This window comes from Chondromyces apiculatus DSM 436 (assembly GCF_000601485.1).
GTDB classification, from domain to species: Bacteria; Myxococcota_A; Polyangia; order Polyangiales; family Polyangiaceae; genus Chondromyces; species Chondromyces apiculatus.
Map to the genome: position 1 here is coordinate 1 of NZ_ASRX01000027.1, position 115,343 is coordinate 115,343.

87 protein-coding genes, 1 tRNA gene and 1 pseudogene (1 of these 89 running past the window's edge) are annotated in these 115,343 nt (G+C 70.8%); 40 read left to right on the forward strand and 49 right to left on the reverse strand.

The window, feature by feature from the left end; genetic code table 11:
• The 3 genes and pseudogenes from CAP_RS52390 to CAP_RS54995 all read left to right on the forward strand — a co-directional run.
• Positions 1 to 390 (forward strand): annotated as a pseudogene (locus CAP_RS52390) (hypothetical protein); the annotation flags it as partial.
• A 10-nt stretch (positions 391 to 400) separates the two neighbouring features.
• Positions 401 to 1,396, forward strand: a complete 996-nt coding sequence (locus tag CAP_RS18600) for an Lcl C-terminal domain-containing protein (RefSeq protein ID WP_044242871.1) — start codon at positions 401 to 403, stop codon at positions 1,394 to 1,396.
• A gap of 81 nt (positions 1,397 to 1,477) precedes the next feature.
• On the forward strand, positions 1,478 to 2,191 hold the full coding sequence (locus CAP_RS54995) for a YkgJ family cysteine cluster protein (RefSeq protein ID WP_052375478.1): 714 nt from the start codon (positions 1,478 to 1,480) through the stop codon (positions 2,189 to 2,191).
• Here CAP_RS54995 and CAP_RS18610 read toward each other — a convergent pair.
• The gene (locus CAP_RS18610; RefSeq protein ID WP_156040926.1) at positions 2,172 to 2,552 is read right to left on the reverse strand and encodes a hypothetical protein; all 381 of its coding nucleotides are present in this window, start codon (positions 2,550 to 2,552) and stop codon (positions 2,172 to 2,174) included. The two genes, CAP_RS54995 and CAP_RS18610, sit on opposite strands and share 20 nt — an antisense overlap.
• Positions 2,553 to 2,749: 197 nt before the next feature.
• Between CAP_RS18610 and CAP_RS44925 the strand changes: the two genes are divergently transcribed.
• Complete coding sequence (locus CAP_RS44925) at positions 2,750 to 3,493, forward strand: hypothetical protein (RefSeq protein WP_052375479.1); 744 nt, start codon at positions 2,750 to 2,752, stop codon at positions 3,491 to 3,493.
• Here CAP_RS44925 and CAP_RS48245 read toward each other — a convergent pair.
• From CAP_RS48245 to CAP_RS18630, 4 genes are all read right to left on the reverse strand, one after another.
• Complete coding sequence (locus CAP_RS48245; RefSeq protein WP_197041245.1) at positions 3,435 to 3,851, reverse strand: helix-turn-helix domain-containing protein; 417 nt, start codon at positions 3,849 to 3,851, stop codon at positions 3,435 to 3,437. The two genes, CAP_RS44925 and CAP_RS48245, sit on opposite strands and share 59 nt — an antisense overlap.
• Before the next feature lie 83 nt (positions 3,852 to 3,934).
• The gene (locus tag CAP_RS18620) at positions 3,935 to 5,425 is read right to left on the reverse strand and encodes an alginate export family protein (protein ID WP_197041246.1); all 1,491 of its coding nucleotides are present in this window, start codon (positions 5,423 to 5,425) and stop codon (positions 3,935 to 3,937) included.
• 322 nt (positions 5,426 to 5,747) lie between these two features.
• The gene (locus tag CAP_RS18625; protein ID WP_052375481.1) at positions 5,748 to 6,164 is read right to left on the reverse strand and encodes a class I SAM-dependent methyltransferase; all 417 of its coding nucleotides are present in this window, start codon (positions 6,162 to 6,164) and stop codon (positions 5,748 to 5,750) included.
• Between the two features lie 241 nt (positions 6,165 to 6,405).
• The gene (locus CAP_RS18630; RefSeq protein ID WP_044242873.1) at positions 6,406 to 6,999 is read right to left on the reverse strand and encodes a hypothetical protein; all 594 of its coding nucleotides are present in this window, start codon (positions 6,997 to 6,999) and stop codon (positions 6,406 to 6,408) included.
• Between the two features lie 277 nt (positions 7,000 to 7,276).
• Between CAP_RS18630 and CAP_RS18635 the strand changes: the two genes are divergently transcribed.
• Together CAP_RS18635 and CAP_RS18640 are read left to right on the forward strand one after the other, a co-directional pair.
• Entirely contained in the window at positions 7,277 to 7,996 is a 720-nt protein-coding gene (locus CAP_RS18635) for a glutathione S-transferase family protein (protein ID WP_044242874.1), read from the forward strand.
• Positions 7,997 to 8,102: 106 nt separating this feature from the next.
• The gene (locus tag CAP_RS18640; protein WP_044242875.1) at positions 8,103 to 8,822 is read left to right on the forward strand and encodes a glutathione S-transferase family protein; all 720 of its coding nucleotides are present in this window, start codon (positions 8,103 to 8,105) and stop codon (positions 8,820 to 8,822) included.
• Between the two features lie 61 nt (positions 8,823 to 8,883).
• On the opposite strand, the gene CAP_RS18645 is transcribed toward CAP_RS18640, so the two are convergent.
• From CAP_RS18645 to CAP_RS18665, 5 genes are all read right to left on the reverse strand, one after another.
• Positions 8,884 to 9,573 (reverse strand): site-2 protease family protein, encoded by a 690-nt coding sequence (locus tag CAP_RS18645; protein ID WP_044242876.1) that lies wholly within the window; start codon positions 9,571 to 9,573, stop codon positions 8,884 to 8,886.
• 309 nt (positions 9,574 to 9,882) lie between these two features.
• Positions 9,883 to 10,440 (reverse strand): P-loop nucleotide/nucleoside kinase family protein, encoded by a 558-nt coding sequence (locus tag CAP_RS18650; protein ID WP_052375482.1) that lies wholly within the window; start codon positions 10,438 to 10,440, stop codon positions 9,883 to 9,885.
• 127 nt (positions 10,441 to 10,567) lie between these two features.
• Positions 10,568 to 12,637 (reverse strand): membrane dipeptidase, encoded by a 2,070-nt coding sequence (locus CAP_RS18655; RefSeq protein WP_044242877.1) that lies wholly within the window; start codon positions 12,635 to 12,637, stop codon positions 10,568 to 10,570.
• 962 nt (positions 12,638 to 13,599) lie between these two features.
• Positions 13,600 to 14,832: an NAD(P)/FAD-dependent oxidoreductase gene (locus tag CAP_RS18660; protein ID WP_044242878.1), complete on the reverse strand. Its 1,233-nt coding sequence runs from the start codon at positions 14,830 to 14,832 to the stop codon at positions 13,600 to 13,602.
• Entirely contained in the window at positions 14,832 to 16,931 is a 2,100-nt protein-coding gene (locus CAP_RS18665) for a LodA/GoxA family CTQ-dependent oxidase (protein WP_052375483.1), read from the reverse strand. Before CAP_RS18665 ends, CAP_RS18660 begins: the two co-directional genes overlap by 1 nt.
• A gap of 262 nt (positions 16,932 to 17,193) precedes the next feature.
• Here CAP_RS18665 and CAP_RS18670 point away from each other — a divergent pair, with 262 nt between their 5' ends.
• Both CAP_RS18670 and CAP_RS18675 read left to right on the forward strand, forming a co-directional pair.
• Positions 17,194 to 17,877, forward strand: a complete 684-nt coding sequence (locus CAP_RS18670; RefSeq protein WP_044242880.1) for a hypothetical protein — start codon at positions 17,194 to 17,196, stop codon at positions 17,875 to 17,877.
• Positions 17,878 to 18,193: 316 nt separating this feature from the next.
• Positions 18,194 to 18,269 (forward strand) — tRNA-Lys (locus tag CAP_RS18675).
• Positions 18,270 to 18,502: 233 nt separating this feature from the next.
• Here CAP_RS18675 and ycaC read toward each other — a convergent pair.
• From ycaC to CAP_RS18755, 16 genes are all read right to left on the reverse strand, one after another.
• Positions 18,503 to 19,126 (reverse strand): isochorismate family cysteine hydrolase YcaC, encoded by a 624-nt coding sequence (ycaC, locus tag CAP_RS18680; RefSeq protein WP_044242882.1) that lies wholly within the window; start codon positions 19,124 to 19,126, stop codon positions 18,503 to 18,505.
• A 124-nt stretch (positions 19,127 to 19,250) separates the two neighbouring features.
• A complete protein-coding gene (locus tag CAP_RS18685; RefSeq protein WP_044242883.1) occupies positions 19,251 to 20,888 on the reverse strand; it encodes a hypothetical protein in 1,638 nt (545 codons plus the stop codon).
• Entirely contained in the window at positions 20,885 to 22,189 is a 1,305-nt protein-coding gene (locus tag CAP_RS18690) for a GPW/gp25 family protein (RefSeq protein ID WP_044242885.1), read from the reverse strand. Before CAP_RS18690 ends, CAP_RS18685 begins: the two co-directional genes overlap by 4 nt.
• Before the next feature lie 7 nt (positions 22,190 to 22,196).
• Positions 22,197 to 23,192, reverse strand: coding sequence for a type VI secretion system protein IglI family protein (locus CAP_RS18695; protein ID WP_044242887.1), 996 nt, complete (start codon positions 23,190 to 23,192; stop codon positions 22,197 to 22,199).
• A gap of 36 nt (positions 23,193 to 23,228) precedes the next feature.
• A complete protein-coding gene (locus tag CAP_RS18700) occupies positions 23,229 to 23,612 on the reverse strand; it encodes a DUF4280 domain-containing protein (protein ID WP_044242889.1) in 384 nt (127 codons plus the stop codon).
• Positions 23,613 to 23,632: 20 nt separating this feature from the next.
• Complete coding sequence (locus tag CAP_RS18705; protein WP_044242892.1) at positions 23,633 to 25,378, reverse strand: AMP-binding protein; 1,746 nt, start codon at positions 25,376 to 25,378, stop codon at positions 23,633 to 23,635.
• A gap of 19 nt (positions 25,379 to 25,397) precedes the next feature.
• Positions 25,398 to 25,835, reverse strand: coding sequence for a hypothetical protein (locus CAP_RS18710; protein ID WP_044242894.1), 438 nt, complete (start codon positions 25,833 to 25,835; stop codon positions 25,398 to 25,400).
• A complete protein-coding gene (locus tag CAP_RS18715; RefSeq protein WP_044242897.1) occupies positions 25,832 to 29,704 on the reverse strand; it encodes a type VI secretion protein IcmF/TssM N-terminal domain-containing protein in 3,873 nt (1,290 codons plus the stop codon). The genes CAP_RS18710 and CAP_RS18715 overlap by 4 nt, the downstream gene beginning before the upstream one ends.
• Positions 29,705 to 29,793: 89 nt before the next feature.
• The gene (gene tssK, locus CAP_RS18720) at positions 29,794 to 31,053 is read right to left on the reverse strand and encodes a type VI secretion system baseplate subunit TssK (protein WP_081865024.1); all 1,260 of its coding nucleotides are present in this window, start codon (positions 31,051 to 31,053) and stop codon (positions 29,794 to 29,796) included.
• Between the two features lie 59 nt (positions 31,054 to 31,112).
• Positions 31,113 to 31,775, reverse strand: a complete 663-nt coding sequence (locus CAP_RS18725; RefSeq protein ID WP_156040927.1) for a hypothetical protein — start codon at positions 31,773 to 31,775, stop codon at positions 31,113 to 31,115.
• A 25-nt stretch (positions 31,776 to 31,800) separates the two neighbouring features.
• Positions 31,801 to 33,282: a type VI secretion system contractile sheath large subunit gene (gene tssC, locus CAP_RS18730; protein ID WP_044242904.1), complete on the reverse strand. Its 1,482-nt coding sequence runs from the start codon at positions 33,280 to 33,282 to the stop codon at positions 31,801 to 31,803.
• A 41-nt stretch (positions 33,283 to 33,323) separates the two neighbouring features.
• Positions 33,324 to 33,881 (reverse strand): type VI secretion system contractile sheath small subunit, encoded by a 558-nt coding sequence (gene tssB, locus CAP_RS18735; RefSeq protein WP_044242906.1) that lies wholly within the window; start codon positions 33,879 to 33,881, stop codon positions 33,324 to 33,326.
• A 60-nt stretch (positions 33,882 to 33,941) separates the two neighbouring features.
• A complete protein-coding gene (locus CAP_RS18740; RefSeq protein WP_044242907.1) occupies positions 33,942 to 34,577 on the reverse strand; it encodes a hypothetical protein in 636 nt (211 codons plus the stop codon).
• Between the two features lie 72 nt (positions 34,578 to 34,649).
• A complete protein-coding gene (locus CAP_RS55000) occupies positions 34,650 to 36,548 on the reverse strand; it encodes a hypothetical protein (RefSeq protein WP_044242910.1) in 1,899 nt (632 codons plus the stop codon).
• Between the two features lie 13 nt (positions 36,549 to 36,561).
• Positions 36,562 to 36,795, reverse strand: a complete 234-nt coding sequence (locus tag CAP_RS18750; protein ID WP_044242913.1) for a hypothetical protein — start codon at positions 36,793 to 36,795, stop codon at positions 36,562 to 36,564.
• Positions 36,796 to 36,962: 167 nt separating this feature from the next.
• Positions 36,963 to 38,936 carry a hypothetical protein gene (locus tag CAP_RS18755; RefSeq protein WP_044242915.1) on the reverse strand — a complete coding sequence of 658 codons (1,974 nt, stop codon included), beginning with the start codon at positions 38,934 to 38,936 and terminating at the stop codon, positions 36,963 to 36,965.
• A 157-nt stretch (positions 38,937 to 39,093) separates the two neighbouring features.
• On the opposite strand from CAP_RS18755, the gene CAP_RS18760 reads away from it, so the two are divergent.
• Positions 39,094 to 39,471, forward strand: coding sequence for a hypothetical protein (locus tag CAP_RS18760; protein ID WP_044242918.1), 378 nt, complete (start codon positions 39,094 to 39,096; stop codon positions 39,469 to 39,471).
• A 214-nt stretch (positions 39,472 to 39,685) separates the two neighbouring features.
• The gene (locus CAP_RS18765) at positions 39,686 to 40,654 is read left to right on the forward strand and encodes a hypothetical protein (RefSeq protein WP_156040928.1); all 969 of its coding nucleotides are present in this window, start codon (positions 39,686 to 39,688) and stop codon (positions 40,652 to 40,654) included.
• A 288-nt stretch (positions 40,655 to 40,942) separates the two neighbouring features.
• Here CAP_RS18765 and CAP_RS18770 read toward each other — a convergent pair whose 3' ends face one another.
• The 7 genes from CAP_RS18770 to CAP_RS18805 form a co-directional block, all read right to left on the reverse strand.
• Positions 40,943 to 41,887, reverse strand: coding sequence for a hypothetical protein (locus tag CAP_RS18770; protein ID WP_044242923.1), 945 nt, complete (start codon positions 41,885 to 41,887; stop codon positions 40,943 to 40,945).
• A gap of 116 nt (positions 41,888 to 42,003) precedes the next feature.
• A complete protein-coding gene (locus CAP_RS52395; RefSeq protein ID WP_044242925.1) occupies positions 42,004 to 42,723 on the reverse strand; it encodes a lytic transglycosylase domain-containing protein in 720 nt (239 codons plus the stop codon).
• A 22-nt stretch (positions 42,724 to 42,745) separates the two neighbouring features.
• The gene (locus tag CAP_RS18780; RefSeq protein WP_044242927.1) at positions 42,746 to 43,105 is read right to left on the reverse strand and encodes a hypothetical protein; all 360 of its coding nucleotides are present in this window, start codon (positions 43,103 to 43,105) and stop codon (positions 42,746 to 42,748) included.
• An 18-nt stretch (positions 43,106 to 43,123) separates the two neighbouring features.
• A complete protein-coding gene (locus tag CAP_RS44930; RefSeq protein ID WP_081865026.1) occupies positions 43,124 to 43,897 on the reverse strand; it encodes a DotU family type IV/VI secretion system protein in 774 nt (257 codons plus the stop codon).
• Between the two features lie 16 nt (positions 43,898 to 43,913).
• Positions 43,914 to 45,593: a type VI secretion system baseplate subunit TssF gene (locus tag CAP_RS18790; protein ID WP_044242929.1), complete on the reverse strand. Its 1,680-nt coding sequence runs from the start codon at positions 45,591 to 45,593 to the stop codon at positions 43,914 to 43,916.
• 13 nt (positions 45,594 to 45,606) lie between these two features.
• Complete coding sequence (locus tag CAP_RS18795; RefSeq protein WP_044242931.1) at positions 45,607 to 46,263, reverse strand: hypothetical protein; 657 nt, start codon at positions 46,261 to 46,263, stop codon at positions 45,607 to 45,609.
• A 365-nt stretch (positions 46,264 to 46,628) separates the two neighbouring features.
• On the reverse strand, positions 46,629 to 47,165 hold the full coding sequence (locus tag CAP_RS18805; protein ID WP_044242935.1) for a hypothetical protein: 537 nt from the start codon (positions 47,163 to 47,165) through the stop codon (positions 46,629 to 46,631).
• A 116-nt stretch (positions 47,166 to 47,281) separates the two neighbouring features.
• Between CAP_RS18805 and CAP_RS50575 the strand changes: the two genes are divergently transcribed.
• The 6 genes from CAP_RS50575 (at position 47,282) to CAP_RS18840 (ending at position 56,157) form a co-directional block, all read left to right on the forward strand.
• Entirely contained in the window at positions 47,282 to 47,815 is a 534-nt protein-coding gene (locus CAP_RS50575) for a hypothetical protein (protein WP_197041248.1), read from the forward strand.
• 666 nt (positions 47,816 to 48,481) lie between these two features.
• Positions 48,482 to 49,723 carry an SPRY domain-containing protein gene (locus CAP_RS18820; RefSeq protein WP_044242939.1) on the forward strand — a complete coding sequence of 414 codons (1,242 nt, stop codon included), beginning with the start codon at positions 48,482 to 48,484 and terminating at the stop codon, positions 49,721 to 49,723.
• Between the two features lie 86 nt (positions 49,724 to 49,809).
• Positions 49,810 to 51,819, forward strand: a complete 2,010-nt coding sequence (locus CAP_RS44935; protein WP_052375485.1) for a serine/threonine-protein kinase — start codon at positions 49,810 to 49,812, stop codon at positions 51,817 to 51,819.
• Positions 51,820 to 51,890: 71 nt separating this feature from the next.
• Complete coding sequence (locus CAP_RS18830) at positions 51,891 to 54,518, forward strand: FG-GAP-like repeat-containing protein (RefSeq protein WP_197041249.1); 2,628 nt, start codon at positions 51,891 to 51,893, stop codon at positions 54,516 to 54,518.
• Positions 54,519 to 54,541: 23 nt separating this feature from the next.
• On the forward strand, positions 54,542 to 55,846 hold the full coding sequence (locus CAP_RS18835) for a PEGA domain-containing protein (RefSeq protein WP_231511556.1): 1,305 nt from the start codon (positions 54,542 to 54,544) through the stop codon (positions 55,844 to 55,846).
• 98 nt (positions 55,847 to 55,944) lie between these two features.
• Positions 55,945 to 56,157, forward strand: coding sequence for a hypothetical protein (locus CAP_RS18840; protein WP_044242945.1), 213 nt, complete (start codon positions 55,945 to 55,947; stop codon positions 56,155 to 56,157).
• Between the two features lie 267 nt (positions 56,158 to 56,424).
• On the opposite strand, the gene CAP_RS18845 is transcribed toward CAP_RS18840, so the two are convergent.
• Positions 56,425 to 57,897: a carotenoid oxygenase family protein gene (locus CAP_RS18845; RefSeq protein ID WP_044242948.1), complete on the reverse strand. Its 1,473-nt coding sequence runs from the start codon at positions 57,895 to 57,897 to the stop codon at positions 56,425 to 56,427.
• A 29-nt stretch (positions 57,898 to 57,926) separates the two neighbouring features.
• Positions 57,927 to 59,180, reverse strand: coding sequence for an acetyl-CoA acetyltransferase (locus CAP_RS18850; RefSeq protein WP_231511557.1), 1,254 nt, complete (start codon positions 59,178 to 59,180; stop codon positions 57,927 to 57,929).
• A gap of 105 nt (positions 59,181 to 59,285) precedes the next feature.
• Here CAP_RS18850 and CAP_RS18855 point away from each other — a divergent pair, with 105 nt between their 5' ends.
• The 8 genes from CAP_RS18855 (at position 59,286) to CAP_RS18895 (ending at position 74,899) form a co-directional block, all read left to right on the forward strand.
• The gene (locus tag CAP_RS18855) at positions 59,286 to 60,251 is read left to right on the forward strand and encodes a hypothetical protein (protein WP_044242949.1); all 966 of its coding nucleotides are present in this window, start codon (positions 59,286 to 59,288) and stop codon (positions 60,249 to 60,251) included.
• A 45-nt stretch (positions 60,252 to 60,296) separates the two neighbouring features.
• Positions 60,297 to 60,770, forward strand: coding sequence for an NUDIX domain-containing protein (locus CAP_RS18860; RefSeq protein ID WP_044242952.1), 474 nt, complete (start codon positions 60,297 to 60,299; stop codon positions 60,768 to 60,770).
• Positions 60,771 to 61,164: 394 nt separating this feature from the next.
• A complete protein-coding gene (gntA, locus tag CAP_RS52400) occupies positions 61,165 to 62,766 on the forward strand; it encodes a guanitoxin biosynthesis heme-dependent pre-guanitoxin N-hydroxylase GntA (RefSeq protein WP_197041250.1) in 1,602 nt (533 codons plus the stop codon).
• A gap of 423 nt (positions 62,767 to 63,189) precedes the next feature.
• Positions 63,190 to 64,215: a 2,3-diaminopropionate biosynthesis protein SbnA gene (gene sbnA, locus CAP_RS18875; protein WP_156040938.1), complete on the forward strand. Its 1,026-nt coding sequence runs from the start codon at positions 63,190 to 63,192 to the stop codon at positions 64,213 to 64,215.
• A gap of 16 nt (positions 64,216 to 64,231) precedes the next feature.
• Positions 64,232 to 65,245, forward strand: coding sequence for a 2,3-diaminopropionate biosynthesis protein SbnB (gene sbnB / locus CAP_RS18880; RefSeq protein WP_044242955.1), 1,014 nt, complete (start codon positions 64,232 to 64,234; stop codon positions 65,243 to 65,245).
• Between the two features lie 124 nt (positions 65,246 to 65,369).
• Positions 65,370 to 72,773 carry a non-ribosomal peptide synthetase gene (locus CAP_RS18885; RefSeq protein WP_052375486.1) on the forward strand — a complete coding sequence of 2,468 codons (7,404 nt, stop codon included), beginning with the start codon at positions 65,370 to 65,372 and terminating at the stop codon, positions 72,771 to 72,773.
• A gap of 53 nt (positions 72,774 to 72,826) precedes the next feature.
• Positions 72,827 to 73,876, forward strand: a complete 1,050-nt coding sequence (locus CAP_RS18890) for a flavin-containing monooxygenase (protein ID WP_044242957.1) — start codon at positions 72,827 to 72,829, stop codon at positions 73,874 to 73,876.
• 99 nt (positions 73,877 to 73,975) lie between these two features.
• A complete protein-coding gene (locus tag CAP_RS18895) occupies positions 73,976 to 74,899 on the forward strand; it encodes a LysR family transcriptional regulator (protein WP_231511558.1) in 924 nt (307 codons plus the stop codon).
• A gap of 14 nt (positions 74,900 to 74,913) precedes the next feature.
• On the opposite strand, the gene CAP_RS18900 is transcribed toward CAP_RS18895, so the two are convergent.
• The gene (locus tag CAP_RS18900; protein ID WP_063748720.1) at positions 74,914 to 75,741 is read right to left on the reverse strand and encodes a TetR/AcrR family transcriptional regulator; all 828 of its coding nucleotides are present in this window, start codon (positions 75,739 to 75,741) and stop codon (positions 74,914 to 74,916) included.
• Positions 75,738 to 77,384, reverse strand: coding sequence for an acyl-CoA synthetase (locus CAP_RS18905; RefSeq protein WP_044242960.1), 1,647 nt, complete (start codon positions 77,382 to 77,384; stop codon positions 75,738 to 75,740). The genes CAP_RS18900 and CAP_RS18905 overlap by 4 nt, the downstream gene beginning before the upstream one ends.
• 248 nt (positions 77,385 to 77,632) lie before the next feature.
• Here CAP_RS18905 and CAP_RS44940 point away from each other — a divergent pair, with 248 nt between their 5' ends.
• The 5 genes from CAP_RS44940 to CAP_RS18930 all read left to right on the forward strand — a co-directional run bounded on the left by CAP_RS44940 (position 77,633) and on the right by CAP_RS18930 (position 83,329).
• Complete coding sequence (locus CAP_RS44940; RefSeq protein WP_052375488.1) at positions 77,633 to 78,754, forward strand: RCC1 domain-containing protein; 1,122 nt, start codon at positions 77,633 to 77,635, stop codon at positions 78,752 to 78,754.
• A 125-nt stretch (positions 78,755 to 78,879) separates the two neighbouring features.
• Positions 78,880 to 80,247 (forward strand): serine hydrolase, encoded by a 1,368-nt coding sequence (locus CAP_RS18915; protein ID WP_081865029.1) that lies wholly within the window; start codon positions 78,880 to 78,882, stop codon positions 80,245 to 80,247.
• A gap of 69 nt (positions 80,248 to 80,316) precedes the next feature.
• A complete protein-coding gene (locus CAP_RS18920) occupies positions 80,317 to 81,051 on the forward strand; it encodes a TetR/AcrR family transcriptional regulator (protein WP_231511559.1) in 735 nt (244 codons plus the stop codon).
• A 161-nt stretch (positions 81,052 to 81,212) separates the two neighbouring features.
• The gene (locus CAP_RS18925) at positions 81,213 to 82,076 is read left to right on the forward strand and encodes an alpha/beta fold hydrolase (RefSeq protein ID WP_052375489.1); all 864 of its coding nucleotides are present in this window, start codon (positions 81,213 to 81,215) and stop codon (positions 82,074 to 82,076) included.
• Positions 82,073 to 83,329 carry an MFS transporter gene (locus CAP_RS18930; RefSeq protein WP_044242965.1) on the forward strand — a complete coding sequence of 419 codons (1,257 nt, stop codon included), beginning with the start codon at positions 82,073 to 82,075 and terminating at the stop codon, positions 83,327 to 83,329. The genes CAP_RS18925 and CAP_RS18930 overlap by 4 nt, the downstream gene beginning before the upstream one ends.
• A gap of 190 nt (positions 83,330 to 83,519) precedes the next feature.
• Here CAP_RS18930 and CAP_RS50585 read toward each other — a convergent pair whose 3' ends face one another.
• The gene (locus CAP_RS50585; protein ID WP_044242968.1) at positions 83,520 to 83,939 is read right to left on the reverse strand and encodes a hypothetical protein; all 420 of its coding nucleotides are present in this window, start codon (positions 83,937 to 83,939) and stop codon (positions 83,520 to 83,522) included.
• 266 nt (positions 83,940 to 84,205) lie between these two features.
• Between CAP_RS50585 and CAP_RS18940 the strand changes: the two genes are divergently transcribed.
• The 4 genes from CAP_RS18940 (at position 84,206) to CAP_RS18955 (ending at position 89,701) form a co-directional block, all read left to right on the forward strand.
• A complete protein-coding gene (locus CAP_RS18940) occupies positions 84,206 to 85,351 on the forward strand; it encodes an MBL fold metallo-hydrolase (protein WP_231511560.1) in 1,146 nt (381 codons plus the stop codon).
• Positions 85,352 to 85,421: 70 nt separating this feature from the next.
• The gene (locus tag CAP_RS18945) at positions 85,422 to 87,140 is read left to right on the forward strand and encodes a hypothetical protein (RefSeq protein ID WP_052375490.1); all 1,719 of its coding nucleotides are present in this window, start codon (positions 85,422 to 85,424) and stop codon (positions 87,138 to 87,140) included.
• A gap of 34 nt (positions 87,141 to 87,174) precedes the next feature.
• Positions 87,175 to 88,659 carry a serine/threonine-protein kinase gene (locus CAP_RS18950; protein ID WP_231511561.1) on the forward strand — a complete coding sequence of 495 codons (1,485 nt, stop codon included), beginning with the start codon at positions 87,175 to 87,177 and terminating at the stop codon, positions 88,657 to 88,659.
• Entirely contained in the window at positions 88,640 to 89,701 is a 1,062-nt protein-coding gene (locus CAP_RS18955; protein ID WP_044242969.1) for a tetratricopeptide repeat protein, read from the forward strand. Before CAP_RS18950 ends, CAP_RS18955 begins: the two co-directional genes overlap by 20 nt.
• Here CAP_RS18955 and CAP_RS18960 read toward each other — a convergent pair.
• From CAP_RS18960 to CAP_RS18970, 3 genes are all read right to left on the reverse strand, one after another.
• A complete protein-coding gene (locus CAP_RS18960; protein WP_156040931.1) occupies positions 89,698 to 90,027 on the reverse strand; it encodes a hypothetical protein in 330 nt (109 codons plus the stop codon). The two genes, CAP_RS18955 and CAP_RS18960, sit on opposite strands and share 4 nt — an antisense overlap.
• A gap of 339 nt (positions 90,028 to 90,366) precedes the next feature.
• Entirely contained in the window at positions 90,367 to 91,071 is a 705-nt protein-coding gene (locus CAP_RS18965) for a hypothetical protein (protein ID WP_044242975.1), read from the reverse strand.
• A gap of 204 nt (positions 91,072 to 91,275) precedes the next feature.
• The gene (locus CAP_RS18970) at positions 91,276 to 92,949 is read right to left on the reverse strand and encodes a DNA methyltransferase (RefSeq protein WP_052375491.1); all 1,674 of its coding nucleotides are present in this window, start codon (positions 92,947 to 92,949) and stop codon (positions 91,276 to 91,278) included.
• Between the two features lie 1,181 nt (positions 92,950 to 94,130).
• On the opposite strand from CAP_RS18970, the gene CAP_RS18975 reads away from it, so the two are divergent.
• Positions 94,131 to 95,012, forward strand: coding sequence for a hypothetical protein (locus CAP_RS18975; RefSeq protein WP_197041252.1), 882 nt, complete (start codon positions 94,131 to 94,133; stop codon positions 95,010 to 95,012).
• 41 nt (positions 95,013 to 95,053) lie between these two features.
• Here CAP_RS18975 and CAP_RS18980 read toward each other — a convergent pair whose 3' ends face one another.
• Positions 95,054 to 96,025, reverse strand: a complete 972-nt coding sequence (locus tag CAP_RS18980; RefSeq protein WP_044242979.1) for a LysR family transcriptional regulator — start codon at positions 96,023 to 96,025, stop codon at positions 95,054 to 95,056.
• 91 nt (positions 96,026 to 96,116) lie between these two features.
• Between CAP_RS18980 and CAP_RS18985 the strand changes: the two genes are divergently transcribed.
• Positions 96,117 to 97,541: an aldehyde dehydrogenase family protein gene (locus tag CAP_RS18985; RefSeq protein ID WP_044242981.1), complete on the forward strand. Its 1,425-nt coding sequence runs from the start codon at positions 96,117 to 96,119 to the stop codon at positions 97,539 to 97,541.
• A 55-nt stretch (positions 97,542 to 97,596) separates the two neighbouring features.
• On the opposite strand, the gene CAP_RS18990 is transcribed toward CAP_RS18985, so the two are convergent.
• Positions 97,597 to 98,232, reverse strand: coding sequence for a glutathione S-transferase family protein (locus tag CAP_RS18990; protein WP_044242983.1), 636 nt, complete (start codon positions 98,230 to 98,232; stop codon positions 97,597 to 97,599).
• Between the two features lie 284 nt (positions 98,233 to 98,516).
• On the opposite strand from CAP_RS18990, the gene CAP_RS18995 reads away from it, so the two are divergent.
• The 5 genes from CAP_RS18995 (at position 98,517) to CAP_RS19015 (ending at position 105,678) form a co-directional block, all read left to right on the forward strand.
• Positions 98,517 to 98,783, forward strand: a complete 267-nt coding sequence (locus tag CAP_RS18995; RefSeq protein WP_044242985.1) for a hypothetical protein — start codon at positions 98,517 to 98,519, stop codon at positions 98,781 to 98,783.
• A gap of 326 nt (positions 98,784 to 99,109) precedes the next feature.
• Positions 99,110 to 101,440, forward strand: a complete 2,331-nt coding sequence (locus tag CAP_RS19000; RefSeq protein WP_044242988.1) for a hypothetical protein — start codon at positions 99,110 to 99,112, stop codon at positions 101,438 to 101,440.
• 180 nt (positions 101,441 to 101,620) lie between these two features.
• A complete protein-coding gene (locus CAP_RS19005) occupies positions 101,621 to 104,017 on the forward strand; it encodes a hypothetical protein (RefSeq protein ID WP_044242989.1) in 2,397 nt (798 codons plus the stop codon).
• A 208-nt stretch (positions 104,018 to 104,225) separates the two neighbouring features.
• Positions 104,226 to 104,894 carry a TetR/AcrR family transcriptional regulator gene (locus CAP_RS19010; RefSeq protein ID WP_044242991.1) on the forward strand — a complete coding sequence of 223 codons (669 nt, stop codon included), beginning with the start codon at positions 104,226 to 104,228 and terminating at the stop codon, positions 104,892 to 104,894.
• Between the two features lie 28 nt (positions 104,895 to 104,922).
• Complete coding sequence (locus tag CAP_RS19015) at positions 104,923 to 105,678, forward strand: DUF2314 domain-containing protein (protein WP_044242993.1); 756 nt, start codon at positions 104,923 to 104,925, stop codon at positions 105,676 to 105,678.
• Positions 105,679 to 105,766: 88 nt separating this feature from the next.
• On the opposite strand, the gene CAP_RS19020 is transcribed toward CAP_RS19015, so the two are convergent.
• The 6 genes from CAP_RS19020 to CAP_RS19045 form a co-directional block, all read right to left on the reverse strand.
• Positions 105,767 to 106,645 carry a vWA domain-containing protein gene (locus tag CAP_RS19020; RefSeq protein WP_044242994.1) on the reverse strand — a complete coding sequence of 293 codons (879 nt, stop codon included), beginning with the start codon at positions 106,643 to 106,645 and terminating at the stop codon, positions 105,767 to 105,769.
• A 381-nt stretch (positions 106,646 to 107,026) separates the two neighbouring features.
• On the reverse strand, positions 107,027 to 110,491 hold the full coding sequence (locus tag CAP_RS19025; RefSeq protein ID WP_044242996.1) for a DUF2169 family type VI secretion system accessory protein: 3,465 nt from the start codon (positions 110,489 to 110,491) through the stop codon (positions 107,027 to 107,029).
• Positions 110,492 to 110,505: 14 nt separating this feature from the next.
• Positions 110,506 to 110,907, reverse strand: a complete 402-nt coding sequence (locus CAP_RS19030) for a DUF4150 domain-containing protein (RefSeq protein WP_044242997.1) — start codon at positions 110,905 to 110,907, stop codon at positions 110,506 to 110,508.
• 12 nt (positions 110,908 to 110,919) lie between these two features.
• Complete coding sequence (locus tag CAP_RS19035) at positions 110,920 to 111,600, reverse strand: DUF3540 domain-containing protein (RefSeq protein WP_052375492.1); 681 nt, start codon at positions 111,598 to 111,600, stop codon at positions 110,920 to 110,922.
• 70 nt (positions 111,601 to 111,670) lie between these two features.
• The gene (locus tag CAP_RS19040) at positions 111,671 to 112,720 is read right to left on the reverse strand and encodes a pentapeptide repeat-containing protein (protein WP_044242999.1); all 1,050 of its coding nucleotides are present in this window, start codon (positions 112,718 to 112,720) and stop codon (positions 111,671 to 111,673) included.
• Positions 112,713 to 115,343 carry the 3' portion of a DUF2169 family type VI secretion system accessory protein gene (locus tag CAP_RS19045; protein ID WP_052375493.1) on the reverse strand. The gene runs 129 nt beyond the window's last position, so the window shows 2,631 of its 2,760 coding nt (coding positions 130–2,760); the start codon falls outside the window, past its right edge; the stop codon is at positions 112,713 to 112,715. Before CAP_RS19045 ends, CAP_RS19040 begins: the two co-directional genes overlap by 8 nt.

Sequence of the window (115,343 nt, forward strand, 5' to 3'; positions counted from 1 at the left end):
CCCACCCCCACCACGCCCCCCACCCCGTTCTGGAGCACCCAGCGCATCATCGGCACTGCCGTCGGCGTCGCCGGCCTCGCCACCCTCGGCGTCGGCTCCTACTTCGGCGCCAGCGCCATGGGCAGCCAGAGCGAGAGCAACGACGGCCACTGCGACGACGCGAACCGCTGCGATCCCACTGGCCGGCAGCTCCGCGAAGATGCCAGCGGCGCCGGCGACGTCTCGACCGTCCTCTTCATCGTCGGCGGCGCCGTCCTCGCAGGCGGCGTCGTCCTCTTCGCCACGGCCCCCAGCCCGACGAAGACATCGGACGAGAAGAGCGCGCAGGGCGGGCCGCGCACCCAGGTCTCCCTCGGCCTCGGCTCCATCCAGGCCCGCGTCACCTTCTAGGAGAGCACCGGTGACACCCTCGAAGCCCCCCGCCGCCCTCGCCCCTGCCGCCCTCGCCGCCCTCGCCGCTCTCGCCACCGTGAGCGCCCTCGGCTGCACCGACATCCTCGGCATCGAACCTGGCCTCGCCCTCTGTGACGCGACCTGGGCCCACTGGGTCCCTGGCTCCGCGCAGGACTACGAGACCACCCAGGACACCGCCCTCGACCCGCTGACCCACCTGCGCTGGACCCGCTCCCCGCAGGCCGCGATGACCCACGCCGACGCCAGCGCCGCCTGCGAGGCGCTCAGCTTCGACGACGAGGGCAGCTACCGCCTGCCCACCCGCATCGAGCTGCTCTCCTTGCTCGACTACAAACTTGTGGTCCCCATCGACACCGACACCTTCCTCGTCGACGGCAGCCTCCCCTTCTGGACCTCGTCCTTCCCCGTCGGCAAGACCCTCCAGCTCGGGCCCGACGAGTTCCTGGATACGTACGTGCTCACCGTCGAGACCAGCACCGGCAACGTCAGCTCCGTCGATCACAACAAGCCCGAGAACCTCTTCCAGAGCCTCTGCGTGCGCCTCGATGGCCTCGAGGTCCCCAGCACCACCGCCGCGGCCTGTCCCGACCGCTACACCGCCGAGGAGGGAGACACCGTCTACCTCGATCGCGAGACCGGCCTCCGCTGGGAGCGCACCTTCGGCACCAACGCCGAGGTCCCCACGCTCGCCGAAGCCGAGGCGCGCTGCGCCGCCCTCCCCCTCGCCGGTGGCGGCTGGCGCCTCCCCACCATCGCCGAGCTGCAGACCATCGTCGACGAGTCCACGAAGAGCACCAGCGCCTACGACCCGCGCTTCGACGGCTCCAACGACTACTACTGGACCTCCACCACGGACGCTGCCAACCCCTTGCAAACCTGGGTGGTCAGCTTCTTCAACGGCGAGGTCCACTCCTTCCCCACCGACGGCACCGGCCTCAACGGCGCTCCCGCTGCCCCGAAGAGCGTCCGCTGCGTCCGCTGACCCTCTCCACCCGCGCCCCCCGCTCCCGCCCCGCGCTCGTCGACGTCCCCTCCGCTCCCTCCACCCCAGCTCCCCGCCCCCGTGCGCGCGCTCAAGCTGCTCCACAGCCGACACCATGACACCCGCGCCCGCGTGCGCGCCGAGATCGCCGCCCTCCTCACCCCCGACCCCACCGCCTCCGGCCTCACCGCTGCCGACCTCACCGCCGCCGCCTGCTGCGCCCATGCCGCCATCGACGCCGAGGGACAGCGTGCCCTCGCCTCCTCCACCGGTCCCGTCCCCGCCTGCGCCGCTGGCTGCTCCCACTGCTGCCACGTCCACGCCGACGCCACCGTCCCCGAGCTGCTCGCCATCGCCGAGCACCTCCGCAGCACCTGGTCCCCCCCGGCCCTCGCCGACCTCCGCGCCCGCCTCGCTGCCCATGTCGCCCGCGTCGCCCCCCTCGACGACGACGCCCGCTGGACCGCCCGCATCCCCTGCGCCCTCCTCGACGACGCCGGCCGCTGCACCATCCACGAGGTCCGCCCCCTCCGCTGCCGCGCCTTCCACTCCGCATCGGCCACGCCTTGCCGCGACGCCTTCGCCGGCGATCCCGACGCCGAGCCTCTCCTGAACCCCGCCCTCGACCGCGCCCACGACGCCGTCGAAGACGGCTACGACCAGGCCCTCGCCGAGGCCGGCCTCCCCCCCGAAGGCCACCACCTCGAAGCCGGCCTCCTCCTCGCCCTCGACACCCCCGACGCCGGCGCCCGCTGGCTCTCCGGCGACGCCGTCTTCACGCCCGCCCGCCGGTAGTGCGGCGCTCAAGCAGCGCCTCGTAGACGAGTCCCCGCTCGTGCAGCGCGGGCGTCTCGGGCTTGACGAACACCGCCACCTTGTCGCCCCCGAGGGCGGGCTCCCGCGCCCCCTCGTCGAGGACGATCGCCGACACGAGAACCTCGCCCACCCACGCCCGGACGCGCTCGCGCAGGTCGGGCTGCCCGCCGCACTCACGCTGCAGCTCGAGGAGATCGATGCCCACCTGCGCTTGCGCGCCGCTCACCCACACCACCGCGCCTTCCCGGCGAGCACCGAGCGGCTGCGTCGCCGGGGCGCCTGCGCGCAGCGCCTCGAAGGTCTCCAGCACCAAGGCGGCGAGGTCGTCGAGCGTCTCCACGGCCACGCCTATAGCCCGTCGCCCCGTGCAGTGTCAGGGCGCACCGCCGCCCCGCACGGGCGAAGCGCGGGGCAGCGCAACGTGGTCCAGGGCGCACCGCCGCCCCGCACGGGCGAAGCGCGGGGCAGCGCAACGTGGTCCAAGGCGAGCCGCGATACGTGGTGTAAGAACCGCGGCACACGACGGAGATCACCCCGATGCCCCTGCACCTTCGACGTTCGCTGAAGCCGAGCATCCTCGGAGCCCTCGCCTCGCTGCTCATCGCCTGTGGCGGGAGCACGGCGCCGAGCGACACGCCTGCCGACCAAGGGATGGCCCCCGCCCCCGAGGGCGCGTCCGCCCCGCCGACGGCCGCCGAGCCCGCGGCAGCCCAGGCCTCGGAGCCCGTCTTCGAGGCGGAGATGATCGGCCCGCTCACCAAGGAAGTCCCGCTCCAGATCGTCTCGGTCTTCTCCTACGAGGCCGGTGAGCAGCTCATCAGCCCGGCCACCGAGGTGGCGGCCTTCGTCGCGGAGGCGCGCACCAAGCAGGGCTACGGGAAGGAGCCGCTCAAGACCTTGCTCGTCGAGCCGACGCCGGCATCCATCAAGGCCTCTCGCTTGCTCGTCATCGCCTGGGGCCCCCGCGCGGAGTTCTCCCTCGAACGCGTCAAGGAAGTGGGCCGCGCAGCCATGCGCGAGACGCTGAAGGCGGGCGTCGTGGAGATGGCGTACGCCCCCATCGCCCGCGATCAAGGCGTGACCACGCTGCCTGCCGAGGACGTCGCCAAGGCCTTCGTCGAGGGCGCCCTCTCCGAGTTCCTCGCCGCCCAGCGCGCCGATCGCGCCGATCCGAAGAAGCCCCTCGCCCTCAAGCACGTCACCTACGAAGCGGGCCCGGCCTTCATCGACGCGGTGAAGAAGGCCATCCCGCTCGGCGTGGCCGCGGCACACGGGAAGTAGGCGCCTCGCGCGCGCGGGCTGCATACGCTCCTGGCGTCACGCCCAGGACCTTCCGGAACCACCGGTTCAGGTGGCTCTGATCGTAGAAACCGCACGCCTGAGCGACCTCCGCGGCCCGCACCCCTTGGCCGAGCAGGTCGCGCGCGCGACCCACGCGCAGGTGCATCAGGTACTCGTACGGCGTGACCCCGAAGGCCCGCTTGAACGAGTGCACCACATAGGCGCGGCTCAGCGAGACCTCCCGGGCAATCTCGTCGAGCGTCAGCGCCTCGCCCACCCGCGCGTGCAGGAGCGCGCGGATCCGCTCCGCGCTCGATGGCCCCCTGGCCTGCGAGGGTCCAGGCGTGGGTCCCGCCATGGACGCGGCCTCCACGGCGCCTGGAGATCCATCCCCAACGCAGACCTCTGCCCGGGAGTACGGACGCGCCATCGCCATCCCCCTCAGAACTTGTAGGTTGCCCAGGTCGCGCCGTAGACGATGTCCTCGCCTGGCGCGCTGGTGTCGAAGAACGCGCCGGTGTCGAACACCGCGAGCGTCCCTGTGAACGAGAGGTGACGATCAGCCTGCCAGGAGACGAACCCCTGGACCTGCGTCCCCACGTAGCGCGCCTGGCGGGGCGTCCCCGGGCGCAGCAGCGCGCCTGGCACGTTGTAGATGCCGTCCTCCAGGCTCTGACGCCAGAACGCCCACACCTCCCCGGAGACCGAGAGATCGGCCGGCAGCGCCAGCGCCAGCGCCACGTGGGGCGAGACGTTGTTTTCCGGGCCGTTCGCCGACACCAGCCCGAAGTAAGCCCCCCGCGGGAACAGCGGGTTGAACGTACCGAGCGACGTGCTCCTCGGCCCGCGGTCCCCGCTCGTCACCCCGAACCCCCAGGTCATCGCCGGCTTCAGCGGCAGCTCCGCGCCCCGCAGCACGGCCTCCATCGCCAGCGTCCAGGCCGAGATGGGCGTCCCCCCGATCGCTCCGAGCTGGTACGCGCCCTCGACCTCGACCTCGGCGACCGTGAGCTTGGCGCGGGCGCGCGCGCCGAAGGTGTGCCGCTCCTCGTCCCCGCTGATCCGCTGGTACCTGAACGGCGTCCGGTGAACGCCCAGGTAGTAGGTGTCGACCACGAGCTGGTCGAGCGCCAGCGTCCCATAGACCCCCCACAGGGCCTGGCTCGTGCTGGTCGCGTCGTCGAACACGCCAGGCTTCGTGAGCTGCGGCCGCACCGCAAACGCATCGACGCGCACCGGTCCAGGACGCGCGATGATCCGGACCCCGTCGTGCCCGAACCTCACGTTCGGCCCCTCGCGTACGTCGACGAACCGCCCGCTGCCGTAGCTCATCTCCTGCCGCCCGATGCGCGCCAGGAGCTTCGGCTCCGCGTCCGGCGAGGCCCCCGGGATGGCGACGGCATCCACGTACGCCTGGTTGATGTCGAGGAGATCCTCGTCGGGCGGCCTGGGCCCCCCTTTCCTCCCCACCTCGATGCCGCTCTTGAGCTGCACGAACGCGCGCGCGTACGGCGTGAGGTGCGCGTCCGCGTGGAGCATGTACCGCTGCAGCCAGGACACGCTCACGGCCTCCCCGGTCTGGCCCCACTGCTCGTGGTGATACCCCTCGACCCACTGCCGGACCTCCCCGCCGAACGTGAGGAACACCCCCTCCCGCCGGGACAGGGGCACGTACTTCAGCGGGTCCCATAGATCCCCGGTCGCCTGCGCCTCCCGCAGCCAGGCCCAGCTCTCGTCGTCGCGCAGCGGCTTGTACTTCCGGCGCGACACGGTGACCGAGGCCTGCCCATTGCCCGACGTCCCGCTGCCCGACGCCCCGCTGCCGGATGCCGTGCCGCTCGCTGCCGCGCTGCCGGGCTCGGTGAGGCTCGCCTGGGTGCTGCTCGACTGCGCGCGGGCGGCGCTCACCAGCGACCCCAGACTCAGGCTCACCAGAAGCGCTGACGCGATCTTGGAGCACCGCGAGACAGCGCGAACGTCGGTTCCGAACAGCACAGATGTCTCCTTGCGGCGCGCACCTTGCGCGGCCGCCGATCACGGCGGGAACGCGGGCAGATCTCCGGCGATGGAGCACCCCCAGGTGCCCTCGCGCGCGGCTCGGGAGCGCCGATCCCTCCGCCGCGCAGTGGCCCCACCGGGCTCACTCCGCGGCCGTGATCAGCAACTCCGAGAAGCATCATGCGGCCGCGCGCGCACCTCGTGAACGGGCAATCCGGCGATGATGGTCATCCGCTCACGAGATGGCCCCCGGAGGTCACCGCCCCGTGTGCCGCGCGACCACCCGCACCATTCCGCCCGGCCCTGCCTCCTGCTGCACCGCGAACCCGCGCGCCGCGAGCGCCTCCACTACCCACGCTGGCGCGAGGCGCAGCTTCGGGTAGCTGCTGACGCGGAGCTGCCACGCCACGCCCCGCCGCTCGTGCAGCACATCGTGCACCGTCACCGTCGCCTCCCCGTACTCCAGAACGCAGGTGAGGATCCGGTCCTCATCACCGCGCACCGGAATGAACCGCTTCTCCCCCTGGAGCGGCGCCGTCACGTAATCGCGGAACGTCGCCACGAACACCCCTCCCTCCCCGAGGCACGCCCTCACGTCCTCGAAGAGCCCCTCGACGGCCCCCACGTCCGGCAGGTGGGTCAGCGTGTCGCCCAGGCACACGATGAGGTCCACCTTTCCCTCCCCGTGCCCCTCTCCTACCCCATGTCCCTCTCTCTCCTGCGCTAGCAGCCCCCGGAAACCTTGCAAAGCTGACCGTGGACTTCCGTGATCGGAAGCGCCTCTCAGCATGCGCCACGCGGAACCGCAGCTTGAAGCTCTTCATCGACTCGCTCTGAGCGCCCCCCAAGGAGCCTTCTCTCCCTGCCTCCTCTCGGCTCCGAGCGCGCCCCACCTCACCCCTGTCTCTTCCTTTTCACCCCCCGCCGCCCCGCCCCTTCCCTTCCTTCCGCCGCAGCACCTCCACCACCAGGTAGCCCCACGCCGGCTCCACCGTGCCCCCGCCGCGCGAGAAATCCTGCGCCAGCGCCCACGCCTCCTCCAGCGACGCCACCAGGCAGAACCGGTTCACCTCCACCGTCGTCGCGACGCCGTTGCACGACAGCGGCGAGCACTCGAAGAACCCCCCGTCTCCGAAGCCCACCGCGTCGAACCCCAGCACCTCGTAATCCGACAGCTCCGCCTCCGGGGGTGGCGCGAGCCGCTCGGCCCATGGCGCGAACGGGTGCTCTTCTCCCTCCTGGAACACCACCGGGGCAGCGCGAAACGCGAACATCGTGTACGTGCCCTCGGTCCCGGGCGGCACCATGGCCATCGCCTCTTCTTCCGTGTCGTAGAGCCCGGCCTCGTTGTGCTCCCAGCGCTCGATCCGGTCGGGAGGGCCCCGCGACACGCACTCGCTCGCGCTCCCGATCTCCTCCACCCGAGGGCACGCGAGCCACGACGTGCGCGCCGCCATGAGCTTCGGCAGAAACCCCAGGAACATCGAGGTCGTGCACTCGGGAGACATGGGTGGACGCTCTGCAGCATAGGGCTCCCGGGCCCGCATGGAAACAGGAGCCGAACCCCGGGCGCCGCGCCGCGACCCCGTCACGGGCCCGCCACCCCCTCGCCTCTCCATCACGCCTCCATCACATCCCCGAGGTGCCGCCGCAGGGAGCGCGACCGGGTGTTCCGCCGGCCCGGATGAGGTACAGCCCTCCTGTCGCAGTCACGCCGGAGCGCGACCGATCGCGACGAGCGCGACGACCGCGACGAGCGCAATGACCCGAGGAGAGGACACCCCCATGATCACCGTTCACGGCAGCACGCCCCTGTTTGGCCTCCCCGTGGGCAGCCCATATGTCACCAAGACCGAGGTCCAGCTCCGGATGATGGGCTTGCCCTTCACCACCCGGAACGCCATGCCCACGGACTCTCCAAAGGGCCAGATCCCCTTCGTCGACGACGACGGCACCCGCATCGCCGACTCCCACTTCATCCGCGTCCACGTCGAGGAGAAGCACGGCAAGGACCTCGACCAGGGCCTCGATGCCCGGCAGCGCGCCGAGGCCTGGGCCATCGAGCGCATGATCGAGGGCCCGCTCTCCGCCGCCATGGTCTACTCCCGCTGGCTCATCCCCGCGAACTTCGAGAAGGCCTTCGCCCTCCTCGCCCCGGGCATCCCCGAGGAGGCGCGCCCGCAGGTCCGGGCGACGATGCAGGACGGCGTGCGCAAGTCCCTGCACGGCACCGGCATCACCCGGCACACCGACGAGGAGATCCTCGCGCTCTCGCGCCGCTCCCTGGAGGCCCTCTCCGTGGTGCTCGGCGACAAGCCCTACCTCTTCGGCGACCACCCGGTGGGCGTCGACGCCTCGGCCTTCGGCATGCTCGCCGCCATCCTCGCCCCCTTCTTCGACTCACCCCTGCGCCGCTGTGCCGAGAGCTTCCCCAACCTGGTCGCCTACACCGCCCGGATGATGCGGCAGTTCTACCCGGAGCACCCCTGGGAGACGCCCTCCTGAGCCACCCTGGCAGGCGCGCCACAAGCCTGACATGGAGCTGTCAGTCCGGGTGCAGTAGACCCCTCCTGGTCAGGTCCAGCACGGACTCCCAGGAGACAGCGCACCGATGATCATCCTTCACGGCAGCATGCCCATGTTCGGCGTTCCGGAGTACAGCCCCTTCGTCACCAAGACCGAGGTCCAGCTCAAGATGATGGGCGTGCCCTACCAGAAGGTCACGGCGATGCCCGACGACTCGCCCAAGGGCCAGGTCCCCTTCATCGACGACGACGGCACCCGCATCGCCGACTCCTACTTCATCCGCGAGCACCTGGAGAAGAAGTACGGCAAGGACCTCGACGCGGGCCTCGGCAAGCGGGAGCGCGCCGAGGCGTGGGCCATCGAGCGCATGCTGGAGAACCACTTCTGCGGCGCGGTGGCCCACGCGCGCTGGCTCATCGACGAGAACTACCGGAAGGGCCCTGCCCACTTCCTCGACGGCGTCCCCGAGGAGGCCCGCGAGGAGGCCATCGAGGGGCTGCAGAACGAGGTGCGCCAGGGCCTCCGCGCCATCGGCATCGCCCGCCACACCGACGAGGAGGTCGTCGCGCTCGGGGCCCGCTCCCTCGACGCCCTCGAGGTGCTGCTCGGCGACAAGCCCTACCTCTTCGGGGACAAGCCCGTCGGCGTCGACGCCATCGCCTTCGCCTTGCTCTCCGGCATCCTCAGCCCGTTCTTCGACTCGCCCCTGCGCCGGTGTACCGAGGGCTACCCCACCCTCGTCGCCTACGCCGCCCGGATGATGCGGCAGTTCTACCCCGAGTTCCCCTGGGAGGCGCCGCGCTGAAGCGCTGAAGGCGGGAAGGTCGCTGACCTGCCCGCCGCCCGCCGCCCGTCGCCCGCCGCGTTCATCCGCGCAGCGTCCGCACCAGGAAGTACGCTCCCGCCACCATCCACGACAGCCCGAACGCCAGCGAGGGCAGGATGAGCACCTTGTGCAGCACGTCCTGCCAGCGGGGCAGCGCGGAGCGGCCCCCGCGCAGCAGCGCGAGGAGCGCCTGACCGCCGTTCAGCATCGGCAGCGGCAGCAGGTTCAGGGCCGCGATCTTGGCCGCGAGGACGCCCACCACCGCGACGAAGCCCTGGGTCATGGCGAGCGCGAACGCCGCGTCGAGCAGCCGCTGCGCCGTGGATAGCGGCCCCAGCGCGCCCGCGGCGGCCTGCGCGAACCCGCGCGCCACGGAGCCCAGACCCTCGGCGGGCCGCAGCGCCACCGCCAGCGCGATCAGCGCGAGAGACCCCGCGAGCATGACCAGGAGCTGCACCGCGAGCGGCCGGTGATCGAGCGCCCCCGCGGGATCCGGCGGCGCCGCGGTGTCGGACGCCTTCCCCGCCTCGTCGCGGACGGTCTTGAACAGGACCGACCCTCCGAGCGGCAGCGCCCTCACCCGGACCGGCCCCCGCGCCAGCACCACCGGCCCCACGCCGTAGGAGACCTCCCGCACCACCACCCCGAGCAGGTGGCCCGCGATGGCCATCACCGAGATGTGGACGACCACCAGCAACACGCTCGCCAGACCGAGGACGACGAAGGGCACCCCGGCCTGTTAGCCGTTCCATCGCGACGCTTGAAGGCCCCCAGCCCTCCACCACCTCGCCGATGTTGCCCTCGGACCCTCCGCCACCTCGCCGATGTTGCCCTCGGACCCTCCGCCACCTCGCCGATGTTGCCCTCGGACCCTCCGCCACCTTGCCGACGACGGCCTCGGACCAGTTTCCACCTCGCCGATGTTGCCCTCGGACCCTCCGCCCGCTTTTCCGGGAGTGGACGCGGTGAGCTGGCACACGGGAGTTGCGGGGCGCAGCACGCAACCCCTGGGGTGCGATGCCTCCTGGCCCGCCGCCGATCAGCACCCGAGCGCTTGCAGCCAGGCGTCGGAGGCGACGAGGACGTGCTCGCCTTCGCCCTCTGGGCGCTCGAAGCCATCGAGGTAGCGGGTGAGCAGCGCCTCGGTGATGGGGAACGCCGCGTTGGCGTCGAAGCGCTGGCTTCGCACCCGCAGCCGCGCGCGCAGGGTGTCGGGGTCGACCTGGAGGACCAGGAGCACCCAGCGGCACCCGTGCGCCTCGATCAGGGCCTTGGTCGCCTCGCGGTCGGCGCGCTGCCAGAAGCTGTAGTCGAGCACCACCGGGGCGCGCGCGGTGAGCAGCGCGACGAGGCGCGCGTGCAGGCGGGCATCGGCGGCCTCCTGAAGCGCCGGGTAGGCCGCGGGGTCGTAGTCGATGCCGTAGCGGCCGAAGCGCTCCCAGATCTCCTCGTCCTTCGAGAGGCGGGTGTACCCGCGGGCTTCGAGGCGGGTGGCGAGGGTGGTCTTCCCGGAGCCCGCGACCCCGCACAGCATGCAGACCGTGCCCGGCTCGGGGTGGCGGAGCAGGGTCGCCACGACGTCGTCGCTCACGGGCACGGGCCAGCGCTCCTTTGTTGTTCATCCCTGACGCGGAGCGCAAGGCCGCAGGGGGCCTCGCCGGGCATCGTTCAAGGGCGCGAGGCCCTGAGCCGGAGCGCGAGGCGGCGGTGGGCCTCGCCGGGCGTCATTTGCAGCGGGGGCCGGTCCAGGTGATGGCGCACTGGTTGGAGGTGCACTCGCGGCCGTAGACGCAGGCGGCGCCAGCGGCCTTCTTGGGCTGGCACAGGCCGGTGTTGGTGCCCCAGCCGCAGTACTTGCCGGAGCCGCACTGGGCGTCGGTGGTGCACAGGCAGGTGCCGCTCAGGTTGGTGCAGGGAGACGACGAGCAGTCGCCGGTCACGCACTCGGCGTCGAAGCGGCAGGTCTCGCCGAGGGCCTTCGACGAGGGGGCGTAGGCCTTGCCGCACTGCACGGGGTAGGTGGCCTCGCGCGTCTCGCGGGGGACGTAGGCGGCGATGCCGCTCGTGTCGACGTCGTTGGCAGCGTCGGCCATGCCGGAGCGGAGGCCCGCGGCGCGCTCCCACATGCGGATGAAGGTCTCGGCGGAGTTGCGCAGGGAGGCGGTGGGGGCGCCGAGGTGATCGAGGTCGTCGAGGAGGTCGGGCAGGAGGCCGATGTGGGCGAGGCCCTTCTTGTCGAACTCGGTGTTGAGCGGGGCGGGGCCGGAGACCTCCTGGGCGCGGGCCTGGGCGTCGGCCTCGGCCTGGAAGGTGGCGGAGCAGGCGCCGTCCTCGCCGAAGCGGGGACGCACCTGCTGGATGAAGCCGTTCATGTCGGCGCCGAAGGCCATGGGGACCTTGAGGCCGATGCGACCGAGCTCGTAAGCCTGGGCGAAGGAGCGGCTGGAGCCCTGGCAGGTGTTGGCGACGCTGGTGCGGGTGTACGTGCGCGTCTCCTCGTGGGCGGTGCGCAGGCCGAACATGCCGCCGGTGCGGCGGAGCATCTGCACCACCCAGGCCGGGGTGGTCTTCTCGTGGGCGGCGTGCTTCGGGGCCATGATCTCGCGGAAGTGCCCGTGCGAGAGGTAGAGCGGGTAGTAGGCGTTCTGCTGGGCGATGACGTAGGCGTCCTGGATGCCGCGCTCGGAGAGGTGGGCGAGGTCGACGAGCATGCCCTTGGTCATCATCGCCTGGACGAGCGCCTTGCCCTCGGCAGTGAGGCCCTTGACGTTGCGGCAGCTCGCGTCGACGTCGAAGCCGAGGGTCACGGTGTCGGTGGTGATGCCGCAGTCGGTGTCGACGTGGCAGTTCTGGGTGAACTGGGCGATCTGGAAGATGGGGTTGTGGAGCGCGGCGCCGCCGAAGCGGTTGTCGAGCTGGTGCACGGGCTGCAAGGTGCGCACGCCCAGGTTGTGGAAGCGGTTCAGCTCGGAGACGGCGTCGCGGGTGCCGAAGAGGTTGCTGACCTCGATGGAGAGCACGATCGCGAGCTTGCCAGCCTGGATGATCTGGCGCGCGTGCGCGGGCGAGAGCGCGACCTCGACCCAGGAGGAGCGCTGGGCGACGAAGTTGTGGACCATCTGGATCTGCAGCTCGGCGTCGACCATCTCGTCGCAGGCGCGGGTGCGGTTCTGCTCGGGCAGGAGGCTGCAGAGGAAGGCATTGCTGACCGCGGAGACGACGACGAGGTTCATGCCGCGGTCGTGGGCGCTGCGCATCCAGCCCTCCCACGACTGCTGGTGCGCCAGGGTGTCCCAGCGCGGCCAGTCGGTGATGGCGTGGGTGCGGCCGAGGTGGAGGCCGGTGTCGCCCTCGGTGCCATCGGTCTGGCCGATGACCTCGGAAGCAGCGGCGCCGCCGACCCAGAACATCTGGTTGAGGAGGGGGACGCCGCTGAGATCGACGCTGGCGTTGTCGGGGCAGAGGTCGAGGAGGTTGCCGAGGTCCTGCTTGACGCGGGCGTGGTCGCTGGGAGGCATGCCGCCGTCGCAATCGGTGAGCGAGCCGGTGTGGCTGCCGTGGAACCAGCCGCCGCCGAAGGCCTCCTCGGCCATCATGTGGTGGTGCAGCTCGGCGAAGCCGGTGACCGCGGTGCCGGCGGCGAGATCGGCCTCGCCCACGGCTTCGGAATCGGGCTCGCGCTCGTCCAGCCCTTCCTCGGCGGCGTCGGGCGGGGCGTCGGGATCGACACCGCATCCGAGGGGAGACATCGCAAAGGCGAGGAGGAGAGAGGCAATGGAGAGGGAACGGAGCATGGTCACCCGGGTGGCATGGGAGAGGGCGGCGCGCCTGGTGGTGCACACGCGCGGCGCAGAGGCGCGTCACGCGCCGGAGGCGAGGACGGGCGACGGCACGCGACGCGGCGCGGAGGTGGGTCGACGTAACATGCAGCATTGTGAAAGTCAGCAAGTGACGGGCTGATGTGCGCGGCTTCCGCGCTCACGACGCCATTGCATGGGTGGCGGAATCGGACGCGTGGATCCCCGGGTCTGGAAATGCCGGGACAGGTCTAGCTGCAATCGTGACGGCGTCGCAATGGCGCCTTTCCGATCGCGCTTCCCATGCAGCCCGAGGACTCCATACCGCCTGGAGGGATCTCTGCGCCGCATCGCCGAGAGGCATCACCCTCATGGCGTGGCGATTCCGGTTTTCTTCAGCAGCGCCAGAAACCACTCTCCGCGGGGGTCTCTCCTGGGTAAGGAGGCTACCGTTGCCATGTGCAGGACGACGGGATTCCCGGCAGCTCTCCAGACGCGCGGCTTGGTCGGACTCCTCTGCGAGGACGTGCGGTCTCGGCGCCGCAGGAGGAGATCTCTGCACCGCACCAAGGAGAGGCTTGGAGGCCGCATCGTCAACCAGGCGCTGGTCCCACCCACAGCGCACCTCACTGACAGCGCACCTCACGGGACCTCCCGCCGTCGCCGCCAACGGCTCCGCCCACCCCTGGTACATGCGGCCGGGGACAGTGTGCGCTTCCCGAGGCGACGGGGGCGCGTGCCCCTGCCGTGTGAATGAGGGCCATCCATCCCTGCCCTTCTCTCCAGAAGGCTGGTTCCACGGCCCGTGGGCAGGCACGGCCGGCGGTGGGAGGCATCCGGGAGCGGGGTACGCTTGGCAGGGTTGTCGGGCGGCGAGGGACCGCGCTGCCGGCGTGCATGGCGGCCCCGTGGGCCTTCGCGATGAGCGGGGCGCTCGTCGAGGCGCCGGAGGCGCTCGTTCAGGCGGCGGTGCCGTGGCGGGCGTCGAGGGGATCGAGGCAGTAGGCGGGGGCGTGGCGGCGGCGCCAGAAGGGGGCGTCGAGGAAGCGGCGCTCCAGGGCGTAGTGCTGGCGCTGGAGGTCGAGGTAGGCGCCGTAGGCGTTCTGGAGGAGGGAGAGGTACGTGGTCACGGCGTCGTCGCGGCCGGCGAGGACGTCGGCGAGGGCGTGGCCGGCGTAGTAGCCGGAGCCCATGGCGGAGCCGATGCCGTGCGAGGAGAGCGGGTCGTAGGCGGCGGCGGCGTCGCCGAGGGCGAGCCAGCCGTCGCCCGCGACACGGGTGAGGCGCGAGGTGTCGGCGGAGAGGGGCTGGGGAGGCGCGGCGAGGCGGTCGCCCTGGGCCGAGACGCGGCGGCGGGTCTCCGGGGCGTCGTGGAGGGCACGCAGGAAGGCGGCAGGGTCGCCGGTGGCGAGGTCGCGGGGGAGGAGGTCGGCGTCGGTCATGAAGGCTACGGCGAGGGTGCCGTCGGCGAGGAGGGCCGAGTACCACCAGCCGGCCGGGGTGGCCTCGACGAGGGTGAAGGTGTCGGCCGCGTGCTCGGGGCGGGCCGCGAGAGGCGCTGCAGCAGGTGCGGCGACCGGCGCTGCGGTGGGCGCTGCGACGCGCGCGGTGATGCGCCCGGTGACGCGCCTGGTGACGCGTGCGGTGACGCCGACGAGGCGGTCGTAGCGGACGCGCTGGGCGCCGAGGCGACGGGCGACGCTGGAGGCGCGGCCGGTGGCGTCGGCGAGGACGTCGGCGGCGAGCGTGGTGCGGGCGCCCTCCGGGGAGGTCACCTCGAGGTGCCAGCCGTCGCCGTCGCGGGCCACGCGGTCGAGGCGGTGGCCGGCGCGAAAATCAACGCCGGCGGCCCGGGCGCGCTCGATGAGGCGGGCCTCGAAGGCGCGGCGGTCGAGGTGCCAGCCGTCGCCGCGGAGGCCGGAGAAGAAGGGGCGCTCGCCGGGGCGCGGGGAGCCCCAGACGAAGCGGTGGCCGTGGGCGCGGAGGTGGCCGTCCTGGGCGAGGAGGTCCTCCAGGCCGAGGTGGCGGAGCAGGGGGGTGAGGCTGGGAGGGAGGCACTCACCAGGCCTGGACGAAGGCTCGGGGCGGGCCTCCAGGACGGTGGTGCGGACGCCGCGCCGGGAGAGGACGAGGGCAGCCACCGCGCCTGCGGGGCCGCCTCCCACGACGACGGCGCGGCGTTCCGTGAGCATCAGATCGACCCGCGGTCGCGCTGGCGGCGCAGGGGGTGGCCGATGACGTCCTCGGGCTCCACGGAGGCGGAGGGGTGGACGGCGGGGAGGAGCTCCATGAGCTCGGGCGCAGTGGAGGGAGTGGGCGGGGCGCCGGGCGCGGTGGGGTTGGTGATGCGCGTCCAGCTCTCGGCGATGACCACCTGGTTCCAGGTGGGGTCGTTGACCACGAACGACGGGTCACGGCCAGTCTCGACCCAGAAGCGGGCCGGGACGCCAAGGGCCTCGTGATCGGCAGGCGCGGGCTGCTCCGTGACGATGCCCATCTTGTCCCACGCGGTGACCATGCGCTGGCGGCGCTCCTGGCTCGTGCCGTCGATGTCGCGGAGCCAGAACTGGCGGTACGAGAGGTGCTTCACCCGCTGGAAAGTGGGCTGGTTCTGGTCGAGGAGGCGGGCGTAGGCGTGCTCGCTGAGGACGGTGTTGGGGACGCGCGCGGCCCAGAACGAGGGCAAGGAGAGGTAGGTGGAGAGGTCGTAGCCGGCGAGGCAGCTTGCTTCGTCGGTCTGCCAGGGGACGCCCTGCCAGCGGGTGAGCGTGCCGGGGCCGCTGCCGGAGAGCGGGCCGTCCGCGGCGAGGACCATGGCCTGGGTGAGGGCGGCGCCGTAGTCGTCGCGCGGGGGCTGGTCCTCGGGGAGGATGCGGAGGCGGTAGGGGAAGGGCGAGGCGCTGGTGGCGCTGGTGGCGCTGGTGGCGCTGGTGGCGCTGGTCGCGGGGGATCCAGGCTGCCACATCTGCGGGACGCGCATGGTCCAGGTCATCTCGATGCCAGGGTGGAAGGGGCCGCCGAGGCACTCTTCGAGGGGGGCGCGGTCGATGGTGGAGGGGCGCTGGGCGAGCGGGACGTCGTCGATGGAAGCCGGGGGGGTGGTCGGCTCGCCGGTGACGAAGTCGCCGGCCGACCACCGCGAGAGCCACTGGTACTGGGTCGCGGTCACGGTGAGGTCGGCGACGTCCTTGCCCCGGAACTCGGCGTAGCCGTCGCCGTAGAAGGGGGGCAAGGCGTCCGGCTGGGGCGCGGAGAGCGGGGCGTCGGGCTTGCGGAACCACGCGAAGAGGCGGGCGCGGAGGTCCTTGAAGGCCTCGGAGGGGTTCGAGAGCTTGGTGAGCAGGTCGCGGCTGGTGAGGTCACTCGGAGAGCCCGCGCCGAAGAGGATGAAGATGCCGTCGTTGACCCACTGGTTGTCCACGAGGCGCGAGAAGATGGGGTAGATGTGCTCCCAGAAGACGATCTGCTCCGGGCCCTTCACCCAGCCGCTGCGCACGTGGAGGTCGTGGACGACGTCCCACATGGTGACCACGGGGAAGATGCCGGGCGCGTAGTTGGGCGGGGCCACGGCGACCATCGCGGGCTCGGCCTCGACGGTGCGGCCGCCGATGGTGAGGGTGGCGCGTACGGTGCCGTCGGAGCTGTCGTCGTACCAGCCGTCGTTGTTGGCGAAGGTGGAGGGGGCGACCTCGTACACGGAGCCCGAGTTGCCGACGCCGCCGAGGAAGAGGAGCCTGCCCGCGTCGTCGGTGCGCAGCTCGCCGAGGTAGACGTTGACGGTGTTGTCGGGCGCGTCCGGGAAGCGGATGAAGCCGGAGTCGAAGCGGTACTGCCGGCCGCTCTGGAGGGCCCCGGAGATGGCGCGGACGCCGGGGTCGATGACGAGCTGCTGGCGCTGCGGGCCCTGGATGTCGGCGTTGCGGTGGGTGGTGACGAGCGCGGCGTCCTGGAGGTCGAGGGCGTTGTAGAACCTGTACCAGGCCGATTTGCGGTTCGCGACGTGGACCCGCCAGGTGATCTCGGCGTCCGCCGAGGTGATCTCCTGGACGACGTTGCCGCTCGCGTCGTAACCGAAGACGCGGAAGCGCGCCGCGCCACGCTTGATCTTGCCGTCGGGGGTCTTGAACCCGCCCTTCGGGGAGGCCGCGACGCCCGGGATGTCGGAGGCGATGTAGTAGCCCTCGTCCTGCGATTGCGGATCCTGCGGATCGCTGGAGAGGGGGGCATTGCCGAGGCGGGCGATGCCGAGGGCGGGGTGGATGGCGTAACGGACGATGTCGGACGTGCCCATGAAGGCTCCTGGTGAGGGTCAGCGGCGAGGACGACGCGGGAGGTTCTGCGCCGTCGACGTGGTGCCTTGCGATGCAGACCGCGTGCCAGCCGCGCCTCCCCCCTCGCGCCAAGAGGGCACCGCAGTCGCGGGGTGGATCGCGCCCGGCCGGCGCAAGCGCTGGCACGGCCCGTGCGATGCCCGCAGGCCGAGCGGGACGCCGGGAGCCGGGCTCCGTGAGTGCGCCCCCGCGCCCGTCCCACCAGAAGGAGCAAGACGTTCGATGGACCGACTCAAGCTGGACTCCCAGAGCAGCGACCAACCGATGAAGCACGCCTTCGTCGTGTTCGGGTCGCAGAACCTCTACCTGGCGCATTCGGCCATGTTCCTGATGCCGGAGCATGCCTACCAGGTCATCCAGGAGGTGACGCTGACGAGCGAATCCGATCATCAACGCCTGATCAGCATGCGCCAGATCGAGCCCCAGACGCTGATCCTGGCGCTCTCCCAGACGCCGGCGGTGCTCTACGATCTGCTCCGGGGCAACTTCGTGGCCGATCTGTACCGCACGGCGATTGATGACCTCAATCACTTCGGGATCGTCACCTTCGTTCCTCAGAGGCTGGTGTATTACAACCCGCTCAATCAGTTCGCGCCGAAGTATCCCGCCGCGCTGACCTACCTGCTGTTCGGGCGCGACGGGGATGTCTTCCTGTCCCACGTCATCACCCAGCGGCAGAACTTCCACCACGAGGTGACGCTCGAGGCCGCGCCCGAGGGCGTCTCCGCCGGCGATCTCGAGCGCGGCATCCAGGTGACCGTGGTCGGGCTGCAGGACGGCTTCTACCCTTCCGATCCGCTGCCCGAGCCCGCCTATCAGGTGGTGCTCCCGAACGGGACCATCAGCCGGGTGGTGATCAAGCGGCGGGATCGGTTCACCTTCACGGCGCTGAACGGCGACGGGTGACGCCGGGCCGCGTGGCCCCGGCGGGTGACGCCGGGTTGCGATGACGGCGCGTCGTTCGTCGTTGGAGAGTCTGGTCACGGCACACAACCTCCGGAGATCCTGCTCGGTGGGCTCCGAGCGACCGCGCCGAGGGAGTCTCCAGCAGGTGGAAGGTCAAGCGGTGAGGTGCGGAGGGCCGTGGGCGCCCGCTGGAGGGGGGGCTGGTGAGGGTGAGAGGTGAGGAGGAAGACTTGAGGCGGGGGTTGGGGCGGAAATTGACGCAAAGTTACTGCGGCGCGTCCAGAAGTGTCGTGCTAGGGTCGCGGCCTCGAAAGCAGGGTCGATAGCTCAGTCGGTAGAGCTGCGGGCTTTTAACCCGTAGGTCCAGGGTTCGAGTCCCTGTCGACCCACCACCTGCACACTGCTGAGGAGACCATCCGGGGCGCCCAGCGCCCTCAGGCCCGCAGCACCGTCACCGCGTGGCCCTCCTCAGTCCGGGCCTCCTCGAACCGGGTCCGCTCCTCGCTGGGCCCGGCCTCCGCCCTCCGGTCGAAGATCACCAGCACTCCCCGCTGGAGGCCGAGCTGGTCGAGGATGCGGCGCGCGTCCGACCCAGGCGCGATCCCGCTGCGCCTCGACGCCGCGCCTACTTCCTGGCTTCGTAGCTGGTGATCAGGTTCCGGTAGTTGGGGATGTAGTTGGAGAAGAGCGCGCCCAGGCCCTCGATGTCGTTGCGCCAGTCGCGGTGCAGCTCGCAGGCCACTCCGAACCAGTTCATGAGCTGCACGCCGGCGGCTGCCATGCGCGCCCAGGCGGCGTGGCGGGTGACCTCGTTGAAGGTGCCCGAGGCGTCGGTGACCACGAAGACGTCGTAGCCCGCCTCGATGGCGGAGAGCGCCGGGAAGGCCACGCAGACCTCGGTGACCACGCCGGCGATGATGAGCTGCTTGCGCCCGGTCTGCTTCACGGCGTTGACGAAGTCCTCGTTGTCCCAGGCGTTGATGTTGCCGGGGCGCGCGATGTAGGGCGCGTCGGGGAACATGGGCCGGAGCTCCGGCACCAGGGGGCCGTTGGGGCCGGCCTCGAAGCTGGTGGTGAGGATCGTCGGGAGCTTGAAGTACTGCGCGCAGGCCGCCAGGGCGAGCACGTTGTTCTTGAACTCACCGGGCGAGAAATCCTGCACCAGCGAGATCAGGCCCGACTGGTGGTCCACCAGCAGGCACGCGGCATCGTCCTTGACCAGGCGGTTGTATTTGAATCCTTGGGGCATGATGGATATCTCCTGCGCTCGATCGATCCAGGTGGCTCCAGCGACGAGCCTGGCGTGTGGCCGTCGGCCGTGGCGCAGCGACGTGGTAGCCGCGAGGGGCCGGCGCTGTCCACATTCCTGAGCGCTACGTCTCCCGTGTCTCGAAGCGGATCGTCCCCTCGGAGACGGTGATCACCTGCAGGTCGTTGTCCTTGGACCGCGTGATCGTCAGCTCGGGCTTTCCGTCCGTGTACACGTGGCGGATGGCTGTCTGGTCTTCCGCGGCTTTTCCGACGAGGATCTGGTTGCCCTGCGTGTCGGCCGGCAGCCGCGCCCCCGGGCGCCAGTCGAGGAAGGCGCAGATCCGCGCCCGGTCGTAGCTGAGCGCCAGCAGCACCCGAGCGTCCCTGTAGGCCGGGAAGTAAAAGTGGCCGATCTGCAGGTTCGGCTCGAAGGACACGATGACGGTCACGTCGCCCCAGAGCGGCACCTTCACCCTGTAGACGTCGAGCGAGGTCCCCTCTTCTTCGTACGTCTGGTACGTGCCCTGGTTCTCCTCACCGGTCTCGCTGAGGATCTTTCCCTCGACGTGGAATGGCCAGATCGGCTGCTGGAACCCCGGATGACGGAAGGCGGCGTCCGACGCGAGTTCGAGCCGGAGTTCGTGCGCGATGCGGTAGGTGTTGCTCTCCTCGCCGTGGTCCTCGGTCGCTCCTGACCTCTCGGCCTCCGCCCTGAGGTGCGTCGAGGCGACGCGGTACGTCTTCCCGTACTGGTAGACGCTCTGGCCGAAGGTCTCTTCGAGCGTGACCTTCATCGAGGGCAGGAGCGGCGTCGGCGGGAACATGCGGAAGCGGACGACGGCCTCCGGCTCGTGCGGCTGGGCGCGCGCGGTCTCGAGCGTCACCCGGTCGTCGAGGTGGCTCGCGATGGGTGAGCGGATCAAGTGGTCCGTGCGTAGCCCTTGCACCGCCCTGTCGTTGGCGATGTCCTTCTTCTTGATCGCCGCCTCCGTGGAGGCGTTGAGCACGCTCACCGCGTCCCGGCGCAAGGAAGGGAGGTGCGCTTCGATGGAGGCCACGGTGCTCAGGCGCAGATCCTTGGCCTCTCCGTCTCCGGGCTTCGCGGAGAGGATCTGGTAGCAGTCCTCGGCCGTGTCGTAGAAGAGGCCGGCGTTCTCCTTGTCGAGCACCCAGAAGAGGTAGTCGCGGAAGGAGGCTTCGCTCCCGTCGACGCCGAGCCCGAGCGAGAGCACCGGGTGCTTCGTCTCTCCAGCGCTCCACTGGTGGGCGATGGTGACCCCGTCCGGCTTGTTGGCCTCGATGAGTTCCTTCAGGCTCTTGTCGACGTAGAGCGCGGTCGGGTGATGGTGCCGGAAGAGGGCGTTGCCGCGGTCCTCGAAGCGGATCGCGTACTGCCGGTGCAGGACGGGCTGGCCGGCGACGTCGGGGAAGGCGCGCTCCGTCACCCGCCTGTCCGTGACGATCCCTTTCACGGTCATCCCTGTCGCCTCCTCCTCCGCATCACCGAAGGCCCTGGCCAGGGTCAGCGAGACCTCGACGAGGCTCTCGTCCATGTACTTCGCGAAGAGGGTGTCCTCGCTCTGCGCGGCGCTGGCCACGAAGGAGAAGGAAGCGCTGCCCTCGAAGCCCCAGGGCTCGATGTCGAGCGTGAAGCGCTTGAGATTGCCGGCCCCGACCGGGAAGGTCTCGCCGGAGATGGTGAGCGCGAGCGTGGCGGTGAGGCGGTCGATGAAGGTGTCCCCTCCCTCGGTCCCGCTCATGTCGACCCTGGCCCGCTCGGACCGTCCTTGGTCTCGGCGCGGAAGTCGAACGTCCGCGTCGCGAGATCGACCACGAGCGCCAGCCGCTCCTCCGTGCTGCGGAGCCTGAGCCTCACCTCGAGGTGGGCGCGGCCCCCGTCGTCGTCGTACCCCTCGTCCATGTCGACCAGCTCGACGCGCGGCTCGTAGAGCCGGATGTTCTCCTCGATCTCGGTCATGAGCGTCACGACCATCTCCTCCTGCGTCCGGTAACCGACGTCCGTCAGCCCGAACGAGCGCAGGAAGTACCCGGCGCCGCGCTTGGTACCGAGGACATGGCGCAGGTTGCGCACCACGTCTTCAGCCTCGCTCACCGCGGACCCGCCCACGAAGTGCTTGTACAAGAACATCCCGCCCTGCTCTCCCTCGCCTGCCCTGCGCTCTCCCGTCACCCCGCGGTAGAGGATCATCGTGTGGGGTGACGCGGCCGCGTCGCGCAGCCGCTCGTAGCCGAGATACCCCTGCGCCTCGGCGAGCGACGCCTCCACCTTCGCCCAGCTCGCGTGATAAAGCACCACCAGACGCACGAGGAGGGGGATCCGGAACGGGTCGAGCAAGGGCAAGAGCCGCGCGCTCATCCGGGCGCGGACGAGTCCTGGCCAGGGCCGTCCCTTCTCGTCGGTCTCGTCCTCGGCGATGATGTCGACGATGAACCCTGCGGCTTCCCAGGGGTAGACGCGGCCGATGATCCCCGTGCCGTCGAGCCTCGACTCACCCGTCCGGAAGGCGTGGCTCGCCGTCTCGCTCGCGAAGGCCCGCCGCGTCACCCGCACCTTGAGCTCCGGGAAATGGAGCTGCCACAGCCACTGCAGCGTGCTCACGGATCCGAGCCCCAGCATCCGGAAGAACGCGCCGAGCGCGCGCTGGTAGTCCCCGTACGGGCCCCCCGGGTCCTCGGGGTACACGGCCCGCATGTAGCCCTCGCACAAGCGGTGCTCGAAGAAGCGGATGAAGTCGTGGAAGCGCTCGGGATCCGGGCTGTCCTCGATCACCTCCAGGAAGTAGCTCGGCAGGAGGGTCCCGTCGCTGAAGAGCCCCAGGTTCAGGGTGATCACCGCGCCGCGCGCTGGCGGATCCCGGAAGCGGATGGCCTCGACGATCGTCGCCGAGGTCGCGTCCTCGCGCGCGCCCTCGAAGAGGATGTCCTCGCGCGCGTAGCCCCTGTCGTGGAGCACCTCGAGCAGCGCCCGCAGATCGAAGCGCCGCGCCTCCTCCGTGATCCTCTGCTCGAAGGTTGCCCCCGCGTGGTTGCCCGGATCCATCGCGCCCCTACCCGCGGACGAACCCCTCAAGGTCCACGAGGTAGAACTGGCGACGCGCCTTCCACGCCACCGAGTCGCGTTCTTCCAGGTGCTCCGAGAGGAGGCCGATGTGATCGCTGAGCAGCGCGCTGAAGCGGACGAAGATCTCGGGGAAGTAGAGCCGGGGGTCGAAGCCCTCGATGAGCTGCTGCACGTCGTCGGCGACGATGGCGGCCTTTCCCATCTCGCCGCGCTCGACCAGGGCCTCGAAGGCCTGCAGCTTGGCCAGGAGTTCCAGGAGCGGGTGCGAGGCCATGAACTCCACGCGCCTCTGGGGCGCGCCGCCGGCGGGCGTGGGCATGGCCGCGTCTTCGCCGGCAGACGCCAGCGCGGGTGCCGAGGGGCTCGGCCCGTCCTCCTTCGACGTCGGTGCGGGCTGCCCGCCAGCGGGCACGGCTCCCGGCGCAGGTGCCTTGGCGAGCGCCTCCGCGTGCGCGCGCAGGAAGCTCATGAGCCGCCCGAAGGCCTGCCCTGCGCTCGCGTAGGGGTCGGCCGAGAGCGCCTCGGCGACACGCTGACCGGCCTGGAGGACCCTCTCAAGAGCGCCTGGATCGAGCCCCTCCCGGAGCGCGCCCCACTCCGGCGTGCCGTGCTTCTGGTGGTACTCCAGGGCTCTGGCCATGGTGTCGAACAGCCAGGAGAGCCGCTTGTTGAAATGCTCCGCGCGCCGCCGGGCCGGGCCGAAGGCCTCGAAGTTCGGGCCGAGCGAGGTGACGATCACCTCGAACAAGAGGTCGACGCGCGCGAGCCCGCCCTCGCGAAACGCCTGGTAGAGCAGGAACGACAGCGCCCGGACGTCGTGGACCCCCTCGCGGGTGACCTCCTCGGCCAGATCCGCCGCGGCGCCGTACTGGTCGCGCTCGGCAAGAGACACCATCTCCGCGAGCCGAGGATCTCCCGCGTCGAGCCCTGGCTCGGGCAGGACGTCGATCGGCTCGAGGAACATCGCCAGCTCACGCGCCATGACTCACCTCGTGCAGGCGTCTTCGGGGGCCCTCGCTCAGCCCTGCGCCACGACCTGCCCAGGGTTCGTGATGGAAATGGATCCACCCCACGCGCAGAGGAGCTTCGCGTTCATGTCGAGCGCCGGCATCTCGCCGATGAGCACCGTCGGGACCCCGGCGACCCACGGCGCTGGCGTGACGGGCACGCAAGGCATGGGCGTGAGCACGCCGAGCGCGGCTGCCGTCGCCGCGGCCACCGCAGGGTTCGCGGGGCTCCGGCACATCGCGAAGGGCAGCACGTTCAGGAACGGCTTGTTGTCCATGATGTTGGCCATCGGCGTCGTCCCGAGCACGCGGTTGACGGGGAGGACGAGGAGCGCCGAGGGAGCCATGCCCATGGAGCACGTCAACGTTGCCCCCAGGCACGCGAGGGATGCCATGCGATGACCTCACCGGCATGTTATTCGGCAGCCTTCGGGCGGGCAAGGATGTAGCCGAGCCGCGAGAGCAGCACGAACACCTCCGAGCGCGCCTTCTCGTGCAGGGTCCCCCCGAGGTACTGCGCGCGGCACCAGGCCTCGTCCGCGACGCCTTCCACGAGGCGCGGCCGCAGCGGGAAGATCTCGATCCGATCTGGCGCGAAGGGCTTGCCCATCTCGCGCTGGACGAGGGCATCGATGGACCTCGGCGTGACGGGGAGGAGGATCTGGCCATCGGGCCCGCGCTCGTCCTCCACGAAGGCGATCACCACGATCTTCGCGTCGTTCGGGGCTCCCCCCGGGGAGACCACCACGGCTGCGTGCTGCACGCCGGGCACGCGCTCGACGGCCCGCGCGACCTCGGCCGTCGGATAGGCCTGCGCCTGCCGACCCACGTCGATCGCACCGGCGAGGACGAGCCCGTCGGGATCGCGCGCGAGGACGAGGCGCGGCATCCCGGTGAGGTCGGGCGCATCGTCGCGGAGCGGCGTGTACATCCCCGCGGCGTTCAGCGCGGCGAGCGACCCCGCCGCAAGCTCCGCGAGCAGCCATGCCTTCCCCGGGACGGGCCACACGCGCGGCACGATCGCGGGGGGCGAGGGCGGCGCGAAGAGGTGCACCCCGGCCGCCGCGGCGGAGCTGACCACCCCGAAGCCCGGGAGCTTGCGCTCCCAGAGGGCGCGGGCGAGCGTGTCCCACAGCTCCGGCTCGACCACCTCGGTGAGGCTGCGGAACCACGCGCGGGAGGACCTCGGGACGGCCGATGAACCTCGTCGGAGGACGACGTCCCGGAGGCTGCGGGAGACACCGAGCACCGTGACGCCGAGCCGATCGAGCACCCGCGGATCCGCCTCCACGTCCTCGGGCGCGACCTCGGCGTACGCCGCGCCTGCCGCGAGCGTGGCGAGGAGGAGGTGGGGCTGGAACTGCACCAGGTCGAACCCTGGAGCCGCCAGGGTGTCCGCCTCGTCCAGCCCCAGGACCACCAGCCCGTCGCGCAGGAGCGCCTCGTGCAGGGCCGCCGCGGGGACCTCGACCGGCGCCGCAGCAGCATCGCCGAACGTCGAGAGGACACGGGCGACCGGCTCGTCGGGCGCGTACCAGTGCGACGGCGGCGCGGCCGGCCCCTGCAGGGGCGCCGCGAGCGGCAGAAGGGAGAGGGAGGCCGCGCCCGGCCCGAGCAGGTGCCGGTAGCGCTCGGCAGTGACCACGTGATCGGGCGCGAGCCGCTCGACACGGTTGCGGACGAAGGTCGGTCCCATGGGCGGCACCGGGGCGATCACGGCGCCGAGGCGCAGCGCGGCGAGGAGCGCGACGACGTACTCCACCGAGAGCGGCAGGATCAGGGCGAGCGCCTGTCCAGGCTCCACCCCGGCACCCTTCCAGGCACCCGCGAGCGCGCCGGCGCGGACGTGCAGGTTGTCGAACGAGATCTCCTGGTCGCTCCCCGCCCCTGCCGCCACGAACGCCCGCCGCCGCGCACCGAGGTGCACGACGACGCAATCGTGGTAGACGTCGTACCCCTCGTCGGCCCGGCCCTTCAGCCCACCGGGCCGCCGCGCCGCGTGCGCATAGAGCGCCCGGCGAAACCGCGCTCCCGCCGCGTAGGTGGCCGGCAAGAAGCCCTGCAGGAAGGCGCCGTCCGCCTTGCCACGGCGCAGCGTCTCGACGATGGCGCGCAGATCGAGCCGCTCGGGATCCGGGACGGGCGCGCCTCGCTTCTCCATGCGATGCCTGGCCGCAGCGTCAGCGCTTCTCGGTGCGCTCGATCTCGTGCGCTCCGAGCTTGATGGTGACCTGCGAAGGGAGCGGCTTCTGGAGCTGCACCCGCCACTCCCCCGAGGGCGCCGTGAAGAAGAAGTAGATCACGATCCCGTTCGGCCCGGTCTCCTCCAGGGTGACCGTCACGTCCCGGCCAGGAAAGATCGGCTGGCGGCTGAGGATCTGCGGATCGGCCTCTTCCCCTCCGAAGAGCTTCGCTGCCGCGTCCTGGTAGCCCTCTGCCGTGACCGCTTTGTCCGCGTTGCGGATCATCATGTACAGCATGGCGCCGTCGTTCGCCTTCGTGGGCGCCTCGACGGAGATGCTGGTCGAGGCAGACCCGCACGCCGTGAGCACGGCCAGGCTCGACGCGGCGAGCGTCGCGGCGAGCTTCGCGGCGAACCAACCTGCGCGCCCCGTCACTGCGACCTCGCCGCGGCCACGGCCTTGCCGATCGTGAACGTCTCCCAGGGGTTGCCCGCGACCACCACCTGGGCCTGGACGGGCGAGCTGCTGATGGGCCGGATCTCCCAGGTGTAGAGCTGGGCGGGGGCGGCCTGCTTCAGGGTCGCCGGGGGTTGCTGCGCCTTCCGGAGGAGGCGGAGCAGGCTGAAGTGCGCTCCCTCGACCGCGAGGGGTGGCGGGAAGGAGGTCTCCTTCGACGCGACGTCGGTGAGCTGCACGCCGACCAGGGCCGTCGACGGCGTGGTCCAGTCGACTGCCAGCACCTTCTCCGTGGGCTTCTGGTTGAAGTTGAACAGCGACTCCGACCCCACCTTGACGTAGACGAGCGTGAGCGCGTCCCCGTCACGCGGCGCGCTCCCGAGGGGCACGGTCGAGAGCTGGTACGAGAGCGGCCGGGGCTTGCCCTTCTCGTCCCACAGGCGCGCGGAGATCACGCCTGCGGCGTTGAGGATCCGGTACATCCCCTCGGGCATCGTGAGGCGCGCCTGGAGCGAGGGGCGGAGCGCGAAGCCATGGCTGCCGTCGACCTGGGACACCGGCTCGAGGTAACGGCGGAACACGTCGTAGACGCGCCCGTCCTTGGGGTGGAAGAGCGCGGTGAGCTCCTCGGGGCTCACCTCCTCCGTGGCGGCGGGGTCGAAGGGGAACTTCGTGACCACCCGCTCCAGATCAGGCAGCAGATCCCGGCGGAACACGCGCCCCACCACGCCCTCGATGTCCCGCTGACCGATGGAGGAGACCCGCGCCAGGGGCGCGAGGAAGGGGCCCTGCTGCTCCTGCGGCAGCCCGGTGCCCTTGATCCAGTCGCGGATCAGCGCCGCGTAGGCGCCCGCGTCGCCGCGCAGGTTCGCGAGGGCGAGGCGCCCCGACGGCGCGAGCGCCTGCTCCAGCGTCTCGTCGGTCTTGCCCCCGCCCCCGCCACCGGTCGCAGCGGCAGGGCTCGCGGCCTCCTTGGGCGCCTCGGCGGGCGCCGCCGCCTGGGAGGCGCCGAGATCCTTGAGCATCTGGTCGAGGATGGCCTTGTACTGGGTCACCTTGGGCGCCGCCGCCCCGCCATCGACCACCTCGTGCCAGCGCCCGAACTGGTCTGCGAGCTTCTTCATCGGCGCGAGCATGGGCTCGTCGCCCCTGGTCGACGGATCCAGGACGTTCAGGTTCACGTTGCCGTCCACGATCCGCAGGAAATCGTCGAAGGTCGTGCCTCCGCCCTTGTCGCTCATCAGCGCGAGCGCGACGCGGAGCGCCTCGTCCGAGGGGGTGACCAGCGCGAACCCCTGCACGAAGCCCGCGGTCTGCTGGTGATACTCGGCCGCGTACCGCTCCACCTGACTCCTCACGAAGTCGACGAGCTGATCGGCATCCTGCTTGCGATCCTTCGCCTTCTGCTGGTCGACCTTCACCTCTTGCGCGTCGATCTTCGAGGGCTGCTTGCTCGCATCCAGATCGTCGAGCAGGTCGCGCAGCCTGAGCACCGGACCGCGAACGCGCGCGTCGTAGGCGGCGCGCGTGTAGCGCCCCTGGATCACCGATCGGCCCTGGAAGACCGAGGCGCCATCGCCAGCCGGGTTCCACGCCACGGGCTGGGGCTCGTCACCGGTGGCCCGGAAGAAAATCGACGAGCGCAGCGCGTCGTAGCGGATGAAGGCCCCGATGAGCAGGCTCGCCTTGCTGTCGCGGATGACCGCGATCCACTCGTGCTCCTCGAAGACCAGGCCCTCGCCTCGGAGCACGATGATCCAGGGATCCTCCTCGCGCGGCCGCTTCGCGTAGAGGCTCTCCAGGCTGCTCACCAGCTCCACGAGCAGGCCTCGATCCTCCACCACGGCGAGATCCACGCCGCCCACCGCCTTGAGGATCCCCTTCAGCTCCTCCACGTCGAGGGCGCGAAACGCCTCGTACTTCTGCAGGAACGTGCCGAACTGCCGGTCGTAGGCGCGCGTGAGGCTCACGTACTGTGCGCGTTTTTCCTCGGGTTCGCCCCTGTCGTTTCCACCTCCTCGCGCGCCAGCATCGGCGTCGTGACGGTCGAGCTCCTCGAGGATGCCGAGCGTGAGCCTCGCATACCTGAGCCGATCGAGATCGCGCTCCAGCTCCCTGGCCCTGCGCTGCATCGCCTCGAGCGCGACCGGCTCGACCACGTGCGCCCGCATCGCTTCCTGCACGGCGCCGAAGAATTCACGCCAGGGCCCCTCGCCGTCGAGCTTGTTGAGCGACGCGCCGTCGATCTGGAACGATACCGGCGTGCGGAGCCGCTGATCGGTGTTCTCCAGGTAATCGACGATCAGCTCGGGGTCGAGGCTCGTCATCGAGACCCAGGCGTCCAGGTTGTTCTGCGCCTCGCTCGACCGGATGATCCCCAGATCGTCGAACCGATCGCTGTGGATCAGCGCCAGGAAGTACAGGCTCCGCTGGTACGGGAGCTTGAGCTGATCTTCGCTCATCCTCCCCAGCTCCGCGACCTTGCGGAGACCTGGCAGGAGCAGCTCGCTCCGGATCGCCTCGGAGAAGACGGTCCGCATCCGCTCTCGGGGGGCCTCGAAAAAGTCCGGGTGGGTGTCCAGCCACGACGCGTGGTGCTCCGTGAACGTGGTGATGGACGCGCGCAGGACCCGCTCGTTCGCGATGTCGGCCGTGGCCGGCTTGTAGCGGCGCAGGGCGCCGTCCGCCGCCTTCCACAGCCCGTGCTGGTGGGTGAAGGAGATGGCGAGGAACGTCATCACCCCGCTGGCGACGAGCGCCGTGCCGACGAGGTGCCGGAGCCGCGGGTCTGGCCCGGGCCCGCGCGCCGAGGCCCGGCGCAGGGGGTTCGGGGGGCTGGGAGGCGCGGAGGCGAGGAAGAGCCCCCCGCGGACCGGCGTGGGCGAGAGCGGCTCGTCGACGAAGAGCGAGGTGAGGAGGTGACGCAGCGGCGGAAGGAGCGGCGGGGCCGCCCTCAGGAAAGCGATCAGCCGCCGGTAAGCGTGCGCGTCGAGCAGGGTGAGGGCGCGGGGCAAGTGCTGCCCCAGGCCCTCCAGCCAGGCGTCCAGGTGCGCGCCGAGGTCCTCGTTCCCGGCGAGCCCCACCCGTAGGGGGATCCCCTGGTCGCGACAGAACGAGGCGAAGTCGGTGTAGCCCTCCATCGCGTCGAGGTGGGTGAGGATCACCCGCACCTCCAGGGCCCGCTTGCGGATCCCGCTGAGCAGGTTGATCTTGCCGCGGAGCGTATCTGCCAGGTCCTCGATGTCGCCGTGCGTATCCCCGAGGAGCCTGCGGGCGTCGACGACGACGATGATCGTCGGCGAGCGCCTGGTGTAGAGCGGCCTCCAGAGGTGCTTGAGGGCCGCCCCCACCGCCGCGCCCTCGTCGTGCAGGACCTTGGCTGGGATCTCCATCATCACGGCGTTCGAGCCGAGATAAACCGGCAGATCCTTGTCGTCGGGCTGACTCGGCAGCGCCTGCTTCGCCTGTCGCCGCCAGTCGCTGTAGGCGTCGATGACCGTGCTCTTGCCGCTCGCGGCGGCCCCCAGCACCACGAAATGCTCGAAGTTGAGGATCGAGCGCCGGTACTGCGGAGGCAGCCTCCCGAGGAAGCGCCTCCAGGCCAGCCTGAGCTGGAACGGCCCGACCTGCGACCCCTGCGCCTCCCCTGAAGCCAGCGCCGCCAGCGCGGCCGGTGGGGGCGCTTGCGCGGCCTTCTTGGCCGCCTTCTGGGTGTTGTAGCGCTTGTAGAGGGCGACGGCGGCGACGGCGAGGATCGGCACCAGGATGATGCCCGCCGCGGTCAGGCGGGGATCTATCTCGGCCGTGAGGCTCTCTACCTTGTGCTGCGCGTCGTCGAGGGGCTTCATCCCGGGCGCTCAATCGGGCCTGGAGGGGGCCCGCACAATGTAGGCTGGCCGGAGAATACCGCCAAGAATTCAGCCCTTACCGTGGGCGCTCACTCGGTGCGCCAGTAGAGATAGAGCCGCGATCCGGCAAGCTGCGGCGCATCGAAGAGAACGACCTTGCCCTCGCGGATCGCGTAGTCCCACTCCTGGCCAGGCGAGAGCGCGAAGATCTCCACGTGCGACGAGAAGCCTTGCTGGAAGGGCGGGCTGTCGACGCGCGCGAACGGGATCCCCTTGAGCGCGCGCTCGTAAGCCGTGTGCAGGCGGGTGGGGCTCGCGAGCTTGACGGCGCCGAGTTCGAGCTTCGTCGAGACCTGCGGCTTCTGGACGAGGAGGAAGACGTCCCGAGCGCGCTTGATCTCCGGGCCGAGGGCGCACTCCAGCATCCCCTCACGCTGCGTGAAGGCGACGTAAGGCACGCTCGGCCGGCCGATCTGCGCCTGCTCCTCCAGCGCCCCGAGCAGCACCTCCAGGCACTCCGCGAGTTCCTCGTGCTGGTAACGCGCGGCGATCTCGGTCGGATCGATGCCCCGGGCCACGCAGACGTCGGTGTGGAGGCTCCGGAGGGCCCGGAACACCTCGTACGGGTGGGGCGCGATGCCCTGCTCCACGTCATCGAGCAGCTCCATGAACGCGAAGACTCCGCGCAAGGCCTGCTTCGCGGCCGACTGACCGTCCGCCGCCAGGTGGTTCTGGGTCACCTCGTCGAGCAAGGCCTGCCGGAGGGCCCGGGCGATGGCGCGCATCCGCCGCCGCTGCTCCTCGAAGAGCGGCGCCGAGCGCCCCACGCAGACCAGAGCCGGGAGGAAATCGGTGCGCAGGGTCCAGAGCCCCTCGGGGCTGCACGCGAAGGAGGCCAGCTTGAAGGTCTGCGCCGCCGTCTCCGAGGTCGGCTGGCTCGACAGCTCCACCCGCTGGACGATGCGCTCGATCCCCTCCTCGCCTGCGTCTCCCGCGCCCAGCGCGACCACGTCGTAGCCGCTCTGCAGGTGCACGTACACGAGCGCGCTCGACGCCCCCGTGGTGTTCAGGTTCAGCGTCGCGGGCGCGGTGTTGCCCGGGATGTCCACGATCGTGCCCGAGGGCAGGACGAGGCTCATCTCCTGGATGCTGACGATGCCCTTCTGGAGCTGGAACCCGTCGATCTCCAGCGTCCCGAGCCCCCAGGAGGGCGCAGGAGAGAGCCGGAGTCTGAGGGCGACCTCCTCCCGGAGCGACTTCTCCTGTGCGTAGAAGTGCTCCGGAAGGAGGGCCTGGCCCATGTGCCAGTGCACCCGTGCGGTCTGATGGACGACTTTCTTCACATGCATTCGCTGGAGGCCGCCGCCGCTTCAAGCGCGCCGGCCTGCGCGGGCCCGGCGCGGCCCCTTCACTTCATCGAGGCTTCGGCGAGCGTGCCGACCTTGAGGCCCCAGCCCTTGACGAACTGCTTGCTCGCCGAGGTGGCGAACCGCAGATCGTACGTCGAGTTGGCGGCAGGGACGATCTCGAAGAAGACGTTGTAGACGTTGACGTCGATGTTGGGCGCGACCTTCACGGCCTCGCTGGCAATGGACAGGCGGATGTCCGTCTTCCCTGGCGCGTTGAGCTGTCCGGCGACCTCCTGAGGGTTCATCGGGTACGCCTCCTCGAACCAGGCCTTGGTCTCCTCGTCGAAGTTGACGAGCCACCACGAGAGCTTGGTCACCTTGGTGTTCTTCAGGGTCGTCTGCTGCTTGACCTGGAGCTGCTGCGCGTTCTCCGCGGAGATGTAGGCGCTGATGGAGATGGGATCACCCACACCACCGCCCCACGAGAAGCTGTCGATGACGCCGACGACCGTCACCTTCTTCATGCCGCTGCCACCCCCGTCCGCGGGCGCGGTGATGCCCTTGTACGAAGCGTCGGCGTTGTACGGGCAGAAGACCTCGATGTCTTGCTTGAGGTACTCCCCCAGATCGAGCCCCTGGAAATTGACCAGATACCCGACACGCTGCTTCTTGACCGGGTCCATCAAGAACCCGCTCTTCCAGTCACACGGAAAATCGTACATGTCGTCCTCCTCGAAGATCTGAGGCTCAGCCGAGCCGCGCGTCGACGCGCAGGTCCACATCCATGCCCTCGAACTGAATGTGGGGCAGTATCGAGAGATTGCACTTGTACCAGCCAATCTTGCCTGGCACCGGGTTGACCTCCAGGGAGTAGGCCTTGAACGGGTAATAGCGCAGGGTCAGATCGTCGGGATTGACCACGGTGGTGACGTACCGCGAAATCCAGCGGTCAATCTGCGACGTGACATAGGGCGCGTCCGCATTCGAGCCGATGTTGTCGCGCATGATGCACTTGATGTAATGGGCAATGCGGGAGACGGAGAAGGTATAGGTGAGGTTCGAGGCGAGCTGCTGGTTCTCCGCGTCCTTCGGGTCCTGCTGCGCGAGCGGCCGCTTCAGGGCCTGCGCGCTGTAGAACACCGCGTCACCCGTGCCCTTCTTGTGGATGAGCGGAATGAGCCCCGCCTTCGCGAGCTCGAACTCGCGGAAGTCCGGCAGGGTGGTCTCCACCGGGCCGCGCAGCTCCTCCTCCCCGCGCACGTCGAACGTGTACGAGGCGAGGCCGTCGCAGAGGCCACCCCCCTTCACGCCGCGCAGGTACTGGCACCAGCCCGACGTCTCGAAGGATCGCACCATGTTCCTCGCGAAGAGCATCGCCGAGTTGCCCCAGAGGTACTCGTCCGGGTTGTCGCCCCGGACCTGCTCCTCGAAGCGGATGTCCTCCGAGGGGTTGGTGATCTCGTTGTAGGGCGCCCGGACCAGATACCGGGGCATGGTCAGGCCGATGTACACGGACTCGTCGGATGAACGCAGCTTCTTCCACTCCGCGTAGCGCGGCGTGTCGAAGAGGCCCTCGATGTCCCGGAGCTGGTTGACCTCGGCCATCGTCTTGCACCCGAACAGCATCGGCGACGCCGAGGCGATGAACGGCGCGTGCGACGCGGCGGCGATCTTCCCGATCGTGCGCAGCCAGAGGATGTCCTTGCGCGTGTTCGCGAAATCGTAGAGGCCGATCATCCCGCCGTAGGGGAGGCCGCCGAACTGGTCGTACTCGGCGACGTAGACCTTCTTGAAGAGTTCCGAGCCCGCGATGTCCGCCGCGTTCAGCTCGAGATCCTCGTGCAGCTCCTCCTTGGTCACGTCGAGGAGGTTGATGTCGATGTTCGCCCTGAAGTTGGTGTTCCGGACCAGGTCCTCGATGGAGGCCCAGGTCGACTCCAGGGCCTTGAACTCGGGGGCGTGGAGGATCTCGTTGATCTGGTCCCCCACCATCTCGTCGATCCTGGCGACGAGCGCCTGGATCTTGGGTTTGTCGATGCCCTCCTTCACATCCATGTTGTAGAGGACCGCCGCCATGCTGGAGAGGAACCGCTCCTCGTCCGTCACCGCCTCCACGATGGTCGTGAAGTTGTCCTTGATCATCGGCTGCGGCTTGGCCACCTCCGGCGCCTCGGACGAGAGGCGCACGCTCTGGAGGAGGCTCTTCACGCTCAGGTCTTGCTCTGCCATGGCTCACTCAATCCTTGCTCGGTTGAAACCGCCCTCGACCCTCAGGTCCCACTCGGCTCGCTCGCGCCCGCGTCGTCCGCGCGCCCCGGCGGGAGCTTGAAGCTGTCGTAGCTCTCGAACTGCTTCTGGAGCTCGTCGGCAGCCTGCTTGTTGCCCTCCTGCGCCAGCGCCCGGAGGATTTTGCGGAAGTCCTTGCTGTTGTCGATGTTCGCCTGGGCCTCGAGCAGGAGCTTCTTGAGCAGGAGCAGCGCCTTGATCTTGGGCACGTTCTGCGCCACCTCCGCGGGGGAGAACGACTGCATCGAGGTGACGGGCAGCTTCACCTGAAGCGTCTCGGAGTTCTTCGGATCGATGCGGTTCGGCACCGTCGCCTCGATGGACATGTCCATGTCGGCCATGACCTTGTTCAGGTTCTTGCCGTCGAGGCGCCGGATCTGGCGCTTGTCGAACTCGAGCTTCTGGTCCTTCGACGTGCCCGCGGAGAGGTCTCCGAGGACCAGCAGGCGGAAGGGCAGGTTGACCTCCTTCTGCTCGACGCCCTGGGGAATGCGGTAGGTGAGGGTGATTCGCGATTTCGGGATCTCGTCCGTGATGGCCATGGTTACTCCGGAGCAAATCGCGTCGATGGACGCGGAGAAGGTTCGGGGCGGGGCGACGGTTCAGGCATCGTCATCCCAGGTCCATTGCTGCACGATCCGCTGCGTCGGACCGAGCGCGAATTCGAGGGTGGCGGTCTTGCCCTTCGCCGGGACCACCTGGAACTCGAAGCGGTACACCTTGATGTCGAGGGTATCGCTGAGCGGCGTGGGCGACTTCGAGATGAAGATCTGGATCTCTCCTCCCGTGGTGTCGAGGGTCGCGTCCATCGTCTTCTTGTCCTTCACGAACGCGGCCTCGTACCACTGCTTCTTCTCGTCGTCGTAGGCGATGACGTAGAACGCTAACTGGAGCTTGGTGCTCGTGAGCGGGCGAGAAATCTTGGAGCGAATGTCCGCGGCGCTGTCCTGGCTCACGTAGGCCACGAAGCGCATCGGAGCGTTCTCGTCGCCCGAGAAGCGCATGCTCTCCAGGAGGCCGATACACGGGATCGTCCTGCCCGTGACCACCGTCTGCCCCGCCGCGTTGAAGGGGTTCCAGACCTCGATGTCCTTCTTCAGGTTGAGGCCTCCGCAGCCGCTCCAGAAGAGCAGATAGCCGACCGTCCCCTGACCGCGCGGGTCCACGTTGAACCCGAAGCGGTAGTCGCAGTCGAAGTCGAGATCGTTCTCACCCGTCTCCACGCTGGAGCGCATCATCGCGCGCCTGCAAGGCCAGGGTCCACACTTTGTGTCGTGGACGCGATCGACCAGCGCCTGACCGCGCCCTTCTCAGGAGACCCCCATCTGACCTCGTATCGCGGTGATCTCCCCCATCAGCGTCGCCCGGACCGTGCTCAACTCCCCCGCGCCACGGCCTGCGCTGCCGATCTCGCCCCGGAGCACCGCCACAGCCTCCCCTTGGCTGGCCTGAAACGCCGCGATCGTTGCGTTCACCTGACCCTCTGCGCTCTGGATCCGCCCTCGCAACGCATCCACCTGCTCCGCGATGGGCGCCACGAACGCCTCCACCCGCTGCTCCACCCGCTGCCCCTCTGCCGCGATGCGTTGCGCGATCCCCTGGGTGGCCTGGGTGAGCCGAGCCGTCGCCCCGCCCACCGCTCCTTCGAAGGCCGCGACGGCCTGCATCACCTGCCCCGCGAGCTGCGACTTTCCTGCCCCGAGCTGGTCCTTCACGCCCTGCAGCCCCTTCTGGAGCTGCGGCTCTGCGGCGTCGATCTGCGCCCCGAGGCGCTCGACGAGCGCGTCCACGGCCTGTGTCATCCGGGTTTTCCCCGCCTGGATCTGCTGGATGGCCGCATCCCTGGCGCTGTCGATCCGCGCTCCGACCTGCGCGACGAGCGCCTCCATCTGCTGCTTCACCGCCTGCACGGTCGCGGTGACCGGCGGCAAGGCAGCGTCGACCTGCTTTCCCATCGCCCCCACCGCGGCGTCGACCTGCCCCAGCGCCTGTCCCTTCACCTTTTCGATCTGCTGCTGGATCTTCCGGGAGACCTTCGACAGCTCGTCCCCCGCCTTGGTTGCGGCCTGCTGGATGGCCGGCAAGAGTGTGTCGAGCGCGCCCTTGATGGCGCTCAGGGTGGGGTCGACCAGGGGCTTGGGCAGCCCCGTCGCGGGGATCTTGTCAAGCGCGCCGACGCCTTGGTGAAGCACCCCGTTGAGCGTCTGCACGCCCGCCGTGAACATCGACGACAGCTCGTTCAGCGCCTGCACCAGCGCCTGCAGGGGCGGCATCACCTCCCGGGGCAGCGCCGCCGCCGTCCCCCGCACCGCGGCGAGGAGCTCGAGCGCGGTGGCGATGGCCGTCTCCACCTGCTTGAGCAGCTCCCCGAGCTTCCCGAGCGCCTCGGTCTGGATCGCGTCGAGGGCCTGGCCCACCTGATCCACCAGCGCCCGGAGCTGCGCCTCCGTCTCGTCGAGCTGCTGGTTCATCGCCGCGATCGGCGCGAGCACGCTCTGCTCCAGGGCCTTCCCGGCAGCGCCCACCGCATCGAGCGCCGCGAAAGCCGCCTGCTTCATCGCTGACGCGGCCCCGTCGACCTCGGCGCGACCGCGCGCGATCTGCTCCCTCGCCCCCTCCAGCGCCCCCGTCGCGGCTTGCTCCGCCGCATCGATCTGCGCGGTGAAGGTGGCCGTGAGCTCGCGCAGCGCCTTCTCCACCGCCGCGCGCTCCTCGTCGACGCGCTTGCGAAGATCGCCCACCTGACCCACCAGCGCATCCATCGTCCCCGCGAGCTGGGCCCCCAGCGCCCCGGCCGCTTTCTCCGTGCCCGCCGCGCCCGCCTCGACCTTCCCCTCCAGCGCCTGGAGAGCCGCCTCCCCGTCCGCCCGCAGCCCGGCGAGGGCCGGACCGACCTTCCCCTCCACGGCCCTGAGCTGCGCGCCCAGCCGCTGCGCCGTCCCCGCATCCAGCCCGGCGCCCTGGCGCTCCAGCAGGGTGCGCACCGCCGCGATCTCCTTCGCCACCTCCGCGTCGAGCTGGTCGACCTCCGCCCCGAGCTGCGCCCGCCCCTTGCCGATCTCTGCCCCGAGCGACGTCCAGGACCCCACCACCGCGCCGGGCACCGCGCCGATCTGCTGCCGCACCCGCTGCGCTGCCCCCCGGGCCTCGCCGTCGAGCTTCCCGAGCGACCCCGCCAGCGCATCGAGCTTGTTCCACGCTGCCTGCATGCTCGCCCCGCGCTCACCGCGGCGGCGCGAGCCGCGCCACCGCCGCCCGCACTTCGCCGAGCTGTTTCGAGACCTGTCCCTCGGCCTCCTTCACCCTGCCCTCCAGCCCGTCGAAGCGCCCCCGCACCTCGGCGTCGAGCGCCGCGATCTCCCCCTTCAAGCTCCTCGTCTGCGCCCCGATCCCCGCGAGGAGGATGCGCAGCCGCGCCTCCACCACCCCGAGCTTTGCCTTGAGCTGTCCGAACATCGCGCCTCCCTCATTTGCACGGCAGGGGCTCGCGCCCCCGCCCCCCGCCGAGCAAAGCTCGTCGGGGCCCCCCACTCCGCGATCCACCCTCATTTCCAGAGCGCTTTCCCGCTTCGGGCCTGGCGCCCGTCGCCTCGGGAAGCGGACGCTGTCCCCGACCGCATGCATCAGGTGAACAGGGCCGCCAGCACGGCCGCCCTGGCCTCCCCCACCTTCGCCACCACGGCCTGCAGCGCCTCCGTCGCGCTCGACATCATCCCCTGCAGCTCTGCCTGGGCCGCCTCGACCTTCGCCCCCACCGTCGCCACGGCCGCATCGGCAGCCCCCTCCACCTCCGCCGTCGCGGCATCCAGGCTGCCCGTGGCCCCTCCCATCGCCCCCTCGAACTTCCCGGACAGCGCGCCGACGCTGCTCCGCACCTCCGCGGACGCCTGATCCTTCGCCGCGTCCACGGTCGGCTTCAGGTCGTAGGTGGGCTCGGGCGCGTCCTCGCCCTTCTCTTCCTTCACCTCGAACCGGATCGTCCCCTCGGAGATCACCAGCGTCTCCACATCGCGCCCGAGCCGCCGCTCCACCCGCAGCGCCGGCTTGCTGTCCTCGTACACGTGGCGCACAGTGGTCTCGTCCCGGTCGCGCTTGCCGAGGACGATCTGGTCTCCCTGGGTGTCCTCGGGGAGCTTGCCCGCCCAGTCGAGGAACGCGACGATCTCGGCGCTGTCGAAGCCCAGCGCGACGAGCACCCGCTCGTTCTTGTACGCCGGAAAGAAGAAGTGGCCCGGCGCCTGGCCCGGGATGAACGGCGCCACCACCGTCTGGTTCCAGAGCGGGATCTGGATGCGGTAGCGCGGACGCGCATCGTCCTTGCCCTCGCGCGCGTCCCAGGTCCGGTCCTCGTCTCCGCCGCTCGCGGAGAGGATCTTTCCCTCCACCAGCACCGGGTACGAGGGGCGCCGGAACGGCGGCAGCCGCGGCGTCGGATCGCTCTCGCGCTCCAGGCGGAGGCGCAGGGTCAGGGTGTAGCGCGCGCTCCCCTCGGTGAGATCGGGCGCCTCCGCCGCGGCACGCCCGTCGAGCGCCGCGGCGATCACCCGGTACTTCTTCCGAGCCGGATAGATCCGGTCCCCCAGCTCTGCGGCGAGCGTGACCATCCCCCCCGGGACGACGAAGGCCGGAGGACAGCGTCGCAGGCTGATCTCCAGCCCGTGCTCCGGAGCCGCGAGGCGCGCCGTCTCCACCGTGACGCGCGGGTCGACCTCGGTCTGGATCGGGGTGCGGACGAGCACCTCCCGTCGGACGCCAGCCACGGCGTGCGCGTTGGTCACCTCCTTCGTGTGGACCGCCGCTTCCGCGGCCCCGTTGAGCACCGCGACCGCGGGTCGTGGGGGCTCGGGGGCGAGGAGGCGGATCTCCCCGATGACGCCGGCATCGAGGGTCATCCCCTCCCCTGCCCTCGCCTTGGCGCCACCGAGCCGGTACTTCCCCTCGGCCGCGTCGAGTTCGAGCACGCCGTGGGTGTCGTGGAGAAACCAGACCACGAAATCGTGGAAGCTCGCCTCGCACGCGCCCCCGAGCCCTACGCAGAGAATGTCCTGCGCCACGCCGAGCCTCGGCCAGGAGAGGTCGAGCTGCATCCCCGGGGCGACGTGCTGTTCGAGGACCTCCTTCATCGAGGCGCCCGCGTGCAGTTCCAGGGGCCGGTGCTGACCCCAGAGGGCACGCGCGGGATCGAGGAAGCGCAGCGTGTAGCGGCGCCCGACCACGGGGAGCCCGGCGCGGTCGTCGGAGACAATCTCGGCGAGGCGCCGCTCCGTCACGGGCCCCTTGAGCTTCCAGGGCGTCGCCTGCGGGTCCGCGTAGCCCTCGTTGCCGTTCGCCAGGGTCAGGGTGGCGGTGATGAGACCCTGCGACGTGAAGCGCGAGAGAAGGCCGTCCGTCTCCTGCGCGGCGGAGACGAAGAAGACGACCTCGGCCGAGAAGCCGTGCACGGTCGCGTCGAGCCCGAGGCGCTCGATGCTGCCGGCCGGCAGCGAGAACGCGTCGGTGCCGAAGTCGAGGTCGAGCGTCACCACGAGCCGGTCGGTGAAGGGAGCGGGCGGCTCACCGGGCAACGGCGTGCCAAACGTGGGCGGCGTCCCGATCACTTACGCGGATCCCCTGTGCATGGGCTTCTCGGTCGACCCTGCACATCCCACCCTGTGCACGAGGGGAACAAGTTCCTGGCGTTGCTGGCAGGAAAGTGGGCTGGGCAGGGAGGACCTCGGTACAGGGAGTGCATTGACGGAGTGCTGGAGGGCTCGGATGGCCACCTGGATGAACGCTGCGCAGATCGCTGTCCGCTACGTGGTGGGAGAGCAGCGCTTGCTCGAATACGGAGAGCGCGGGAACCTCGCCATGCGCAAGTGTGCAGACGGGAGCGTGCTGTTCGACGCCGACGGAGTGTCACGCTTCTTCCGGGTGCGGGGCGCCGAGATCGCGGGGGCCCAGGGCATGGTGCTGGGCGGGCGGGGCCAGAACCTCGGGGTGCTAGGGGTGGCGAAGCTCGGCGGAGGAGCCACCGTGATGCAGGGTCTGACAGTGCCGGGTGCGCGCGACGGTGCGCGCGACACGCGCAGGCGGATGCTGCGGTCGCGGGCGGAAGAAGCGCTGGCACAGGTACCGCTCGCCAAGGCGGGCTGAGGCCATTTCCCCCCGCCGGTATCCTCAGCCTGTGCCGCAGACGCCTCGGTCTCCGGCACCTCCAAGCTGATCCCAGGATCACCTCGACCGAGTCCACGCTGTCGCCCGCGTTGTCGTCCGCAAAGGCCCGTGGTTTCATCGACGATTGCTCGTTCGGCCAGCCATCGGTCGGCGCCTGTTCGCGCCCCCGCGGAGGATACCGAGGAGGACGAGGATGCCTTACTCACACGTCCAGTTTCACGGAATGCGCATCGACACCTTTGGCACCAAGAGGAACGGCAGAAAGCTCTACCACGGGTATTACGCGACGCAGTTCGCCCCCAGCACGTGGGATACGGACGCGGAGAAGGCTGATTTCGACAAGAGGCTCGCGGTCTTCCAGCGCGCGCTCGACGGTGCCTGGGGATGGAACCAGACCAGCCGCAACCCGCAGGTCCTCAAGGTGTTCATGGCCCCGGAGTTCTTCTTCCGTGGCCCGATTGGCGCCTACAGTTACGGCATCGCCCAGTACGCCCTCCACAAGGTGACGGAGCTGGTCACGGACGCCAAGTGGAGCGACTGGTTCTTCGTCTTCGGCTCCGTCGTCTGCATTCATCTGGCGACCAACGGCCAGAAACGTGTCGCGAACATGGCCCCCTGCGGCCTCGGGGGTCAGCACCCGCAGATCAAGGTGGTGTGGAAGAAGCACGTCTCCGGCATCGACTTCATCAAGAAGGCAGACCGGCTCTCTCCGAACCTCCTCGCCCTAGAAGACGTCGTGGAGATGCCCCTGAACGAGACCGGTGACCAGCGCGCGATCTTCAACCTCGGCGCGAGGAAAGTGGGCGTCGAGATCTGCCTCGACCACCACCAGAATGTGCGCCGGATCCAGAGGACCAGGCCTGAAGACCGCTCCGTGCGGCTCGATATCCAGCTCGTCCCGTCGGCAGGGATGGATGTGAAGGTCCCCTCGGTGGTGACGAAGAGGGAGGGCTACATCTTCAACTGCGACGGCATCCGCAAGGCCGCGGACCTCAAGCGCCTGTCCTCGGAAGACGGCTTGTTCTCCACCAAGGCGGTGAGCGACGTCGGCGGAGGGACCACCCTCACCGTGGTGGCGGACGGGCAGGATCCGGACAGCAACGATGTCTTCACGAGGCAGGGCATCAAGGTCGAGGCGTTTGTCCCCCGGCGCCTCCCGTGAGCGACCCCGACGAGGCCCGGAGGTCCTCGCGCCCTCCCCGCGCGTGAGCGCCCCCCTCCGCCGGGGATGGTCCCTTTCGGACCTCCCGGAATCCTCCCTGCCCCGGGCTCGGGGGGTTCCCACCGCCGCGAATGACCCCGTCCTCGGCGGAGGGGGGCGCTCCGTGGCGGGGAACGGCGCTCGGTGGCGGCGACAGGCGCGACCTGGCCCGGGAGTCCGCGCTTCCCCCGCGGGCAGAGCACCTCCCCCGCCGCTCAGGCCGGGGTGGCGGCGCGGATCACAGGGCGCTCACTCCAGGACGTAGGGCGCGACGCCCAGCCGGTCGGAGGAGAGGACCGTGAAGGCGTTGTTGACCGTGGTGCTGCTGGGATTGTTGTCGGTCCGGTTCGCGTAGAAGTTCGCCCCCAAGTGGAGGCCGAGCAGGAAGCTCTTCGTCCTCGTCGCGTCCAGCGCGAACACGGGGCCGCCCGAGTCGCCTGGCGCACCCGTGCTGGTGTCGGTCCCGGGGAAGACGAAGACGTCCTGGTAGCCTTCGTGGGTCCTGGGGATGTATTCGCGCACGACCCTCGCCACGTTGCCCTCAGGCTTGAGGGAGATCGCGCGCTTGCGGAACCCGTAGGATGCCATGTCCCCGGCTTCGATCTTGCCGAAGCCGAACTGGAGCAGCGTGTAATCCTTGTAGCCGTACTTGTTCCCGAGCACGCGCTGAGCCGCGTCGTTCGTGAGGACATCCCAGATCTGCTTGTCCTGCGGATCGCCCCCCAGGCCGCCACTCCTGGCCTTCGCGGACGCGAACTCGCCGCGGAAGCCCACCCTGAGGAAGTCGTTCACGGCCCTGGCCAGCGGCATGGAGTCGACCTGCACCAAGCACACGTCGTACCGGAAGTCGGCATCGGAGCCGTCGCAGAGGGTGATGCCGGCGATGGCGTACTCCTGGGAGGAGATGCCCGGGACCTTCACCCGCACCTTGGTGCGGAAGTAGGCCGACAGCCCGCTCGACCCGAGGTTGGCGCGCTTCGCGGCGATGTGGAGGTTGTGCTTGGCGGTCAGGACGTAGGTCCGGCCAGCGGCGAGATCGATGCGGAACACGACCCCGGAGCCCGTGAACGATCCCGACGCGACGCCCCCTTCGAGCTTCACGGCCATTGCCTCGCACAGTCCGTAATGGTCGGGATCGAGATCCTCGATGAGGTCTTGCGTGGCCTTCTCGACACCTTCGGCAGTAAGAATCATGGCAATCGCAGGCTATCGCACTCCCCCCGGGAAGCCACGCCCTCGCTCCGGCGAGGTCCGAAATGGGCTCCCCGACGCACTGTCATCCCGGCACGCTCCAGTCCCCCGAGCCCGCCTCACTTCGCCCTGATCGTGCCCGCTCCCACCGCCGTGCCGCTCGCCTTGTACCAGTGGTAGAGCCTCCTCACGCTCACCACGTACCGCTGCGTCTCCGGGTAGGGCGGCACGCCCCCGTGCCTCTCCACGGCCCCCGCGCCCGCGTGGTAGGCCGCCAGTGCCAGCGTCACGCTCCCGTCGTGCGCATTGAGCAGGATGCGCAGATACCGCGCCCCGCCGAGCACGTTCTGACGGGGGTCGAAGGGGTCCCGCACCCCCACCTCCACCGCGGTCGCCGGCATGAGCTGCATCAACCCTTGCGCCCCCGCGCGGGAGACGGCCCTGGCGTCGAAGCCCGACTCGACCTGCATCACCGCCAGGATCAGCTCCACGGGCAGTGAATACAGCTTTGCCGCCTCGCGCACGGGCGCGGCATACGGGAACCCGTCCATGGTGCCGGCCCCGGGCGAGGAGGCGCCCGTCGTCGCCAGCGTGGTCGCGGGGGCAGCCCCTCCCCTCCCCGCGCTCCACGCTGCCTGGGCCGCAGCGGCGGCCTGGGTCGCAGGCGCCGCCTGGCCTGCAGGCGCCTCGGACGCTGACGCCTCGGACGCTGACGCCTCGGCGGTCACGGTGACCTCGTGCACCTTGCCCTCGCGGTCCACGTAGCGCACCACCTCCGCCGCCGCGTGCCCCTCGCCGAGCAGCACCGCGCTACCGACGAGGCCCGAGCCCGCCGCCACCGCGCGCCATCCCCGGGCCCGCTCAGCGACCGATCGTCGCGAAGACTTCGAGAAGCTCCGTGAGCTCATCCAGCAGCTCCATCATCCGCGCGCGCGGATCCTTGGCAGCCTTCGCCTCGGCTGCGTCCTCGCCCGATCCCCCTGCCATCTGCGCCAGGAGATCCTCCGCCTCGGCGAAAAAATGCTCCAGCGTCTCCTTCCGCTGCGGGATCTGCGCCCGCGAGAGCGCCCGGATCTGGGCGAGGATGGCCCGCGCCTCCGGGTAGGGATCGCGCGGGGTCTTCACCGCCGCGAGGCGCGCCGGCAGCGCGTCGGGCGGTGGCTCTGCGGCGCGCGCCCAGGTGAGCCGCAGTCGCTCCAGGTCGAACGGTTCGCCTGCCATGCGCCGCTCCCACGCGCCTCAAGCGCTCCTGGCCAGCAGCCAGAGCACCAGGTACAGGCCCACGATCGCCCCGATCGCCGCGGCGTAGTAGTGGAACGGGAACCGCACCAGCTCCACCGGCGCGGCCTGGGCGCCCTCGTCCTCCGCCTCGATGGGAACCTTCGGGATGCGGAGGGAGAGGCGCTCCTTGTACTCGGCGATCTTCCGGGCGTCGCCCTGGTACATCCCCTGGAAGCCGTCGCTCAGGCAGAAATAGAAGATCTCGAAGACGATGGGGGGCGTCTCCTCCTGCCGCAGCCGCTCCTCCAGGCGGGCGTAGAACAGCTCTCCGCCGTTGCTGACCTCGTAAAGCTCGCTCTGCAGCGGCTCCCAGCGCGCAGTCGCGTTCCGGCTCACGAGGCGCACCATCTCGTCGAAATGCACGACGATGGGAAAGAGCACGTAGTGCACCTCGTGCTCGGACAACGTGCCCGAGAGCTGGCCCTTGAGCCACACCAGCCGCTGCCGCACCCGCGCCCGGAGCTTGACGAAGTCGGCGCCGTCGGGGTGCGCCTCCTGGAAGGCCAGGTCCTCGGCGAGCGCCTTGGCGCCCGGGTAGCGGGCCTCCGCCTCGGCCCGGGGAGGCTCCTCCTCCATGGCCACGGTGCGTCCCCGCGCGAGCGCCAGCACCGCCGCCTCGTCGCGCTGCTTGCGGGCGCGCGCGAGCTCCGCCGCCCGCGCCTCCACGCAGAGCGTCTCCACCTCGGCGAAGGCCTCCTCGATCGCGAACCACAGCGCCGTCATCGATCCCATCGTTGACTCCCGTCCCTCAGGGGACGCGCACCTCGGCGCCCAGCTCGGGCACCCTGGCGACGAGCTCGACGACCTCCTCCACGCTCCAGGCGGCGAGGACGTCGAGCAGCTTTCGGCAGAAGATCTCGACCCGGGGCAGGTCCGACGGGTTCAGGCCCTCGAAGGCGATCTGGTAGACGTATTTGAACCCGCTCGTGCTCTTCGCGAAGGGCTTGCTGGCCACGTCCACGTGGGTGAGCGCGGCGGCGAGCTTGTCGAACTGCGGCAGCACCCGGGCCCCGATGGCCCGGAGGAGGAAGCGCAGCTCGTCGACGCCGAGGAAGCGCTGGCTCTTCAGGGAGAGCAGCTCGAGGAGCGACTCCCGGTCCTCCTCCAGGTCGCTCTCGGCAGGCAGGGACAGGCCGCCGGAGCAGGACCAGGAGACGCCGGCGAGGTGGCGGTCGGCGAGCCGCACGTCGAGGTCGCCCCCGCGCACGCCGCGGAGGGCTGGCTGGTGCCACACCGCCTCCACGGCGACCTTCTGGGGGTCGTCGAAGGCGCCCGGGAGGTTCAGCGAGAGCAAGGCGCGGCGTTGCTCGCCCTGGCCCTCGTAGGTGACGTCGTAAGTGGCGCGGCGGGCGCTCGCCGTGTCCGCGCTCGGGCCGAGGCGCGCCGGGATCACCGCGGGCTCGATGGGCACCAGGCCCTGGTCCGCGATGCGGTAGACGCCGAGCACGCCGGTGGGGACGAAGCGCGCGGCGGCGTCGGGGTGGCTCAGCGCGTAGCGATCCCGGGTGCCGTCGCAGGTGAGGGGGTTCGCCATGTCCACCCGGGTGTTCACCACGGGAACCACGAACAGCTCCAGGGTGTCCGTGGTGAGCCGCAGCTCGGCCGGCCAGCGGTCGTCCATGTCGAGGCAGAGGGTGAACTCCCGCCAGTTCCGGGGGGCCTGGATCCCCCGCACGTTGAGGTAGAGATCCTGGCGCGGGAAGCGGAACGAGGCGCGGGCCTCCTGGAGGGGGTGCTCGGTGCGGTCGAGGAAGGGACCCGTCTGCGCAGGGGGGCCGACGTAAGCCTCGCAGGGCACGCCCGCGGTGTCTTCCTGCACCGGCCTGTCGAAGACCGCGCTCACCGAGGCGAGGTGCTTGTCCAGGGCGTGGAGCACGGCCATGGAGGAGCCGAGATCGTCGAGGTGATTGACGTGCAGGTTGATCTCCCCGATCTCGTCGTTGCGCGGGAAGCTGCTCGAGAACCGGAGGAGGATGCGGGCGCCGCGGCCGCGGCGGGAGATCAGGCTCACGCCGGAGAGGGTGATGGGCAGGATGCGGAGGCGGTGTCGGGTCTGCATCCGGAAGACGCGGGGCTCGGCGCCCTTCGCGGGGGGCTCGACGAGGAGCACCCCGGCGCCGCGGGGCAGATCGGCCGCGTCGGCGAGGCTCAGGGTGGGCGTGGCGCGCAGCATGCCCATCGCCGGCAAGGGGCCGAGGAGGTACGAGAAGTGCTGGCGGAAGATGCGCTGGATGCTGCGGTGCATGCCGCGATCGGCCGCGAGGCGGGTGCGCGCCGAGAACATCGCCATGCCTTCGAGGAGGCGCCGGACGTCGGGATCCTCGCGGGACAGGGGCGTGCTCGGGTAAGCGCCCGTGTACGCGATGCGGAACCGTTCGAGCGCCGCGAGCTCTTCGAGGAACGCCTTTTCGAGATGGTCTTGGGCCATGCGATCCCTCCCCTCAGCCGAGCTTGACGAGGCTTCCCTCCACCTTGACGAGGGAGCCCTTCACGGTGGTGACGTCCTGCCCGACGGTGGTGAGCGGCGCGGTGAGGTCGGCCTTCATGGTCCCGGAGAGGGCGATCTTGCCGCCGGAGACTGCCGCGTCCGTGCCGCCCTTGGCCGTGAGCGCAGCGGAGGCTTCGATCGTGGTGTTGGTGGCCGAGAGCTTGGCGTCGCCCGTGGCGCTCGCCGTGAACCCGGCACTCGACGCGAGCTTCATGTCGGAGGTGCTCGACGCGCTCAGCTTGGCCGAGGAGGTGAGGGTCATGTCCTTCGTGCTCGTCACGGTGAGCTTGCCCTGGGCTTCATGGGTGGAGTCCTCCGTGGACTTGACGCTGACGGTCTCTGCCTCGACCGAGAACGATTTGCACTTGATCGCCACGCTGTCGTGCTTCTGGGTGACGGTGCTGGTCTCCTCGCCCACGACCTTGAGCACCAGGCTCTCCGCGTCCTGGGTGATGGTGGTGGTCTTGTCGTCCCCCTTCTTGACGGTGACGGTGACGGTGGTGCCGTTCATCGCGATCGTCTGGGTGATCTTGGCGTCTTCGTCCGTGACGACGACCGTCACCCCGTCCGTTTTGCTGAGCTCGATGGAGCAGATGAAGGGGCTGGCCATGGGTCGCGCGTCGCGAGGCGGCGGGAGCGCTGCGCGGCAGGCAGGCTCCCCGGATCCTCACAGCCTACGCGAGGCACGCGGGGACGGACAAACGACGCGCAAGCCAGGAAGCGTCAGGGCCTGCAGGGCGGGTCGGGCGTCGCTCGGTGCGATCCCCGGAGTCCGGCATCGGGCGCCTGTCTCCGTGGAGGTGCTCCGATATTGGTGCAGTCGAACCCGTCCTCGAACACCCCGTCGCAATCCTTGCAGAGGAACCAATCCTCGCCACGGAGGCAGTCGATCTCGGTCCCCGCGGCGCTGTCGTCGACGCCGCAGCCCACGCACTCCGAGAGCCGCTTGCTCCTGGAAGCGTGCTCCACCTCCTGTCACTTGCGCTTGTTCACGCTGCTCGGCGCGGAACTGGGCGTCTTCAGGAAATTCACCGGGTCCTGCGAGTATTCGCGGATGGGGCTGCTGGGATAGGCGAAGTGCGTCCCCTTCGTCGCGGCGAGGAACTTGCCGAAGGTGAAGGTGCTGTCCTTCTTCTTGCGCGCGCTGAGCGTGTCGGACAGCACCATGAGGCGGTACTCCGGCAGCTCTGCGGCCGTGAGCGGCTGGAGGAAGGTGGTCGGCGCCTTGTCCGGGAGGTGGTCGTTCTTGTTGCAGATGTGCGGGTAGACGCGCCAGGTGGTCTTCTCCTCCCCCGCAGGCGGCCGGAAGACGTAGAAGGTCGGCGCCGTTCCGTCGTGCTGCCTGCTGAGGGTGGTGTCGGTGTAGAGCACGAGGTGCCCGAGGACGCCGCGTCCCCGCTTGCTGGCGACGAACCCCTTGGCATTGTCCCCCGCGATGCGCACGTGGACCACGAAGCCCCTCCGCTGCGGCTCGCAGTTGGTCGCATAGAAGGCAGCGAGGTTGACGCGCACAGGTTGTCGAGGATCGGCTGGCGGGGATGGTCGTGTCTGTGGCGCCCCGCCGAGATGAAGGCAGCCGTCGGTCGGATGGCCTTGACGAAGGCGACGTCGGTGCTGCTCTCGGCGCCATGGTGACCGCACTTGAAGGCACACACATGCCCGGGCAGCGCCAGACGGTCCTCGTATTCGGAGGGGAGGTCGCCGGCCGTGTAGTAGACGAAGCTGTTCATCTGCAGCAGGCAGGCGATGCTCGCGGTGTTGTCGTCCCGGATCTGGGGCGTGCCCACGTGGATGATCTTCAGCTTGCAGTCGAGGTCGTTGATAAGGAGCTCACGCGTCCTGGCGACCCGGTAGGAAACACCCTCGTCATTGCACGCTATTCTGAGGCGATCGAACTTGCTGCGGTTGTACCCGAACGTGGGGACGAGCAGCATCCTGGTGGTGATGTCCGGGTGCCTGACCACCGGCTCGAGCCCTTCGTGGTGGTCGCCGTCGAGGTGGGTGCAGACGATGAACGCGAGCTCCGTCACGCCGAGGAGCTTCAGGCACCGTGCCACGTACTTGCCGCGGCACTTCTTGCCCCCGTCGATGAGGACATGGGTCGACGTGCCCCCTTGATCAAGCTGATGAGCGTGGACTCGCCCTGGGAGACATCGAAGTGAATGATCCGGAGCTTCGTGGGCATCGTGGTGACCTTCGCGGAGGCGCTGGGCGCGGCCATGATGGCATGGCGCTGCGCCGGAGAGACCTGCGTGCCACGACGGCCGGTCCGCGCGCGTTCCAGCGCGGGGGGTCCACCCTTTACGAGCCGGGATCCCCGCGGTATTCGAGGGCCTAGCAGCGATGGAGTTCGTGCCGCACCGGTGGGCAGTCGTCGATGATCTGATGATCAGTGTGACCCTCGCGGGGCCGAGCACCGACGCGGTCTGGCAGTCGTTCGCGCGCGACATCGTCCACCACGACGTGACCAGGTACATCGGCGTGGCGCTCGCGTGCGCGGATGTGACCAGCGTGCGCCGCAAGATCCTCGCGGATGCGCTCCTCCTCAAGAACGGTCGACGTGGGTGCGTTCACGTGGTCGGAGATGGATGTGGCCATCGCGCATCTCGGCGTGCCGAAGGCGCGCGTTGCCCGCGTGAAGGCGGGGATCGAGCGGCTCAGTCGGCCGATCTGAGCGCGGTTGTCCGGGGGAGCTGGAGGTGACCACGTGTTGATCGCGCAGATCTGCCGCGAGGTGTGAGCGCAGCCGGCGCCGCCTGGTGTAGGATGGCCGGTAGCGCGGCCCGATCACCCCGGGGGATGAGGTCGACGTCACCAGGAAGGATGCCATGCCCACGCGCACCACGCTGCTCGCTGCTCTCGTGTCGACCGCTTCGCTCCTCGGCTGTGGCACCGTCGTCATCATCGAGCCAGGGGCAGACGACGACGACGACACGGTGGAGCCCCTACCGGACGTGCCGGGCCCCCCTCTCGGGGACTGCACCATGGCGCTGAGCACGGAGTACAGCTTCGGGCTCTCGCTCGAGATCGCGGGCGATGGCCTGACCGCGAGCTGCTTGAACGATAGCTACGGCGTCGCCCATGGGAATGCCAGCCACGTGGGGGGGCGCTGGTACTTCGAGGTCTCCATCGACAGCATGAGCGACGAGGGGATCTGGTGGGCTCAGAACCTCGGGGTAGGTACGGCCGAGGTGCTCTACAACACGGGGGTCACGGGCGGCATGGGCGCGTTCCTGAACACGACCGGCTCGCTCGCGGATCCCTTCTCGACCCCGAACTTCTCTGGCGCTCCCTACGGGCCCGGGGACGTGGTCGGCGTCGCGGCCGATCTCGACGCGGGTCGCGTCTTCTTCCGCAAGAACGGGGGCTGGATGAACGGCGCGAACCCGGCGGCGGGCAACGGTGGCGTGGAGATCATGGTGCTCCCCGGCAGCGGCTCCTACTATCCGGCGATCGGCCTCTCCACAGGAGATGTCGCGACCTTCAACTTCGGGGCGACGGACTTCGCGTACCCGCCCCCCGAAGGGTTCGCGCCGTTCGGCTCGGGAATCGAGACCGACGCGAGCGGGGCGTGCATCGACCCCGGCCCGGAGGGCATCCCGGCGACGCCAGCGCCGATGGAGGCGATCTGCGCGACGGGCGATTTCACGAGCTACGCCTCCGGAGCTTCCGGCGCCGAGGAGCTGCACATCGTCGGGATCTACACGCCGGGCGGCGGCGAGGGCGGCCAGGTCGACGTCCACGTGGAGCGGCAAGGAGCGACGGCCCTGGTGCTCAGCACCTACGACGCTGCCAAGTTCCGCGTGACCACCGCTCCTGGCGCGACCGTGACGCGCATCTTGCTGTCGAGCTATGCGCCCTCCACGGTCACGGCGCCGCCCGGGGTCCCGGTGGATAGCTACGTCTACGAGGTGAATGGTCAGGCGCTGGGGTTCGCGAGCCGGTGGCCCAATGACACGGGGGGTGGCGACACCCAGGAGCTGGTCGCTGCCGCGGAGTCGGAGACCGGGCTCCCGATGAGCAGCTTCAGCGGCTGCTACGGCGGCGACGTTTTCACGCTGACAGATTGAGCCAGCCTTCCGGCGCGCCTCACGCGCATGTGCACCCGTGTGGGCGCGTGACGAGCGCTGCTGGGCGCAGGTAGCATCGAACACGGATGCTGATCTGCCCGGAGTGCGGCGCGAGTTACCCGGACACCCGATCCGACTGCGAGGTAGATGGCTGCGCGCTCGTCCCCGCCGAGGGGGACCCGCAGCTCGCGCCCGGGACGATGGTGGGCGAGTACCGGGTGGACCGGAAGCTCGGGTCGGGGACGTTCGGCGCGGTCTACGCGGGGGAGCAGCCGCTGATCGGCAAGAGGGTCGCGATCAAGGTGCTCCACCGGCAGTTCTCGGCCGAGACCGCGATCGTGTCGCGCTTCGTCGCCGAGGCCCGCGCCGTCAACCGCATCCGGCACCGCAACATCATCGATGTCTTCTCCTTCGGCCTCCTCGGAGAAAAGCGCGAAGGACGCCTGGGGGGCGATGGGCAGCACTACTTTGTCATGGAGCTGCTCGATGGCCTCACGCTGGGGGAGCTGCTCGCGCGCGAAGGGCGGCTCAGCGTGGCGCGTGCGCTGCCCATCCTCCGTGGGATGGCCGAGGGGCTCGACGCTGCCCACGCGGCGGGGGTCACCCACCGGGACCTCAAGCCCGACAACGTGTTCCTGGCGACGGAGAGGGACGGGAGCTACTTCCCGAAGCTGCTCGATTTCGGGGTGGCCAAGCTCGTCGCCGAGGATCTCGCCCACAAGACGGCCACGGGGGTGGCGATGGGCACGCCGCTGTACATGTCGCCCGAGCAGAGCCGCGGCAAGAACGTCGATCACCGGACGGACATCTACGCGCTCGGGGTGGTGACCCACCTGATGCTGACGGGGCGGCCGCCGTTCGATGGCGACTCCGTGGTCGAGGTGCTCTTCAAGCACGCGACCGATCCGCCGCCGCCCATGTCGTCGGTGTGCCCTGACCTCCCCCCGGCGCTCGACGCGCCGGTGCTGGCGATGGTGGCGAAGCGCCCGAGCGCGAGGCCCGACTCCGCCGGGAAGGCCGTGGCAGCGTTGATCGAGGCTGCGAGCAAAGTGGGGTTCGACCGGGAGGGAGCGCAGCGGATGTCGCCCCCGGAGACCGCGGCGGGCCCGGCGCAGGTCGCCACGGTGGCGGTGCAGCGTCCTCCGAAGGTCTCTCCGGACGCGCCCACCGTCGCGGTGGAGGTCACCCGGAAGCAGGAGGGAGACCCGAAGCTCGCTCCGGGTGCGCCCACCGTCGCCGTGGGCGCACGGCCTGCGGCTTCGGCGGAGACGCAGGAGGTGGGGCCGCAGCGCGCGGGGGGCGAGCGCATCGTGGAGACGGTGCGCTCCGCCGGCACCGACGGGCCCCCAGCCGAGACCGTGGTGGATCCCGGAGAGCCCCTGCCGGGAGAGGCGCGCGCAGCGCAGACGTCGGCGCCGGAGGGGAACGAGACGCTGTACGCAGCGCCGCTGCACGCCGCTCCCGGCGTCCCACCGTCCACGGAGGGGCAGAGCGCCTCGGGTCCTGGCAGGACCGTCATCGCCGGGGTTCCAGCCAGCGCCCCTCCAGGGGAGAGACCCTCGGGGACGCGGGCAGGTCGGCGCCTCGGAGCCCTCACCCTCGCAGGGGCTGGCCTGGCGCTGGGGGGACTGGTGCTCGCGCGGGGAGCGAGGGAGCCCTCGTCGGCGAGCGTCCCCCCGGCGAACGAGGCCGTGACGGCCGGCGTGTCCACGTTGCCGTCGAGAGCGACGCGCGGCGAGGGGGCCCCGGTGACGCTCCGTGTCGCGGCCGAGCCCCCGGACGCGGTCCTTCTGCTCGAGGATCGCCGCGTCGGCCTGGCGAGCGCGCCGCTCGTGCTCTCGCGCTCGGAGGCGCGGCGCGCGTTGCGGGTGGAGCGGGAGGGCTACGCGCCTCAGACATTCTGGATCGTGCCGGATCGCGATCAGGATCTGTCCGTCGCGCTGACCCCTCTCGCGGGCACCGCCCCCCTGGCGAGCGCTGCCTCCGCAGCGCCGCAGGGGGAGGCGAAACCCCGCGGCACGGCGAGGCCACAGCTTCACCGGGATCTGGACCTGCCCGCGGAGCTTGCCCCCGTGGGCACGAAGAGGACGCCATGACCGTGAGTGCCTCGCGAAACCTGAGTGCCTCGCGAAACCTCGCGTCGCCGTCCTCCCCGGTCCGGGGGTGGATGCGACGGTTCGCGCTGTTCGTCCCCGGCGCGCTGGCGGCGTGCTCGAACCTGTCGATCCTCGAAGAGAACATCTGCGGCAACCGGGTCATCGAGGCAGACCGGGGGGAGGAGTGCGACGGGGAGCCAGGCTGCGGTGCCCGGGAGACGGCGCATCCTTGCCGCTACACCTGCGAAGGTGGGGCCGAGCCAGCGTGCCCCGGCGGGTACGGGTGTGGTGCAGACGGCGTGTGCCGCCGCCCCAGCGGCCACTTCGAGCTCATCCTCGCGGTCAGCACCGAGACCACGCAGGATCTCCTCGTAGGGGACGTCAACGGCGATGGCTGCGCCGAGACGGTGTACACCACGCGGAGAGGGAGCGTGGTCACCGCGTTCGAGAGCCGCTCCCCGGGTCTCTGCCCCGCCTCCGAGCAGTCGCTCCGCACGCGCAAGCAGGAGGCGCAGCAGGCGCTCGGGCCGGCACCCGTGCTGGCGGGGCTGGCCAGCGACGAGAAGCTCGACCTGATCACGACGGGGAGCGGTCTCCTCGGGGATGGCCTGCTCGTCTACCTCGCCAGCGATGGCCCCTTCTTCTCGCCTGCGCTCTATCCGAGCGTGCTCGTGGCCGAGAAAGACGCGAGGAGCTTCAAGGTGCAGAGCGGGGGCACAGACGCGCTGCTCCTGCTCCCCGCCGAGGGCAAGGCAGGCGCGATCAGGCTGCTGCGCGATCCTGCCCTCAATCCGCGGGCGCTGGGAGAGATGCCCGAGGCGGTCAGGGGCGCCTCGGTGGTCAGCACGGGAGATCTCGATGGCGTGGGGGCGGCTGCGGGAAAGGCCTGCGACGAGATCGTCGTGGCCGCCAAGGACCAGAAGGCGCTGAGGCTCTACGGGTTCTGCGGGGCCAGCGCTGAGCCTTCGTTCGCGCCCCTCCCGAGCCCCACCGTCACCCTCGACGGCAACGGCACCATCCGGGATCGCAATGCGGCGATCGCCGTGGTCGACGTGAACGAGGATGGCGCGCTCGACCTGCTGGTGAACGCGACGGACGACAAGATCCACGTCGCTTACGGGCTCGGGGATGGCCGCTTCCACTCGGCGCCACCGCCCGTCACTCCTCCGGGTATGCCCGATCAGCGCACGAGCCCGCTGGCGTTGCCCGACGACACGCTCGCGGCGCAGCTCGGGAACCCCGACGTCGTGTTCGTGGCGGCGGATTTCGACGCGACGCGGCCGGGGCCCGAACTCGTGCCCATCCCGTGTCCCCCGGCGATGCCGTTCGCGTCACCGCTGTGCGTGGGGAGCACCGGCGGGTGCGAGGCCGCGGTGGCCGACCTCGACGCCGACGGCGATCTCGACATCGTCTCCTCGGAAGGGGAGGAGCCCGATCTCATCGTGCGCAGGGGCGACGGGGCCGGCGGCTTCCACGCCGAGCGCCTGGAGACCCAGTGCCCTCCGCGCCACGTCGGCGTCGGCGATGTCGACGGCGATGGCGTGGTCGACGTGGCCTTCTTCGACCAGGTGGCTCCTTCCCTGGAGGCGCCGATCACCGCCCTGACGGTCGCCTACGGGAACGCCTTCGCCGCGCCGAGCGCTCCGGCGACCCAGGGGCTGCTCGCCGAGGCCAAGGGGCTCTCTGTCGGGAGCTTCGTCCCTGGCGCGCCCGGGAAGCAGATCCTCGCAGCGCGCACCATCGAGGACGCGCAGGCCGGGAGCGCGCTCGCCCTGGTCGAGGCCCAGGAAGGCCGCCTCCTGCTCGCGCCCGCCTACTTCCCGTCCGCGACCGAGAGCACGACGAGCGTGGAGCGCATGACGCTGCGCGCCCTCGCGGCGGGGCGCTTCTCGGAGGCCGACGACGCGCCGCGATCGAGCCTGGCCATCGTCGCGGATGCGCCGCAGGGTGTCGCGGGGCCTCAAGGGTTGGGGCTCGTGGAGGGAGACAGGACGGCGAGCACCTTGCGCCGGCCAGATACGAGCATGGTTCCGCCGCTGGCGTGCGATGCGTGCCTCCTCATGCCTCTCCGGACCGGCACGCAGGCCACGGACGACGGGCGGCCGGCGCTCGACGATCTGCTCCTGCTCGGCGACGGGGAGGTTCACGTGTACCGTCCCGTGAGCACTTCCTTCGTGTCGCAGGAACAGCGCGCCACCAGCCACACGTTCCGCGCGATCGACGACACCTCGAACCCGCCGACGTACGCGCCCCGCCCGGTGGTCGCCGACCTCAATAGAGACGGCGTCGACGATCTGGTGATCGCGCGCTCCAGCGCAGGCGTGCTCGTCGCTTACTTCCTGGAGGAGAACGGGAGCTTCGCGGCCGGGAATTTCACGGAAGTACCCCTGGACGTGGGCTGCGCGGGTGACGCCTGCAAGGCCCTCGCTTTTGCGGTGCTCGACGCCGACGCCGATGCGGCGCCGGAACTCGCGGTGGTGGGGCCCGGCATGCAAGCCGTGTACGACATCGACACGCGCGAACGAAAGCTCGCCCCCTTGCCCGCATCCTTCTCCGAGACACAGAAGCCTCCGCCTGGAGAGACCAGGTTCACGGCCCTCGGAGCGGGCGACGTCGATGGCGATGGCGTGGACGATCTCGTCGTCGCGGTGACCTCGACCTTCCTCACTGTCCTCCGGGGCATTCCGGTGGTCGAGTGAGGCGCGCGATCCGGGCCAGCGGCGTGCGCGCCTGTCTGCTGCTCGTGCTGTCGCTCGCGGCGACGCCAGCACGCGCCGAGGCCCCCGTGGACCCACGCGCGCAGGCTGCCGACTTCTTCACGGCAGGCGCCCGCGCCTACGACGCAGGCCAGTATGCCGTGGCGGCGGAGGCCTTCCTGAAGGCCCACGCGCTCTTGCCGAGCCCCTCGTTCCTGTTCTCGGCGGCGCAGGCGCACCGGCGCCAGTACCTCGCCGACGCCACCCCCGAGCACCTGCAGCGCGCCATCGCCCTCTACCGGGAGTACCTGCGCGCCGATCCTCAAGCCAAGCGGAGGGAGGACGCGATGGAGGCGCTCCAGGCCCTCGTTCCCCTGGAAGGGCGGCTCGCCGGGGGAGCCCTCGCGTCCGCTGGGGAGGGCGCACCCGCGGAGGCCGACACGTCGGGCCTCGTCGAGATCCCGGTCCCCAGGGGCGATGGCGCGGCTCCGCGGGCCGGCGGTGGGCCAGCGCCTATCACCAGCCGCCGGGGCGGGACGCGGCTCCTCCTGACGGCCCTGCCGGACGGCGCCGAGATCGCGCTGGATGGAGGCGCCTTCTCCCCTGCCCCGCTGGTGGTCGGGGTCCAACCAGGGCCGCATGCGGTGCGCGTCCGGGCGAACGGCTACCACGAGGAGCAGCTCACGGTGCGCGCGGTGCCGGAGGAGCTTTTGCCGCGCCATGTGGTGCTCCGGCCGAAGGCGGCGCGCCTGCGGGTGCGCGGGAGCACGGGTGCTCACGTGGCCATCGACGGCCAGGTGCGCGGGACGGTGCCCACCAGCGCACCGCTGGAGGTCGAGCCGGGGGCGCACCTCGTCACGATCTCCCTCGCGGGCCACGAGCCACTCAGCAAACGCATCACGCTCGGCCGTGACGAGGCGGCGGAGATCACCGCCGAGCTGCCGCTCACCGCGCAGCGCGTCGCCGCCTGGACGGTGCTCGCAGCAGGAGGCGCCGGGGTCGCGGTGAGCGGGGTCCTGGCCGGGCTGGCGCTGGGGCGCGACGCCGAGGCCGTGACGCTCCGGGATCAACGCGAGACGGGCGTGCTGCTCCCGGAGGACCGCGACCGGTACAACCAGGCCGTCAGGGCGCGCAACGATCTCGCGCTCGCGGCCGCGATCACGGGCGGAGTCGCGGGGCTCACCCTCGCGACCGGTGCGGCGCTGTTCGTCCTTGACCATCCCGAGGCAGCACCTCCACCCGCCGAGCGGCCCAGGACGCCCAGAGAGCCGGCGCCCCGGGTCGAGTTCACGGTCAGCGCGTCGTCGCTGCGGCTCCGCGTCGAGTTCTAGAGACTTGATCAGCTAAGAGCCAGGCAAGATCAAGCACTTCCGCGTGAGGGGATCGACGGCGCCCTTTGCATCTGCTCAAAGGGCGGCGGAGGTGGTGCATGCCGACCCTGTGGAAGCCGCCGGTTGAGCTGTCGTCGCGGGAGCAAAAGATCCTCAAGCGTTGCGCCAAGAGGCGTGTGTTCGTGTTCCTCCGGGAGCTTCGACACCGCCTCTTTGACGATGACTTTCAGGCGAAGCTACTCGCGGCCTACGACCGGCAGGGCGTCTCGCCGGCCCACCCGAAGAGCGTGCCGAGCTACGCAAACGTGTGATGGTCGAGCACGGGCTGGCGAAGCTACATAACCGCCAAGGTGACCGGGCTCGTTATCGAAACACCCGCAAAAACCTGTTCGACCTGCGACGCCACGCCGCGCTCAGCAACCTGGCGGTAGTCGACCAGCAGATCCGGCTTGCAGCTTAGCTGGTCAGGTCTCCAGGAGGCCAGCTTTGCCCCTGTCGACTGCGGCTCCTGCCCACGCACGACGTGTGCATGACGTGCATGACACGCATGACGCGCATGACGCGCGCGACTGTGGGCCTCAACGGCCCGGGAGCGGAGTCCACGTGGCATGGGTGCCGCTTGAGATGCGCATGGGCAGCCGTACCCGGGCCACAGGGCCGCGCTCCAGGTCACGCGCGTCGAAGATCTGGCACTCCGAGGCATCGTTCGCGGCGTCGATCGTGAACGTCACCAGATACCCATCATCCTCGCTGGTCGCGCCCTTGCGCGGACAGAAGGGAGCCTCGCTCCCGAAGACCCCCTTCGGGAAGCGGTACGTGGACTTCGCGCCGGTCTCCACGTCGGTCCGCGTCAGGCCGTTGAACAGGAAGAGCCCCGGCTCGCCCGTCGCCGCGTAGACGAAGCGGTGCTTCCTCCCCGCGTAGCCTGCGTGAATGGTCGGGAACTCCGAGCACTCGTCGTCGACGGCCTCCTCCCGGGTGGCGCCCGTCTCGAGGTTGAAGCGCCACCGGTGACGCCGCGTCTTCATCGCGTGCATGTCGAGGCTCTTCATGAACATGGTGATCGGCGTGTCGTCTGCGGTGCGCTCCGGCACCGGCGCACCCTGGAAATAACCTTCCAGGACCACCTCGTGGCCCTCCTCGTAGGCGTTCGAGAAGTGGAGCACGTAGGTGGGCGAGGCCGTGAACCAGCGGACAGGGCCCTCCCCGCTGCGCGGCACGAGTCCGAAGCGTGAGCCGAGGTCCGGGTAGTAGCGGGCGCGGTACACGTTCTGCGCGAGCTTCGCGGGATCCCAGAAGACGGGGAAGTCGTTGATGATCGCGAAGCGCTCCGTGAAGGCCATGTCGTGGGGGAGGCGTGGCCCCGGCAGCTCCACCGGGATCGCCCGAACGAGCGCGCCGCGCGCGTCCGCGATCCCCACGTGGCAGTACGGCGCCTCCGTGGAGTAATTGAAGAAGAGAAGCTCGCCGGTCGCCTCGTCCACCTTGGGATGCGCCGAGATGGTCGCGCCCTTCGTGAAGCTCGGGTGGTGCAGGCTGGCGACGCCGCGCGGAGCGAGCGTCTCCGGGTCCAGGCGGTAGGCGTCGCCGCACTGGTAGAACGTGGTCAACGCCACGCCGTTGTGCACGATGACGTCGGTGCTCGACGCGTCCTTCATGCGCGTCCGGGCGCCCCAGCCGTCGCGCTGCGACAGCGCGGGGGACTCGAGAATGCCCGCCCAGAGCGGCCCGTCTGCCTCCAGCTCCGCCAGGAGGCCTGCCGTCTTCACGAACCGGTTCCGGTAGTCGGCCTTGCCGCCCTCGAACCGGATCGCGTGGATCATCCCGTCGCCATCGAAGGGGTGGTAGCGGCCCGTGATGGCGTCGAAGAGGGGGTTCTCGGTGTTCCGCAGGTACACCCCCTCCAGGTCCGCCGGGATCTCGCCGGCAATCACCTCGAGATCGTGGGCATCGACCTCCACCGTGTTCGGGCTCCACGCCCCTGTCCGGTACGGGTGCGGGTCGTGGGCGGGGAGCTTGGACGTGTACTGCTTGATGGTCTCGACGCGCATGGAACGACCTTCTTTCCCGATCCTGGTGCCTAGTCAGGGACTCCCCACACGAAGCTCACTACGGTCGTGGCGCTCCCACCGATGTTCAGGGTGCCGAACTTCGTCGCGCCGGCGACCTGCGTCTCCCCCGCCTGGCCCGACACCTGACGGCATGCATCGAGCACCATCCGTACCCCCGTCGCACCGACAGGGTGGCCAAGCCCGATCAGGCCTCCGCTCGGGTTGACGGGCAGCCGCCCGGAGGCCTCGCACGTCCCTGCCTCGATGGCGCGATACGCCTCGCCCGGGGGCGTGATCCCCAGGTGATCGAGCGCGAGGTACTCGGTCACGGTGAAGCAGTCGTGAGTCTCGATGCCGGACAGCGCGAAGGGCCCGTCGATGCGGGCGCGCCGGTAAGCGTCGGTGACTGCCGCGCGCAGGTGCGGGATCAGGTACGGGTGGCCCTCGCTCTGCCGGAGCTTCTCCTCGAGGGACAGCATCGCCGTGCGGTGCCCCCACCCGAGCAGGTGTGGCGAGCCTGTCAGGCGCCGCCCCGTGCGCCTCGCGTGCGCCTCGGCGAACGACGCGGAGGCCAGGATGATCGCTGCGGCGCCGTCGGTCACCTGACCGCAGTCCTGCCGCCGCACCCGCCCCGTGACGACCGGGTTCACCGCGTCGTCGTCCTCGAACGCGCGCTCTCCGAAGCTCCACCCGCGCGTCTGCGCGAGCGGGTTCCGGCGCGCGCTGGCGAAGTTCTTCCGGGCGATCGCCGCGAGGTGAGCCCGCGTCGGCCCGGACTTCGAGCGCTCCTCGATCGCCTCGGTGATCCGCGAGAACAGGTGCGGCCACACGTAGCGCGCCCCCTCCGCCTCGTGCCCGGTCCACGCTGCCGTACCCAGGTGGCGCGCGGCCACCTCGCCGGAGACGTTCCGCTCCTGCTCGGCGCCGACGACGAGCACGCACCCGTAGCGCCCCGCCTCGATCTCCGCCGAGGCCGCGAGGACCGCGAGGCTCCCCGAGGCGCAGGCCCCCTCGTGGCGCGCTGCCGGCACACCGACCAGCTCCGCGATCACCGTCGCCGGCAGCGCTCCCATCTGCGCCTGCCCGGTGAACAGCTCGCCGAAGGCGTTACCCACGTGGATGCTCTCGATGTCGCGCAGCTCGATCGCTGCGTCGGTCACGGCGCCGAGCGTCACCTCGCGGACCAGGTCGGCGAGTTCCTTGCCCTCACGCGCCACGTGACGCGCGAAATCGGTCTGCGCGCCCCCCAGAAAGACGACCGGCTCCGGCACGCTGGTCATCATACACACCTCACCTGACGCGCAGCACGCCTCTGCGCGCTGGACGACGGCTGCTTGGTGGGCGAGGCGCGGGTGGCAGTTCTCCCGCTCAGGGAGTAGCGTGCTCCCATGGCGACCGCATTCTCCTGGCTGGCTCGGGACCACGAGATCGTCGCGCTCACGCCCCTCAAGGACGCTTTCGAGGAGGCAGCAGCGTCCGATCCGCGCGCTCGTCTCCACTGGCCTGACGTGGACGCGAGAGCCTTCGAGCGGCATCGCGGTCAGCTCCTCCTTGAGGTCGGCTACGGCACGGCCGGCGGCGAGGAGCTCTCAGGGTTCGTCTCCATCCGGCAGCCGGAAGGCGCCGATGACCGGTTCCGGGTAATCATCTCCACGTCCTTCGGAGACACCAAGGTGCTCCTCAAGGAGCTGTTCGAGCTGGCCGATGCCGCTGCCGGAAAGCTCGGACTCACCGAGGGCCTCGGCCATGCGGTGGGCGACAGGGCCGACGAGGACGAGCCCGACAAGGACGAGGACGAGCACGAGCACGAGCACGACACCGCCCTCCACCACGCCGAGCACGATCACCACACCGAGCATCACCACCACGTCGACGCTCACGAAGACGAGGAAGACGACGAGCATGACGCGGACCTCCCGGGCCCGAAGCAGCTCGCTGCGTGGCTCGACCCGGAGCACCTGATCCACAGCGTGGAGGAGGACGCGGTGACCCTCCTCGCGGGCTCGGGGGAGTGGGAAGTGACCGTCGTGGTCGACGACGACATGCTCAGCTTCTTCAGCAGCCCTGACGAGATCCAGGATCTCGATCCCCGCGAAGCCCTCCGGATGAGCTACCGCCTCGACTGGGGCCACCTGGAGCTGGACGACGAGACGGGAGAGGACGACCTCCTCCTCTTCGTCGGCATGACGCCTCGCCATGGCAAAGATCGGCACGACTTCCTCTCCGAGTTCGGCCTGTACGTCGACGATCTGGAGGCCCTTGTTGCTCACGCGCGGGCGACGCGGCTTGACGAGGACGACGAGGGCGACGAAGGCGACGAGGGCGAGAGCGATGACGACGAGGGCGACGACTGACCTGGGCGACGACTGACCCGGGGAGGCGCGCTATCCTCTCTGCCCATGCCTCACTCCATCTCCGCGTGGTGCTTCGCCGTGGCCGTGGTGAAGCTGGGCCGCAGGTTCCTCGTGGTGCGCGAGCGCAAGCACGGTCAGCTCTGGTACTTGCCTGCGGGCCGCGTGGAGGCCGGCGAGAGCTTCGCCGAGGCGGCGCTGCGCGAGACGCTGGAGGAGGGGGGCATCCCCATCGTCCTCGAAGGGATCCTCCGGGTGGAGCACTCCCCCCGCGGAGACGAGGCGCGCTTCCGGGTGATCTTCCTCGCCCGCCCCGCAGACGACGCAACCCCCAAGCGACAGCCCGACGAGCACTCGCTCGAAGCCCGGTGGGTCACCCTGGAGGAGCTGGCCACGCTTCCCCAGCGTGGTCCGGATCTGGTGCAGCTCTTCGAGGACGTCCTCCAGGGCGCGCCTGTCTTTCCGCTCTCGGTGCTTCGACCTGAAGGCGAGTCCCTGCTCCCTCGGATGCTGCCCCGATAATCTTTCAGCGCTTCCTGCCGAGTCCTCCGCCTCCCTGGAGCGCCGAGCGCCGGGCGCCGTGTGCATGGAACGGCAGGCGAGAATGCCATCGTTGCACGCTGGTACTGCGTGCCCCGCGCCGTGAACCAGTCGCTTCCCTACCCTCTTCGGGAGGCTCCCACGGATACCTTCGCGGCACGTCGCACGGCAGTTCCGTTGCTCCACTGCAGACAATCGAACACCGCGCTCCGGCATCTAGTCTGGAATGGGAGATGCACACGGACGGACATTCGACGCAGCAGGCTCACGACGATGTGCGCATCGATCCCTCTCCAAGACACGTCCGCACGTCAGCGGGAGGAGCTGCGAACGCAGCCAGAGGAGCATTTTGGAGATCCATCGAGCAGAAAACCGCGTGATTGATGCGCCCCGGTCCCCCGTCGCCCCCGCGTCCCCGCGCATCTCTGGCAGGTACTACCGCCCCGCCATCGACCACCCCGAGCGCCTCCAGCCCGCCTGGGAAGATGCGGAGCGCGTGCCTCACGACGTGCAAGGTGCCGACCTCACCGCTGCCGCCATGCACGGCGCCTTCCGGGCCTTCGTGCTCGACCCCCATTACACCTGCCTCGGCGCCAAGAGCGCCGTGAACAGCGGGAGCTACCGGCTGGGCCTGTACGACGCCCTCGGCTCACCCACCGCGACGGCCGCGCTGGCCCGCGATCTCGCCAGTTTCAGCCAGCAGATCGACGAGATCAGCGCCGCCTTCGCCACCTTCGTCGCCATCTTCGAGAAGCCCCTCGACACCGACGAGGAGACCTTCGAGCGGGCCCTCTGGGCGCAGCTCCAGGCCCTCCATGAGGCGGACCGCGCGCCCTGGGATCTGGACGTCAGCAGTGACCCCGACGACCCCCACTTCTCCTACAGCTTCGCCGGACGTGCCTTCTTCATCGTCGGCCTGCACCCCGGCAGCGAGCGCCTGAGCCGCAAGTTCCCGTGGCCAGCGCTCGTCTTCAACCCCCACATGCAGTTCGAGCGCTTGCGCGCCGAGGGCAAATACGGCCGGATGCAGCAGATGATCCGCACCAAGGAGGTCGAGCTCCAGGGCGACATCAACCCCGTCCTCCGTGATTTCGGCGAGCAGAGCGAGGCCAGGCAGTACAGCGGCCGCGCGGTCGAACCTGGCTGGCACCCTCCCTTCCATCTCCACGACAGCCAGGACGCCCCCGCAGATGTCGCTCACGAGCATGCCGACCCGAAGGTCGCCGGTGCGATCACGGGTTGTCCCTTCCTCGCGGGCGGCGCTGGCGCCACCCCCCTGCAGACAGCCTCCCCTTCCGGGCAGACTCCCCGCGCCGACGCCGAGGGCGCGCCGCTCGCCCTGTCAGGGGACCGGCCCAGGCCCGGCGTGCGCTACCGCATCCCGCCCCACAGCGGCGTATCGTTCCTCATCGACGCCGGGCAGACCCTCCGCGTCATCGATCCCACCGGCAAGCAGGTCTCGGATCTCTACAGCGTGCGCCTCGACGACCGGCGCGAGTACCTCAGCGGCGGCCGCAGCATCGACTACGCCGACACGCTCTACCTGACCCGGGGTCACATCCTCTACAGCAACCGCTCGAACCCGATGTGGACCATCACCCGCGACGACGTGGGTCGGCACGATTTCGTGCTCACCCCGTGCAGCCCGGAGATGTACCGCAAGCTGCGCGGCGACGACGGCTCGCACCCGAGCTGCTTCGAGAACCTGCGCATCCCCATGGAGCGCTTCGGCGTCGAGGGTGACCGCATCGGCTCCACCTTCAACATCTTCATGGACGTGAGCTTCGACCCGAGGACCGGAAAGATGACCATCGCTCCCCCGCCGAGCCGCGCCGGCGACGCCATCGAGCTGCGGGCCGAGGCCGCCATGATCGTCGGTCTCACCGCCTGCTCCAGCGAGGTCACCAACGACGGCTCTCTCAAGCCGATCGACTTCGAGATCCTCGACGGCTTCACCTCCCTCGACGCTCCCGCCTGACGCTCCCGCCTGACGCTCCCGCCTGACGCTCCCGCCTGACGCTCCCGCCTGACGCTCCCGCCTGACGCGCGTGCCCTCCGGCTGACCACTGGCTGGAGGGGACGCGCAGGCGGCTCTCGCGGACGCCACGGCGGCCTCGTCGCTGCGCTCTGGGCAAGGGGGAAGCGCAGTCGCCATGAAGCGGCTTCATGGCGCTCATGAAGAGTCGGGTTTGGAATGAACGCAGAGCCGAGCGCAGGATGGGCTCACCGATGTCGCAGCGGCGCAGGCCGCAGGATGACGCGGTTCTCCTCCCTTGCCCCGCTCCTTCGGAGGCGACGCCGACTCCAGTGCTTCTGCTTCGAGCTGTCCCCTGACAGCGGACCATTCCACATGCTTCATGAGGACTCCGCGCCCGTCTCCTCGTCTTCGCCCCGCGGCAAGCTGTTCCAGCGGCTCCGGAGCCTCGAACAGAGCCTCGGCTCCCCGCCGATCGTGCAGCTCGACGCGCGGCACCTGAACCTCTTCGCCAAGCTCGAAGGCCAGAACCTCGTCGGGAGCGTCAAGGATCGGGCTGCGTACTGGATGCTGCGGGCCGCGATCCTGCGCGGCGACGTGACCGAAGGGTCCACGATCGTCGAGTCGTCGTCGGGCAACTTCGCGCTGGCGCTGGCATATTTTTGCAAGCAGCTCGGCCTCCGCTTCATCCCGGTCATCGATCCCAACGTGTCGCGGCTCTACGAGACCCGGCTCCGGGGCTCCTGCGCGACCGTGGTGAAGGTGACTGAACGCGACGACACCGGCGGTTTCCTGAAGACCCGTCTCGAGAAGGTGGCAGAGCTGTGCCGGGAGATCCCGGGCGCCTTCTGGCCCAACCAGTACGAGAACCTCGACATCGCCGACGCGCACTACCGCTGTACTGCAAAGGAGATCGTCGGCTCCTTCCAGCAGCTCGACTATGCCTTCATCGGGGTGGGTACAGGCGGGACCATCGCCGGCGTGTCGCGGGCCCTGAAGGAGCGGTTCCGGGGGATCACCATCGTGGCGGTGGACGCCGAAGGCTCGGTGATCTTCGGCGGGGCGCCCCGCAAGCGGCACATCCCGGGTCTCGGCTCCAGCATCGTGCCGGGGCTGCTCCGGCATGCGCACATCGACGAGGTGATGACCGTGTCCGAGGTGGAGACGGTGCGCGGGTGTCGGGAGCTCGTGTCGCGGCACGGGCTGTTCCTCGGTGGATCCTCGGGGACGGTGTTCGCAGCGGTGAGCCGCTACTTCGCCGGCGAGGGGGCGACGAGGCGGGGGGCGAGGCCGAACGTGCTGTTCCTGTGCCCGGACGGAGGCAAGGCGTACCAGAGCACGATCTACAACGACGACTGGGCGCGCTGGCTGGCTGCGAATCACGGGGAGCGTCCCTGCGGCCTCCCCGCGGCACAGGCCAGGCGGACGTTCCAGCCGGCGCTGGCGGCCTGAAGGGAGGAGCAGACCCATGGATTTCGGCTTCTCCGTCATCACCGGTCACACCGTCCATGCGCTGCTCACGCCGCGCAAACGCGAGTGCGTGGAGATCGTGAGGCAGGCCTACCTCGCCCATCACGCGCGGCACTCGGTCAATCCGAACAGCTACTTCCTGCGCTTCCCGGAGAAGCCCAGCGCCCGGATCATCGCGCTACCTGCGTACCTCGGGGACCGCTTCAACGTGTCGGGTATCAAGTGGATCGCGAGCTACCCGGAGAACGTGGCAGCGGGCTTTCCGCGGGCGTCGGCGGTGCTCATCCTGAACGACTACGAGACGGGCTATCCCTTCGCCTGCCTGGAGAGCTCCATCATCTCGGCGGCGCGGACCGCGGCGTCGGCCGTGCTGGGCGCCGAGCGGCTGAGCCCCGAGGGGCGGCGGGCGCGGGCCGTGGGGATCGTCGGCAACGGCCTGATCGCGCGCTACGTGTACGACTTCCTGATCGGCACCGGCTGGGAGATCGAGGCGGTGCGGCTGTTCGACACCAGAGCCGGAGAGTCGGAGCGCTTCCGGGACGAGGTATGCGACGCCTCGAGACACCGGCAGATCGAGGTGATGCCCGAGGGGGACGCGCTGCTGCGCTCCTGCGATCTCATCGTGCTCACCACGGTCGCGCCCAGGCCCTACATCCTCGACGGGTCGCTGCTCGCCCACAACCCGGTGGTCCTGAACCTGTCCCTGCGCGATCTGGCGCCGGAGATCCTGCTCGGTTCGTACAACATCGTGGATGACGTGGACCACGTGATGCAGGCGAACAGCTCCCCTCACCTCGCCGAGCAACTCACGGGGAACCGCGACTTCATCACCGGTACCCTGGCCGGGCTGATCAGCGGCGAGTGCGCCATCGGCCGCGACAAGCCGGTCGTCTTCTCGCCCTTCGGTCTGGGGATCCTCGACCTGGCCGTCGGGAAGTGGATCCACGACCTGGCGAAAGAGCGCGGCGACGTCGTGGCGGTGAATGGTTTCTTTCACGATGTGACGCGCTGAGCCCGAGCGCATCGCGCCGGTCTTTGCGAGCGCGGCGTGATGCCAGCGCGTGCGTGTCCGCCTGACAGGCCCGGGCATTCATGGCCCGGAGCTTCGCCTTTTCTCTTCCGCGATGGAGCAAGCCATGACGTCGACGCCTGTCCCCAGCCAGCCCGTTCAGCAGTTCCCCTTGAGCCTCACCGAACGCGCCCACTGGTTCCTCCATGGACTGGCCCCCGGGGGCTCGGCCTACAACCTGGCCATCGCGGCGTGGATCCTCTCGCCACTCGACGTGATGGGCCTGGGGCGAGCACTGCAAGGGCTCGTCGACCGGCACGCGCTGCTCCGGGCAACGTTCACGGTGGAGGACGGGGAGCCGGTACACCGGATCCCGGCGCACACCCCGGTGTCGTTCGAGGTGATCGACACCTCGCAGTGTACCGAGGACGCGCTCCGCAGGCGCGTCCAGAGCGAGGTGTACCGCCCTTTCGACCTGGCGCACGGGCCGCTGTTCCGGGCCACGCTGTTCCGGTGCGCTCCGGAGCGGGCCGCGCTGCTCCTGTCGGCGCACCACATCGTCACGGACATGGGCTCTTTCGCCATCCTGCTGGACGAGCTGCGCGCGCTGTACGCGGCGGAGGTCTCGGGCGACGGGGCCGCGCTGCCGGAGGTGCCCATGGCGTACGAGGCGTACGTGCGCTGGCAGCAGGCGCTGCTCGGGGGGCCCGAAGGCGAGCGCATGAAGGCGTACTGGAAGGAGCAGCTCGGGGGCGAGCTGCCGGTGATGAGCCTGCCCCTCGACCGACCACGGCCCCCGGTGCAGTCCGACTGCGGGACGTCGTACAGCTTCAGGCTCCCGGCACAGATGCCGAGGCGGCTGCGGGGCTTCGCGAAGCAGCACGGGGTGACGCCGTTCATGACCCTGCTCGCGGCCTTCGAGGGGCTCTTGCACCGCTACACGGGGCAGGACGATCTCCTGGTGGGCTCGCCGGTGGGCGGGCGGCGCGGTGAGGCGGCGTTCGCGTCGATGGTGGGCAACTTCGTGAACATGCTGGTGCTCCGCGCGGACCTGAGCGGGGAGCCGACGTTCGCGGAGCTGCTGGAGCGGACGCGCCAGACGGTGAATGCTGCACGCGAGCACCAAGAATACCCGTTTCCCCTGCTGGTGGAGCAGATGCAGCCGGTGCGGGATCCCAGCCGTTCGCCGCTGTTCCAGGTGATGTTCTCGCTGCAGCGGCTGCCCCAGCACGAGGAGCTGTCGAGTGTGTTCGCGCCGATGGAGGTGGAGGAAAGGATCGCCTTCGGTCCCCTCACCCTCGCGCCTCTCGCGGTGTCCCAGCAGGAAGGGCAAATGGACCTGGCGCTCGACCTGTTCGAGATCGGCGGGGAGCTGTACGCCGATCTGAAGTACAGCACCGACCTGTTCGAGGCCGCGACGGTGGAGCGGATCGCCCGGCACTACGTGGCGTTCCTGGAAGGCGCGCTCGCGCAGCCCGGGCAGCGGGTGGACGCGATCCAGCTGCTCGGAGAGGCGGAGCGGCGCAAGATCCTGGTGGACTGGAACGATACGCGCGAGGAGGTGCGCAGCGATGTCTGCTTCCACGCGCTCTTCGAAGCGCAGGTGGAGCGGGCGCCGGACAGCGTGGCCGTGGTGTTCCAGGGGGAGGCCACCACCTACGGGTCACTGAACCGGAGAGCCAATGCGCTGGGCCATGCGCTGCGCGCGGCGGGGGTGGCGCGAGACCAGGTGGTGGGGCTGCTCATGCACCGGGGCGTGGGTCTCCTCGCCTCGATCCTGGGCGCGTTCAAGGCAGGAGGGGCGTATCTGCCGCTGGATCCGGAGCACCCGGCACCGCGGTTGCGGCAAGTGCTGGAGAGCAGCAGGGCGCGGGTGGTGCTGGTGACGCGCGCGCTGGAGAACGCGCTGGCCGGCGCGCTGGAGGGGATGCCCGCGGCGCAGCGGCCCGCGGTGCTGCTGGTGGACGAGGCGGGCCGAGGGCAGCCGGAGGTCAACCTGCCTCCAGCCGCGGGCCCCGGGGATCTGGCCTACGTGATCTACACCTCCGGATCCACGGGCGCGCCCAAGGGAGCGATGCTGGAGCACCGGGGGATGCTGAATCACCTGCACGCGAAGGTGATCGATCTCGGGATCGGCGCGAGCGACCGGGTGGCGCAGAACGCGTCGCAGTGCTTCGACATCTCGGTGTGGCAGCACCTGGTGGCGCTGCTGGTGGGCGGCGAGGTGCACATCGCCGAGGACGAGATCGCGGCCGACCCACGCAGGTTGCTCGCGTGGACCGAGGAGCGTGGGGTGACGGTGCTGGAGGTGGTGCCATCGCTCCTGCGCATGATGCTCGCCGAGATCGAGGGGGCCGCAGACAGCGGCGAGGGTGCGGGAGGGACGGCGTGGGAGCGTCCTTCCTTGAAGGCGCTGCGGTGGATCGTCCCCACCGGTGAGGCGCTGCCGCCGGAGCTGTGCCGCGCGTGGCTCCGGGCTTACCCGACGATCCCGCTGATGAATGCCTACGGGCCGACGGAGTGCTCGGACGATGTCGCGCACTACCCGGTGCACACGGCGCCCGGGACGGCGATGGTGACGACCCCCATCGGTCGGCCGGTGGCGAACATGCGGCTCTACGTGCTCGACAGGTGCCGTGAGCCGATGCCGGAAGGCGTGGCGGGCGAGATCTACGTGGGTGGCGTGGGGGTGGGGCGCGGATACCTGAACGATCCCGAGCGCAGCGCGGCGGCCTTCGTGGCCGACCCCTTCTCCGGCGACCCCGAGGCGAAGCTGTACCGCACCGGAGATCTCGGGCGGTGGTTGCCAGATGGCACGCTGGAGTTCCTGGGGCGCCTGGACCACCAGGTGAAGATCCGCGGGTTCCGCATCGAGCTCGGCGAGATCGAGGCGGTGCTCGGCACCCATCCGGCGGTGCGTCAGGCCCTGGTGGTGGCGCGGGAGGACACGCCGGGTGACGTGCGCCTCGTGGCCTACGTGGTGCCTGCCGGCGTCCCTGCGCCGGGGATCGCGGGGGAGCTGCGGGGGTTCGTGGTGGAGCGGCTGCCGCGGTACATGGAGCCGGCGGCGGTGGTGGTGCTCGGGGAGATGCCGCTGACGCGGAACGGGAAGATCGATCGCCAGGCCCTCCCCGTGCCGGAGTTCTCGCGCTCGGGGCCGAGGGCGGGGGGCAAAGAGGAAGACGAGGAGACGTTCGTCGCGCCGCGGAGCGCGCTGGAGGAGCAGCTCGCGGAGGTGTGGCGAACGACGCTGGGGGCCTCGCGGGTGGGGGTGCACGACAACTTCTTCGAGCTTGGCGGGCATTCACTCCTGGCGATGCAGCTCGTGGCGCGGATGCGCAAGACGCTCGGGGTGGAGCTTCCCCTGCGCGCCATCTTCGATGCACCCACGGTGGCCATGCAGGCGGAGGTCGTCGCAGCGCGCGGGGCACACGCCGGCGGGAGCGCGGGACACGCGGGACACGCCCAGCCGGTGCTGCGACCGGATCCGGCGCGGCGGCACGAGCCCTTTCCGCTCACGGATCTCCAGCAGGCCTACTGGCTGGGCCAGACGGGCGCGCTCGGAGGGCGCACGGCGGCTCTCGCCTACCTGGAGGTCGAGATCCAGGATCTGGACCTGGCGCGCTTCAACCGCGCGCTCGGTCGGCTCATCGCCCGGCACGACATGCTGCGGGCGGTGGTGCGCCCGGACGGGCAACAGGAGGTGCGGCCCGAGGTGCCCACGCTGGAGCTGGAAGTCGCGGATCTGCGGCGTGCTGCGCCCGGCGAGGTGGAGCAGATCCTGGAGGGGGTGCGGCGGGATCTCTCGCGGGTGGCGAGGCATGCCGAGGCCTGGCCGCTGCTCCGGATGCGGGCGCACCGGCTCACGGATCGGGCGACCCGGTTGCACCTCTCCTACCCGCTCCTGCTCGGGGACGAGCGCAGCTACCAGATCCTGAACGACGACCTGGAGCGCTTCTACGAGGACCCGGACGCGGCGCTGCCGCCGCTCACGCTGAGCTTCCGGGACCACGTGATGTCGCTCGCGGCGCTGCAAAGCTCGGCGGCGATCCGGCGCAGCGAGGATTACTGGAGGAGCCGGCTCCAGGTGCTGCCCGCGGCGCCTCAGCTCCCGCTCACGCGGGCCAGCGCGACGCCGGAAGGCGCAAGGTTCAGCCGGCGCTCCGGGCGTTTGCCCGCCGAGGCCTGGCAGCGCCTGAAGGCCCGGATCACCGGCGCCGGGCTGTCCGCGACGGCGGCGCTGTGCGCGGTGTACGCGGACGTGCTGGCGCGGTGGAGCAGCTCGCCCCACTTCACGCTGAACGTGCTGTTCCAGGATCGGCCGGAGGGACACCCCGAGATCCAGGAAGTGCTCGGGAACTTCAACACCACCATCCTCCTCGAAGTCGATCAGCGCGAGCGGGAGGCATTCCTGGGGCGCGCCCGGCGGGTGCAGGCCCAGCTCTGGAGCGACATGGAGCACAGCCAGGTGAGCGGCGTGCGGGTGATCCGGGAGCTTGCGCGCAGCCGGGGTGGGAGCGCGGGGGCCACGATGCCGGTGGTGTTCGCCAGCGATCTGAACATCGGGCCGGGGCGGTGCGGGAGCCGCGAGCTGCTGGGGACCCTGGTCGAGCGGCGGCTGCAAACGCCGCACGTCTGGCTGGACCACCAGGTATTCGAGGAAGGAGACACGCTCGGGTTCAACTGGGATGCCGTGGAGGAGGTGTTCCCCGAGGGTGTGCTCGACGCCATGGTGGAAGCCTACGCGGGGCATCTCGCGCGGCTGGCCGACGGCGAAGGCTGGGATGTCGTCGCGGAGATGCCGCTCGCGGAGGCGCAACTCGCGGCACGGAAGGCCCTGAACGCGACGGACGCGCCCGAGTCCAAGGCACGACTCCACGGGCTGTTCGAGGCGCAGGCGCGGCGGACGCCCGAGGCCGCGGCGGTGATCGATCCCCGGCGGACGCTGAGCTACGCGGAGCTCGCAGGCTGGACGCGCGGGCTGGGGCGCGCGCTGCAGGAGCTCGGGGCGCGGCCGAACCGGCTCGTGGCCATCGTCATGGAGAAGGGCTTCGAGCAGGTGGTGGCTGCCCTGGCGATCCTTCATGCAGGAGCGGCCTACCTGCCCATCGATCCAGCGTTGCCTGCGGAGCGGCTGCGGCTCCTCCTGGAGCATGGCGAGGTCGAGGTGGCGTTGACCCAGCCCTGGCTGGAAGCGCGGCTGGACTGGCCGGAGGGTGTGCGCCGGGTGGTGGTGGACGAACCGCTGACCACGGATGACGCCGATGACGCCGATGACGCCAACGACGCCGACGACGCCGACGACGACGCCGACGCCGACGAAGCGGCGCTCGCTCCGGCGCAGCAGCCAGGAGATCTCGCGTACGTGATCTTCACCTCGGGCTCCACCGGCCTTCCCAAGGGGGTGATGATCGACCACCGCGGGGCGGTGAACACGGTGCTCGACGTGAACGAAAGGTTCGGCGTGGGACCTTCGGATCGGGTGCTCGCGCTGTCATCGCTGAGCTTCGACCTGTCGGTGTACGACGTCTTCGGGCTGCTCGCGGCAGGCGGCGCGGTGGTGCTGCCCGACCGGGCGGCAGCGCGCAGCCCGGCGCACTGGGCGGATCTCGTCGTCCGGCAGCGGGTGACGCTCTGGAACACGGTCCCTGCGCTGATGCAGCTCTTCGTGGAGCACGTGAGCCAGGCGGAGGGCGCGCCCCGGCTTCCGCTCCGGACCGTGATGCTCAGCGGAGACTGGATCCCGGTGGCCCTGCCCGAGCGCATCCAGGCGCTCGTGCCCCAGGCACGGGTGGTGAGCCTGGGAGGGGCCACCGAGGCGTCGATCTGGTCGATCCTGTTCCCTATCGACCGGGTCGATCCGGCCTGGCAGAGCATCCCCTACGGCCGCCCCATGAAGAACCAGCGCTTCCACGTACTGGAGGGAGCGCTCGCGCCGCGGCCCGTCTGGGCGACGGGGGAGCTGTACATCGCGGGCGTCGGCCTTTCGCTCGGGTACTGGCGCGACCCGGAGAAGACCGCTGCCCGCTTCGTGACCCACCCGGGTACGGGTGAACGGCTCTACCGCACCGGCGATCTGGGACGGTACCTGCCCAGCGGGGACATCGAGTTCCTGGGGCGCGAGGACTTCCAGGTGAAGATCCAGGGCTACCGCATCGAGCTCGGGGAGATCGAGACGGCGCTGGATCAGCACCCGGCCTTGAGAGCGAGCGTGGTGACGGCGCTCGGCGACGCGCGCGGTGAGAAGCGCCTCGTGGCCTACGTGGTGCCTCGCGCGGATCTGCCCGAGGGGGAGGAACCGACACCGGCGCGGCTGCGGGCCTTCCTGCAGGAGAAGCTGCCGGAGTACATGGTGCCCTCCACGTTCGTGACCCTGGGGACGCTGCCGCTGACGCCGAACGGCAAGGTGAACCGGACGGCGCTGCCCGATCCAGGGAGCGCACATGGGAGCCGGCGGACGACGGACTTCGTGGCTCCGCGAGACACGCTGGAGATGTCTCTCGCGCAGCTCTGGGAAGAGCTGCTCGACGCGCGGCCCGTGGGGATGCGGGACAGCTTCTTCGATCTCGGGGGAAACTCGTTCGCAGCGGTGAGGCTGATCGCGCAGCTCAAGAGGACCTTCGGGGTGGATCTCCGGCTCGGTACCCTGCTGGAGAGCCCCACGGTGGAGGGCCTTGCCGCGGTGTTGCGGCAGCACCGCGCCGCGGTGACCTCCACGTCGCCGCTGGTGCCGCTGAAGCGCGGGGGCGAGAAGGCGCCGTTCTTCTGCGTGCACCCGGTGGGCGGAAACGTCTTCTGCTACGTGGAGCTGGCGCGCCGGCTCGGCTCGGACCGGGCGTTCTACGGCATCCAGGCCTCCGCGGGAGGGCAAGCTGGGTCGCCCGCGGCGTCGCTCCAGGCGATGGCGACGCGCTACGTGGCAGCGCTGCGAGAGGTACAGCCGCGGGGGCCGTACGCGCTCGGAGGCTGGTCCATGGGTGGCGTGGTCGCGTTCGAGATGGCGCAGCAGCTCCGGGCCATGGGCGAAGAGGTCTCCCTTCTGGCGCTGCTGGACAGCCGGGTACCAGCGCCGCGCGCGCTGGAGGAGGCGCAGCTCCTTGCCTGGTTCCTGCGCGATCTGGGAGGGACCTCGGGGCGGCCCATCGCCACCGACGTGGAGGCGCTGCGGCAGCTCGCCCCGGGCGCGCAGCTTCGCCAGGCGCTGGCGCAGGCCCACGCGGCGGACGCGCTGCCGCGAGACATCGGCGTTGAAGACCTGGAGCGGCTCTACGGGGTGTTCCGGGACAACATGCGGGCCATGCTGGCGTACACGCCTGGGCCGTACGCCGGCCCGGTGACGCTGCTGCATGCCAGCGAGCCAGTGCCGGGGGACCTGGAAGCCGCGCACGAGCCCGCCGGCGGCTGGAGCGCCTTCTGCGCGGCAGCGCCCGAGGTGCACGAGGTTCCAGGAGATCACTACACGATGTTCACGGCGCCCCGGCTCGATGTACTGGCAAGTAGGCTGGAGGGGTGCCTCGCCCGGGTCCCGTGAAGGATCCAGGAGACCACCCCACTGCGGAGCAACTCGCCTCCAGGGAAACACGCATGACAGAACGGTTCGATGTGGTGGTGATCGGGGGGGGCCAGAGTGGCCTCGCCATGGGGCATTACCTGGCCCGGCAGGGACGCAGCTTCGTCATCCTCGACGGGTCGGAGCGGGTGGGTGATGCGTGGCGGCGTCGGTGGGATTCGCTGCGGCTCATCACGCCCCACCCCTACAACGACCTGCCAGGGCTACCGTTCCCGCGCGACACGGGCGCGTTCGCGACCAGGGACCAGACGGCAGCGTACCTGGAGGAGTACGCGCGGACGTTCCGGCTGCCCGTGAGGCTCGGGGCGAAGGTGACCGCCCTGCGGCGGGGGCCGTCGGGGAGCTTCGCGGTGGTGATGGGCGACGAGGTGGTGGAGGCACGGGCCGTGGTGGTGGCAACGGGCGCGTTCCAGAAGCCGTACATCCCGCTCGACAGATCGCACCTGAGCCCCGAGGTGGTGCAGATCCACAGCAGCGACTACCGCAACCCCCGGGAGCTGCCGGAGGGGGACACGCTGGTGGTCGGCTGCGGCAACTCGGCCAACCCCATCGCGCGAGAGCTGTCGGGGACCCGACGGGTGTACCAGTCGCTCGGCGAGATGATGGCCTCGCCGCGGCGGTTCCTTGGCCGCGACATCTTCTTCTGGCTCTACACGCTGCGGCTGATGGAGGTGACCGTGGAGTCGCGGCTGGGGCGGAGGTTGCGGGAGCTGCCCGAGGGGAGCATCGGTCTCACGCCCCACGACAACGCACGTGACTACGGCGTGGTGCTGCTCGGGCGCACGCTGGAGGTCCGGGGAGACGAGGTCACCTGCGAGGGAGGACGCACCGTCAAGGTGCGCACCATCGTGTGGGCCACCGGATTCGGGCATGACTACGGCTGGATCGAGGCACCCGTGCTCGACGCGCGAGGCGCGCCCGTGCACCGACGGGGGGAGACAGAGGTGCCCGGACTGTATTTTCTGGGCCTCAAATGGCAGTACCGGAACGGGTCATCGCTGCTCGGCGGCGTGGGCCGGGATGCAGAGTTCCTCGCGGGTAGGCTCGACCGGCACCTGGGTTGAGTCGAAGGCACGCGGTCACGTACCGTGCCGGCCCGGGACCGGCGTGGGATGCGCCGATCCTCCCCTGATCGGCGGCGCCTCCCGCGCCGGAGCCCTCACGTGACCACGATCAACAGCGCGAAGCTCGCGACCATCGACCTGAACCTCCTCGTCGCGTTCGACGCCCTCTTCACCGAGCGGCACGTGACGCGGGCAGCAGCCCGGATGGGGCTCACCCAGTCGGCGATGAGCCACGCCCTGCGGCGGCTGAGGGTGCTCTTCGACGATCCGCTGTTCGCCCGGGTCCCGCGCGGCATCCTGCCGACGGAGCGGGCCGTGGAGCTGTCGGTCGCGGTGCGGCGCATCCTCGCCGACGTCGAGCGCACGGTGAGCGACGGCGCGCGCTTCGAGCCGGAGCGGGCGGAGCGCACGTTCACGCTGGTCGCCTCGGACTATGCGAGCATGATCTTGCTCCCGCCGCTGGTGAGGCACCTCGCCCAGAGCGCCCCGGGGATCGCCATCTCGGTCCGGGCCGGGCTGCAGAACTGGGCGGTGCCGCTCGAAGAAGGTCGCGTCGATCTCGTCATCGGCATCTTCGACAGCGAGCTGCCCTCGGCTTACCGGCAGCAGATCTTGCAGGAGCGGTTCGTGTGCGTGGTCCGCGCCGACCACCCGGAGGTCGGCGACGAGCTGACGCTCGAGCAGTTCGTGCGCTTGCCCCACGCGCTCATCTCCCCGAGGGGCATCAGCATCGGGGGCTATGTCGACGACGAGCTGGCGCGGCTCAACCTGCGGCGCCGGGTGGTGATCACGGTCCCTCACTTCCTCGTGGCCCCCCACGTGGTCGCGGGCACGGACGTGATCCTGACGGTCGCCGAGCGCATCGCGCTCCAGCTCGCCGACAAGCTCGGGCTCCGCATCGTGAAGCCCCCCCTCGACATCCCCGGCTTCCAGCTCAACCAGTACTGGCACGAGCGGCAGCACCACGATCCGGGGCACACCTGGCTGCGGGAGCAGATCGCGCAGGTCTGCCGCGAGGCGTGAGCAGGCAGGGTGGTTCACCCACCTCGACGACCGCGCCTCGCGCGTGGGCTCCCGGCCTGCTCATCCTTGCGCGCCGCCTCCTGCCTGCGCGCGATGAGCTGCGCGATCCCGTCGAGGATGCACTCCAGCCCGAAGGTGAGCGCGTGCCTCGGGTCGAGGACCCCCTCGTACGTGGTGCCCGACGCCGAGCCGACGCGACCTGCCACGGGGAACCGGGAATCGTCCATGACCTTCGCCAGGACGGGCGCGCTGCTGAGCCACCACTCGCCGTCGCTCATCCCGCTCTCCTGCCGCGCCTTCGCGAGCTGGGCCTGGATCCCGGCCGTGCCCGCGACGTGGGTCAGCACCAGGGTGAGGGCCGAGTCCATCTCGACGTCCGACAGGCCGAGCTTGTCGAGGGGCCTCAGCTCGGCCTCGTACTTCAGCGACAGGTTCGGCCCGAGCACCGGACGCCCCTGGGCGACGTGCAGCACCCACGGGTGCCGCTGGTAGACCTCCCAGTTGCGCTCCGCGATGAAGGTGAGCGCTCCACGCCACCCGCCGGGCTGCCGCGAGGGCGCGTCCACGTCCTCGTAGAGCTGCCCCTGGACCGTATCGAGCATCAGCGCGGTCAGGTCGGCCTTGCCAGGGACGTACGTGTAGAGCGCCATCGTCCCCACCCCGAGGCGCTCGGCCACCTGGCGCATCGAGACGGCCTCGATCCCCTCGGCGTCGGCCAGCTCGATGGCCGCGGTGACGATGGCCCGCACCGTCAGCCCTGATCGCCCCGGCTTGCTGTGCGACCCCCAGAGCAGCAAGAGCGTGCGCGTCGGATCGGTCTCGGCGACTCTGTTCCCCCTCACGAAGACACTCTCCGGCTCCCGGGAGCGAGTTCGCCCTTCGCGCGCTCCCGCAGCACGAACTTCTGCACCTTGCCGGTCGACGTGCGCGGCAGCGGCCCGAGCACCACCTGCTTCGGCGCCTTGAACCGCGCCAGCCGCTCCTTGCAGAACGCGAGCAGCTCCTCCTCCGTCGCCGACGCGCCCGCCTTCAGCTCCACGAAGGCGCACGGCGTCTCCCCCCACTTCTCGTCGGCCTTCGCCACCACCGCGGCGGCGAGCACCGCGGGGTGCCGGTGCAGCACGTCCTCCACCTCCAGCGAGGAGATGTTCTCGCCGCCCGAGATGATCACGTCCTTCGAGCGATCCTTGATCTTCACGTAGCCGTCCGGCTCCACCACGCCGAGGTCGCCGGTGTGGAACCACCCCCCGCGCAGCGCCTCCTCGGTGGCCGCCTCGTTCTTGAGGTAGCCCTTCATGGTGATGTTGCCTCGGAACATCAGCTCCCCCAGGGTCTCCCCGTCGGCCGGCACGGGCTTCATCGTCTCCGGATCGAGCACCGTCATCTCCTCCTGGAGCAGGTAGGAGCCTCCCTGGCGCCCGTTCATCCGCGCCCGCTCCTCCAGGCCGAGCTCCGACCACTCGGCCTGCTTCGCGCACACCGCGGCCGGCCCGTAGGTCTCGGTGAGCCCGTAGACGTGGGTCAGCTCGAAGCCCATCCGCTCCATCCCCTCGATCACGGACGGCGGCGGCGCCGCGCCGGCCACCAGGCACGCCACCTTGCCGAGCCCTTCCTTCATCGCCTCGGGCGCGTGGATCAGCGTCGCGTGCACGATGGGCGCCCCGCAGTAGTGCGTGACCCTGTGCTCGCGCATCAGCGCGAAGATCGCTCCCGGATCCACCTTGCGCAGGCACACGTGGGTGCCGGCCACGGCTGCCACCGTCCACACGAAGCACCAGCCATTGCAGTGGAACATCGGCAGGGTCCACAGGTAGACGGCATGGCGCGGCATTCCCCACTCCAGTGCATTGCCCACCGCATTCAGCGCCGCGCCGCGGTGGTGGTAGACCACGCCCTTCGGGTTGCCCGTGGTCCCCGAGGTGTAGTTGAGCGAGATGGCGTCCCACTCGTCCCCGGGCAAGCTCCAGGCGAACGCCGGATCCCCCTCGTCGAGCAGGGCCTCGTACGCGATGTCTCCGAGCGGCGGCCCCTCCGGCCCGAGCGCGTCGTCCACATCGATGACGAGCGGCCGCTTCTCCAGCATCCCGAGCGCCTTCTCCGCCGTCACTGCGAGTTCGCGGTCCACGAAGAGCACCTTGGCCTCCGCGTGCCCGAGCATGAACGCGAGGGTCTCGGCGTCGAGGCGGGTGTTCAGCGTGTTCAGCACGGCGCCGATCATCGCGGGCCCGAAGTGCAGCTCGATCATCGCCGGCACGTTGGGCAGCAGCGTCGCCACCGTGTCGCCCCGATGGATCCCGCGCCCTCGCAGCGCCGACGCGAGGCGCCGCGCCCGCGCGTACACCTCCGCCCAGGTGAACCGCCGGGCGCCGTGAATCACCGCGACCCGCTGCGGGTAGGTGCGCGCAGTCCTGGCGAGGTAGGAGAGTGGCGAGAGGGGGGTGTGGTTGGCAGGAGTCTTCGGGAGCGCGTCGTAGGCGGTGGTCATGGCTGGATCGCTCGGAGGTGGCATGGGCCTCGACCTCGACGCGAGCGCCCACGCCGCCCGCGAGCATAGCGGGCGCAGCTCACCCGGGCCCACCAAGGCGCGGCGCCCCACGCCCTCCCGGTTCCTCCTCCCGTCCCCCGCCCCCCGCCCCCCAGCCAGGGCGTGGTACGCTCGCGCCTGATGCTGCCGGCTCCTCGCGCTCTTCCGCGCGCCCCCGAGGGCGGCGTCGCTCACGGGGGGCCCCCCGCGTGACCGCCCTCGTCCGCCTCGCGGCCGGGCTCCTGCTCCTCCTCCCGGCCTCCTGCCGCAAGGACACCTCGCCCACCGTGGTGGACGTCATCCCCGGCGACCAGACCACCCAGGTCGTCACCGCCGACGGTCGCCTCTTCGGCTTCGGCAAGGCAGACACCCTGGGCTCCCACCCGGAGACCCGCGAGCGCCTCCAGCTCGGCAAGAACACGCCCTACCTCCCCTACCCTGTCCCCCTCGATCCCGCCCTCGCCGTGAAGAAAGGCGCGCCTCCCTTCCGGGTGGCGACGGAGGAGTCCCCCCGCGGCGCGCACACCGTCGACGCCCTGGAAGTCGCCTCGAACGGCACCACCACCTGCGTGGTGCGCCTGGACCGCACCGTCGCCTGCTGGGGGAGCAACACCTACGGCGCGCTCGGACGCGGCGACACCACCTCCACGCACGACTACGGACCGGCCCCTGTCGTCGGCCTCTCCGGCGCGCGCGCCCTCGGCATCGGCTCCTGGCATGCCTGCGCGCTCCTCCAGGCCGGCCGCGTCGCGTGCTGGGGTGTGAACCACGAGGGCCAGCTCGGCGTCACCCTCCCCACCGGCGTGCACCACGCGGCGAGCCCCGTGACCCCGGCGGGGCTCCCGCCCATCCGGCAGCTCGCCCTGGGCGCCTCGCACACCTGCGCCCTCGCCGAGGACGGCACCGTCTTCTGCTGGGGCTACGCCTGGGATGGTCAGACGGGCAACGGTGAGCACGGCGTCGGCCAGCGCGTGCCGACCCCCGCGCGCGTCGCCGGCCTCGCGGGCGTCGAGGCGCTCGTGTCCTCGCCCCTCAGCTACCACACCTGCGCGCGCCTCTCCGACCGCACCGCGACCTGCTGGGGCCGCAACGACAAGGGCCAGATCGGCAATGGCAAGAGCGGCGACGAGCACCCCGCCACGAGGCCCTCCGCCGTCCTCGGTCTCCAGGGCGTCAGCCTCATCGCCACCGGCGCCGACCACACCTGCGCCATCGTCGATCCGGGGCGCCTGCTCTGCTGGGGCAGCGACTTCCTCGGCCAGCTCGGCGACGACGGCGCGAGCTGGCTCTCCCCCGCCCGCCCCGAGCCCGTCGCCGTCCGCTGGAAGTGAGCGCGCGCGGCCGGCATGGCGAGGGCGCGGGCCCCGGGCCTGTACGCACGGCCTCTCGAGCGACCTTCGCGGCAGGAGCCGGCTGAATTGCCCGCGCGCGGCGCGCATGGGTACAGTCCCGGGCCATGGATAGCCTTGCCCGGGAACCCGCCCTCTCCGGCCACGCACCTCGTGTCAGCGCCTCTGTCCGCGCTCCCCGCACCGCCCGCGCCGTCGCGCTCACCTCGCTCCTCGCCCTCACCGCGTGCGCCTCGGCGACACCCCCGGCGGCGGAGCCCCGCTGTCCTCCGGCAACGACGCCAACCGCAGCGACGACCCAGGCCACGCCGGCCGCCCCACCTGCAGCGCCTTCCCAGAGCGCGGTGAACGCGCCTCTCCCGAAGGCGCCCGAGGAGGCCCTCAGCCGGCTCCTCTCGGCCCCGCGCGCGGAGCCCGCATGGTTCTCCCCGGACTTCCTCGCCAAGGTCCCCCCGAGCGTCATCGACGGCGTCCTCAAGCAGCTCCGTGACGACATCGGCGCGTTCGTCTCCGTCACGGTGGCCGCGGACCACAGCTACGTCACCCGCTTCGCCCGCGGCACGGTCCCCACCAGGGCCCGCATCGACGCCGAGGGCCGCTTCACCACCCTCTTCTTCGGGCAGCCCGACATCGAGAGAGCGGACCTTGATGGTGCCCTCAAAGCGCTCGCCGCGCTCCCCGGCAAGCGCCACGTGCTCGTCACGACCGACGGCAAGGACCGCATCGCCGAGGGCGCCGACCAGCCCCTCGCCGTCGGCTCGGCCTTCAAGCTCGCCGTCCTCGCCGCGCTGCGCGGCCAGGTGGACGCGAGGAAGCGCACCTGGAAGGACGTCATCACCCTCGATCCCGAGCACCGCAGCCTGCCCTCCGGCCTGCTCCAGGAGTGGCCGGCCGGGAGCATGCTCACCCTCCAGTCTCTCGCTGCGCTGATGATCGCGCGGAGCGACAACACCGCGACCGACGCCCTGATCTCCCTGCTAGGGCGCGCGGCCATCGAGCCCCTCGCGCCGCACGCGCGCCCGTTCCTGACCACGCGCCAGACCTTCGTGCTCAAGTCGAAGGGCGGCGAAGCGCTCCTCGGGAAGTGGCGCAAGGGCGACGAGGTGGCCAGGCGCGCGATGCTCGCCGAGATCGACAAGCGGCCCCTCCCGCCGGTCGACGCCTTCCCCGAGGGCCCCACCGCCATCGAGGACGTGGAGTGGGACTTCTCGGCCCGCGAGCTGTGCGCGCTCATGGACAAGGTCCACGACCTGCCGCTCTTCTCCATCAACCCCGGCGTCGCCAGGGCCAGGGACTGGGAGCGCGTCGCCTACAAGGGAGGCTCCGAGCCCGGCGTGCTGAACCTGACCACCCGGGTCACCGGCAAGGGGCACACCCACTGCGTCGTGGTGACCCTCAACAACGACAAGCCCATCGACGAGACCAGGGTCTTCGGGATCTACGGCCAGATGCTCTCCGCCCTCCGCAGTCAGTGACGCGTCAGTGATGGAAGGGGCGCTCCTTCGGGGTTGACGGACCCCGGGGAGAGGCCTAGGTATGAATTAGTGACCGGTCGAAGTAAAAATCAGACCGACGGGGAACCTGCGCCTCCGTCGCGCCGCGGCCGGGGTCGTCCCCCGCGGGCCGACGGGCGTGAAGAGCTGCTCAAGGCCGGTCTCCTGGCCATGCACGCGCAGGGGTACAACGCCACCGGCGTCGCCGAGATCGTCGAGCGCGCCTCGGCGCCGAAGGGCACCTTCTACAACCACTTCGAGAGCAAGGAAGCCTTCGCCCTCCTGGTCGTCGACCGCTTCTTCGAGCGTGTCTTCTCCCTCTTCGAGGCGCGCATGCAGGACCCCGCGGGCACGCCGCGCGCGCGCCTCCGCGGCTACTTCGAGGACCGGGCAGCCTTCTTCGAGGCGAACGGCTGCCAGCGGGGGTGCCTGCTCGGCAACTTCGGCCTGGAGATGAGCGACCAGAGCGAGATCATCCGCGCCCGCCTCCAGGCTCACTTCGACACCTGGACCGCGCGGATGGCCACCTGCATCGAGGCCGCGCAGCGCGCTGGCGAGGTGCGCGCGGAGGCCGAGCCGGGCGATCTCGCGCAGTTCATCCTGTCGAGCTGGGAGGGCGCGCTCCTCTCGATGCGGATCCAGAAGAGCACCGCGCCCCTGCACGCCTTCCTGCGCTTCGCCTTCGACGGGGTGCTCGGCGCGCAGCGCCCCGAAGATCACGCCGCCAGGTCGCGCGCTGCCGCTGCGCCTGGCGCACCAGGGTCACCACAGAGTCACGAGACGTGAGCGCAGCGCATCTGCCGTCGCAGGTGCCCGGGAAGTGAGATCGTCGAGAGGTGGGACGCCCTGAGCCAGGGGCGTCCTGGTGGGCGCTCGTGCGCGCCCCGGCGGGCGCCCGTGCGCGCGACGGGAAAGGTGCGCCGTGAGCCTGGAAGGAGAGAAGGACCATGAACCAGCGTGACGCGAAGGGCTCGGACGAGACGACAGCCGCGGGGGGGCACGTGCTCGCCCACGGCAAAGCGGGGGCGGGCGATCCGCTCGTGCTCCTCCACAGCGGCGGCTTCACCTCGCGCCAGTGGCGCAAGCTCGCCTCCGACGCCTCGCCCTCGCACCTGGTGATCAGCCCGGATCTGCTCGGCTACGGGGCGACAGGCCCCTGGCCCGAGGGCGAGCCGTTCCACCTGCGGCAGGACCTCGCCGCCCTGGAGGCGCTGATCGACACCCTCGCCGCACCGGTCCACCTCGTGGGGCACTCGTACGGCGGCTACCTCGCGCTCCAGCTCGCGCTCAGACGCCCCGGCACGGTGCGCACCCTCGCCCTCTTCGAGCCTGTCGCGTTCGGCGTCCTGGAGCCGGAAGAGCGCGACGACATCCCGCCGGTCCCGATCGTGCTCGAGCCCGGCGACGAGGCCGGCGACGCGTGGCTCGAACGGTTCATCGACTGCTGGAACGGCCCCGGCGCGTGGCACGTGCTCAACGCCGAGACGCAGAAGGCGCTGCGGAGCGTCCGCTGGAAGCTCTCGCAGGAGGTCTTCGGCCTCGTCGACGACCCCACCCCCCTCGCCACCTACGCCACCATCACGGCGCCCACCCTCCTCCTCGGCGGTGCGCGCTCCCCGGCCTTCGCCGGCCGCATCCTCCGGAAGCTCGCGGCGGCCCTGCCAGCCGCAAGCCTCGAGATCCTCCCGGACGTGGGGCACATGGGCCCCATCACCCACGCCCCGCTGGTCAACGCCGCGATCCTCCAGCACCTCACCCGGCACGAAGCTCCCTCCGCCAAGCCCACCGAGGGACGCGAGGCCTCCTCGTGAGCCAGGGCCTGCCCCTCGCGGCCCCCGCAGACCACGCGCGCGTGGCTCCCGTGGTCTCCTCGCGGGCGCTGCTCGTCCTCCTCGCGTTCGCCAACTTCGCCGTGGGCCTCACCGCGTTCCTGGTGATCGGGATCGTCTCCCCGGTGGCCCAGGCCTTCGCCCTCAGCAAGGCGGAGGCGGGCTTGCTGATGACCACCTACGCCGTCAGTTACGCCCTCACCTCTCCCCTCCTCGTGGCGGCCACGGGCAAGCACGATCGCGCCCACGTCCTCGTCGCCGGCGTCGCGCTCCTCAGCACGGGCGCGACCCTCGCAGGGCTCGCCCCGAGCTACGGACTGGTCCTCGTCGGCCGGGTGGTCATGGCCCTCGGCGGCGGGCTCGTCACCCCCGTCGCCGCGGCCGTCGCCGTGGCCACCGTGGAGCCTGCCCAGCGCAGCCGCGCCCTCGCCCTCGTCTTCGGCGGCATGACCCTCGCGCCTGCCCTCGGCGTGCCGCTCGGCGCCTTCATCGGCTACGCCCTCGGGTGGCGGGTCGCCTTCGGCCTCGTCGCCCTGCTCTCGCTCGGCGGCGCCCTGGTCCTCGGCCGCTTCGTGCCCCGCGGCCTGAACGTCCCGCGCACCTCCGTGAGCACCCTGCGCGCCGTGCTGGCCACGCCCCGCTTCCTCTGGGCCATCGCGTTCACGGCCTTCTCGGTGGGGAGCGCGTTCGTGATGATCACCTACCTCGCGCCCTTCCTGGAGGCGCGCCACGGCCTCGGCCGCAACGGCGTCACGCTGATGCTCTTCGTCTTCGGCGTCGGCGCCTTCCTCGGCAACTCTCTGGGCAGGCTCCTCACCGAGCGGATCGGCCCCACGCCTTCCCTCGTCGTCGCCGCCCTCGCGCAGCTCGCCCTGATGCCGGTGCTCACCGTCGTCCACCTGCCCCTCGTGGCCACGGGCGCGCTGATCGGGATCTGGAGCGTGTTCGGCTGGTCGATTCACGTCCCCCAGCAAGCGCGCCTCGCCGCGCTCGACCTCCAGAAGGCCCCGGTGCTCCTCGCGCTCCACGGCGCCGCCATCTACGTCGGCAGCTCGCTCGGCGCCGCGCTCGGCGGGCAAGCGCTCAAGCGCGCCGGGTCTGTGACCCTGCCCTCCTCGTGGGGCTCGGCGTTCGCGCCTGATGCCTTCTCGGCGCTGGGTCTGGTGGGAAGCGCCCTCGCGCTCGCGGCGCTCGCCTCTATCTGGCTCGTCGCCCGGGTGCGCTGGAAGCGCTGAGCGGAAGCGGCCCCGCCGCGCGCCTCACGCTCGCGAGCATGTGGCCGGGGACATGGTGCGCTTCCTGAGGCGACGGGCGCCAGGCCCGAAGCGGCAACACGCTCTGGAGACTACGGGTGGATCGCGGAGTGGGGGGCCCCGACGAGCTTTGCTCGACGGGGGGCGGGGGCGCGAGCCCCTGCCGTGGGAATCAGTCGAGCCACTTGCCCATGCCCTTGGCGCAGTCTGCCTGGGCCGTCTCCTTCGTGTACTTCGGGCCCTGGTAGTTCACGAGCATCCCCATCGCCTTGCAGGTACCGACGATGTTGTCGGTGGGGCAGGAGGTGACCACCTTGGCCTTGAGGACCCCGGCCAGCTCGTTGATCTTCGCGCTGTCGAACTTGGCCTTCTCGGCCTCCGGCACGGGGAGCAGGGCGCACTGCGCCTCGTCGTCCGGCACCTGAAGGTAGCCCACCACGACCTCGCCGGGCTCCAGACCCTTCTGGGCCGCCGCCGGCTTGGCCGCCGTGGTGCTCCCGGGCTTCGCCGAGTCCTGCGTGCCCTCCGTCCCCGCCTCCTTGGAGCATGCGGCGAGGAACACCATGGCACACGTCACGAGCATCTTCTTCATGAACCGCTCCCGTAAGCACGAGCATCGGGCGGTGCCCCTCCAGAGCGAGAGACCATCCGCCGGCACACCGGACGATCCGGTGCTGCATGGCGCGGGTACTCCATCGCCTCAGCCATGACAAGAAGGTGGCCTCCCCCGCGCCTCACGGGACCTCTGCGCTCCCTCGCTGCCGTGGCCACCCCCACATCTGCTCACCCCGCCTGCGAGGGCTACGTCGGTGGTCCCGGGGGTTGAACCGCCCCCCGGGGCTGTTTACACCTTCCTGTATGACCTGCCGCACCGACGACTCCGGCGCGATCATGACTGCGGCCCGGCGCTCGGCCGGCTTGCGCGTGGAGCGCGTGTACGCCTCCCGGCAGTTCGCCAACGGCGTCTTCAGCAACCCCACCGGCATCGGCCCCGATCTCAAGGGCAGCCCCTGGCCCTTGCTCGGTGAGTACTTCGCGCGCGGCGTGCAGCGCAGGCCGCCGGGACCCCTCCCCCTCGAACGGCCGCACGCCACCTGGGAGAAGCCCCCGTCGACCGGCTTCCGCGCCACCTGGCTCGGCCACAGCACCGTGCTCCTCGAACTCGACGGCCACCGCGTGCTCACCGATCCCGTCTTCGGCGAGCGCGCCTCCCCGGTCAGGTTCGCCGGGCCGCGCCGCTTCCACGAGGTCCCCGCGACGATCGACGAGCTCCCCGCACTCGACGCCGTGATCCTCTCGCACGATCACTACGACCACCTCTGCCGCACCACCATGCTGGCCCTCGCCCGCAAGCAGGTCCCCATCGTCACCTCGCTCGGCGTCGGCGCGCACCTCGAACGCCTCGGCATCGCGCCCGAGCGCATCATCGAGCTCGACTGGGGCGAGTCCACCGAGATCGCCGGCCTTCACCTCACCGCCACCCCCTCGCAGCACTTCTCGGGGCGCGGCATGAGCGACAGGAACACCACCCTCTGGTCCTCCTGGGTCATCGCCTCCGAGCGCCGCAAGGTCTTCTTCTCGGGCGACACCGGCCTCACCCCCCAGTTCGAGGACATCCGCCGCGCCCACGGCCCCTTCGACCTGGTGATGCTCGAAGTCGGCGCCTTCCACCCGAGCTGGGGCGGCATCCACCTCGGCCCCGAGAACGCCCTCAAGGCTTTCGAGATGCTCGGCGGTGGCACCCTCCTGCCGGTCCACTGGGGCACCTTCAACCTCGGCCTGCACCCCTGGGACGAGCCCGCCGAGACGTTGCTCACCCTCGCCACCGCGCAGCGCCAGCGCATCCTCACCCCTCGCCTCGGCGCCGCCATCGAGCCCGAGCACGTCGAGGGCCCGACCCCCTGGTGGCGCGAGGTCCTCGCCGCCGGCAAGGACGTTTCCACCGCACCGCCCGCTCCGCCCGCGCCGACGGACCTGCCGCTCGACCACCCCACGGGCGCCTGACACCCAGCCCATCCTGGTGAGACGCGCGACCTCCGCTGACCCGTGACCGCACCTGCGGTAACCTGGACACGTGAGCTTGAAGCGGGTTCGAGGCGCGCTGGCGTCGCTCTGCGGTCTGATCGTCGCCGCGGGGGCCTCCGGCCTCTCCGGCGCGCTCGGCTGTGCCGTGGTCCTCGGCATCGAGGACGTCTCCCTCGATCCGGCGGGCAGCGGCGGCAGCGGACAGGGCGGCGATGCGGGCGAGGGCGGCGCGGGCGGCGCGGGTGGCGCGGGTGGCGCGGGTGGCACAGGGGGCCAGGCCCAGACGGACTTCGTGCTCCTCATTCCCGCCTCCGAGATCGACGTGCCCTATGAAGGCACCACCTACGTGGACGTGGAGATCGTCCGTTACGGCGGGTTCGACGAGTCCGTGGAGGTCACCGCGCAGGGCGCCCCGCCCGGGCTCGTCACGGTGCCGCTCACCATCCCGTCGGGGAGCAGCGTGGGCCAGTTCGAGGTCGGAGCCTCGGGCCCCCTCGTGCTCGGCACCGTGTTCTCCCTCACCCTCGTCGCCAACGCCGGCGCGCGGACCCGCACGGACACCGTGCAGGCGCACGTCACCGGCAAGCCCGGGACGCTCGACATGTCCTTCGGCGCGGGCGGCATCACCGCCTGGACGCTGAACTCCGACGGCGGCCTGGTGAACCAGGTCCGCGAGACGGTGGGCGAGAAGATCCTGGTCGCCGCCAACAGCTACAACGGCCTGGGCGCGGGCAGCTTCGAGGGCGCCCGCCTCCTCGCTGATGGAACCCTCGACCCGAGCTTCAGCGGCAACGGCTACACCCGCGCCACCTTCTGCCAGTGCACCAGGGATCACCAGGCCCACGCCGCCCTCCGCCAGCTCAACGGCAACGTGCTCCTCGTCGGCTTCGGCAACCGGGGCTCGGGGTTCACCGACGACATCGCCCTCCTCCGGCTGGGAGACGACGGCCTCGAAGAGAGCGTGGGGGGCGACGAGGGCAACATCACCATCGATCTCGGCGGCAACGAGTACGCCCTCACCGCAGAGCTCACCGCGAACGAGCGGGTGGTGGTCGCCGGGCAGCGCAACGGCCAGCTCTTCGCCGCGCGCTTCGTCCCCCAGTTCGTCGCGATCGACCCCACATTCGCCGCGCCGAACGGCTGGATCGTGCCGAACCTCGGCGGCACGTTCAGCAGCGGCGAGGCGCTGGTCATCGATCAGGCGGGGCGCACCCTCATCGCGGGCTGGGTGGAGAGTGCCGGCGACCGGGACGTGGTGCTGCTGCGGCTCACGGCGGACGGCGCACTGGACCCCACGTTTGGCGACGGGGGCATCGCCCGCGTCGCGAGGCCTGGCAACCAGTACGCAGTGGCCCTGGCGCTCGCCTCCGAGGGCCGCATCGTGGTGGCGGGCGGCACCGACCAGGGCGGGGCGTCGGACTACCTGGTCCTGCGCTTCGATGCCTCCGGCACGCTCGACGACACCTTCGGCAGCGGCGGCCTCACCACGGCGCCGCACGCCGGCAGCGACCATGCGACGGGCCTCGCGGTGCTCCTCGACGGCCGCATCGTCGTCGGCGGCAACAGCAGCGCCGGACCCCTCCTCACCCGCTTCCTCCGCACCGGAGCGCTCGACCCCACCTTCGGCACCGGCGGGGTGCAGGCCCTCTACCTGGGCGCCGAGGGCGTGCTGAGCACCCTCGGCCTCACCTCGGGTGGCAGGCTCCTGCTCGCAGGCACCCGCGAGAGCTTCCCCTACAAGGGTTTCGTCGCACGCGCCTGGAACTGAGGCGGTTGGAGCCGAGGCGAGTGGAACTCAGGCGATGACGTACAGGATGACCGACAAGCTGCTCGGCAAGACCCTCGACGATCGCTACACCGTCGTCCGGCTCCTCGGCAAAGGTGGCATGGGCGCGGTGTTCGAGGCCCGCCACACCGGCACTGGCCGCCGGGTGGCGCTCAAGGTCATCCTCCACGCCGCGCCCGAGGACATCCACCTCACCCGCTTCCTCCGCGAGGCCCGCGCCGTCGGCGCCGTGGAGTCGGAGCACATCGCCCAGGTGTTCGACACTGGCCGCGACCGCGACACCGGCGCGCCCTACATGGCCATGGAGTTCCTCGAAGGCGAGGACCTGCAGGCCCTCCTCGAACGCCTCGGCCCCTTGCCCGTGGACCTCGCCCTGCGCATCGCCCACCAGGCCTGCCTCGGCCTCGACGCCGCCCACGCCGCGGCCATCATCCACCGCGACATCAAGCCCGCGAACCTCTTCCTCGCCCGCAAGCCCGGCGGCGGCCGCATCGTCAAGCTGCTCGACTTCGGCATCGCCAAGACTGTGGAGCCCACCCTCGGCGACGGCGGCCTCACCAAGACCGGCGCCATGCTCGGCTCGCCCCTCTACATGTCTCCCGAGCAAGCGCGTGGCCGCGGCCTCGTCGACGCCCGCAGCGATCTCTGGTCGATCGGCGTCACCCTCTACCAGTGCCTCTCCGGGCGCCGCCCCAACGAGGGCATCGAGGCCCTCGGCGAGCTGATCATCACCCTCTGCAGCACGCCCGCGCCGTGGCTGCAGGAGGTGGCGCCCTGGGTGCCGCCCGAAGTGGCGCAGGTGGTGCACCGGGCCCTCGCCATCGCCCCCGCATCCCGGCACGCGAGCGCGGGCGAGATGGCCTCCGCCCTGCGCGCCCTGCTCCCGCACGGCCACGAGATCACCGAGGCGATGCTCGTCCCCCTCCCCGCGGCCACCCGGTCCTTCGTCGCGTCGCGTGGGGCCCCGCCGGAGATGCTCGCGACCGCGTCCGCGACCACGCTCTCCACCCCCGGAAGCCGACCCGGGGGCGGCGCGCGCGCGCGCATCGGAGGGCTCCTCGCGGGCGCGCTGGCCGTCGCGGCCGTGGCGGGTGCCTCCGTGTACTGGGTGGTCCGCGGCGACGCTCCGTCCGGAGGGCCCGCGCCCGCCGGCAACGCGACGCCGCTCCCCCCCGGCACGGCGTCTCCCTCGCTGCCGACGCCGCCCACGCCGCTCACGCCGCTCACGCCGCTCACGCCGCTCACGCCCACTGTCACCCCCGCCGACACCGCGGGAGGAGGCACGGCCCCTCCCGCGGCTTCGGCGCACGCATCCTCCGCGGCAGCCTCGACGACTCCATCTCTCGCGGGGACCGCTGCCGCGCCCGCCGCGACCCCGCAGGGCGCAGGAACCCCGACGAAGAAGTCCACGACGCCCTCCGGCGCCCCGACCCGAAAACCCACCCCGAAACCGAACGGCGCCCCCCCTCCGAGGAGTGACGATGAAACGTCGAGGAAGTGACCCTGCCGCAGCGTGCCTCGCCGCGCTCCTGTCCCTCCCCGCCCTCCTGTCCCTCCCCGCAGGCACGGCGTGGGCGCAGATGGCCGCCGATCCTGCCGCCGCCGAGGCCCTCTTCCGCGAGGGCCGCGACCTCGTCGCCCAGGGCAAGCTCCCCGAGGCCTGCCCCAAGTTCGCCGCGAGCCAGCGCCTCGACCCGGGCTACGGCACCCTCTGGAACCTCGCCGACTGCCTCTCCCGCACCGGCCGCACCGCCAGCGCCTGGGCCGCCTTCCGCGAGGCCGCCGACATGGCCCGGCGCATGGCCCAGGACGACCGCGAGGCCAAGGCCACCCGCCGCGCCACCGAGCTGGAGCCCCAGCTCGAACGCATGACCCTCGCCGTGAAAGCGCCCGTCCCCGGCCTCGTGGTGAAGCGCGACGGCGTGCTCGTGGACGACGCCGCCTGGGGCGTGGCGCTCCCGGTGGACCCCGGCAAGCACGCCATCGAGGTCACCGCGCCCGGCAAGGCCCCGTTCACCACCGAGGTCACCTCCGCCGGCCCCGGCAAGACGCTCACCGTCGCGATCCCGGCGCTCGCCGACGCCCCTGCTGGCGCCACAGCCGCATCACCTGCCGGCACAGGGGCGCCTTCCGCCGGCACGTCGGGCCCCCTGCCCGATGCGCCCAGCGCTTCCTCGGACAGCGGCGCCTCGACGCGCCGGACCCTGGCCTTCGTGTCCGGCGGCATCGGCCTCGCAGGCGTGGTGGTGGGCTCGGTCTTCGGCGTCACCGCCAGCTCCCGGTGGAGCAAGGCCCGCGACGAGCACTGCCGGACCGAGACCCTCTGCGACGCCGAGGGCGTGGCGCTCACCGACGACGCCAGCAAGGCCGCGACCGTCTCCACCCTCGGCTTCATCGTCGGAGGCGCCGGGATCGCCGCTGGCGTCGCGCTCTTCGTCAGCTCCCTCGGAGGCGGCGACGACAAGCCCCAGGCGGCGCGGCTCACGGTGGCCCCCGCCGTCGGCCAGGGCAGCGGCGGTGTCCTCGTGCTGGGCCGTTTCTAGCGCCCTCCGCCCGGGCGACGCTCCGGTGGGTCGAGCCGCGCCTCGATGCACAGCGCCGACGTCAGCACGAGCGGCGCTCGCACCATGCTGAGGTGGTCGCCGGGGACCATCGCCAGCTCGATCGGTCGACCCAGAACCTCGCTCCATCCCAGGTCGGGCGCGCCGTCGGTGTCGTTCGAGGCACGCAGGAGAGTGACGGGCACCTCGACCGGACGCACCTGCCAAGACGCCATCATGTGGCTGCTCTTCTCCGCCGTGAGGAGAAGCTGACGCAGGTAATCGATGAGGCCCGTCGTCGGCGCCAGGTCTCCCGCTTGGTCGACCACGGCCGCGGCCAACCGCTCCAGTCCACGCTCGATGAGGAGAGGAGAGCTGATCGAGCACGGACTGCTCAAAGGTCCAGACCGGCAAGGTAGGCCGCAAGGAACGCGCGAGAGCCAGGTAGGCGAGGCCCATTCCGCCGAGCGGCGGGGTGAGGAAGAGCGGGCACTCAGCCCCCGTGCGGCGCAGCGGCAAGAGGCAGGTGGGCGCGGGATGCTCGGAAGTGGAGATCTGCAACGCGCGCGTGAATGCGGGAGAGCGCGGCGCGGTGTGGCCCGCGGACAGCGCCGCCCGCTCCAGCTCCGGCGCGGGCAATGCCTTGCGGTCGACCTTGCCATTGGGGGTCAGCGGCAAAGCATCAAGCACCACGAACGCCGCCGGCACCATGTAGCCAGGGAGGCTGGCAGCAAGGTAGGCGCGCAGCTCCCCGACCGAGGGCACCGCCGCCCACCACGTACGCCACCAGCCTCGCCTCGCCCGGTACGTGGTGTCCTCGGTCGGGCCATAAAGGTCGCGGACCACATCGATGGACGTCGTGCGGTAGATGGCGTCGACGGTGGCTCGGTCCAGCGCCTCGCCAGCGAGGTTGATGCCTCGAAGCGTGCGCGGTAGCCCCCTCGCTCAAGAAGCGCGCGCACCGCGGAGGGAACGGTCACCAGCAAACTGGGTGCCGGTGTGTCGCCGAGCGTGTGCAGCGAGAGGGCGTCACGGACCAGGAGGATGCAGCCGCCACACACCAGCGGCGCAAAGAGCTCGAAGAACGACACGTCGAAGCTGCAGCCGAAGAAGGCCGAGATGAAGGCGAGCCCCTGCTCGAACAGGAGCAGCACCCGCTGCCCGGAGAGGCCTGAAGCGTCGAGCCACGCACCGACCGCACGCGCGCGCTGCGCAAGCTCGGCGGACGTGAGCGTGTCCTCTTCGCGCTCACCCTCCGCGAGGAACGTGAACAGGCGCAGCGACGGGTCCTGGTCCGCGCGGGCTTCGAGGACATCGATCAGGGTGCGGGAAGTCGCTTGCTTTCCGTGGTCCATCGAGATGATCCGCTCCATGCAGGGAGGGCTCTCCTGCCCGAAGCTGCGGCTTCAGGTCACCGCGGAGCCCGGGCTGCCCTGGCGCCGAACGGTCGGAAGGTCCCTGCTGGCTGCGGGCTTAAGCCGTTCCTTGGATCAGGTAAAGACGTGTCGCGACGCTCTGCGCAGGAGCACACTGGCTCGATCAAACAATCGAGTGAGGCCGGACGTCGCCCCCTCGCGCTACCGGCCCCGCTTCGCTATCGCCGGTCCCGCCGCCGTGATCGGCCGCGTCTTCGCGAGCTTCCGGGGCCCCCGAGGCTTCGCCGCGACAACCCCCGGCATCGGCAAGGTCGGCTCCGGCGCCGTCTCCACGTCAGCGTCGTTACCCGCGACCGGCGATGCCTCGAACCCCGGCAAGGGCAGCGTCTCGCCCCGCGGCCGCGCCGCAGCCGGGGCCCGCTTCACCGTCACGTTGCTCGACCGCGGCGCCGGGTAGTCGATGCCCTGCCCCGCGAGGAGCTGCGCCACCGTGAGGATCTGGATGCGCGGGTGCCGCCCCCAGGGCGAAGCATGGAAGCCTGCCGTCGCGGCCTCCTTCACCATCTCCCGCGTCGGCGGGTGCATCGTGAGCAGCACCCCGATCTCGGCCTCCTCTCGCGCCAGCACCCCGCGCAGCTCCCGGACGTGCACGGGCATCACCTTGCCGGCCTTCACCGAGATGACGATCTGCTTCGTCTTGCCGTCGCGTCCGGGGTCGTCCTGGAAGAAGAGCCGCCCGTCGATGCCCCTGTCGGGCCCGCGCTTCTTCTCGGCCGGGCGGGCGCCCACCTGCCCGAGGATCCACAGCTCGAACTGGTGCGGGTTGTCGGCCGCGAGCTGCCTCGCGTCCTCCACCGAGCTCGGCTCGCCCACCACCGCGAACGCCGCTCCGGCGCCGAACGACGAGATCAGCCGGTGCTTCACGAGGCCGATCGCGAGGTAGGTGATGTCGATCCCGATCCAGCGACGCCCCAGCCTCTGGGCCACCGCCACGGCCGTGCCGCACCCGCAGAAGGGATCGAGCACCACGTCGCCCTCGTCGCTGCTCGCGCGGACGACCCGTTCGAGGAGCGCCTCGGGCTTCTGGGTGGGGTAGCCGAGCCGCTCCTTGGCGACGGGGGCGATGACGCCGACCTCCCAGGTGTCGGACAGCGGCGGCCCGAGCGTCTCCTCGTCGACGACGCCCGGCTTGCGGTGCCCCGATGAGAAGTCGGCGCGCTGCTTCTTCGTGCCGAAGGTCTTCAGGGTCGACGGGGCCAGGGACTCGTAGCCGTGGAGCGTGTTGAACTTCTGCTCGCCGTTCGCCCCCTTGCTGTAGAAGAGCAGCACGTCGTGCATCTTCTGGAACTGCCGGGCGACGGTCGGCCAGCGCCGGTAGCGCCAGATCACCTCGTTCCGGAAGCACGCGGGGCCGAAGAGCGCGTCGAGCAGCACCTTGAGGTAGTGGCTCGCCGTCGGATCGCAGTGCAGGTAGAGCGAGCCGGTCGGCTTGAGCACCCGGCGCAGCTCGACGAGCCGGAGCGACATCATGCACAGGTAGGCCATGATGTCGCTCTCGCCGAGGAACTGCCGGAGGGATCGGGTGGTGATGGCGAGCTGGTCGCCCCGGTCGACGATCTCCCGGTAGGCGGCCTCGGACTCGAGGCCCCAGGTCCACGTATCCTCGAACGCCTGGATCTGGGCTGCCGCCTTGGCGCCCTCCCGCGACTCGAAGATGATGTTGTAGTTCTTGCCGCTCTGGAACGGGGGGTCGAGGTAAACGAGGTCGACGGACGCATCCGGCACGTGCTGCCGGAGGACGTCGAGGTTGTCGCCGTAATACAGCGTTCCCTGCCGCGCCCGGTCCTGCCCCCCGGGGACGCGCTTTCCTGTCATGGCGCGCGATCGTGCGCCCCGCGCCGCGCCCTGGCCCAGTAAGCTGCAGTCTCTGCCCTGTGCGACGTCCGCAGAGGTCACGCGGGGAGCCGAGGTGCCCGACCTGCATCGGCGCCGAGGTCACCTCGCTGGCCGCAGGCGCCCTGTCGCCCGGGGGAGAGGACGCGCAGGAAACCGGCACCGCGGGGCCCAGGTCTGGAGGCGTGAAGGAGGAAGCCGGAACTTCCTCCGCCCTCGCGGGAGAGGTGCGGTCGGTGTCCGACGGTCCCATGCCCGCTGCGGGAATGCGTGCGTCGCCTCCCCTGCCAGCGTCCTCTCGCGCGGGGGGGCCTGCTGCTGGAGCGTCACCGCCCCTCTTCCCACGGGGAAGGGGTACGGTCGGGAAGCTGCTTCCGTTCCTCCCCCGGGGAGAGGACGCGTCGGCGCCTCCGCATGCCTCTCGCGCGCGGAGGAGCGTCCGTCGGAGGGCGCCTCCCGCCCCTCTTCCCGCGGGGAGAGGGCGCTGTCGGAGACCCGCCGTACCCCTTCCCGCCGTGGATGAAGCGTTGACGACGGCCCCCGTACCTCTTCCCGCAGGGGCGAGGGTCCGTCGGCGACCCCCGTACCTCTCCCGCGGCAGACACGATGCCGTTGGCGGCCGACGACACCCCTTCCACGCAGCACCGCGGCGCCCTCTGCTTCCGACAGCACCCCTTCCACGCAGCACCGCGGCGCCCTCTGCTTCCGACGGGACCTCTCCGCGGCCAGAGGCTCCCCGGGCGTCGCACCACGCTCGTGTTGCGGCCTACCGGAACGGTGGTGCCGTCGGGCCCCGCAACGCCCGCTTCGGCGGGGGTGATGTCCGACCCCTACCCACGTGACGCATTCCTGCGGGGCGAGGGCCGGCCAGCACTTTGCCGAATCAATTCAACGGGGTGATCTGCTGGCCGGCCAGTGGCCGGCCATTGCGGCCGCAACGAATACGAGGTCCGGATGGCGCCGACGCGTGGTCAGCGCGTCACCGCGAAGCATTCGTTAAACACCGCTGTAGCAACCTCTGCGCCACCAAGTGCGATTGCGATTCGTCAACGACGTGACGTTTCGGTCTTGCACCGCAATGGTCCATCGCTAAATAGGCATTCGCGGCCCGGCACCCTTTTCTTTGAACGCAACCCGCCGGGCCGTTTGCTGGAGGCAATCCCATGGCACTCAGGACGTTGAAGTCATCCACGGCAATGATCACCCTCATGCCGCACCCCACGTTCACCACCAGCCAGCTCAAGGCGTACCCGCACGGGGCGCCTTACGTGGCGCTCTTCGAGGCCCTGTGCGACGAGGGCAAGGAGGTGATCGTGCACGAGATCGAGCACGCCCAGGCCGTGGCCGAAGCGCAGGCGCTCGTGGTGCGCGTCGACGCGAAGCTCGACGCCTTCGCGGGCAGGCTCTCCACGACGCTGCTCGACCTCGCGGGAAACGATCGGAAGAGTGGGCTCTATCTGCACTACTTTCCGAAGGCCCTCAACGAGACGACGCGGCCCGTGCTGGGGGACCAGCTCGACACCATGAAGAAGTGGCTGCTGTCGCTGACGAAGAGCAACCACGCGGCGCTGACGGCGCTCGTGTCCGAGCTGACGGCGCTCCTCACCGAGGCGGATACGGTGAAGGCGGCGCGGGACGCCGCGCTCCACGCGAAGCGGGAGTTCCGCGACGTGGGCGAGCGACAGGAGTGGCTCGACCGCCTCAACGCCGCCAGGAAGGACGTGTACGGCCAGCTCTCCAAGCTGCCCCACGAGCACAAGGAGCTGCCGCCCAACTTCGCCGACCGCTTCTTCCTGGCGGATCAGCGCCGTGACAGCGAGGAAGACACCGTGGAGTCGGTGCAGGCCGAGCTGGAGCTGAACCGGCAGGCGGTCCTGGAGCTGGAGGCGCGGCTCGTGGAGGTGCAGGCCGCGGAGGCCGAGGCCCAGCAGGAGGCCGACGCGCGCGCCGCGCAGGAAGCGGCGCTCGTCGAGATGGACAAGGCGGTCGCGGCGCTGAACAAGCAGCGCGCGCAGCTCCGCTCCCAGCTCGCCTCAGCGCGCTGATCAGGTGTCGAGAACGGTGGCCGCCGCGTGCGGCCACGCCGCTATGCCCGGCGACGGGGCGCGGTCTTGCCGCTCCCCTCCCCCTTGCTGCTCCCCTCCCCCTTGCGCCTCCCCTCCCGCCTGCCATTGACCTCGCGAATCACTTCGATGAAGGCGCGCAGCCCAGCCGGCAGGTGACGACCTGCCGGGTAATACAGCGCGAGCCCCGGGAATGGCGGGGTCCACTCCGCGAGCACCCGGACCAGGCGCCCGGCGGCGAGATCCTTCGCGACGTACCACTCGGCGAGCAGGGCCACGCCCATCCCGGCGCGCGCGGCGTCGAGCATGAGCAAGGGAGCATCGAGGATCAGGCGGCCCGGGACGTCGAGGTGCAGGGTCTCGCCGTGGTGCGCGAGCTCCCAGCGGGAGGGGGCGCCGCTCGGGAGGCGGGCGCGGATGCACTCGTGGGCGGCGAGGTCGGCGGGGACGCGGGGCGGAGGATGCGTCGCGAAGTAGTCCGGGGAGGCGACGATGGCCATGCGCAGGTCGCCGCCGAGGGGGACGCGGACCATGTCGCGGGGGACGTGCTCGCTGAGGCGGATGCCGGCGTCGTAGCCCTCGGCGACGATGTCGATCATCCGGCCCTCGGTGACAATGTCCACGGTCATGGCCGGGTAGCGCCGGAGGTACGCGAGGACGATGGGGGCGAAGACCGCGCGCGCGGCGCCGAGGGCTGCATTGATGCGCAGCGTGCCCGCGGGGGTCTGGCGGAGGCTGTTCACGGCCTCCATGGCGCCCTGGATGTCGCCCAGCGCGGGGGCGATGCGGGCGACGAACTGCTCGCCGGCCTCGGTGAGGGAGACGCTGCGCGTGGTGCGGTGGAAGAGGCGCACGCCGAGGCGCGCTTCCAGGCCGGCGACGGCGCTGCTCAGGGCGGAGGTGGACATCCCCAGCTCCGCGGCGGCGGGGCGGAATCCCTTGCGCCTGGCCACGGCGAGGACGGCCTCCAGCTCCACCAGGCCCGTGCGGTGCATTGTCCCGGTTTCTAGGACGCGGCATCCCGCGGTGTCCAGCTTCTCAGGGGGAACCCAGGTCCGTAGGTTCTGGGCACGGAGGCGGCGAGCCATGCGCGAGATCCAGCAGCTCTACATCGACGGGGCCTTCGTGGAGCCCCATGGGACCGAGACGGTGGAGATGATCAATCCCGCCACCGAGGAGGTGATCGGGCGGGCGCGTCTCGGCGACGCGGAGGACACCCGGCGCGCCATCGCGGCGGCGAAGCGGGCTTTCCCGGTGTTCTCGCGCACGGGCAAGGAGGAGCGCCTCGGCATGCTGCGGCGGCTCCAGGAAGCGGTGCTCGCGCGCGCGGACGACCTGCGCGAAGCGACCCTCGCGGAGTATGGCGGGCCGTACGCGCGGGCGTCGTGGACTGCCCGGTATGCCGCGTCGGCCTTCCAGGACGCGGCGGAGACCCTGGCGGGGTATGCGCTCTCCCGCAGCGTCGGGGCGTCGACGGTGGTCATGGATCCCGTGGGCGTCGCGGCGCTGATCACGCCATGGAACAGCAGCGCGGGATCCCTCTGCAGCAAGCTCGCCATGGCCGTGGCGGCGGGGTGTACGTGCGTGATCAAGCCGAGCGAGATGAGCGCGCTCCAGACGCAGATCGTCACCGAGGCGCTCCACGCCGCCGGGCTCCCGGAGGGGGTGTTCAACGTCGTCGCCGGGCGCGGGGAGGAGGTCGGAGGGGCGCTGAGCGAGAGCCCGGACGTCGCGAAGATCTCGTTCACAGGGTCGACCGCCACCGGCAAGGCGATCCTGCGCGCGGCGGCGGGGACCCTGAAGCGGGTGAGCCTGGCGCTCGGCGGCAAGTCGCCGACGATCCTGCTGGAGGACGCCGACCTCGCCGAGGCGGTGCCGTTTTCGCTGCAGGCGGCGTTCCAGAACAACGGGCAGGCGTGCATCGCGGGGAGCCGGCTCCTCGTGCCCAGGGCGCGGCTCGCGGAGGTCCTGGCGCGCGTGCGGGAGGGGGTGGCGGCGATGAAGGTCGGGGATCCGCGCGATCCGGCGACGACCCTGGGACCGCTGGCCAGCGCGGCGCAGGTCGCGCGCGTGCAGCGCTACATCCGCCTCGGGCTGGAGGAGGGCGCGACGCTGGTGACCGGCGGGGAAGGACGGCCCGAGGGGCTAACGCGCGGCTACTTCGTGAGGCCGACGGTGTTCGCCGACGTCCGGAGCGAGATGGCGATCGCGCGGGAGGAGGTCTTCGGCCCGGTGCTGGCGATCCTCACCTACGAGGGCGAGGAGGAGGCCATCCAGCTCGCCAACGACTCGGACTTCGGGCTGCAGGCCTACGTGTTCTCGGCCAGCGTGCCGCGGGCGCGGGCCGTCGCGATGCGGCTCCAGGCAGGGAGGGTGCTCGTCAACGGGCTGCACCACGATCCCCTGGCGCCGTTCGGGGGGTTCAAGCAGTCGGGGATCGGGCGGGAGTTCGGGGTGCTCGGCCTGGAGTCGTTCCTGGAACCGAAGGCGATCCTCGGCCCTGGAGCGTGAGCGCAGACGGCGCTCCAGGGAAACCCAGGGCGAGACGTCCTGCCCAGGGGGGCCCTCAGACCTTGGGGACGGCCATGCCGCGCTGCACGGCGGGGCGGGCGCCCACGGCGTCGAGCCAGCGCTGCACGGCGGGCTTCTGCGCGACGCTCTCGGCCAGGAACTCGCCGAGGAAGGTCCGCGAGTTGACCGCCCAGGGGTAGGTGGCGATGTCGGCGATGGAGTACTCGTCGCCCGCGAGGTAGGCGCTGTCGGTGAGGCGCTTCTCCATGACGCCGAGGAGGCGGTTCGCCTCGTCGGCGTAGCGCTTGATGGCCGTCGGGATCTTCTCCTTGGAGAAGACGCCGAAGAACCCGAGCTGGCCGAACATGGGGCCGAGGCCGCCGATCTGCCAGTGCAGCCAGGCGATGGCCTCGTAGCGGGCGGGGCCTGAGGGGGCGAGGAGCTTGCCGGTCTTCTCGGCGAGGTAGGTGAGGATGGCGCCGCTCTCGAAGAGGGCGATGCGGCCGCCTTCGGCCTCGTCGTCGACGAGGGCGGGAATCTTGTTGTTGGGGGAGATGGCAAGGAAGGCGGGGTCGAACTGCTCGCCCTTGGAGATGTCGACGGTCTTGACCTCGTAAGGGAGGCCCAGCTCTTCGAGCATGATGGAGACTTTGCGGCCGTTGGGGGTGGTGAACGTGTAGAGGGTGATCATGGCCGACCGTTGTACTCCCCCGAGGCGCCGGGGGCATCGCCCATCCGGTGAGGGCTGAATCCAGGGAAGGCGCGCTCGTTTCCCGGCGAGCATTCCCGGCGAGAATTCCCGCAGATTCGGGCCCGGAGCGTTCGGTGCAGCATGGTGAGGTTCACTCACCGCGGAACGACAGTCGGCCTCAGGTGAGATCGTGGGCCGGAGAGCTGCGCTGCGCCTAGCGAGGGCCGGAGAGGGGCGTGTAAGGTGCTCCGGACACGGGGGAACGAAAGGACGGTTGTTCTCGCATGCGCGTCAAGCTCTACGTCAGCGATCCCGGGCTCGCGGCTTCGCAGTCACACAGGACCATCGAGGTGAAACATCTGCGGGCGCTGCGGCGCGCGGCGACGAAGCTCGCGAAGGAGACCGGGAAGGTGGTCCACGCGCGCTCGGTGCAGCCGCGGGCGTCGTTCGTCAGGCTGACCTACAGGACGTCGAGCAAGGGGAGGGTGGGAGGCCAGGCGCACGCCGAGTCGCCCTACTGCGTCTATCCGGAGAGCGCCGCCAAGGCGTGAGCGCGGCCCTGTTCCCCGAGCCGCGGTGTTCCAGCGCGTTCCAGCGCCCTCCAGGGCCTGAGCGCTGACGCCGCGGTTCGGGCGTGGTGGGCGCGTCGTCCGCGAGGTCGGCTGGGGCCTCGGGTCCCCGAGCGGAACGGCCCCCGGGGTGCCAACCGAGGTTGTCCATGCCCTGCGTGGTGGCAACCATCATTGACGGTACGGCGGGAGAGCCCCAAGAAATCCGCGGGGTTACACGGACCTGTGCGGCGGTTCGCGGTTTGCAAAGCGCGGCCTGCATGAAACTTTCCCTCCCCTGGCGCGGTGGCTCCTCGAGGACACGAGGCATGCGGTTCGCGGCGCTCTGCGGGCTGACACTCCCGCTCCTCGTCGCCGGATGCGGGGACGATCGAAAGCTGTACCCCGCCCCCGAGGTCCCCGGAGAGAACGTCTTCACCGGCAACCTCTTCGCCCACGAGCAGCAGCTCGATCTGCTCCTCACCATCGACAACTCCCGATCCATGAAGGAGAAGCAGGAGATCCTCGCGGCGGCGATCCCCAGGCTCCTCCAGGGGCTGACGAACCCGCCCTGCCTGGATGGCGCAGAGGCGCCGGTGGCCGCGCAGCCTGCGGGGCCGTTCGATCCCTGTCCGGCCGGATCCTGGCGGGAGCGCCTCGCGTACAGGGACATCCACGTGGGGGTGATCAGCACCAGCCTCGGGGGGCACGGGTCGGACTCGTGCCAGGTGGAGGACGCGGCGACGCGCTCGAACAACGATCGGGGTCACCTGCTCGCGCGCTCGTCGCCCGAACTCGACGGAGACCTCGCGGAGAAGACGTACGCGGGGAAAGGGTTCCTCGCGTGGGACCCGGCCCAGGAGCTGGACGGGGAGCCGTTCTCGCCCGGCGCCGACGACGGCGAGATCGATCTGGAGGCGGACTCGGAGCGTGACCAGAACACGACGGCGCTGATCCCCGTGCTCACCGAGATGGTCCAGGGCGTGGGGCAGATCGGGTGCGGCTACGAGGCGCAGCTCGAGAGCTGGTACCGGTTCCTCGTCGATCCGGAGCCGTACGAGACCCTCTCCGTGGTCGACGGCGAGGCGACGCCGCAGGGGATCGACGAGGCGCTGCTCAAGCAGCGGGCCGACTTCCTGAGGCCCGGGTCGACGGTGCTGATCGTGCAGCTCTCCGACGAGAATGACTGTTCGATGCGCGAGGGCGGCCTCGCCTACCTGGCGGCGCAGATCCAGCAGGACGACGGCTCGGCGTACCGGATGCCGCGGGCCCGGAACGAATGCGCGTTCGATCCGGGAGACGCGTGCTGCGCGTCGTGCGCGCAGTCGCCGCCGGAGTGCCCCGAGGACCCGACCTGCTTCGTGAACGGCGACCCGGCGCAAGGGATCGACACGGTGCCGAGCTACGCGGACCACCCGAACCTGCGGTGCTTCGACCAGAAGCGGCGTTTCGGCGTCGACTACCTCTACCCGCTCTCGCGCTACGAGGAGGCGCTGAGGAACCCGCAGATCCAGAACCGCGCGGGGGAGATCGTCGACAACCCGCTCTTCCTGGATCTCGATCCGGACGATGCGGACCGGGGCACCCGCTCCTTCATCTTCTTCGCGGGGATCGTGGGCGTGCCCTGGCAAGACCTGGCCCGGGATCCCGCGGACCTCTCCAGGGGCCTCAAGGATTCGCTGGAGCTCAACAACGAGGCCGCCGGCGGGCGGTCGGCGTGGGACATCATCCTCGGGGTCGCGGGGTCGAGCACGGGCCCCCGCGATCCCTTCATGCGCGAGTCGATCGAGCCTCGCTCGGGCACGAACCCGATCACGGGAGACGCGATGAGGCCGGCCGGGTCGACCACACCGAACGCGATCAACGGGTCGGAACACAACGATGCCGTCCAGTCTGACCTGCAGTATGCCTGCATCTTCGATCTGCCCGAGGCCGTCGACTGCGCGGCGAACCCCGATGGCTGCGAGTGCGTCGTCGGCAACGACAACCCGCTGTGCGCGCCGGACCCCGCGAACGGCGGGGAGCGGACGCTGCGGGTGAAGGGGAAGGCTTACCCGGGGCTGCGGCAGCTCCAGCTCCTGCGGGCGCTGGGCAACCAGGGGATCACCGGGTCGGTGTGCCCGGCGCAGCTCGACGACGCGGCGCGCGCCGATGTGGGGTACGCGCCGGTGGTGGACGCGATGCTCGATCGGCTGCTGGGGATCCCGTACACGTCGACATGCCTGGAGTCGCCGCTCAAGGTGCAGGCCGAGGGGCAGGTCTCGTGCACGATGGTCGAGGGCCGGTACGTCACCGGGGCGTGCACCTGCGCGGAAGCGCGCGGACGGCGGGAGGTTTCGGAGGCCGGCGCGGCGCTCGTGGAGGGGCTGAAGTCAGACGCGCAGCTCCCCACCGCGCTGGAGGCGCCGAACTGCTTCTGCGAGATGGCGCAGCTCACGGGGGAGGCGCTCCAGGCGTGCCAGTCGGACGTGAGCGAGCCGGTGCAGACCGCGGGCGGGGAGACCGTCCACGGGTGGTGCTACGTGGACGCCGACCAAAGGGTGGGAGCGCCGGAGCTGTCCGCCTCCTGCATGCAAGGTGCGCAGCGGGCGCTCCGGTTCGTGGGCCAGGGGGCGCCCACGGAGCCGTCGGTGGTGGCCCTGTCCTGCATCACGAAGTGACGTCCCGGCCGCGGGCGCTGCCCAGCGATCCTCGACCGCAACCGCAGCAGTGCCAACGTGGGTTGCCCATGCAATCCCCGACCGCAACGGGGTTGACGGAGCGGAAGGCGCAGCCACCCACGATCGCGCGGTGTTTCGCGGATCCAGTCGGCGGTCCGTGCGTTGCACTGCACAGCCCGCATGAAGACACCTCTCCTCAAGCGTGATGCGCGCGCGTGGTCTCGTCCCGCGCGGCTCGCAGCTCTGTGCGGTCTCGCGCTCCCGGTCGCGGCTTCCGGATGCTCGGGCGAGCCCGCGCCGACCGGTCCCTTTGCCATCATCACCTCCCAGGGGACCTGGGACCGCACTTCCGAGGAGCAGCTCGATCTGCTCTTCACCATCGACAACTCCGGGGGCATGGGGGATGCGCAGCAGCTCCTGGCGCAGGCGATCCCGCAGCTCATGACGAGGCTCTTGAACCCGCCGTGCAAGGACGCGGAGGGGACTCCGGCAGCCACGCAGCCGGCGGGGCCGTTCGATCCTTGCCCGGCCGGTGGGTACCGGGAGCGGACGCGGTTCAAGGACGTCCACGTGGGGGTGATCAGCACCAGCCTCGGGGGCCATGGTGGCAGCTTCTGCTCGCGGGAAGGGTCACCGTCGAACGACGATCGAGGACACCTTCTCGCGCGCTCGGCGCACACCGGCCTCGGCAACGATCTCGCGGAGAAGACGTACGAGGGGAAGGGGTTCCTCGCCTGGGATCCGGCCCAGAAGCTCGGAAGAAGCCCCTTCGTGACCGGGCCGGGCGACGGGGAGGCGGATCTGGAGGTGGACTCCGCGGGGGACGGGAACGTGACGGCGCTGATCCCGGTGCTCACGGACCTGGTGCAGGGCGTGGGCGTGAGCGGGTGCGGGTTCGAGTCGCAGCTCGAGAGCTGGTACAGGTTCCTGGTCGATCCGGAGCCGTACGAGACCATCCCCGTGATCGACGGCGAGGCGGTGCCGCAGGGGCTCGACGAGGCGCTGCTCCAGCAGCGGGCCGATTTCTTGAGGCCGGGGTCGACGGTGATGATCGTGCTGCTCTCCGAGGAGAACGATTGCTCGATACGCGAGGGCGGCCGCGCCTACCTGGTGGCGCATGGGGGGGTGGTGGACAATCAACACATCACCATGCCGAGGCCGCGGAGCGAGTGCGCGTCCGATCCCGACGACCCGTGCTGTGCGTCGTGCGCGCAGTCCCCGGCGGCGTGCCCGATGGATCCGACCTGCTTCGTGAACGGGGATCCGGCGCAGGGGGTCGCGCACCTGGTGCACTTCCTGAGCGATCACCCCAACCTGCGCTGCTTCGACCAGAAGCGGCGGTTCGGCGTCGATTACCTCTACCCCATCTCGCGCTACCACCAGGCGCTGACGAGCCCGACCATCCAGAACCGCGCGGGGGAGATCGTCGCCAACCCGCTCTTCCTGGACCTGGATCCGGCAGACGCGGAGATGGGTGTCCGGAGCGCGCAGAACATCTTCTTCACGGGGATCGTGGGCGTGCCCTGGCAAGACCTGGCGCGCGATCCCGCGGACCTGTCCCAGGGGCTCAAGAACGCCGAAGAGCTCGCGAGGAAGGGGAGCGACGGGCGGACGACGTGGGACATCGTCGTCGGGGACCCCGCGATGCGGGAGGCGCCCGCGGATCCCTTCATGCGCGAGTCGACCACGCCGCGCTCGGGAGCGAACCCGATCACGGGAGACGCGGTGACGCCCCCCGGGACGATGACCCTGAACCCGATCAACGGATCGGAGCGCGCCGACCGCGGGGATGACCTGCAGTTCGCCTGCGCGTTCGATCTGGCGGAGCCTGTCGATTGCAAGACGGGCCTGCCAGGGTGCACCTGCCCCCCGGACAACGACAGCCCGCTCTGCGCGCCGAACCCCGCCGATGGTGGGGAGCGGACGCTGCGGGTGAAGGGGAGCGCCTACCCGGGGCTGCGCCAGCTCGAGCTGCTGAAGGCGCTCGGGGACCAGGGGATCACGGCCTCGATATGCCCGGCCCAGCTCACCGACGCGGGGCGGGCGGACTTCGGCTTCACGCCCGTGGTGCAGGCGATCCTCGACCGGATGACGGTGATCTACGAGTCGAGCGGGTGCCTCGCGCCGAAGCTCGCGCAAGAGCCGGATGGTCACGTCTCCTGCGCGGTGATCGAGGCGCGGTCGGGGCTGTCTTCCCCGGAGGCCTGCACCTGCACGAAGGCGCGCGGGCGGGTGTTCCTGTCGCCAGCGCTGGAGGAGGCCGCGGTGCTGCCATGGGCGCCGGGCCAGGCGCCGAGCGGGACGCCGGAGTTCAACTGCTTCTGCGAGATCGAGCAGCTCGAGGGGGAGGCGCTCGCGGCGTGCCAGTCGGACGCGGTCGAGCCGGTGCAGACGCCCGACGGGGAGGTCCTACACGGCTGGTGCTACGTGGACGCGGAGCAGGGGGTGGGGTCGCCCGAGGTGGTGCAGAAGACGCTCGACGCCTGCGCCCCCTACCAGTCGTGGCAGATCCGGTTCGTGGGCAACGGAGCGCCGGTGGAGCCGTCGTACCTGTTCGTGGCCTGCGAGGGAGGCTGATCAGCGCGGTCAAGGGTGCCAGGAACGCCAGGAACGGCGCCGGAGGACGGGTCCTGAGGTCGGAGGTGGGCTGCTTGTTGACGGAGAGGTCAACAAGCAGCGACAGTTACTGACCGTGGCGTCAACAAGCCGGAAGAGGGCGCGGTCGACGAGGGGCACGCAGGCGGCCTCCCCGGCGCGGGTAGCCTCGCGCGCAGCGGCAAAGACCATGGGGGCGGCGGCGGTGGCGGGGAGCGTGTCCGGGCGGCAGCGGCTCCCCGAGGCCCAGCGGCGGGAGCAGATCCTGCGCGCGGCGCTGGAGATCGCGCGCGAGGGCGGGCTCGGCGCGGTGACCGCCCAGCGGGTGGGGGCGGCGGCGGGGCTCTCCAGCGGCCTGGTGTTCTTCCACTTCGAGACGGTGGAGCGGTTGCGGGGAGCGCTCGTGGACTGGGTGCTCGACGGGCTGCTGGCAGTGGTGGAGCCCCCCGCCTCCCAGCGCGGTCTCCCGCCGCGCGAGCGGCTGGCGGGGTTCCTGGGCGAGCGGCTCGGGGGGCTCGGCGAGGACGGGACGCGGAGGTCGGTGGCGCTGCTCCTGGAGGTGTGGGTGGCCAGCCTGCGGCGCCCTGGGCTGCAGGAGGAGGCCCGGGCGGCCGTGGCGCGCTACCGGGCGACCTTCGTGCCCATCGCGGAGGCGGCGATCGGGGCAGAGCCGGCGCGGTTCCGGGGGGTCGGGGCCGAGGCGCTGGCAGGGGTGGCGCTGAGCGTGGTGCTGGGGAGCGCGCTGCAGGCGGCGGTGGACCCGGAGAGGTTCGACGAGGCTGCACAGATCGCGGCGCTGCGCGCGCTCTTGCTGCCGGTGCCTCCGCGCGAGACGCTCGGGCCCCGGTCCTCCCGGTGAGCGGGGGTGACGGCCCAGGAGGTCCGCGATGTCTGCACACGAGCCCCTCTTCCCCATCGGTGCCTGGATCCGCGTCCGGATGCCGGACCTGACGTTCGTGGGCTTCACGTACCTGGACGCGCGCGCCGGGCTGAGCGCCAAGGGCATGGCCGAGGAGCATGTCGGCAACGCGAGCGCGCCAGGGGTGACGCTGCGGCTGCCCATGCCGGGGATTCCCTGGGAGGAGCTCGACGGCGCGGCCGTGGAGCGGCTGGGGCTCCCGGAGACGCCGGACTGGCTGGAGTTCTTCGGGCCGCAGCCCAGGCGGGGGACGCGCTTCGGGGCGTGGCGGCACCACCCTGCCCTCTCCGGGCGGCTGCACCCGCAGTACCGGGACGACGTGCAGGTGGTGGTGCACGACGGGGGGCCGCGGATGACGGAGCATCGGCCAGAGCTGGTCTGGGTGCGCGTGAGCGGGATGGACGGCGAGGTGTTCACCGGGAAGGTGCTGAACCAGCCCCACCAGCTCCAGACGGTGAAGCAAGGCAGCGAGATCCAGTTCGTGGTGCCGGCGCGGGCGCCGCAGCCGCTGCAGGTGCGGGAGAAGTACCTGCGCGAGCGCGGGAGCTGGGAGATCACCCCGTGCGACAAGTGCGGGCTCGGGGAGCTGTTCGACGCGCCGTCGGACCTCTTGCCGGTGGTGTTCCCCGACGCGCCCGCGGACGCGGAGATGGAGATGTTCTCGGCGCGGTGCGGGGGATGCGGGGGCGTGCAGGTGGTGCGGCGGCGCGGGGCCTCGGTGTGATGCACACGGCAGGGGGTCGTGCCTCCGCCCCCTGCCCCACCGCCGAGCAACGCGCGTCGGGACCCCGCACGCCGCGATTCACCCGCCCTCAGCGCGAGGTGCTGATGCCGCCGCTCTCGCGGGCGAGGGTCTGCATGAGGGCGTGGTCCTGATCGGGGCCCACGCCCACCGTGTCGAAGCGGACGCCGTAGCGCATCTCGTTCCGGGCCTCGGCGAGCAGGGCGTCACGGTCGCCGCCGACGTTGGCCAGGCCGTCGGAGAGGAAGACCACGCGCCGGGGCTGCATGACGTACGCCGTCCGGAGCGCGGGGACCGCCGCCGTGGAGCCGCGCGGCTTGAGGCCGTGGATGAAGGAGAGCGTCGAGACGCGGGTGATGGCGTTCATGGTGGTGAGCCCCGGCGAGAGGTGCGTCATGGTGTCGTCGAAGGAGACGATGTTGAAGCGGGTGCCGTCCGGGAGGAGGGAGATGGTGCTGATCAGCTCCGCCTTGGCCGCTTCGAGCTTCGAGTCCTGGGCCTGGAAGAGCGTGGGGGCCGCGCTCAGGAAGGCCGTGGGCGACGCGGGGAGGGTGAAGCTCGCCGCGCGCGCCCCGAGCAGGGCGAGCCCTGCCAGGGGGTTGGTCACCGGTGCGGAGGTGGTCATGTCGACCATCGACCCCGACTGGTCGAAGACGAAGACCACGTCCTGCGCGCCCGCGAGGGGGATGCCGTAGAAGACGGGCGGGGGCCCCACGTTGATCACGGGGGGAGGCGGCGGCGCGGGCGTGCGGCCGACGGTTCCAGAGCCATAGCCACTCGCCTGCCCCTGGCCCCAGGCCCCCACGTTGCCGGTGCCCTGCACCTGCACGCCGATCGCGGGGGCGGGGATCAGGGCGCGGGCAGAGGCGCGCGCGCGGGCGGCGCATCCGGTCGAGGCCAGGGAGAGCAGGGACGCGGCGCAGAGCAGGAGCGAGGACAGGCGAATCATCGGGGGCAGCCTCCAGCGTGGTGAGGACGTGTGTCGGCGTGTTCGGCGTGGGTTGGCGTCTGTCGACGTCCGTCAACGCCTGCCACCGCCATGTGCACGGCGCATACCAGCCAGGATCCGGCGGCGTGTCGCAGCGGGCCGCCGCAGGCGCGCCGAGCACGGGCGCAGCGCCGGTGGTCACGGGACGAGGGGGCTGTGACTGCTGGTTGACAGCACTGCGGCCCGCTCGTCATGCCTGGCGCGGGGTGGGCTCGCGGTACCGGGCACGCGAGGGGCTCGCGGTGCCGGGCGCGCGGTGGGCTCGCGGTGCCGGGCGTGGCGTTCCGCGACCCGGCGCTGGCCGCGGGATGGAGGGCCAGAGAGGTGCCTCGTGGCGTGGGATCAGGGCGTCGGTTTGGTGCCCAGGGCCGCGAGCGCGGCCGTCGCGGCGCTGGCAGCGCTCCTGTCCGCGGCGACCCGCTTGGTCCACGAGCGGAGGATGGGCATCAAGGCGGGGCGCTGGATCCGCAGCGCGTCGAGGACGGGGTTGGTCTGGCCCTGGGCCAGGCTCGCCACGATGCGCGCGTGCTCGTCACCCGTGATAGGGCCCCGGAAGCCCTCCACGGCCGTGACGTAGGCGCGGTCGCTCTCGGCCTGGAGTCCGTGATCGCCGCGGCCTGCCGCTTCGCGGATGGCGCCCGTCCAGTGCCGCTCGATGGCGGTCCACGATCCCTCGGTCAGCGCGTGGGCATCGAGCACCGCGGCGCGGGGAGCGCGCTGCTCCGCGATCTCGGCGGAGATGGCCGCAAAGCGCTCGATGGAGACGTCGGCCGGGTCGAGGTCCAGCACCGCGGGCGAGGGCGAGGGCGAGAGAGAGGTCGCAGGCGCCGTCCCTGCCGGGGGAGCCGATGTGGGTCGGTCGGCGTCGGGGGCCTTCCACGCCGCGAGGGGGCCGATCATCGGGGGCGCGGCGGGCAAAGGCGCAAGCGCCGGGGCGAGGGTCTCTGCAGGGAGAGAGGGCCGTCCCGGGGCGGAGATCTCCCCGGGAAGAGGGTGGTGGGGCGGGGGCTGGAGCTGGGGCGGAGACGAGGGGGACCGCAGGACGGGCTGGGGCGGCGAGGATGGAGCGCGCAGCGCGGGATGCGGCTGGGGCGGCGAGGATGGAGCGCGCAGCGCGGGATGCGGCTGGGACGGCGAGGATGGAGCGCGCAGCGCGGGATGCGGCTGGGACGGCGAGGAGGGGGCACGCAGCGCGGGATGGGGCGCGGGGGACTGTGCCGGTGCGGTACCCGGCGCCGAGGCCGGCAGCGGCGGGGGCGCGGGGAGCGTTGCGGCAAAGGACGGTGGCCGCTGCGAAGGCCTCGGGACCTGCGCGACTGGCGACATGCGGGCAGGTCCCTGCACGGGCTGGGTTGCCGGCGGCGCGAGGGCGGGAGGCTGGGCCGCGTCGGAGGAGGGCTGGGCGGAGAGCGGCTGCTGCGCTGGAGGGGGCGCCGCGGGAGGCTGCTCGGGAGCCGGCGGCTGGGCCAGCGAGAGCCCCAGGCCGGGCCCCTGGGGCTGCGCTGCCGAGAGGACCATGCCGCGCGCCTGGGGCGACGCTGCGGAGGACGAGAGGACGGGGGACTGCGGTGGTGCTGCGGGTGGGGCCAGGCCTGGGGACTGCGTCTGCGCGGGCGCGGGCGCGGGGGCCAGGCCGGGGGACTGCGTCTGCGCGGGCGCGGGGGCCAGGCCGGGGGACTGTGCCTGGGCTGCCGATGGGGTGAGCACAGGCGCGCGCATCTCGGCCATCAGCGCGGCGAGCGCGGGGAGCTGCGTCTCGGGTGACCCGGGCGTGCGCGCTTCGACAGTCGACGGCTGGGCGGAGGTGGCGTCGCGAAGACGCGAGGTGCCGCGCAGGGTCTGGGTCAGGGGATCTGCAAGCGCGGAGGGACTGGCAGCCGCCAGAGCGATCTGCACGAACGGGAGGGTGGCACGGCGAAGCTTCTCAGGCGTCGCCGCCATGGTGCTGGGCTCGTCGTCGACGGTGCGGGTGTCCTCCTCGAAGGGAGCAGGAGGGGGTGGAGGCTCGGTGGCCCTCGGAGGCGTGCTGTCCGCGAAGGGCAGCGCAGGGGCCGGAGGCGCGGCGCGCTCGGCATCGCTGGGCACGAGCGTGGCCCTGCGCATCTTCTCGGGCGCCGCGTGCACGATCGCCGGGTCGTCCTCAAGGGTGAGGAGATCCTCCTCGATGTCAGTGTCCTCATCGAGCGCCCCGGCGTCCACGGGCGAGGCGGAGGCGGGGCCGGGTCGGCTCTCCGCAGATGGTGGCGGGCTCTCCACGAGCGGGCTCTCCACGAGCGGGCTCTCCACGAAAGGAAGCGCCGGCACGTGGATGGTTCCCGAGCTGCCGTCGGCGTTCAGCACCAGCGTCGCCCGGCGCGCCTTGGCAGGGGTGACCTGCACGGTGCCCTCGTCATCGTCGAAGAACAGGGCATTCTTCGACGGTGATGGAGGGGGGGCGGCAGGCCGGCTCGCCGCAGGAGGGGGAGGCGCCGCAGGTCGACTCTCCGCGGCAGGAGGAGGCGCCGCAGGCCGGCTCGCAGCAGGGGGGGGAGGCGCCGCAGGCCGGTTCGCAGCAGGAGGAGGCGCTGGAGGCCGGCTCTCTGCGGCAGGAAGGGGCGCTGGAGGCCGGCTCTCCACGAAGGGCAGACCCGACATGCGCGGCGGCGGGGCGCTGTCCTGCGGCTTCGGGCCCGCGCTCGCGGCGCCGGGCGAGGCGGTCGTCCCCGTCAGGCTCTCCACGAAGGGCAACACGGGGACGAGGGCTGCACCAGCGCTGCGGGCTGCGCTGAGCGCCACCGTTCCCTCTCCCCTGTCGTCATCCTTGCGCGGAGGCTCGGCTGCCAGGGGCGGAGACGCGCCCATGACGCAGGTCACCACGACGCGGCCTGGCTCCTCGGCGCTGGCGAGGGGAACCCAGCCCCGCCACGTCAACGAGCACACGCCGCGGTTGGTGTCGATGGCGAGGGTGTCGCACCGGAGCTGCACGTCCTTGTCCGACACGCCTTTGCGCTCCACCTGGGCCCGGGGTGTCACCAGGCGCAGGCGGGTGGTGAGCCGGGGGAAGTGGGGGTGCAGGCCTTCGAGGACGAGCTGCTCGTCGCCCTGGATCTGCTCCAGCCGCTGGTCCGAGGGCGCGGCGTTGAAGAACGACTTGTCGATGTCGACGGGCAAGGGCGCGTCGTTCCAGCTCCGGTGGTTCCAGGTGCTCGCGTGCTTGCGCAGCCTGGCGATGCGCTCGGGCCAGATGGGCGCGATGGGTCCGTAGCCCACGGGCGGGATCACCTCGCCCGGGGCGCGGAGGCGCAGGCCAGGGGGCTGCAGGTTCGGCACCTGGCGGAGGTTGCGGTGATCAGGGGCGAGGTTCGCGGGGATGCCCACCGGGTTCGGCGTCCCGGGGCCGCCCGCCGCGCGCTCCCAGCGCAGGGCGACGCGGGAGAAGCGTGACTCTTCGAGGAGGCGGCCGTCCGCCGTCCAGGCGCGGTCGCCGTGCACCTCGATCGATTTGTCGACGAGCCCGTCGCCCACCACGAGGCGCGTCAGCACGGGGCCCCCGGGGTGGTCGGGAGGCGCGTAGGCGTAGCCAATGAGGTGCACGTCGGCGCCCTGCTTGAAGGGGACGAGATCGCTCGCGGAGCTCAGGCTGCGGCGCTCGTCGTCGTCCCAGTAGTCGTCACCCTCGCTGGGGTCATCCTGCACGTCCGCCAGGATCGACGCAGTGGGCAGCAGGGCGTACGTCGCCTTGCAGACGACGGTGAGGATGTACACCCCCCGCATGGGCTGCCAGAGGATCGACGCGACCCGCAGAGGGCTGGCGGAGAGGACCTCCATCCGGGAAGCTCGGCTCAGGGAGCGAGGAGGAGCACGCGCACCTGGCTGGGGACGATGCGCATCCCCGGGGCATTGGTGCTGTTGTGGATGTTGACGCTCGTCAGGCGCGTCGCCGGGAGGCCGCCCACCAGCACCGAGAACGCGGCGGTGATGCTGCGGGTCGGCCCCATCACCGTCCCGGAGGCCACGCCGGTGGCGATGCCGGGGTTGTCACCCATGCTGATGGGGATCATGGTGGCGAGGTTGTGCGCGGGGGTGCCTCCGTAGAGGACCATGGGCACGAAGGGGACGCCCATGGGGCCAATGGACAGGTTGGGGTACGGGATGGGGATGGGGGCCGGGGCCGGCGGGGCCGGGGTGAGGCACACGTCCGGAAAGCCCAGGTTCAGCCCACCCATCTGCGTGTTCGCGAACATCGTGCGCCCTCCTCAACCGAGCTGGATCTGCTTCGCGTCGACCTTCACGAGCTCCTCGGCGTGCACCACCGCGTGCTCGGCGCGCAGGGACATGGTGGTCTCGGCGGCGTAGTCCACCTTGCCAGCCTTGAGCTGGTCGAGGTCCTCGACGGCACGGAACGAGCGCTTCACCCGCTGCGAGACGCGCTCGAACACGGCGTCGCACACCGAACCCACGGTCTTGATGGCCTCGACCTCGGCCTTGAAGCGGCTCCCGAGGTAGGCGAGCTGCTGGACGAAGACGGTGCCTTCGAGGGCGCTGACGCTGAGCGCCTTGCCCACCAGGTTGAGTTCGTCGCCGGAGGTGACGCTGACCCCGCGGGCGGCGCGGAGCCCGAGCTTGCCCGAGGAGACGCGCACGTCGAGATCGCCGTCGACCTCGATCGTGGTGGGGCGCGTGGCGCCAGGCGTCGCGCCAGGCTGGACCTCCGGAGCGCTGTCGAGCACGGCGAGGACGAAGCACCGCCCTTCCCGCCCGAAGGAGACGAGCACCTCGTCGCCCACCTGCGGCGCCACGAGGCAGCTCCGCGCCCGCCGCGCGGTGCAGTCGAAGTCGCCGGTGCGCACCGTGAACGCGCCGTCCTTCACCGCGACGATCGTTCCTTCGTCGAGCGTCACCGGCTCCGGGGTCAGCTTGCGTGCGAGGTTCTGCATACGTTTTCCTGGCTCCTTCGATGCGAGAGGCGTCGCTGCCCTTCGTGCCCTGACCGCGCAGAGGCGGTGCTCAGTAGGGTGGGTTCCAGTCCTCCGACTCGGCCACGTCGGCCTCGTCTCCAAGCGCGGCGAGACGGCTACACCACACGGTATCCCTGTCTTTCACCCGGTGGAAGCGCGTCCGGAAGACCTTGGCACCCGTGAAATCTGCGGCCGAGACGTCGGCATGCGAGAAATCGGCGTAGGTGAGATCGCACTCCACGAGGCTGGCGCCCTCGCAGAAAGCCCGGTGAAAGATGGCCTCCCCGATGGTCGCGCCGGAAAGATCGGCGAGGGGCATCCGGGCATCGGAGAAGAGCGCGCGCGTCAGGGCCGCCTTGCGGAGGCTGGCCCGGTCGAGCTGGGCGCTGACGAAGATGGCCTGCTGCGCCTCGGCGCCATCCAGGCAGGCCCCCTCCAGGTTCGCTTTCATGAAGTTGCACTGGCGCACGATGGCCTGCTCGAAGGAGGCGCCGGCGAGGTCGGCCTCGATGAACTGGGAGAGGGTGAGGTCCACCCCGGCGAAGCGCATGCCCCGCATCTTCGCGCCGAGGAAGAGGGTGTTGTCGAAGCGGGCGCCGGTGAAATCGGCGCCTTCGAGGCCGAGCTTGTAGAAGGTGGTCTGCTTCAGGTTCGCCCCGGCGAGGCGGAGGCCGGTCACCGTGGACTCGACGATGCCGGCGCGGTCGAGGTTGGTCTCGCCGAGGTCGGCGCCGGTGAGGTCGCAGTGGGCGAAGCCCGAGATCACCAGGTCCGAGCCCGTGAACGCGGCGCCTGACAGGTCGCACTCATGGAACTTGGCGACGGCCATGTAGCTGCGCTGGAGGGTGGTGCCCCGGAGGTTCGAGCGGCTCACCGTGGTGTGCCGCAGGTTCACCTCGCCCATGCGCGCGCCGGAGAGGTCGCACGCGCTGAAGACGCACTCCTTGAGCAGGCTGCTCCGCAGGTCGGCCCCGTGAAAGGAGACCTTGTCGAAGACGCCGCCGGACAGGTCGACGCCGGACAGGTCGAGGCCGGAGAGGTCCACCTCCGAGAGGACCTCTCCGCCCTTGATCCTGTGCACGATCTCTTGCTTATCCACCGCTCTCCTTCTTGCCCGCCGCGGCCTCGGCCGGGGGCTTCTTGCCAGCGCTGGCCTCGGCCTGCTGCGCGACCGGATCGACGGTGGCGAGGCGGCCAGGGCCGGCGCTCTCCCGGGGGGAGACGCGCACCTGCTTGACGTTGGCGTCGAGGAAGCTCGTCCTGTCATCCCCCACGGCGCGGAGGAGGTCGGCGCGGAACAGGTTGGCCCCCTTGAAGTCGGCCCGGGCGAGCTTCGTCTTGAGCAGGATGGCGCCCTCCAGGTTGGCGGCGACGAGGCTCGCGCCGGTGAAGTCGGCGCGGGTGAACAGGGCGTTCTTGGCGACGACGCGGTACAGGGTGGCCTCGCGCAGGACGCACTTGGAGAGGTCGGAAGAACTCAGGGTGGCGCCGCTGAAGTCCGCGCGGGTGAAGTCGGTCTCCCGGAGGGTGGAGCCCTCGATGCGGGCGCCGCGCAGGTCGGCCCCGATGAAGGAGCAGGGCTCGGCGAGGCGCATGCCGCGCAGGTCGGCCCCGAGGAGCGAGGCGCCGTCGAGGGTGCACTTGAGGAACGCAGCCTGGTCCATCCTGGCGCCGGCGAGGTTCGCGGAGCGGAGGTCGACCTCGGCGAGGATGGCGTGCACGAACGTCGACTCGCGCAGGTCACAGCCGCGGAGCTGGTTGCCCTTGAGGATGCACTTGTCGAAGCTCGTGCGGGTGAGGGTGGCGCCGTCGAGGACGACGTCGGAGAGGTCGGCAAGCTCGAAGGAGATGCCGTGCAGCGAGGCGCCAGTGAGGTCGGCCTTGCTGAGGGTGGCCTCCCTGAGCGTCGCGCCGTCGAGCCTGGCGTTGCGGGCGTTGGTTGCGCCGAGGTTGGCCTCGGAGAGGTCGGCGCCGGAGAAGTCGGCCTCGGAGAGGTCGGCCCCGGCGAGGACGGCGCGCGCCATGCGGGCGACGCCGAGATTGGCGCGGGCGAGGATCGCGTTCTCCAGGAAGGCATCCGTGAGGTCGATGCCCCGGAGGTCCATGCCCGAGAGGTCGGCGCCGGAGAGGTCCTGGCGGGCGAGGCTGAAGCCCGCGGCGTGCGCCTCGGCGACGCGCCGCCGCAGCTCCGAGCGCGCCGGCTCGGTGAGGCGCTCCGGGCGAAACTCCGCGAGGTGGGCGCCAGCGCGGTAGGCGTTGCGGGCCTCCTCTTCCGCCTGCCGGAGGCGCGCCTCGGTCTTCGGGTCGGCGAGCGTGGCGTCGAGGTCGGGGGCGGCGACGTTGGCGTTCTGGCAGAGGGTCTGGATGTCGCGGAGGCGCTCCATCTCGCGATCCGCCGAGAGCTTCGGCGGGCCCGCGCCCTCCTGCTTCATCTTGCGGACCTCGGCGTCGTAGTCGATGCCGGCGGCCGCGTAGCGCTGCCGGGTGTCGGCGAGGACCTTGTCGTTCGCGGCGTCGAGCTTGCGCTGCGCCTCCTGCAGGTCCCGATCGGAGCGGCTCACGAAGTCGGGGAGGTCGTCGAAGGAGGGCGAGGTGACGGGCTGGATGGCCTCGGGCTTCGGGACGGTATCCGGGTCCCCGCCGGCGGCGGCGATGGCAGCCCTGGTTCTTTCCATCTCCCGGCGCGCGCCCTCGGCGAGGTTCTTCTGGAGGAAGCTCTCCGTGCGGGTGAGCTCGAACATGGCGTCGATGTCGCCGCCGCCCGCGCTCCCCGCGCCGGTGTCCGGCGGGAGCAGGTCGCCGTCCCGGAAGACCTCGGTGGCGCCCGCCTTCGGATCGAGCCGGCGCGCGAGGACGTCGCGGTAGTGCGCGAGGGGCCGCACGCCGTCGCGCGCATCGCAGGCGACGAGGAGGTGGACGATGTCGTCGGCGTCATCCTCTTCGACCCGCCAGAGGCCTCGGAACGAGAGGGCGCAGCGCGCGGCGTGGGGGAAGAGCTGCACCGTGTCGAGGTGCATGGGGATCTCCTGGAAGGCGTTCCCCTCGGCCGTGCGCTGGGTGACGAAGCAGCGCCCGACGATGCCCGGCAAGCGCCCTTCGAGGCGGGGGTGGTCGGGGTGCATGTTCTCGACGAGGATCTCCTCGCTCCCCTCGAAGAAGCCCGAGGGGAGCTGCTGGTCCTCGGGCGCGGCGTTCCACATGGTGAGGTCCATGTCGCGCGCCAGGCCGGGGAGCTGCTCGCGCATCCACTGCCGGTCGTAGGTGCCCATCTTGGGCCAGCGCTGCGCCCAGAGGAGGTCGTAGGGCCCGAAGCCCCCCGGGAGGGGCCGGTCGGAGGTGGACTGGAGGAGCGCCTTCGGGAGCTCGATGTTGGGCATCCGGTGCACCTCGCGCCCGTCCTCCTTCACGGGCGCGAAGCCGACGCCGATGGGGTTCAAGGGGTAGCCCTCGCCGCCGAAGGCCCGGGTGTAGCGGACGGGCATCTCGGTGAAGGGGGCAGGCTCGCCCGGCACCCCGTCACGGCGCCACACGCGGTCGCCGATGACGTACAGGGACTTGTCCAGAGGGCCGACCTTGACGCGCACTGCGGCGGCGGTCCTCGGGGTCCGGTTCGCCGTGTAGCAGTGGCCGTGCACCAGCAGCTCGCCGCGCTGCTTCGGCATGCACTCGTCGACCACGGCTTCCTTGCCCAGCTCCGCGGCGGCGAGCCGCCAGAGGTCCGC

Coding starts and splice junctions, on each gene's coding strand:
- CAP_RS18840 (WP_044242945.1), top strand. CDS start 55,945: ATGCCGACCCTGTGGAAGCCGCCGGTTGAGCTGTCGTCGCGGGAGCAA.
- CAP_RS18705 (WP_044242892.1), bottom strand. CDS start 25,378: ATGGAGAAGCGAGGCGCGCCCGTCCCGGATCCCGAGCGGCTCGATCTG.
- CAP_RS18670 (WP_044242880.1), top strand. CDS start 17,194: ATGGACCGACTCAAGCTGGACTCCCAGAGCAGCGACCAACCGATGAAG.
- CAP_RS18980 (WP_044242979.1), bottom strand. CDS start 96,025: ATGCACCGCACGGGCCTGGTGGAGCTGGAGGCCGTCCTCGCCGTGGCC.
- CAP_RS48245 (WP_197041245.1), bottom strand. CDS start 3,851: ATGGCGGGACCCACGCCTGGACCCTCGCAGGCCAGGGGGCCATCGAGC.
- CAP_RS18860 (WP_044242952.1), top strand. CDS start 60,297: ATGCCTCACTCCATCTCCGCGTGGTGCTTCGCCGTGGCCGTGGTGAAG.
- ycaC (WP_044242882.1), bottom strand. CDS start 19,126: ATGCCCCAAGGATTCAAATACAACCGCCTGGTCAAGGACGATGCCGCG.
- CAP_RS44925 (WP_052375479.1), top strand. CDS start 2,750: ATGCCCCTGCACCTTCGACGTTCGCTGAAGCCGAGCATCCTCGGAGCC.
- CAP_RS18925 (WP_052375489.1), top strand. CDS start 81,213: ATGAACCAGCGTGACGCGAAGGGCTCGGACGAGACGACAGCCGCGGGG.
- CAP_RS50575 (WP_197041248.1), top strand. CDS start 47,282: ATGGTGACCGCACTTGAAGGCACACACATGCCCGGGCAGCGCCAGACG.
- CAP_RS18665 (WP_052375483.1), bottom strand. CDS start 16,931: ATGGGCACGTCCGACATCGTCCGTTACGCCATCCACCCCGCCCTCGGC.
- CAP_RS19005 (WP_044242989.1), top strand. CDS start 101,621: ATGAAGACACCTCTCCTCAAGCGTGATGCGCGCGCGTGGTCTCGTCCC.
- CAP_RS19000 (WP_044242988.1), top strand. CDS start 99,110: ATGCGGTTCGCGGCGCTCTGCGGGCTGACACTCCCGCTCCTCGTCGCC.
- CAP_RS18770 (WP_044242923.1), bottom strand. CDS start 41,887: ATGATTCTTACTGCCGAAGGTGTCGAGAAGGCCACGCAAGACCTCATC.
- CAP_RS18845 (WP_044242948.1), bottom strand. CDS start 57,897: ATGCGCGTCGAGACCATCAAGCAGTACACGTCCAAGCTCCCCGCCCAC.
- CAP_RS18995 (WP_044242985.1), top strand. CDS start 98,517: ATGCGCGTCAAGCTCTACGTCAGCGATCCCGGGCTCGCGGCTTCGCAG.
- CAP_RS18990 (WP_044242983.1), bottom strand. CDS start 98,232: ATGATCACCCTCTACACGTTCACCACCCCCAACGGCCGCAAAGTCTCC.
- CAP_RS18750 (WP_044242913.1), bottom strand. CDS start 36,795: ATGTTCGGACAGCTCAAGGCAAAGCTCGGGGTGGTGGAGGCGCGGCTG.
- CAP_RS18855 (WP_044242949.1), top strand. CDS start 59,286: ATGGCGACCGCATTCTCCTGGCTGGCTCGGGACCACGAGATCGTCGCG.
- CAP_RS19010 (WP_044242991.1), top strand. CDS start 104,226: ATGGGGGCGGCGGCGGTGGCGGGGAGCGTGTCCGGGCGGCAGCGGCTC.
- CAP_RS18790 (WP_044242929.1), bottom strand. CDS start 45,593: ATGGCCCAAGACCATCTCGAAAAGGCGTTCCTCGAAGAGCTCGCGGCG.
- CAP_RS18820 (WP_044242939.1), top strand. CDS start 48,482: ATGCCCACGCGCACCACGCTGCTCGCTGCTCTCGTGTCGACCGCTTCG.
- CAP_RS18700 (WP_044242889.1), bottom strand. CDS start 23,612: ATGGCATCCCTCGCGTGCCTGGGGGCAACGTTGACGTGCTCCATGGGC.
- CAP_RS18740 (WP_044242907.1), bottom strand. CDS start 34,577: ATGATGCGCTCCAGCGTGGAGACGGGTGAGAACGATCTCGACTTCGAC.
- CAP_RS18640 (WP_044242875.1), top strand. CDS start 8,103: ATGATCATCCTTCACGGCAGCATGCCCATGTTCGGCGTTCCGGAGTAC.
- CAP_RS18940 (WP_231511560.1), top strand. CDS start 84,206: ATGACCTGCCGCACCGACGACTCCGGCGCGATCATGACTGCGGCCCGG.
- CAP_RS18695 (WP_044242887.1), bottom strand. CDS start 23,192: ATGGCGCGTGAGCTGGCGATGTTCCTCGAGCCGATCGACGTCCTGCCC.
- CAP_RS18850 (WP_231511557.1), bottom strand. CDS start 59,180: ATGATGACCAGCGTGCCGGAGCCGGTCGTCTTTCTGGGGGGCGCGCAG.
- CAP_RS18885 (WP_052375486.1), top strand. CDS start 65,370: ATGACGTCGACGCCTGTCCCCAGCCAGCCCGTTCAGCAGTTCCCCTTG.
- CAP_RS18635 (WP_044242874.1), top strand. CDS start 7,277: ATGATCACCGTTCACGGCAGCACGCCCCTGTTTGGCCTCCCCGTGGGC.
- CAP_RS19020 (WP_044242994.1), bottom strand. CDS start 106,645: ATGATTCGCCTGTCCTCGCTCCTGCTCTGCGCCGCGTCCCTGCTCTCC.
- CAP_RS55000 (WP_044242910.1), bottom strand. CDS start 36,548: ATGCAGGCAGCGTGGAACAAGCTCGATGCGCTGGCGGGGTCGCTCGGG.
- CAP_RS18630 (WP_044242873.1), bottom strand. CDS start 6,999: ATGTCTCCCGAGTGCACGACCTCGATGTTCCTGGGGTTTCTGCCGAAG.
- CAP_RS18830 (WP_197041249.1), top strand. CDS start 51,891: ATGCGACGGTTCGCGCTGTTCGTCCCCGGCGCGCTGGCGGCGTGCTCG.
- CAP_RS18655 (WP_044242877.1), bottom strand. CDS start 12,637: ATGCTCCGTTCCCTCTCCATTGCCTCTCTCCTCCTCGCCTTTGCGATG.
- CAP_RS18685 (WP_044242883.1), bottom strand. CDS start 20,888: ATGAGCGGGACCGAGGGAGGGGACACCTTCATCGACCGCCTCACCGCC.
- CAP_RS44935 (WP_052375485.1), top strand. CDS start 49,810: ATGCTGATCTGCCCGGAGTGCGGCGCGAGTTACCCGGACACCCGATCC.
- CAP_RS19030 (WP_044242997.1), bottom strand. CDS start 110,907: ATGTTCGCGAACACGCAGATGGGTGGGCTGAACCTGGGCTTTCCGGAC.
- CAP_RS18975 (WP_197041252.1), top strand. CDS start 94,131: ATGGCACTCAGGACGTTGAAGTCATCCACGGCAATGATCACCCTCATG.
- tssB (WP_044242906.1), bottom strand. CDS start 33,881: ATGGCCATCACGGACGAGATCCCGAAATCGCGAATCACCCTCACCTAC.
- CAP_RS18985 (WP_044242981.1), top strand. CDS start 96,117: ATGCGCGAGATCCAGCAGCTCTACATCGACGGGGCCTTCGTGGAGCCC.
- tssK (WP_081865024.1), bottom strand. CDS start 31,053: ATGCATGTGAAGAAAGTCGTCCATCAGACCGCACGGGTGCACTGGCAC.
- CAP_RS18760 (WP_044242918.1), top strand. CDS start 39,094: ATGGCCACCTGGATGAACGCTGCGCAGATCGCTGTCCGCTACGTGGTG.
- sbnB (WP_044242955.1), top strand. CDS start 64,232: ATGGATTTCGGCTTCTCCGTCATCACCGGTCACACCGTCCATGCGCTG.
- CAP_RS18915 (WP_081865029.1), top strand. CDS start 78,880: ATGGATAGCCTTGCCCGGGAACCCGCCCTCTCCGGCCACGCACCTCGT.
- CAP_RS44930 (WP_081865026.1), bottom strand. CDS start 43,897: ATGGGATCGATGACGGCGCTGTGGTTCGCGATCGAGGAGGCCTTCGCC.
- CAP_RS18780 (WP_044242927.1), bottom strand. CDS start 43,105: ATGGCAGGCGAACCGTTCGACCTGGAGCGACTGCGGCTCACCTGGGCG.
- CAP_RS19015 (WP_044242993.1), top strand. CDS start 104,923: ATGTCTGCACACGAGCCCCTCTTCCCCATCGGTGCCTGGATCCGCGTC.
- CAP_RS18765 (WP_156040928.1), top strand. CDS start 39,686: ATGCCTTACTCACACGTCCAGTTTCACGGAATGCGCATCGACACCTTT.
- CAP_RS19025 (WP_044242996.1), bottom strand. CDS start 110,491: ATGGAGGTCCTCTCCGCCAGCCCTCTGCGGGTCGCGTCGATCCTCTGG.
- CAP_RS18660 (WP_044242878.1), bottom strand. CDS start 14,832: ATGCTCACGGAACGCCGCGCCGTCGTCGTGGGAGGCGGCCCCGCAGGC.
- CAP_RS18795 (WP_044242931.1), bottom strand. CDS start 46,263: ATGGCCAGCCCCTTCATCTGCTCCATCGAGCTCAGCAAAACGGACGGG.
- CAP_RS18725 (WP_156040927.1), bottom strand. CDS start 31,775: ATGTACGATTTTCCGTGTGACTGGAAGAGCGGGTTCTTGATGGACCCG.
- CAP_RS18950 (WP_231511561.1), top strand. CDS start 87,175: ATGACGTACAGGATGACCGACAAGCTGCTCGGCAAGACCCTCGACGAT.
- CAP_RS18970 (WP_052375491.1), bottom strand. CDS start 92,949: ATGACAGGAAAGCGCGTCCCCGGGGGGCAGGACCGGGCGCGGCAGGGA.
- tssC (WP_044242904.1), bottom strand. CDS start 33,282: ATGGCAGAGCAAGACCTGAGCGTGAAGAGCCTCCTCCAGAGCGTGCGC.
- CAP_RS18955 (WP_044242969.1), top strand. CDS start 88,640: ATGAAACGTCGAGGAAGTGACCCTGCCGCAGCGTGCCTCGCCGCGCTC.
- CAP_RS18690 (WP_044242885.1), bottom strand. CDS start 22,189: ATGGATCCGGGCAACCACGCGGGGGCAACCTTCGAGCAGAGGATCACG.
- CAP_RS50585 (WP_044242968.1), bottom strand. CDS start 83,939: ATGAAGAAGATGCTCGTGACGTGTGCCATGGTGTTCCTCGCCGCATGC.
- CAP_RS18965 (WP_044242975.1), bottom strand. CDS start 91,071: ATGGAGCGGATCATCTCGATGGACCACGGAAAGCAAGCGACTTCCCGC.
- CAP_RS18715 (WP_044242897.1), bottom strand. CDS start 29,704: ATGAAGCCCCTCGACGACGCGCAGCACAAGGTAGAGAGCCTCACGGCC.
- CAP_RS18905 (WP_044242960.1), bottom strand. CDS start 77,384: ATGACCACCGCCTACGACGCGCTCCCGAAGACTCCTGCCAACCACACC.
- CAP_RS19035 (WP_052375492.1), bottom strand. CDS start 111,600: ATGCAGAACCTCGCACGCAAGCTGACCCCGGAGCCGGTGACGCTCGAC.
- CAP_RS18890 (WP_044242957.1), top strand. CDS start 72,827: ATGACAGAACGGTTCGATGTGGTGGTGATCGGGGGGGGCCAGAGTGGC.